At 55.9% G+C, this 112,242-nt stretch carries 108 protein-coding genes and 1 tRNA gene (1 of these 109 only partly in view); 40 read left to right on the forward strand and 69 right to left on the reverse strand.

The genetic code is table 11. From position 1 onward, the window contains the following. Positions 1 to 65: 65 nt before the first annotated feature. Positions 66 to 142: transfer RNA gene (locus ABLV75_RS02895), tRNA-Val, on the reverse strand. Positions 143 to 351: 209 nt separating this feature from the next. Then, on the reverse strand, positions 352 to 1,725 hold the full coding sequence (gene mdtK, locus ABLV75_RS02900; protein ID WP_004113454.1) for an MdtK family multidrug efflux MATE transporter: 1,374 nt from the start codon (positions 1,723 to 1,725) through the stop codon (positions 352 to 354). A 232-nt stretch (positions 1,726 to 1,957) separates the two neighbouring features. On the opposite strand from mdtK, the gene ABLV75_RS02905 reads away from it, so the two are divergent. After that, the gene (locus ABLV75_RS02905; protein WP_004102708.1) at positions 1,958 to 2,599 is read left to right on the forward strand and encodes a riboflavin synthase; all 642 of its coding nucleotides are present in this window, start codon (positions 1,958 to 1,960) and stop codon (positions 2,597 to 2,599) included. 29 nt (positions 2,600 to 2,628) lie between these two features. On the opposite strand, the gene cfa is transcribed toward ABLV75_RS02905, so the two are convergent. Next, positions 2,629 to 3,777 (reverse strand): cyclopropane fatty acyl phospholipid synthase, encoded by a 1,149-nt coding sequence (gene cfa, locus ABLV75_RS02910; protein ID WP_004102706.1) that lies wholly within the window; start codon positions 3,775 to 3,777, stop codon positions 2,629 to 2,631. A gap of 300 nt (positions 3,778 to 4,077) precedes the next feature. Further along, positions 4,078 to 5,262, reverse strand: a complete 1,185-nt coding sequence (gene punC / locus ABLV75_RS02915; RefSeq protein ID WP_004102704.1) for a purine nucleoside transporter PunC — start codon at positions 5,260 to 5,262, stop codon at positions 4,078 to 4,080. Positions 5,263 to 5,374: 112 nt separating this feature from the next. Here punC and punR point away from each other — a divergent pair, with 112 nt between their 5' ends. Then, positions 5,375 to 6,286, forward strand: a complete 912-nt coding sequence (gene punR, locus ABLV75_RS02920; RefSeq protein ID WP_004102702.1) for a DNA-binding transcriptional activator PunR — start codon at positions 5,375 to 5,377, stop codon at positions 6,284 to 6,286. An 18-nt stretch (positions 6,287 to 6,304) separates the two neighbouring features. On the opposite strand, the gene purR is transcribed toward punR, so the two are convergent. Next, a complete protein-coding gene (gene purR / locus ABLV75_RS02925; RefSeq protein ID WP_004102700.1) occupies positions 6,305 to 7,330 on the reverse strand; it encodes an HTH-type transcriptional repressor PurR in 1,026 nt (341 codons plus the stop codon). 296 nt (positions 7,331 to 7,626) lie between these two features. On the opposite strand from purR, the gene ABLV75_RS02930 reads away from it, so the two are divergent. Then, entirely contained in the window at positions 7,627 to 7,716 is a 90-nt protein-coding gene (locus ABLV75_RS02930; RefSeq protein ID WP_049082851.1) for a YnhF family membrane protein, read from the forward strand. A gap of 170 nt (positions 7,717 to 7,886) precedes the next feature. Further along, positions 7,887 to 9,053, forward strand: coding sequence for an MFS transporter (locus tag ABLV75_RS02935; protein ID WP_016810093.1), 1,167 nt, complete (start codon positions 7,887 to 7,889; stop codon positions 9,051 to 9,053). Between the two features lie 56 nt (positions 9,054 to 9,109). On the opposite strand, the gene sodB is transcribed toward ABLV75_RS02935, so the two are convergent. Further along, a complete protein-coding gene (gene sodB, locus ABLV75_RS02940) occupies positions 9,110 to 9,691 on the reverse strand; it encodes a superoxide dismutase [Fe] (RefSeq protein ID WP_004102696.1) in 582 nt (193 codons plus the stop codon). Positions 9,692 to 10,002: 311 nt separating this feature from the next. Beyond that, a complete protein-coding gene (locus ABLV75_RS02945) occupies positions 10,003 to 10,857 on the reverse strand; it encodes a C40 family peptidase (protein ID WP_004102694.1) in 855 nt (284 codons plus the stop codon). A 339-nt stretch (positions 10,858 to 11,196) separates the two neighbouring features. Here ABLV75_RS02945 and grxD point away from each other — a divergent pair, with 339 nt between their 5' ends. Beyond that, positions 11,197 to 11,544 (forward strand): monothiol glutaredoxin 4, encoded by a 348-nt coding sequence (gene grxD, locus ABLV75_RS02950; protein ID WP_032728362.1) that lies wholly within the window; start codon positions 11,197 to 11,199, stop codon positions 11,542 to 11,544. A gap of 50 nt (positions 11,545 to 11,594) precedes the next feature. Here grxD and rnt read toward each other — a convergent pair whose 3' ends face one another. The 4 genes from rnt to ABLV75_RS02970 all read right to left on the reverse strand — a co-directional run bounded on the left by rnt (position 11,595) and on the right by ABLV75_RS02970 (position 14,583). Further along, complete coding sequence (gene rnt, locus ABLV75_RS02955) at positions 11,595 to 12,239, reverse strand: ribonuclease T (RefSeq protein WP_004102691.1); 645 nt, start codon at positions 12,237 to 12,239, stop codon at positions 11,595 to 11,597. Between the two features lie 106 nt (positions 12,240 to 12,345). Then, positions 12,346 to 12,753, reverse strand: coding sequence for a lactoylglutathione lyase (gloA, locus tag ABLV75_RS02960; RefSeq protein ID WP_004102689.1), 408 nt, complete (start codon positions 12,751 to 12,753; stop codon positions 12,346 to 12,348). 79 nt (positions 12,754 to 12,832) lie between these two features. Next, the gene (locus tag ABLV75_RS02965) at positions 12,833 to 13,930 is read right to left on the reverse strand and encodes an alkene reductase (RefSeq protein WP_047719778.1); all 1,098 of its coding nucleotides are present in this window, start codon (positions 13,928 to 13,930) and stop codon (positions 12,833 to 12,835) included. Positions 13,931 to 13,983: 53 nt separating this feature from the next. Further along, positions 13,984 to 14,583, reverse strand: a complete 600-nt coding sequence (locus ABLV75_RS02970) for a TetR/AcrR family transcriptional regulator (protein WP_024274271.1) — start codon at positions 14,581 to 14,583, stop codon at positions 13,984 to 13,986. A gap of 121 nt (positions 14,584 to 14,704) precedes the next feature. Between ABLV75_RS02970 and ABLV75_RS02975 the strand changes: the two genes are divergently transcribed. Genes ABLV75_RS02975 through sodC form a run of 3 tightly spaced genes read left to right on the forward strand, consistent with a single transcriptional unit; the run spans position 14,705 to position 16,491 of the window. After that, positions 14,705 to 14,965: a DUF1289 domain-containing protein gene (locus ABLV75_RS02975; RefSeq protein ID WP_153675721.1), complete on the forward strand. Its 261-nt coding sequence runs from the start codon at positions 14,705 to 14,707 to the stop codon at positions 14,963 to 14,965. A gap of 48 nt (positions 14,966 to 15,013) precedes the next feature. Further along, a complete protein-coding gene (locus tag ABLV75_RS02980) occupies positions 15,014 to 15,910 on the forward strand; it encodes an aldo/keto reductase family oxidoreductase (RefSeq protein WP_024274270.1) in 897 nt (298 codons plus the stop codon). A 59-nt stretch (positions 15,911 to 15,969) separates the two neighbouring features. Next, positions 15,970 to 16,491: a superoxide dismutase [Cu-Zn] SodC gene (gene sodC, locus ABLV75_RS02985; protein WP_004102674.1), complete on the forward strand. Its 522-nt coding sequence runs from the start codon at positions 15,970 to 15,972 to the stop codon at positions 16,489 to 16,491. On the opposite strand, the gene ABLV75_RS02990 is transcribed toward sodC, so the two are convergent. Genes ABLV75_RS02990 through ABLV75_RS03000 form a run of 3 tightly spaced genes read right to left on the reverse strand, consistent with a single transcriptional unit; the run spans position 16,484 to position 19,651 of the window. Further along, positions 16,484 to 18,508: an FUSC family protein gene (locus ABLV75_RS02990; protein ID WP_004102672.1), complete on the reverse strand. Its 2,025-nt coding sequence runs from the start codon at positions 18,506 to 18,508 to the stop codon at positions 16,484 to 16,486. The genes sodC and ABLV75_RS02990 overlap by 8 nt on opposite strands. Then, positions 18,508 to 19,404: an HlyD family secretion protein gene (locus tag ABLV75_RS02995; RefSeq protein WP_004113442.1), complete on the reverse strand. Its 897-nt coding sequence runs from the start codon at positions 19,402 to 19,404 to the stop codon at positions 18,508 to 18,510. The genes ABLV75_RS02990 and ABLV75_RS02995 overlap by 1 nt, the downstream gene beginning before the upstream one ends. A gap of 10 nt (positions 19,405 to 19,414) precedes the next feature. Further along, positions 19,415 to 19,651: a DUF1656 domain-containing protein gene (locus ABLV75_RS03000; protein WP_004102668.1), complete on the reverse strand. Its 237-nt coding sequence runs from the start codon at positions 19,649 to 19,651 to the stop codon at positions 19,415 to 19,417. A 171-nt stretch (positions 19,652 to 19,822) separates the two neighbouring features. Here ABLV75_RS03000 and slyA point away from each other — a divergent pair, with 171 nt between their 5' ends. Then, positions 19,823 to 20,263 carry a transcriptional regulator SlyA gene (slyA, locus tag ABLV75_RS03005; protein ID WP_016810099.1) on the forward strand — a complete coding sequence of 147 codons (441 nt, stop codon included), beginning with the start codon at positions 19,823 to 19,825 and terminating at the stop codon, positions 20,261 to 20,263. 41 nt (positions 20,264 to 20,304) lie between these two features. Here slyA and ABLV75_RS03010 read toward each other — a convergent pair whose 3' ends face one another. Together ABLV75_RS03010 and slyB are read right to left on the reverse strand one after the other, a co-directional pair. Next, positions 20,305 to 21,657, reverse strand: a complete 1,353-nt coding sequence (locus ABLV75_RS03010) for a GGDEF domain-containing protein (RefSeq protein ID WP_023321119.1) — start codon at positions 21,655 to 21,657, stop codon at positions 20,305 to 20,307. A gap of 229 nt (positions 21,658 to 21,886) precedes the next feature. After that, a complete protein-coding gene (gene slyB, locus ABLV75_RS03015) occupies positions 21,887 to 22,354 on the reverse strand; it encodes an outer membrane lipoprotein SlyB (protein WP_004102663.1) in 468 nt (155 codons plus the stop codon). Between the two features lie 269 nt (positions 22,355 to 22,623). Between slyB and anmK the strand changes: the two genes are divergently transcribed. From anmK to pdxY, 5 genes are all read left to right on the forward strand, one after another. Next, positions 22,624 to 23,748 (forward strand): anhydro-N-acetylmuramic acid kinase, encoded by a 1,125-nt coding sequence (gene anmK / locus ABLV75_RS03020; RefSeq protein ID WP_023321118.1) that lies wholly within the window; start codon positions 22,624 to 22,626, stop codon positions 23,746 to 23,748. Positions 23,749 to 23,840: 92 nt separating this feature from the next. Beyond that, entirely contained in the window at positions 23,841 to 24,164 is a 324-nt protein-coding gene (gene mliC / locus ABLV75_RS03025) for a C-type lysozyme inhibitor (RefSeq protein ID WP_024274269.1), read from the forward strand. 57 nt (positions 24,165 to 24,221) lie between these two features. Next, complete coding sequence (pdxH, locus tag ABLV75_RS03030; protein WP_024274268.1) at positions 24,222 to 24,878, forward strand: pyridoxamine 5'-phosphate oxidase; 657 nt, start codon at positions 24,222 to 24,224, stop codon at positions 24,876 to 24,878. Positions 24,879 to 25,325: 447 nt separating this feature from the next. Beyond that, positions 25,326 to 26,600, forward strand: coding sequence for a tyrosine--tRNA ligase (gene tyrS, locus ABLV75_RS03035; protein WP_004102653.1), 1,275 nt, complete (start codon positions 25,326 to 25,328; stop codon positions 26,598 to 26,600). A 61-nt stretch (positions 26,601 to 26,661) separates the two neighbouring features. Then, complete coding sequence (gene pdxY / locus ABLV75_RS03040; protein ID WP_023321117.1) at positions 26,662 to 27,522, forward strand: pyridoxal kinase PdxY; 861 nt, start codon at positions 26,662 to 26,664, stop codon at positions 27,520 to 27,522. Between the two features lie 42 nt (positions 27,523 to 27,564). Here pdxY and gstA read toward each other — a convergent pair whose 3' ends face one another. From gstA to blr, 13 genes are all read right to left on the reverse strand, one after another. Then, positions 27,565 to 28,170, reverse strand: coding sequence for a glutathione transferase GstA (gene gstA, locus ABLV75_RS03045; protein ID WP_023321116.1), 606 nt, complete (start codon positions 28,168 to 28,170; stop codon positions 27,565 to 27,567). 107 nt (positions 28,171 to 28,277) lie between these two features. Further along, the gene (dtpA, locus tag ABLV75_RS03050; RefSeq protein WP_024274267.1) at positions 28,278 to 29,783 is read right to left on the reverse strand and encodes a dipeptide/tripeptide permease DtpA; all 1,506 of its coding nucleotides are present in this window, start codon (positions 29,781 to 29,783) and stop codon (positions 28,278 to 28,280) included. Between the two features lie 597 nt (positions 29,784 to 30,380). Further along, positions 30,381 to 31,016, reverse strand: coding sequence for an endonuclease III (nth, locus tag ABLV75_RS03055; RefSeq protein WP_004102645.1), 636 nt, complete (start codon positions 31,014 to 31,016; stop codon positions 30,381 to 30,383). Between the two features lies 1 nt (position 31,017). Next, the gene (locus ABLV75_RS03060) at positions 31,018 to 31,716 is read right to left on the reverse strand and encodes an electron transport complex subunit E (RefSeq protein WP_004113426.1); all 699 of its coding nucleotides are present in this window, start codon (positions 31,714 to 31,716) and stop codon (positions 31,018 to 31,020) included. Between the two features lie 3 nt (positions 31,717 to 31,719). Continuing rightward, the gene (gene rsxG / locus ABLV75_RS03065; RefSeq protein WP_024274266.1) at positions 31,720 to 32,340 is read right to left on the reverse strand and encodes an electron transport complex subunit RsxG; all 621 of its coding nucleotides are present in this window, start codon (positions 32,338 to 32,340) and stop codon (positions 31,720 to 31,722) included. A gap of 10 nt (positions 32,341 to 32,350) precedes the next feature. After that, entirely contained in the window at positions 32,351 to 33,403 is a 1,053-nt protein-coding gene (rsxD, locus tag ABLV75_RS03070) for an electron transport complex subunit RsxD (protein ID WP_023321115.1), read from the reverse strand. Continuing rightward, a complete protein-coding gene (gene rsxC, locus ABLV75_RS03075; protein ID WP_289191365.1) occupies positions 33,404 to 35,491 on the reverse strand; it encodes an electron transport complex subunit RsxC in 2,088 nt (695 codons plus the stop codon). It lies immediately after the preceding gene. Then, positions 35,484 to 36,062 carry an electron transport complex subunit RsxB gene (rsxB, locus tag ABLV75_RS03080; RefSeq protein WP_023321112.1) on the reverse strand — a complete coding sequence of 193 codons (579 nt, stop codon included), beginning with the start codon at positions 36,060 to 36,062 and terminating at the stop codon, positions 35,484 to 35,486. Before rsxB ends, rsxC begins: the two co-directional genes overlap by 8 nt. Then, entirely contained in the window at positions 36,062 to 36,643 is a 582-nt protein-coding gene (rsxA, locus tag ABLV75_RS03085; protein ID WP_004102633.1) for an electron transport complex subunit RsxA, read from the reverse strand. The genes rsxB and rsxA overlap by 1 nt, the downstream gene beginning before the upstream one ends. Before the next feature lie 77 nt (positions 36,644 to 36,720). Continuing rightward, positions 36,721 to 37,161, reverse strand: coding sequence for a DUF2569 domain-containing protein (locus ABLV75_RS03090; RefSeq protein ID WP_004102630.1), 441 nt, complete (start codon positions 37,159 to 37,161; stop codon positions 36,721 to 36,723). A gap of 80 nt (positions 37,162 to 37,241) precedes the next feature. Further along, positions 37,242 to 37,457, reverse strand: coding sequence for a transcription modulator YdgT (gene ydgT, locus ABLV75_RS03095; protein WP_004102628.1), 216 nt, complete (start codon positions 37,455 to 37,457; stop codon positions 37,242 to 37,244). 220 nt (positions 37,458 to 37,677) lie between these two features. Further along, a complete protein-coding gene (locus ABLV75_RS03100) occupies positions 37,678 to 39,048 on the reverse strand; it encodes a GH1 family beta-glucosidase (protein ID WP_023321111.1) in 1,371 nt (456 codons plus the stop codon). Between the two features lie 103 nt (positions 39,049 to 39,151). Further along, positions 39,152 to 39,301: a division septum protein Blr gene (gene blr / locus ABLV75_RS03105; protein ID WP_017145752.1), complete on the reverse strand. Its 150-nt coding sequence runs from the start codon at positions 39,299 to 39,301 to the stop codon at positions 39,152 to 39,154. A 184-nt stretch (positions 39,302 to 39,485) separates the two neighbouring features. Here blr and ABLV75_RS03110 point away from each other — a divergent pair, with 184 nt between their 5' ends. Further along, entirely contained in the window at positions 39,486 to 40,526 is a 1,041-nt protein-coding gene (locus ABLV75_RS03110; protein WP_023321110.1) for an oxidoreductase, read from the forward strand. Positions 40,527 to 40,588: 62 nt separating this feature from the next. On the opposite strand, the gene add is transcribed toward ABLV75_RS03110, so the two are convergent. Continuing rightward, entirely contained in the window at positions 40,589 to 41,590 is a 1,002-nt protein-coding gene (gene add, locus ABLV75_RS03115) for an adenosine deaminase (protein WP_004102621.1), read from the reverse strand. 272 nt (positions 41,591 to 41,862) lie between these two features. On the opposite strand from add, the gene metQ reads away from it, so the two are divergent. Next, positions 41,863 to 42,678 carry a methionine ABC transporter substrate-binding lipoprotein MetQ gene (gene metQ / locus ABLV75_RS03120; protein ID WP_023321109.1) on the forward strand — a complete coding sequence of 272 codons (816 nt, stop codon included), beginning with the start codon at positions 41,863 to 41,865 and terminating at the stop codon, positions 42,676 to 42,678. An 82-nt stretch (positions 42,679 to 42,760) separates the two neighbouring features. Here metQ and yedF read toward each other — a convergent pair whose 3' ends face one another. From yedF to malX, 5 genes are all read right to left on the reverse strand, one after another. Beyond that, positions 42,761 to 42,994, reverse strand: a complete 234-nt coding sequence (gene yedF / locus ABLV75_RS03125; protein ID WP_004102619.1) for a sulfurtransferase-like selenium metabolism protein YedF — start codon at positions 42,992 to 42,994, stop codon at positions 42,761 to 42,763. Next, complete coding sequence (gene yedE / locus ABLV75_RS03130; RefSeq protein ID WP_023321108.1) at positions 42,991 to 44,202, reverse strand: selenium metabolism membrane protein YedE/FdhT; 1,212 nt, start codon at positions 44,200 to 44,202, stop codon at positions 42,991 to 42,993. The genes yedF and yedE overlap by 4 nt, the downstream gene beginning before the upstream one ends. A 188-nt stretch (positions 44,203 to 44,390) precedes the next feature. After that, entirely contained in the window at positions 44,391 to 44,594 is a 204-nt protein-coding gene (gene ydfZ / locus ABLV75_RS03135) for a putative selenium delivery protein YdfZ (RefSeq protein WP_004102617.1), read from the reverse strand. A gap of 324 nt (positions 44,595 to 44,918) precedes the next feature. Beyond that, positions 44,919 to 46,091, reverse strand: coding sequence for a MalY/PatB family protein (locus ABLV75_RS03140; protein ID WP_004102615.1), 1,173 nt, complete (start codon positions 46,089 to 46,091; stop codon positions 44,919 to 44,921). Between the two features lie 47 nt (positions 46,092 to 46,138). Further along, a complete protein-coding gene (malX, locus tag ABLV75_RS03145; protein WP_023321107.1) occupies positions 46,139 to 47,731 on the reverse strand; it encodes a maltose/glucose-specific PTS transporter subunit IIBC in 1,593 nt (530 codons plus the stop codon). 174 nt (positions 47,732 to 47,905) lie between these two features. Between malX and ABLV75_RS03150 the strand changes: the two genes are divergently transcribed. Beyond that, the gene (locus tag ABLV75_RS03150; protein ID WP_023321106.1) at positions 47,906 to 48,934 is read left to right on the forward strand and encodes a Mal regulon transcriptional regulator MalI; all 1,029 of its coding nucleotides are present in this window, start codon (positions 47,906 to 47,908) and stop codon (positions 48,932 to 48,934) included. 25 nt (positions 48,935 to 48,959) lie between these two features. Here the strand turns inward: ABLV75_RS03150 and ABLV75_RS03155 are convergent, their stop codons facing one another. Further along, positions 48,960 to 50,507, reverse strand: a complete 1,548-nt coding sequence (locus ABLV75_RS03155) for a YdgA family protein (protein WP_004102609.1) — start codon at positions 50,505 to 50,507, stop codon at positions 48,960 to 48,962. 98 nt (positions 50,508 to 50,605) lie between these two features. Next, on the reverse strand, positions 50,606 to 51,784 hold the full coding sequence (gene manA / locus ABLV75_RS03160) for a mannose-6-phosphate isomerase (protein ID WP_023321105.1): 1,179 nt from the start codon (positions 51,782 to 51,784) through the stop codon (positions 50,606 to 50,608). A gap of 197 nt (positions 51,785 to 51,981) precedes the next feature. Between manA and fumA (ABLV75_RS03165) the strand changes: the two genes are divergently transcribed. After that, positions 51,982 to 53,628: a class I fumarate hydratase FumA gene (fumA, locus tag ABLV75_RS03165; protein ID WP_023321104.1), complete on the forward strand. Its 1,647-nt coding sequence runs from the start codon at positions 51,982 to 51,984 to the stop codon at positions 53,626 to 53,628. 142 nt (positions 53,629 to 53,770) lie between these two features. Further along, a complete protein-coding gene (fumC, locus tag ABLV75_RS03170; protein WP_023321103.1) occupies positions 53,771 to 55,171 on the forward strand; it encodes a class II fumarate hydratase in 1,401 nt (466 codons plus the stop codon). Here fumC and tus read toward each other — a convergent pair. From tus to iraM, 4 genes are all read right to left on the reverse strand, one after another. Further along, positions 55,161 to 56,093: a DNA replication terminus site-binding protein gene (gene tus / locus ABLV75_RS03175; RefSeq protein ID WP_004113404.1), complete on the reverse strand. Its 933-nt coding sequence runs from the start codon at positions 56,091 to 56,093 to the stop codon at positions 55,161 to 55,163. The two genes, fumC and tus, sit on opposite strands and share 11 nt — an antisense overlap. 76 nt (positions 56,094 to 56,169) lie before the next feature. Further along, positions 56,170 to 57,471, reverse strand: a complete 1,302-nt coding sequence (gene rstB, locus ABLV75_RS03180) for a two-component system sensor histidine kinase RstB (RefSeq protein WP_004113401.1) — start codon at positions 57,469 to 57,471, stop codon at positions 56,170 to 56,172. A gap of 15 nt (positions 57,472 to 57,486) precedes the next feature. Further along, positions 57,487 to 58,206 carry a two-component system response regulator RstA gene (gene rstA, locus ABLV75_RS03185; protein ID WP_004102597.1) on the reverse strand — a complete coding sequence of 240 codons (720 nt, stop codon included), beginning with the start codon at positions 58,204 to 58,206 and terminating at the stop codon, positions 57,487 to 57,489. Positions 58,207 to 58,516: 310 nt separating this feature from the next. After that, positions 58,517 to 58,864: an anti-adapter protein IraM gene (gene iraM, locus ABLV75_RS03190; protein WP_004102595.1), complete on the reverse strand. Its 348-nt coding sequence runs from the start codon at positions 58,862 to 58,864 to the stop codon at positions 58,517 to 58,519. A 1,031-nt stretch (positions 58,865 to 59,895) separates the two neighbouring features. Between iraM and ABLV75_RS03195 the strand changes: the two genes are divergently transcribed. Then, entirely contained in the window at positions 59,896 to 60,231 is a 336-nt protein-coding gene (locus ABLV75_RS03195; protein ID WP_004102593.1) for a GlpM family protein, read from the forward strand. Here the strand turns inward: ABLV75_RS03195 and folM are convergent. From folM to ydgH, 3 genes are all read right to left on the reverse strand, one after another. Then, positions 60,228 to 60,953, reverse strand: coding sequence for a dihydromonapterin reductase (gene folM / locus ABLV75_RS03200; protein ID WP_004102591.1), 726 nt, complete (start codon positions 60,951 to 60,953; stop codon positions 60,228 to 60,230). The two genes, ABLV75_RS03195 and folM, sit on opposite strands and share 4 nt — an antisense overlap. Before the next feature lie 36 nt (positions 60,954 to 60,989). After that, complete coding sequence (locus ABLV75_RS03205; protein WP_023321102.1) at positions 60,990 to 62,372, reverse strand: amino acid permease; 1,383 nt, start codon at positions 62,370 to 62,372, stop codon at positions 60,990 to 60,992. Positions 62,373 to 62,551: 179 nt separating this feature from the next. After that, positions 62,552 to 63,502, reverse strand: a complete 951-nt coding sequence (ydgH, locus tag ABLV75_RS03210; protein ID WP_004102587.1) for a DUF1471 family protein YdgH — start codon at positions 63,500 to 63,502, stop codon at positions 62,552 to 62,554. A gap of 522 nt (positions 63,503 to 64,024) precedes the next feature. Here ydgH and pntA point away from each other — a divergent pair. The 3 genes from pntA to ABLV75_RS03225 all read left to right on the forward strand — a co-directional run bounded on the left by pntA (position 64,025) and on the right by ABLV75_RS03225 (position 67,287). Beyond that, positions 64,025 to 65,554, forward strand: a complete 1,530-nt coding sequence (pntA, locus tag ABLV75_RS03215) for a Re/Si-specific NAD(P)(+) transhydrogenase subunit alpha (protein ID WP_004102585.1) — start codon at positions 64,025 to 64,027, stop codon at positions 65,552 to 65,554. A 10-nt stretch (positions 65,555 to 65,564) separates the two neighbouring features. Continuing rightward, positions 65,565 to 66,953, forward strand: a complete 1,389-nt coding sequence (pntB, locus tag ABLV75_RS03220; protein ID WP_004102583.1) for a Re/Si-specific NAD(P)(+) transhydrogenase subunit beta — start codon at positions 65,565 to 65,567, stop codon at positions 66,951 to 66,953. A 145-nt stretch (positions 66,954 to 67,098) separates the two neighbouring features. Next, complete coding sequence (locus tag ABLV75_RS03225; protein WP_004102581.1) at positions 67,099 to 67,287, forward strand: YdiH family protein; 189 nt, start codon at positions 67,099 to 67,101, stop codon at positions 67,285 to 67,287. A 127-nt stretch (positions 67,288 to 67,414) separates the two neighbouring features. On the opposite strand, the gene uspE is transcribed toward ABLV75_RS03225, so the two are convergent. The 6 genes from uspE to ABLV75_RS03255 all read right to left on the reverse strand — a co-directional run bounded on the left by uspE (position 67,415) and on the right by ABLV75_RS03255 (position 74,822). Next, a complete protein-coding gene (gene uspE, locus ABLV75_RS03230; protein ID WP_004102579.1) occupies positions 67,415 to 68,365 on the reverse strand; it encodes a universal stress protein UspE in 951 nt (316 codons plus the stop codon). A gap of 138 nt (positions 68,366 to 68,503) precedes the next feature. Then, positions 68,504 to 69,256, reverse strand: coding sequence for a fumarate/nitrate reduction transcriptional regulator Fnr (gene fnr / locus ABLV75_RS03235; RefSeq protein ID WP_004102577.1), 753 nt, complete (start codon positions 69,254 to 69,256; stop codon positions 68,504 to 68,506). Positions 69,257 to 69,449: 193 nt separating this feature from the next. After that, a complete protein-coding gene (gene ogt, locus ABLV75_RS03240) occupies positions 69,450 to 69,965 on the reverse strand; it encodes a methylated-DNA--[protein]-cysteine S-methyltransferase (RefSeq protein ID WP_004102576.1) in 516 nt (171 codons plus the stop codon). 462 nt (positions 69,966 to 70,427) lie between these two features. Beyond that, positions 70,428 to 71,954: a p-aminobenzoyl-glutamate transporter gene (gene abgT, locus ABLV75_RS03245; protein ID WP_047719784.1), complete on the reverse strand. Its 1,527-nt coding sequence runs from the start codon at positions 71,952 to 71,954 to the stop codon at positions 70,428 to 70,430. 112 nt (positions 71,955 to 72,066) lie between these two features. Beyond that, entirely contained in the window at positions 72,067 to 73,512 is a 1,446-nt protein-coding gene (locus ABLV75_RS03250) for a M20 family metallopeptidase (protein WP_032728356.1), read from the reverse strand. Then, positions 73,512 to 74,822, reverse strand: coding sequence for a M20 family metallo-hydrolase (locus ABLV75_RS03255; RefSeq protein ID WP_047719785.1), 1,311 nt, complete (start codon positions 74,820 to 74,822; stop codon positions 73,512 to 73,514). Before ABLV75_RS03255 ends, ABLV75_RS03250 begins: the two co-directional genes overlap by 1 nt. Before the next feature lie 166 nt (positions 74,823 to 74,988). Here ABLV75_RS03255 and ABLV75_RS03260 point away from each other — a divergent pair, with 166 nt between their 5' ends. Both ABLV75_RS03260 and smrA read left to right on the forward strand, forming a co-directional pair. Further along, entirely contained in the window at positions 74,989 to 75,897 is a 909-nt protein-coding gene (locus ABLV75_RS03260) for a LysR family transcriptional regulator (protein WP_004102561.1), read from the forward strand. A 102-nt stretch (positions 75,898 to 75,999) separates the two neighbouring features. After that, positions 76,000 to 76,563, forward strand: a complete 564-nt coding sequence (gene smrA, locus ABLV75_RS03265; protein ID WP_004102559.1) for a DNA endonuclease SmrA — start codon at positions 76,000 to 76,002, stop codon at positions 76,561 to 76,563. On the opposite strand, the gene ABLV75_RS03270 is transcribed toward smrA, so the two are convergent. Next, complete coding sequence (locus ABLV75_RS03270; protein WP_004102558.1) at positions 76,560 to 77,366, reverse strand: IclR family transcriptional regulator C-terminal domain-containing protein; 807 nt, start codon at positions 77,364 to 77,366, stop codon at positions 76,560 to 76,562. The two genes, smrA and ABLV75_RS03270, sit on opposite strands and share 4 nt — an antisense overlap. A 167-nt stretch (positions 77,367 to 77,533) precedes the next feature. Here ABLV75_RS03270 and ABLV75_RS03275 point away from each other — a divergent pair, with 167 nt between their 5' ends. From ABLV75_RS03275 to pcaC, 6 genes are read left to right on the forward strand one after another with little or no spacing between them, the layout of a single operon-like run. After that, positions 77,534 to 78,220, forward strand: coding sequence for a 3-oxoacid CoA-transferase subunit A (locus ABLV75_RS03275; RefSeq protein WP_004102556.1), 687 nt, complete (start codon positions 77,534 to 77,536; stop codon positions 78,218 to 78,220). A 10-nt stretch (positions 78,221 to 78,230) separates the two neighbouring features. Continuing rightward, on the forward strand, positions 78,231 to 78,887 hold the full coding sequence (locus tag ABLV75_RS03280) for a 3-oxoacid CoA-transferase subunit B (protein WP_004102554.1): 657 nt from the start codon (positions 78,231 to 78,233) through the stop codon (positions 78,885 to 78,887). 10 nt (positions 78,888 to 78,897) lie between these two features. After that, the gene (gene pcaF / locus ABLV75_RS03285; RefSeq protein WP_023321098.1) at positions 78,898 to 80,100 is read left to right on the forward strand and encodes a 3-oxoadipyl-CoA thiolase; all 1,203 of its coding nucleotides are present in this window, start codon (positions 78,898 to 78,900) and stop codon (positions 80,098 to 80,100) included. Positions 80,101 to 80,109: 9 nt separating this feature from the next. Then, the gene (locus ABLV75_RS03290; protein ID WP_004102550.1) at positions 80,110 to 81,462 is read left to right on the forward strand and encodes a 3-carboxy-cis,cis-muconate cycloisomerase; all 1,353 of its coding nucleotides are present in this window, start codon (positions 80,110 to 80,112) and stop codon (positions 81,460 to 81,462) included. Beyond that, the gene (pcaD, locus tag ABLV75_RS03295) at positions 81,452 to 82,222 is read left to right on the forward strand and encodes a 3-oxoadipate enol-lactonase (RefSeq protein ID WP_004102547.1); all 771 of its coding nucleotides are present in this window, start codon (positions 81,452 to 81,454) and stop codon (positions 82,220 to 82,222) included. Before ABLV75_RS03290 ends, pcaD begins: the two co-directional genes overlap by 11 nt. After that, positions 82,212 to 82,595, forward strand: a complete 384-nt coding sequence (pcaC, locus tag ABLV75_RS03300) for a 4-carboxymuconolactone decarboxylase (RefSeq protein ID WP_004102546.1) — start codon at positions 82,212 to 82,214, stop codon at positions 82,593 to 82,595. The genes pcaD and pcaC overlap by 11 nt, the downstream gene beginning before the upstream one ends. 83 nt (positions 82,596 to 82,678) lie before the next feature. Here pcaC and fumA (ABLV75_RS03305) read toward each other — a convergent pair whose 3' ends face one another. Next, entirely contained in the window at positions 82,679 to 84,334 is a 1,656-nt protein-coding gene (fumA, locus tag ABLV75_RS03305; RefSeq protein WP_004102544.1) for a class I fumarate hydratase FumA, read from the reverse strand. Positions 84,335 to 84,386: 52 nt separating this feature from the next. Further along, positions 84,387 to 85,892 carry an anion permease gene (locus tag ABLV75_RS03310; RefSeq protein ID WP_004102542.1) on the reverse strand — a complete coding sequence of 502 codons (1,506 nt, stop codon included), beginning with the start codon at positions 85,890 to 85,892 and terminating at the stop codon, positions 84,387 to 84,389. 627 nt (positions 85,893 to 86,519) lie between these two features. Between ABLV75_RS03310 and ABLV75_RS03315 the strand changes: the two genes are divergently transcribed. Then, positions 86,520 to 89,297: a flavocytochrome c gene (locus ABLV75_RS03315; RefSeq protein WP_004113380.1), complete on the forward strand. Its 2,778-nt coding sequence runs from the start codon at positions 86,520 to 86,522 to the stop codon at positions 89,295 to 89,297. Positions 89,298 to 89,362: 65 nt separating this feature from the next. Next, positions 89,363 to 90,313, forward strand: coding sequence for an FAD:protein FMN transferase (locus ABLV75_RS03320; protein ID WP_004102540.1), 951 nt, complete (start codon positions 89,363 to 89,365; stop codon positions 90,311 to 90,313). Here ABLV75_RS03320 and dcuR read toward each other — a convergent pair. Next, complete coding sequence (gene dcuR, locus ABLV75_RS03325; protein ID WP_016807965.1) at positions 90,294 to 91,013, reverse strand: two-component system response regulator DcuR; 720 nt, start codon at positions 91,011 to 91,013, stop codon at positions 90,294 to 90,296. The two genes, ABLV75_RS03320 and dcuR, sit on opposite strands and share 20 nt — an antisense overlap. Continuing rightward, complete coding sequence (locus tag ABLV75_RS03330; RefSeq protein ID WP_016807964.1) at positions 91,010 to 92,629, reverse strand: sensor histidine kinase; 1,620 nt, start codon at positions 92,627 to 92,629, stop codon at positions 91,010 to 91,012. The genes dcuR and ABLV75_RS03330 overlap by 4 nt, the downstream gene beginning before the upstream one ends. A gap of 377 nt (positions 92,630 to 93,006) precedes the next feature. On the opposite strand from ABLV75_RS03330, the gene ABLV75_RS03335 reads away from it, so the two are divergent. The 3 genes from ABLV75_RS03335 to ABLV75_RS03345 all read left to right on the forward strand — a co-directional run bounded on the left by ABLV75_RS03335 (position 93,007) and on the right by ABLV75_RS03345 (position 97,008). Further along, the gene (locus ABLV75_RS03335; RefSeq protein ID WP_004113377.1) at positions 93,007 to 93,912 is read left to right on the forward strand and encodes an N-acetylmuramic acid 6-phosphate etherase; all 906 of its coding nucleotides are present in this window, start codon (positions 93,007 to 93,009) and stop codon (positions 93,910 to 93,912) included. A gap of 300 nt (positions 93,913 to 94,212) precedes the next feature. Further along, positions 94,213 to 95,868 carry a malate dehydrogenase (quinone) gene (mqo, locus tag ABLV75_RS03340; RefSeq protein ID WP_016807963.1) on the forward strand — a complete coding sequence of 552 codons (1,656 nt, stop codon included), beginning with the start codon at positions 94,213 to 94,215 and terminating at the stop codon, positions 95,866 to 95,868. Positions 95,869 to 96,081: 213 nt separating this feature from the next. Then, positions 96,082 to 97,008, forward strand: coding sequence for a LysR substrate-binding domain-containing protein (locus ABLV75_RS03345; RefSeq protein ID WP_004102531.1), 927 nt, complete (start codon positions 96,082 to 96,084; stop codon positions 97,006 to 97,008). Here ABLV75_RS03345 and mdcH read toward each other — a convergent pair. The 11 genes from mdcH to ABLV75_RS03400 all read right to left on the reverse strand — a co-directional run bounded on the left by mdcH (position 96,998) and on the right by ABLV75_RS03400 (position 106,037). Next, complete coding sequence (gene mdcH, locus ABLV75_RS03350; protein WP_064370116.1) at positions 96,998 to 97,900, reverse strand: malonate decarboxylase subunit epsilon; 903 nt, start codon at positions 97,898 to 97,900, stop codon at positions 96,998 to 97,000. The two genes, ABLV75_RS03345 and mdcH, sit on opposite strands and share 11 nt — an antisense overlap. Beyond that, on the reverse strand, positions 97,897 to 98,517 hold the full coding sequence (locus ABLV75_RS03355) for a malonate decarboxylase holo-ACP synthase (protein ID WP_348854886.1): 621 nt from the start codon (positions 98,515 to 98,517) through the stop codon (positions 97,897 to 97,899). Before ABLV75_RS03355 ends, mdcH begins: the two co-directional genes overlap by 4 nt. Positions 98,518 to 98,519: 2 nt before the next feature. Continuing rightward, positions 98,520 to 99,479 (reverse strand): AEC family transporter, encoded by a 960-nt coding sequence (locus tag ABLV75_RS03360; protein WP_004102525.1) that lies wholly within the window; start codon positions 99,477 to 99,479, stop codon positions 98,520 to 98,522. Between the two features lie 128 nt (positions 99,480 to 99,607). Beyond that, positions 99,608 to 100,408, reverse strand: coding sequence for a biotin-independent malonate decarboxylase subunit gamma (gene mdcE / locus ABLV75_RS03365; protein ID WP_004102523.1), 801 nt, complete (start codon positions 100,406 to 100,408; stop codon positions 99,608 to 99,610). Then, positions 100,408 to 101,241 carry a biotin-independent malonate decarboxylase subunit beta gene (locus ABLV75_RS03370; RefSeq protein WP_004102522.1) on the reverse strand — a complete coding sequence of 278 codons (834 nt, stop codon included), beginning with the start codon at positions 101,239 to 101,241 and terminating at the stop codon, positions 100,408 to 100,410. Before ABLV75_RS03370 ends, mdcE begins: the two co-directional genes overlap by 1 nt. Then, the gene (mdcC, locus tag ABLV75_RS03375) at positions 101,234 to 101,533 is read right to left on the reverse strand and encodes a malonate decarboxylase acyl carrier protein (protein ID WP_348854887.1); all 300 of its coding nucleotides are present in this window, start codon (positions 101,531 to 101,533) and stop codon (positions 101,234 to 101,236) included. The genes ABLV75_RS03370 and mdcC overlap by 8 nt, the downstream gene beginning before the upstream one ends. Positions 101,534 to 101,550: 17 nt before the next feature. Further along, complete coding sequence (locus tag ABLV75_RS03380) at positions 101,551 to 102,393, reverse strand: triphosphoribosyl-dephospho-CoA synthase (RefSeq protein WP_004102519.1); 843 nt, start codon at positions 102,391 to 102,393, stop codon at positions 101,551 to 101,553. Further along, a complete protein-coding gene (mdcA, locus tag ABLV75_RS03385) occupies positions 102,393 to 104,048 on the reverse strand; it encodes a malonate decarboxylase subunit alpha (RefSeq protein ID WP_004102518.1) in 1,656 nt (551 codons plus the stop codon). The genes ABLV75_RS03380 and mdcA overlap by 1 nt, the downstream gene beginning before the upstream one ends. A 268-nt stretch (positions 104,049 to 104,316) precedes the next feature. Further along, positions 104,317 to 104,478 (reverse strand): hypothetical protein, encoded by a 162-nt coding sequence (locus ABLV75_RS03390; protein ID WP_159103625.1) that lies wholly within the window; start codon positions 104,476 to 104,478, stop codon positions 104,317 to 104,319. Between the two features lie 29 nt (positions 104,479 to 104,507). After that, complete coding sequence (locus ABLV75_RS03395; protein ID WP_004102517.1) at positions 104,508 to 105,542, reverse strand: AI-2E family transporter; 1,035 nt, start codon at positions 105,540 to 105,542, stop codon at positions 104,508 to 104,510. 171 nt (positions 105,543 to 105,713) lie between these two features. Then, entirely contained in the window at positions 105,714 to 106,037 is a 324-nt protein-coding gene (locus tag ABLV75_RS03400; protein WP_004102516.1) for a hypothetical protein, read from the reverse strand. A gap of 30 nt (positions 106,038 to 106,067) precedes the next feature. On the opposite strand from ABLV75_RS03400, the gene mdtJ reads away from it, so the two are divergent. The 3 genes from mdtJ to ABLV75_RS03415 all read left to right on the forward strand — a co-directional run bounded on the left by mdtJ (position 106,068) and on the right by ABLV75_RS03415 (position 109,009). Beyond that, a complete protein-coding gene (gene mdtJ, locus ABLV75_RS03405) occupies positions 106,068 to 106,430 on the forward strand; it encodes a multidrug/spermidine efflux SMR transporter subunit MdtJ (protein WP_004102515.1) in 363 nt (120 codons plus the stop codon). After that, on the forward strand, positions 106,417 to 106,746 hold the full coding sequence (gene mdtI / locus ABLV75_RS03410; RefSeq protein WP_004102507.1) for a multidrug/spermidine efflux SMR transporter subunit MdtI: 330 nt from the start codon (positions 106,417 to 106,419) through the stop codon (positions 106,744 to 106,746). The genes mdtJ and mdtI overlap by 14 nt, the downstream gene beginning before the upstream one ends. A gap of 106 nt (positions 106,747 to 106,852) precedes the next feature. After that, entirely contained in the window at positions 106,853 to 109,009 is a 2,157-nt protein-coding gene (locus tag ABLV75_RS03415; protein WP_004102505.1) for a bifunctional diguanylate cyclase/phosphodiesterase, read from the forward strand. Between the two features lie 4 nt (positions 109,010 to 109,013). Here ABLV75_RS03415 and ABLV75_RS03420 read toward each other — a convergent pair whose 3' ends face one another. Together ABLV75_RS03420 and ABLV75_RS03425 are read right to left on the reverse strand one after the other, a co-directional pair. After that, on the reverse strand, positions 109,014 to 109,826 hold the full coding sequence (locus ABLV75_RS03420) for a serine protease (protein ID WP_004102503.1): 813 nt from the start codon (positions 109,824 to 109,826) through the stop codon (positions 109,014 to 109,016). A gap of 562 nt (positions 109,827 to 110,388) precedes the next feature. Next, entirely contained in the window at positions 110,389 to 111,327 is a 939-nt protein-coding gene (locus ABLV75_RS03425) for a LysR substrate-binding domain-containing protein (RefSeq protein ID WP_049593062.1), read from the reverse strand. A 117-nt stretch (positions 111,328 to 111,444) separates the two neighbouring features. On the opposite strand from ABLV75_RS03425, the gene ABLV75_RS03430 reads away from it, so the two are divergent. After that, the gene (locus ABLV75_RS03430) at positions 111,445 to 112,053 is read left to right on the forward strand and encodes a LysE family transporter (RefSeq protein ID WP_049593063.1); all 609 of its coding nucleotides are present in this window, start codon (positions 111,445 to 111,447) and stop codon (positions 112,051 to 112,053) included. Positions 112,054 to 112,199: 146 nt separating this feature from the next. Here the strand turns inward: ABLV75_RS03430 and asr are convergent, their stop codons facing one another. Then, positions 112,200 to 112,242: the end of an acid resistance repetitive basic protein Asr gene (asr, locus tag ABLV75_RS03435; RefSeq protein ID WP_023329776.1), read on the reverse strand. The gene runs 326 nt beyond the window's last position; only the last 43 of its 369 coding nucleotides appear in the window; the start codon falls outside the window, past its right edge; the stop codon is at positions 112,200 to 112,202.

The following is a 112,242-nucleotide window of genomic DNA, read 5'->3' on the forward strand; positions in this document are numbered from 1 at the left end:
ACTCGAACCAACGACCCCCACCATGTCAAGGTGGTGCTCTAACCAACTGAGCTATAAACGCATTATGGTGCGTTCAATTGGACTCGAACCAACGACCCCCACCATGTCAAGGTGGTGCTCTAACCAACTGAGCTATGAACGCATTGTTGCAGTGGCAACGGGGACGCATATTAGCGGCAGGGAGGGGTTGTGGCAAGAGGCAAACGTCACTTTTCTTCCAGATTTCTCGCGATCGCAGAAGTTTTATCCATATTGGTTATATTTTACTGATGCGAAAGAGGATTTGCTCATCAAGAGACGAAAACGGCGCTGAATCAGCGCCGTCAGGTATCGATAAATTGCCGCCAGAGATTAGCGCGCGGCGCGCTGCAATATGACGCTGGAAGGCTGACGCTGCAGGAAACGCATGCGCAGCATCATCATTACGGCAGCGGAGGTGAGGCCAATGATAAATCCGCACCAGAAGCCAGCAGGACCCATGCGCGGCACCACGATATCGGTCAGAGCCAGCAGATAGCCGCTCGGCAGCCCCAGAACCCAGTAGGCGGTAAAGGTAATAAAGAAGATGGAACGCGTATCTTTATAACCGCGCAGGATGCCGCTGCCGATCACCTGTATGGAGTCAGAGATCTGGTAGATCGCCGCGAGCAGCATCAGCTGGGACGCCAGCGCGACAACCTCAGGATTATCGTTATACAACAGGGCGATTTGCTCACGCATCAGAATGGTGAAAACCGCCGTAATCACGGCCAAACACACTCCAACCCCGACGCCGGTTCTGGCCGACGTTTGCGCCTCCAGCGTCGAGCCTTGCCCGAGACGGAAACCGACGCGAATGGTTACCGCCGCCGCCAGGGAGAGCGGTAATACGAACATCAGCGAGCTGAAGTTTAGGGCAATCTGGTGCCCGGCCACGTCGACAATGCCCAGCGGTGAGACCAGCAGCGCGACGACGGCAAACAGGGTCACTTCGAAAAACAGCGCCAGCGCAATCGGCAGGCCCAGCTGCACCAGACGCTGGATAACGGCGAAATCCGGTTTGCTGAAGCGCTCAGCGTTATGAATATCGCGCATCGAACGCGCGCGGCGAACCCAGGAGAGCATGCAGAAAAACATCACCCAGTACACCGAAGCCGTCGCCACGCCGCAGCCGATCCCGCCGAGCTCAGGCATGCCAAAGTGACCGTAGATAAAGATGTAGTTCACCGGAATATTGACCAGCAGACCGATAAATCCCATTACCATGCCCGGCTTGGTTTTCGCCAGGCCTTCACACTGGTTACGCGCCACCTGGAATAACAGATAGCCTGGCGCCCCCCACAGCAGCGCCCGCAGGTAGCCGACCGCCTTCTCCGCCATCGCCGGGTCGATGTTATGCATGGAGCTGATGATGTAGCCGGCGTTCCACAGTACCACCATGACCAGGATCGAGACGAAGCCCGCCAGCCAGAACCCCTGGCGTACCTGGTGGGCGATGCGGTCGCGACGGCCGGAACCATTCAGTTGAGCAATAACGGGCGTCAGGGCCAGCAGCAGACCGTGGCCGAAGAGGATTGCCGGCAGCCAGATGGAGGTACCGATGGCGACGGCCGCCATATCGGTGGCGCTATAGCCGCCCGCCATCACGGTATCGACGAAGCCCATGGCGGTTTGGGCGACCTGGGCGAGTATAACGGGTATAGCCAGTGCTAATAACTGACGCGCTTCAATAAAATACTTCTGCACGTAAACACCTTTATATTGTTGTTATTGGAGGACTAAAAAAGCCGCCATCAGGGGCAGCAAGAAGAAAAAGCAGAGGGATTTGCCAGACTATTGTAGCGAGGATTAGCCATTTAGCCAGTGAAAAAATCGCACAACACGTTGTGCGCTGGCAACCTGTTTTGCCACCTGTTATTGTTCGTGTCATAGCCTAAAACGGTCTTGATACCGTTACGAATTCATACAGGAGCAAAATATGTTTACCGGTATTGTGCAGGGGACCGCCAGAGTGGTGGCCATTGATGAAAAACCCAACTTTCGCACCCACGTCGTGGAGCTGCCTGAGCATATGCTTGCGGGGCTCGAAACCGGGGCTTCGGTAGCTCATAACGGCTGCTGTTTAACCGTCACCGATATTGATGGCGCGCGAGTGAGTTTTGACCTGATGAAAGAGACCTTGCGCATCACCAATCTGGGCGCGCTGCGCGAGGGCGACAGCGTTAACGTCGAACGAGCGGCAAAATTCAGCGATGAAATTGGCGGCCACCTGATGTCAGGCCATATTATGACCACCGCGGAAGTGGTTAAAATTCTGACGTCGGAAAATAATCGCCAAATCTGGTTTAAGGTTCAGGACCCGACGCTGATGAAATATATCCTTTATAAAGGCTATATCGGCGTCGATGGTATTAGCCTCACGGTAGGGGAAGTGACGCCCACCCGGTTTTGCGTGCATTTGATCCCGGAAACGCTGCAGCGCACCACCCTTGGCGTGAAAAAGCTGGGGGACCGGGTAAATATTGAGATCGATCCGCAGACTCAGGCCGTTATCGATACCGTTGAGCGCGTTCTGGCGGCAAAAGAAGCAGCAGTGGCCCTGAAAAACGCGGCCGAATAATAAATTCCCCCGCCGAAGCGGGGGAATTTTTAGCGGGCTACGCGCAGGCCGTGTTCGGCACCGCGAGAAAAAACCACCTGCCAGAGCTGAATATCGCGCGCGCGGAAAGCGCCGGCGCAGGCATTCAGGTAATAGCTAAACATGCGTTTGAAGCGCTCCGAATAATTGTCGGCAATTTCCGGCCAGCTATTCAGAAAGCGCTCATACCAGGCCATTAGCGTGGTGTCGTAGTCGGCACCGAAATTATGCCAGTCTTCCATAACAAAATGCGGCTCGCTGGCTTCGGCAATCTGGCGTACTGAGGGCAAACAGCCGTTAGGGAAGATATATTTATCGATCCACGGGTCGACGTTATGGTCGGTTTTTTTCGAGCCGATAGTATGCAGCAGGAAGCGGCCTTCGGGTTTCAAATTCCGGTCGACCACGTCGAAGTAGGTGGCGTAATTTTTCGGCCCGACATGTTCAAACATGCCGACTGAGACGATACGGTCAAAGCTCTCTTGCAGGTCGCGGTAATCCTGCAGCAGGATAGTAACGTCAAGACCTGCGCAGCGCTGCTGGGCCATTTTTTGCTGCTCAGCTGAAATCGTGACGCCGACAACGCTGACCTGGTAATTTTTGGCCATATAGTAGGCCAGTCCACCCCAGCCGCAGCCGATATCCAGCACCCGCATCCCCGGCTCAAGCTGAAGTTTACGGCAGATGAGATCTAATTTTGCCTGCTGTGCGTCTTCCAGATTATGCGCATCCTTCCAGTAAGCGCAGGAATACTGCATATAGGGATCGAGCATGCGGCTGAACAGATCGTTGCCTAAATCGTAATGCTCTTTCCCGACAATCCAGGACCGTTTTTTACTTTGCAGATTGAATAAGCGTGCAGTGGCGATACGCAGGGTATCTTTGAAATGATGGGGAAGCTGATTTTCCAGACCGGCGCGTAATACTTTATGGAAAAATATATCCAGCCGCTCGCAATCCCACCAGCCGTCCATATAGCTCTCGCCTAAACCCAGCGACCCTTCCTGCAAAACGCGTTTAAAAAAATGAGGGTTTTTAATCCGCAAATCGGAGGGCGCAGGACCATTAATTTCAATGCCCGCACGGCTTAATAATTCAGCTGCGATTCGGTACCAGTCATCATTTGGTACACTTACTTCTTCTATACACGATGAACTCATAGCTTCTCCATCACGCCCAAGTGATCAGAACCTTAAAACAGCGTAGACGCTTTTTTGGCTTTGTGAGAAATCTCACGGATAATCCGTAAGGCTGCTATCCGACGTAGAACAGAGGAAGGGAGATAACCCTTGCCGAAAGGCCTTCCATGGTAAAACGGGATGCATCCTGCTCCCGTTAAAAATCAACTAATCTTTCTATTTATGTGATGCCGGATCCAGTATAGGCCGCTAAAAACAGGCTTTCAACAAAAATATCTTAGCAAGCTAACTACTGGATCTGGCAACTATCAGCAGAATACCTTAAGCATGTGACGATTCTGTTTCCAGATGCGCGGCCTTATGCTGCATGCGGTAGCCGATTCCGGCCAGCACGATGGAGACCAGCATCACGCTGGTGGTCGTTAGCAGCGGAGTGGCGATCAGCGTGGAGACCAGCAGGCTGGTCAAAAAACAGAGGCCAAGCTGCAGGGTGTTTTGCAACGCCGCGGCGCGGCCTGTCGCCTCAGGGAAGGGCTTCAATGCCTGGGCGACGACGATAGGATAGATACCGCCATTCACCACTGCCATGGCGCAGAACGGAATCATTAATCCCACCAGGGTTGCATTTTCCCGCAGGCCAACCAGCCAGGTGGCGGCCACGCTGACGGCGAAGATCGCCAGCAGCCACGGCAGAATTTGCTGGCCCTGCCATTTTTGCAGCGCCGCCCGGCAGCCGTAGCCACCTACCAGAAACGCGATGGTTTGCGGAACATAGCTCAGGCCGATAACGGTCGGGCCGTAGCCCATCTCGTGAAGGATAAACGGCGACCCCGTCAGCCAGGCAAAGAAGCTGGCGGAACAGGCGGCATAGATCAGCACGTTGCCGCTATATTCCCGCGAACGCAGCAGGGCGAGGAACGTAAGCTTCTGCTGGGCGCTGACGATCCTTTTTTTCGCCGCCTTCAGGCGCAGGGCTGGCAGCATTAACAGCAGGGTAATGGCGAACAGAACGGCAAAAATAGCCTGCCATTCAAAATGAACCAGTAACCAGCTGCCGAGCAGCGGCGCCAGCGCAGGCGATAATCCCACCAGGGGCATAATGGCGGCGAAAATGCGGTTGGTTTTTTGAGCAGGATAATAATCGGTCACCATAGCCTGCCAGGTCACCGCGGCGGCGCAAACCCCCAGAGCCTGGATAAAACGCAGCGCCAGCATCAGCGTAGCATCGCGGACCCAAAGCATGCCCAGACAGCCGATGGCAAAGATGGCCAGTCCGCTCAACAGCACCGGTTTACGGCCGTAACGATCGGAGATGGGCCCCCAGAAAAGCTGGCCCAGCGCAAAGCCCGCGAGAAACAGACTCAGGCTGGCGCTGATCGACGCCGCTGAGGTATGCAGATCTTGCTGCATGGCCGCAAAAGCCGGCAGGTACATATCGGTGGCCAGAAAGCCCAGAACGCTGAGTCCGGCCAGCCAGACTAAAAATCCTTTCCCAGGTTGTTGCATATCATTCTCTTTTTAGTGATGCAGGTACGATGGCGCAGAGTGTAGGGAGTGCATTCAGGCTTGTGAAACGCTAATATTTGTCAGGTGAATTCAAAAATTTTGCAGGCAGAAAATGTGGTCTGAATACTCGCTTGAAGTTGTCGATGCTGTCGCCCGCAACGGCAGCTTTAGCGCCGCTGCGCAGGAATTGCACCGCGTCCCTTCGGCCGTCAGCTATACCGTGCGTCAGCTGGAAGAGTGGCTGGCGGTGCCGCTATTTGAACGCCGCCATCGGGATGTCGAGCTAACCCCTGCCGGCGTTTGGTTTTTGCAGGAAGGGCGATCTGTTATCAAAAAAATGCAGATCACCCGCCAGCAGTGTCAGCAGATAGCCAACGGCTGGCGCGGACAGCTCTCTATCGCGGTGGATAATATCGTTAAGCCAACGCGTATGCGGCAGATGATCGTTGATTTCTATCGTCACTTTGATGACGTTGAGCTGATTGTTTTTCAGGAGGTGTTCAACGGCGTCTGGGATGCGCTGGCCGACGGTCGCGTGGAGCTGGCGATCGGCGCAACGCGCTCAATTCCGGTCGGGGGCCGCTACGCCTTTCGTGATATGGGAATGCTGAGCTGGGACTGCGTCGTCGCAAGCCACCATCCGCTGGCCAAAATGACGGGACCTTTAAGCGATGACGTCCTGCGCAACTGGCCATCGCTGGTCAGAGAGGATACTTCACGCTCGCTGCCGAAGCGGACCACCTGGCTGCTCGATAACCAGAAGAGGGTGGTTGTGCCGGACTGGGATGCCTCTGAAACCTGTCTCTCCGCGGGGCTGTGCGTCGGGATGGTGCCCGGGCATTTAGCAAAGCCGTGGCTCGATAGCGGTGAATGGACGGCGCTGGAGCTGGAGAACCCATTCCCGGATGCTGCCTGCTGTCTGACGTGGCAGCAAAGCGATGCCTCTCCGGCCCTGTTATGGCTGCTGGATTATCTTGGCGATAGCGAAACGCTGAATCGGGAGTGGCTGCGGGCGCCGGAATAACCGACGCCGCAGGAAAGGTTAACGGCGGTAATCGACAAACGGGCCGTCGGCCACAGAGCGGCGCTCGACCAGACGCGGATGGACTTCAATCGACTGCGAGACTTCGCGCTTATTGACGATGCGATCCAGCAGCATATTAAAGGCCGCTTCGCCCAGAGAGTCTTTAGGCTGATGGATGGTGGTCAGCGCCGGGCTGAAGTAGCGGGCGTTGCGCACGTTATCATAACCGATCAGCGAAATATCCTGCGGCACGCGCAGCCCCATTTCATCCGCCGCGCAGATGGCGCCCATGGCCATAATATCGCCGCCGCAGAAAATAGCCGTCGGGCGAGGATGCTGGTTGAGAATTTGCTGCATGGCGCGATAGCCGGACTCCGGTTCAAAATCGCCCTGGACAATCCAGTTTTCCGGAACGCCGATCTGCGCTTCTTCCATGGCTTTCATAAAGCCTGCCAGCCGGCCCGCACCGGTGTTACGCTCCAGTGGGCCTGGGATCACGCCGATATCGCGGTGGCCGCGTTCAACCAGGTAGCGTCCGGCAATATAGCCGCCTTCGAAGGCGTTATCGACGACCGAATCAGTAAAGTCGGCTTTTGCCTCGCCCCAGTCCATGACCACCATCGGGATGTGGCGATACTCTTCCAGCATGCTTAAAACTGATTCCGGATACTCGGAGCACATCACCAGCAGGCCATCAACGCGCTTCTGCGCCATCATTGACAGATAGGCGCGCTGTTTCTCCGGGTCGTTCCAGGCGTTGCCGAGGATAAGGGTATAGCCCTTCTGGAAGCAGTTTTTCTCGACTGCTTCGATAATCTCGGCGAAATAAGCCGCTTCGCTGCTGGTCGCCAGCAGACCAATAGACTTGGTGTGATTGACCTTCAGGCTGCGAGCAACGGCGCTGGGGGAGTAATGCAGCTCCTTAATGGCCGCCCATACCGCATTGCGCGTCTCTTCCGCTACGAATCGGGTTTTGTTAATTACATGTGATACTGTTGTAGTGGAAACGTTTGCGCGTTTCGCTACATCTTTAATAGTTGCCATTACTTCTCACTCCAGACCTTGACCTGATCGTCTGTTTATCGGTACGTAAACGATTGCCTGTACACACCCTGGCGCCAAAATGGATCATGGCATCACGTCGGGAAAACGACACAGAACGACAGGAAGGGGTCAATGGCCGATACGCTTTCAAATTAGCGTGGGATTTTGTCCGATCTTGGGGCAAAGGGGAAGAGCAAAAATGTGCATCACTCTAAATCTCGGAAGATTTTTACGCTATTCTGTGTAAAAATGAGCAAGCTCACTTTTCATGTGGGGATAATCAGGGGGAAAAATTGATGGATACAAATTTAAAGTTTTCGCTGACGACAACGATTATTGTTCTGGGTTTGATTGTTGCCGCAGGTTTGACTGCAGTACTGCACTAATTCTTTACTGAGAGGGAGGGGCCGCTCTCCCTTTACCCCCCCGCCTATTATTATCAATTTCGCAAAAATCTTTTGCCATTTCGTTTACTTTTGTTTTTCTGTGATTGATGTCATGCTTTTGACTTCTGAATAAGATGCCGTCGCTGAAGGCGGCCTGATGGAGTTCCTGCATGAAAATCAACTTTCCCCTGCTCGCACTGGCGATCGGCGCCTTTGGTATCGGCACGACCGAGTTCTCCCCGATGGGACTATTACCGGTTATTGCTAAAGGCGTGGATGTGTCCATTCCGGCGGCGGGAATGCTCATTAGCGCTTATGCCATCGGCGTGATGGTCGGTGCGCCGTTAATGACCCTGCTGCTCTCCCACCGCGCGCGCAGAAATGCGCTAATCTTTCTGATGGCCATTTTTACCCTCGGTAATGTGCTCTCTTCAATTGCCCCGGATTACACTACGCTGCTGCTGTCGCGCATTATTACCAGCCTCAACCACGGCGCCTTCTTCGGTCTCGGCTCGGTGGTGGCGGCGAGCGTGGTGCCTAAACATAAGCAGGCCAGCGCGGTAGCAACGATGTTTATGGGGCTGACGATCGCCAATATCGGCGGCGTTCCTGCGGCAACCTGGCTGGGCGAAACTATCGGCTGGCGAATGTCGTTTCTGGCAACGGCGGGGCTGGGCGTTGTAGCGATGATCGGCCTGTGGCTGTCGCTACCGAAGGGCAGCGCCGGCGAACGTCCGGACGTGAAGCAGGAACTTGCGGTGCTGATGCGTCCGCAGGTGCTGTCGGCGCTATTGACCACCGTGTTGGGCGCCGGGGCGATGTTCACGCTTTATACCTATATCTCCCCGGTTCTGCATACCATCACCCACGCTTCACCGCTGTTTGTGACCGCCATGCTGGTGCTGATTGGCGTCGGTTTCTCGCTGGGTAACTATCTCGGCGGTAAGTTTGCCGACCGTTCCGTTACCGCAACGCTGAAGGGCTTTCTTCTGCTGCTGATGGTCATTATGCTGGCGATCCCGCTGCTGGCTCAGTCGCAGGTGGGAGCGGCGATAAGTATGGTTGTCTGGGGGGCGGCGACGTTTGCGGTGGTACCGCCTTTGCAGATGCGCGTGATGCGCGTCGCTCATGAGGCGCCGGGGCTGTCTTCATCGGTTAATATCGGGGCCTTCAATCTTGGTAACGCGCTGGGCGCGGCGGCGGGCGGCGCGGTTATATCCGGCGGCCTGGGATATGCGTTCGTACCGGTGATGGGAGCGATTATCGCGGGCGTAGCGCTACTGCTGGTGCTGTTCAGCGGGCGGGCGCAACCGGAAGAGGCGTTTGCTAACCATTAAGTTCACGTGAAGTGAAATAATAACCGCAGAAGCAGCAATGCTTCTGCGGTTGGCTTTTATGCTGCCAGATTAGCGGCAACAAACTTCCAGTTTACCAGCGCCCAGAAGTGTTCCAGATAGTTCGGACGGGCGTTACGGTAGTCGATGTAATACGCATGTTCCCAGACATCCACGGTCAGCAGCGGGGTAGCGTCGCTGGTCAGCGGCGTACCGGCGTTGCTGGTAGAGACGATGGCCAGGCTACCGTCGGCATTTTTCACCAGCCAGGTCCAGCCTGCGCCGAAATTTTTTGCCGCCGCGTCGGTGAATTTGGCCTTGAAATCCGCGAAGCTGCCGAAGGATTTAGCGATAGCCGCCGCCAGTTCGCCTTCCGGTTCGCCACCGGCGTTTGGTGCCAGGCAGTTCCAGTAGAAGGTGTGGTTCCAGACCTGCGCGGCGTTGTTGAAGACGCCGCCATCGGAAGAACGCACGATCTCTTCCAGGGTTTTGCCTTCAAACGCGGTGCCTTTGATCAGGTTGTTAAGGTTAGTCACATAGGCCTGGTGGTGCTTACCGTAGTGGTATTCCAGGGTTTCCGCTGAAATGTGCGGCGCCAGGGCGTCTTTTGCATATGGTAATGCAGGTAATTCGAACGACATTGCTACTCTCCTTTTTATCGTTATACCCTTCATAATCCCAGCGGCATCTGTATTAACTGCCTGCACTTACCCCGGTCATGTACTGTTGTTCGCTCCCGGGATGCGCTGAGCTGCCGCAAGACTCGGCTTATGCCTCGCCCCTTTGAGGCCTGCGCAAGCGCGGTTCAAAACGGCAGGGCGTTCTGTGATGCTGCTGCAATTATTCTGGGTCTGGTGCGCGCAATAACCCTGTATTGCGCAAGGTAATAGTAGCAAATTAAAAGATGTGGCAAAAGAGAGAGTTACCCTGTCGCCGCAGCGACAAGGCACATTTAGCGAATGGTTTTCGGCGTCATAACGCGACGCGCGCCGACGTAGTGGCGTACCCAGTAATCGTCGCTTAAAGAGGTAATCTGTATATCGCGACCGGTGCGCGGAGACTGGATAAACTTGCCGTTGCCGACGTATACCCCGACGTGATCTGCCGTCCCGCGCCCGCGGGTGCGGAAGAAGACGAGATCCCCGCTTTGCAGCTCGCCGCGATCCACTGGACGAGCGTCGCGCAGGTGATACATCTCATTGGCAGTGCGCGGAATATGAATTTTAACCAGGTCTTTATAGGCGTAATAGACCAGACCACTGCAATCAAATCCGGTGCGCGGAGAGGTCCCGCCCCAGCGATAAGGTTTGCCAATCTGATCCATCAACTTTGACATCGCGGTGCTTTGCGCTTTTTGTACCCGCGCTTTATGCGCATCGGCGATAGTCAGCTGCGGCTCGTCGGCAATGGGTTTGCAGCGGGTTTTATAGCCTTTACGCGCCACGCACTTTTTCTGCAGGCTCGCCGCGGCCAGCTTGCTTTCCGCAATCGACCTTGTCGAGCTGGCGCACAGCTTTTTGTAGCCCTTGCGCAGGACGCATTTTTTGGTGGCGCTGGCGGTCTGGCGTGAAGCGGTTGTTTTGCTGCGGCTGGCGGTCGGTGTTTTTTTGCTGGAGGTTTTGGCGGTGGTTTTGCTTTTGGAACTGGCTGCTTTTTTCTTACGCTCTGCGGTAGTGCCTTTAGCCGGATGCGCTTTGGGCGTGGCCGAAGCGTGCGTATGCCCGGAAGCATGCGCCAGCGGCGTAAGTGAAATAGATGTGAAAAGTAATGCACAGAGCGAAATCGCGATTTTGTTAAGACGCGCCACTGAGCAATCCCCTGATTAAATTACAGACATATACCTATGCCTGACGATGAATGACAAAACGCATCGATTCTAAAGCATAAAATCGTGGAAAGTTAATACTCTTTTGTATCTAAAGTCTCGTTTGGTTAACATTTGCAAAAAAATGCGTCTCCCGGCGGGCTCGCCGCATGAAAAACGCGCAATGCGTTGCTGCGTATAGCAATAAAATGATATTTTTGAGGCAACTTTTGCCTACAGAAGATAAAATGTAGCAAGTGAAAAAAATGTTATTATCGGTCCTGCGTTCAGGGCGCTACAATGACAAATTACTGCCGTAGAGAAGTTTAAGGAAGCACGACAATGAGCACGACTTTAGAAAAAATCCAACGTCAAATCGCTGAAAACCCGATCCTGCTGTATATGAAAGGGTCTCCGAAGCTGCCAAGCTGCGGTTTCTCCGCTCAGGCCGTTCAGGCGCTCTCTGCCTGTGGCGAACGTTTTGCCTACGTCGATATCCTGCAAAACCCGGACATCCGCGCGGAGCTGCCTAAATACGCTAACTGGCCAACCTTCCCGCAGCTGTGGGTAGACGGTGAGCTGGTCGGCGGCTGTGACATCGTGATTGAAATGTATCAGCGCGGCGAACTGCAGCAGCTGATCAAAGAAACGGCCGCTAAGTCCAAAACTGACGAGCCGAAAGCAGAGTAATTTTGCTTTAAATAAAAAAGCGACTTCCCGTGAAGTCGCTTTTTTTTCATTTATTCTTCGGCCACAGGTAAGGGCCAGCCGCCAAGACGCTTCCAGCGGTTGACGATTTCGCAGAATAGCTGCGCCGTTTGTTCGGTATCGTAAAGCGCAGAGTGGGCCTGAGTCCCGTCAAATGCCATTCCGGCGGCGATACAGGCTTTCGACAATACCGTTTGGCCAAGCGCAAGACCGCTCAGGGCCGCGGTATCGAAGGTGACGAACGGATGGAATGGATTACGTTTCAGCCCCGCACGTTCTGCCGCCGCCATGGTAAAGCTATGGTCGAAGGTGGCGTTATGCGCGACCATAATAGCGCGGCTGCAGTCGCTCTCTTTCATGCCCTTGCGGATCATTTTAAAAATCGCGTGCAGCGCATCGTATTCGCTCACCGCGCCGCGCTCGGGATCGTTGGGGTTAATACCGTTAAAAGCCAGAGCTTCGGGCTGCAGGTTAGCGCCCTCAAAAGGTTCAACATGAAAATGCAGCGTTTCGTCCGGCATGAGCCAGCCTTCTTCGTCCATTTTCAGCGTAATAGCGGCGATCTCCAGCAGGGCGTCGGTTTTGGCATTAAATCCGGCGGTCTCAACATCAATTACCACTGGATAAAAACCGCGAAAACGGTCGCACAGACCATTCAGTTGAGCGTTCTCGGACATCAGATTCTCTTAGCTGGAAAAAAGTAGCGCGCATTATGGCAAATTTTGCCGCGGCTTGCAGCAGGAAGGGGATAAAACAGCGGGCACCGCGGGCGCCCGCAGCAGATTAGTTGCCGAGGCCTTTTCCGGCGTCTTTCTCTTCAATCAGCTCGATTTTATAACCATCCGGATCTTCGACGAAGGCGATGACCGTCGTACCGCCTTTAACCGGGCCGGCTTCACGGGTCACATTGCCGCCGTTCTGACGAATACGTTCGCAGGCTTCCGCCGCGTTTTCAACGCTCAGCGCAATATGACCATACGCGTTACCGAGATCGTACTTATCCACGCCCCAATTGTAGGTCAGCTCAATCACGGCGGTATCGCTTTCTTCGCCGTAACCCACGAATGCCAGCGAGTATTTATATTCAGTGTTTTCGCTGGTGCGCAGCAGTTTCATGCCCAGCACATTGGTGTAAAACTCAATAGAACGTTGCAGGTCGCCAACGCGCAGCATGGTGTGAAGTAAGCGCATAATGTCCCCTATGCAGTTTATTTTGATACATCAGAGCGTTGAGTATAGCGGCGATAACCCGCCGCTATCAATGGAGGGATTACAGGGTAGGGTAATCGGTATAACCTTCCGCGCCGCCGCCGTAGAAGCTTTCCGGACGCTGTGGGTTCAGAGCGGCTTTTTTCTGCAGGCGCGCCACCAGGTCCGGGTTAGCAATGTAGTCGCGACCAAAGGCCACGGCATCGATCAGCCCTTTACCGATCAGATCGTTGGCCTTTTCAACCGTGTAGGCGCCCGCGCCGATAATAGCGCCCGGGAAACGGTCGCGCACTTTCTGGCGGAACTCATCGCTGTACGGTTGGCCGCCAGCCCAGTCCGGTTCGGACATGTGCAGGTAGGCAATACCGCGTTTCGCCAGCTCTTCGATCAGATAGAGCGCATCGGCTTCTTCATTCGGGCCATTATCGACGTTCTGGAAACTGCCGATGGGCGAGACGCGAATACCGATACGGTCGGCGCTCCACTCTTCACTCACCGCATCAACCACTTCCAGCACCAGGCGAGCGCGATTTTCCACGCTGCCGCCGTACTGGTCAGTACGATGGTTGGCAGAAGGGGAAAGGAACTGGTGCAGCAGGTAACCGTGGGCGGAGTGCAGTTCGACAAGATCGAATCCGGCATCGCGGGCGTTACCTACCGCCTGACGGAAATCATCAACGATCCCTGGGATCTCGTGGGTTTCGAGCGCGCGCGGCATTGAGGTGTCAACGCGAATGGCATGGCCGTTTTCGTCGCGCAGCGAAGTCCGGGTGCCCGCGCTGATGGCCGATGGCGCAACCGGGGCGGCGCCGCCGGGCTGGATGCTGCTGTGCGAAATACGCCCGGTATGCCACAGCTGGACGGCAATACGCCCGTTTTCAGCGTGGACGCCGGCGGTGATCTTTTTCCATGCGGCAATCTGTTCCGGACTGTGCAGCCCTGGCGCACCCGCGTAGCCTTTAGCCTGAGCGGAAATCTGGGTCGCTTCGGAAATAATCAGGCCGGAGCTGGCGCGCTGGCGGTAGTATTCGCCCATCAGCGGGGTGGGAATATCCCCCGGCTCAATACTGCGCAGACGCGTTAGCGGAGCCATAAACACGCGATTCGGCACGGTTACCGCACCTACTTTCAACGGGGTAAACAACTTTGATTCTGACATAATGACTCCTGAGTAGACCGGTCGTCTTGAAACGGGTTAAATAAAAACGCCTGTTATAGGGCAGGCGCAGCAATAATTTTTTTAGCGTGGGCCAGGGCGCTTTCCAGCGGCGTTGCGCTGTGCGTAATCTTGGCCTGCAGATTCGCCCCCAGCCACAGAGAGTAAAGCACCTGCGAGAGCGTTAATGCGTCACCGTCAAACGTGAGGCTACCTTCCTGACGGCCTTGCTCCAGCGCATCGGCCAGCAGGGTAATGATCTGACTGGCCCCTTTATCCATCGCGGTGCGCATATCTTCCGACAGATCGCAGACCTCTGCCGACAGCTTCACCGTCAGGCAGCCGCTAATGATGCCCTGCTGGCAAAACTGGGTCAGCGCATGCTGATAATAGGCCAAAAGGCGGTCGCGATAGTTTCCCTCGCCGTGGGCAAAATGCTCAACCAGGCGCTGAAGATATCCGGCGTAGTGATGGTCGAGCAGCGCTACGCCAAAGGCTTCTTTAGAGCGAAAATAGTGATAGAAAGAACCTTTCGGCACTTCCGCTGTTTTTAGCAGTTCACTCAGCCCCATACCGGTAAAACCCCGATGCATACAAAGCTGCTCGCCGGTGGCCAGGATATGTTCGCGGGTATTGCATTCACTGTGTTTGTTCATGGCGCTCACTGTAATAGACCGATTGGTCTAATGCAAGCCATAATTAAAAATGCTGCCTGGCGCAGAGGGCGACGAACAAAATTTGCGTACGGCGGATGAAACGTCTTCAATAAAGACAGAGATGAGCGGCTGGAGAGGCGAAGTGGCTGAACAACTGGAGTTCTTCCCGGTACAGAGTCCCTGCCGGGGGATTTGTCAGTCTGATGAACGCGGCTACTGCCGGGGGTGCATGCGTAGCCGCGATGAGCGTTTCAACTGGCAGAAAATGAGCGATGCGCAAAAGCAGGATGTTCTGCGTCTGTGTCGCCAGCGGCTGCTGCGTAAATTACGCGCAGCTAAGCAGGATAGTGCGGAAGAACCGCAGCAACCCTCACTGTTTTAAGCAAAAAATTGCGTATACTCAGGACACTTTTTTATTGAGGAAGCTGTTATGGTTCAGCGTATTGCTATGGCTCCCCAGGGGCCGGAATTCTCTCGTTTCGTGATGGGCTACTGGCGTCTGATGGACTGGAAGATGTCCGCTCAGGCGCTGGTGGGCTTTGTGGAGCAACACCTGGAGCTAGGCATCACCACCATCGATCATGCCGACATTTACGGCGACTATCGCTGTGAGGCGGCGTTTGGCGAAGCGCTAAAGCTGGCGCCCCATCTGCGCAACCGGATGGAGATCGTCACCAAATGCGGAATTGCCACGAAAGCGCGGGCAGAAAATACCATCGGCCACTATATTACCGACCGCGACCATATTGTGCTGAGCGCGGAGCAGTCGCTGCGTAATCTGGCGACCGACCATCTGGACCTGCTGCTGATTCATCGCCCGGACCCGCTGATGGATGCTGACGAAGTGGCTGAGGCCTTCCTGGCTTTACATCATAGCGGCAAGGTTCGCCACTTCGGCGTGTCGAACTTTACCCCCGCCCAGTTTACCCTGCTGCAGTCGCGCCTGCCGTTTACCCTGGCGACTAATCAGGTGGAAATTTCCCCGGTTCACCAGCCGCTGCTGCTTGACGGTACGCTCGATCAGCTTCAGCAGCTGCGTATCCGACCGATGGCCTGGTCCTGCCTCGGCGGCGGTCGTTTGTTTAACGACGAAAGCTTCCAGCCGCTGCGCGATGAGCTGGCCCGCGTCGCTCAGGAGCTCAATGCGGAAAGCATTGAGCAGGTGGTGTACGCCTGGATCCTGCGTCTGCCGTCGCAGCCGCTGCCAATTATCGGTTCAGGAAAAATTGAGCGCGTGCGCTCGGCGGTTGTCGCTGAAAAGCTAAATATGAGCCGTCAGCAGTGGTTCCGCATTCGCAAAGCGGCCTTAGGCTACGACGTTCCGTAAACACCGACACCTCAGCAATGGCCTACACTGAATAGTGATAGAGCCATTGAGGAGGTGTTATGCAACGATGTATTCTCGCCATACTTACCCTGGCCGCCTGTGCGGGCGCGCAGGCGGCCAGCGAAAGCGTCGATATCAATCTTGTGACCAGCCAGAGCGTTGGTCAGGCCATCGGTAGCGTGAAAATTAGTGAAACCGCGAAAGGTCTCGAGTTTACTCCGGACCTGAAAGCGCTGCCTCCCGGCGAGCACGGCTTCCATATTCACGCCAACGGTAGCTGCCAGCCGGCCATCAAAGAAGGTAAAGCCGTCGCCGCTGGCGCAGCCGGCGGACATTACGATCCGCAAAACACCGGAAAGCATGAAGGTCCTGACGGCGCCGGTCATCTCGGCGATCTGCCGTTCCTGGTGGTTAATAACGACGGAAAAGCCACCCAGCCGGTGGTCGCGCCACGTTTAAAAACCCTCGATGAAGTGAAAGGCAAGGCGCTGATGATTCACGTGGGGGGCGATAATATGTCCGACAGCCCGCAGCCTCTCGGCGGTGGCGGCGAGCGCTTCGCCTGCGGCGTCATCAAGTAGTCCTTTCCGTCAACGTTCCTGCGATCGGCGCCTGTTCCAGCTGAGACAGGGCGCACCAGAGTCGCCAGATAACCGCCGCCAGCTCTCTGGCGGCGGGCTGGTGGTGGCGATTAAGCGCGTCGCAGATGCGCTGCAGTTCCTGCAGCGTTGAAGCGAGAGGGCGCTGCTGAACGCCGCGCTCGCTCATCACGTCACGCAGCAGGCTAATGCACAGATCGCGCACCTGCGAGAGCGGGTCGGAGCGCGTTTCCCAGTCGCGTAGTTGCCACACCACGTGGGAACAATTGAGTAACACGACGCCCCAGCGCAGCAGCCAGCGGCGCGCCAGCGCATCCTGACTGTTGCTAAGCTGGCTAATGTGATGATAAACCAGCGACTCAAATTCATGTTCACTATGCTGCGGACGACGACTCAACTGGTCGACAAAGTGACGCCGTAACGCACGGATGTGCCGACGGCTTTTACGCGCGTCTGAACCTGGACTGATAATGGCGAAAGCCAGCCAGGCAAGTCCTACCCCAATGATTTTTCCCAGATTATCATTAAGAAACGAAGCGTAGTCGTACACCGGCGGGTTGGTGACCGAAATAAATGAGCCCATAAAAACGATCAACTGCCCCCACAGTCCGGCGAGCTTTGGCATCTGCTGTTTGAGCAACTGCATGGTGGTCAGCAGGGGAAACAGAAATAGCAAAAACTGCCATAAATCGGTTATCTGCACCATCAGGCCAAATTTCACGACAAAGCTAAAGAGCGAAAGCAGGATCAGGGTACGCATTAAAAGCGTTAATGATTTAAACGGTGAGGGTGAAACCGAATAGAGCACGCAGCAGATAGCCGCCAGAGTAAGCGCTGCAGCGCAGGCCTGCCACTGGGTGCTTATACCCCATGCGCCGACCATCACCAGCGCGCAAAAAGCGCGAACTCCGTTCCAGAGAGCTTCGGCCTGATCGGTATGGCGGGCCAGCGCGGGTGCGGAAGGTACGTTGAATTCGGTGATCGCGGTGGCGTTTTCGATGCGCTTGAGCCAGCGGCTGCTCTCCAGATACAGGCGACAAAAATAGCGCAGGCGCTTCCAGAAGGCGATGTGTCGGTAGTCGGCATCGGCGGGCGGCGCAAGCGGCGCGATAATGCGGGCAACGCTGTAAGCATCGGCGTTTGAAAGCGCTAACTCGCTGAGCAAAGACTCCAGAATCTCGCGAGTACGAGCGGGCGCGGCGGGCCAGTTAAGCAGCATCCGCCGCAGGCTCGAAATGACGCTGGTCATTCGTAGCTGCTGATGTAGCAGGTAGTTGAGCAGCGGATTTTGCCGGCGAAAGCGATAATGGCTCCAGAAGGCCTGAATGCGCAGCAGATTCATGGTCAGGATTTGCCCAATCACGCTCTCGTGCGCGGCGCGGATAGCATCGGTTGTTTCCGGGACCCACAGCAGACTGGCGTGTTCCAGCAGGCGGGCATGCATATTTTTTAGCGCGCTCAGTAGCGTGGTGCCGTCGGAGGTACTCGGTAAAATCATCATCATTAGCCCGCCGCACAATATACCGACGATAACCTCGCAGACGCGCGACTGGGCGATAGTCCACAGTTCGTTAGCATCGGTAATATTGATAACCGGGAAAGCGATAATCGCGCAGGTGTAGCCCGCAAGCTGGAATGCATAGGCGACGTTATTGGTGAACATCGCGCAGGCCCAGGTACAGAGAGCTATCCACGCCGATATACTAAAAAGAAATAGCCACGGATCGTTGAGCGTATGGCCGGCCAGCAGCAGCGCCGCGCAGGCGCCGAGCAGGCTGCCGGCAATACGGCCAAAGCTTTTGCTGATCACGCCGCCGACGGTGGGAAAGCTGACTACCGCGGCGGAAGTCATCGCCCAGTAGGGTTCGTCAAGATTCAGCCAGTAGGCGACGCTCAACGCCAGGCACATGGCAATCCCGTTACGCAGGGCATAGCGCCACTGCGGACGGCTGGCCTTAATCCAGGGAAGAGAGCGCCACGTCAGGGCCTGTAGCTTCATTACTGCGCGCCAATGGCAACGGTGCAGGTGGTACCGGAGACCAACGTGATATCCGGCGGCAGATGGTCAAACTCAATGCGCACCGGCACGCGCTGGGCAAGGCGTACCCAGGGAATATTCGGTTTAATATTCGCTACCAGACCACTTCCGCTCTCTACGCTCTGATCGACAATAGCGCGTCCGATACTGCCTACGTGACCCTGTAACTTTTGTTTGCTGCTATAGAGGACGATCTGCGCGCTATCGCCGGGACGGATATTACGCAGTTTCGTTTCTTCAAAATAACCGATCACGTAAAAGGAGTGGCTGTCGACGAGGGCAAAAAGCGGATGGCCTACGGTTGCGTAGTCGCCAATGCGGGTCGAAAGGTTCGTTACCCAGCCGTCAACCGGAGCCTTAATTTCGGTCTGCGCGAGCTGCCATTGGGCATGATCGAGGGTGGCCAGGGCGGCTCCCACGACGGCCTTAGCCGCTGCCAGGTTAGTATTAGCGGTATTAAGCGCAGTATTAGCGTTTTCTAAATCTTCTGCGGAGATGAAATTCTCGGAGAGATGGCGTCGGCGAGCGGCATCGCTGGCGGCTTTTTTCTGTTCAGCCTGCGCGCGGGCAACTTCAGCTCGAGCCTTGTCGAGCTGGGCCTGGGCGTTGAGCAGCGCAATTTTATAAGGCGTATCATCAATTCTGAACAGCACTTCACCGGCCTTAACCAGCTGGTTATCGCGTACGTTGAGCTGCAGGATGCTCCCGGACACCTGCGGCGTGACGCCTACCTGCTCGGCCCGGACTTTCCCGTCGCGGGTCCACGGGGACTGCGTGTAGTAATTCCAGACCAGCCAGGCGGCAATAATGGCCAGCGCGGCGACCAGCAGCGTGGATAAATATTTTAGTTTCTTCATGTAATGAACATTACCAGATAGTCAGTAAAACCAGCGCCAGACAAACGGAGAGCGCAAAGAAGGAGAGATCCATGAGCAGGGGGTGCCAGATTTCACCTGCGTACATCCAGTCCCGCAGCTGACGATGAACGACCAACCAGATAAAGAAGCCCAGCAGAACGGCTTTAAAGACAGGAGGAAAATAGACCGAAGCGCCGAACACCAGGTCCTGGAGCGGCAATCCGGTAGTGTTAAGACTCAGTTTCACAAGCAAAAATCCTTTGCCGTTTCAGGATGAATGTTCAGGTTATGCGATTATTCACATTGTAAATCATTGTTCTGATTTTAGTGAATCAGGTAATTCATTTGTTTTGGTAATTTAAATGCTGCACACTATTCTAAAATCAGTATAATAACTTAGCAAGCTAATTATAAGGAGATGAAATTGGAATCGCCACTTGGTTCTGATCTGGCACGTTTGGTACGCGTCTGGCGCGCGCTAATCGACCATCGCCTGAAACCTCTGGAGTTAACGCAGACGCACTGGGTCACGCTGCATAACATTCACCAGCTGCCGCCTGAACAGTCGCAGATTCAGCTGGCGAAAGCCATTGGTATTGAGCAGCCTTCGCTGGTTCGCACGCTCGACCAGCTGGAGGAAAAGGGGCTTATTTCTCGCCAGACCTGTGCAAACGATCGGCGGGCAAAACGTATCAAGCTTACCGAAAAAGCCGAACCCCTGATCAACGAAATGGAAGAGGTTATCGGCAAAACGCGTGATGAGATTCTGGCCGGTGTTTCTAAAGAAGAGGTGGAAACGCTGCTCAATTTGATTCGTAAACTTGAACACAACATCCTCGATCTCCAGGCAAAAGATTGACCTTAACGAGGCCTTGAATCTTCTCAAGGCCTCTTTTTTATTTACGCCTGCCAGACGACTACGCGATTACGCCCGGTGTTTTTCGCTTCGTACATGGCGGTATCAGCGCGCTTGACGCACTCCTCCGCCGCAACATGCGCATCCTGAGTGGTGAAAACCCCCATACTGATGGTCATTCTTTCCGGTAACCCTTCATGCTGTTCACTGACGGACAGGCGGATGCGTTCGGCAATGGCCAGCGCTTCGTTGGCGCCGATATTGACCAGCAGCAGGGCAAACTCTTCCCCGCCGATACGCGCGGCAATGTCCTCCTGGCGCACGTTATTCTGCAGCACGCTGGCAGCAAACTGAATGACCTTATCTCCCTGCACGTGGCCGTACGTGTCGTTGATGCGCTTAAAGCGGTCAAGATCGCAGACAATGACCGATAGCGGCTGTGATGCAGAGACTTTTGTTAATCGTTGATTCAGCGTGTCGTAGAAATAGCTGCGGTTATACAGCCGGGTCAGGGGATCGCGAATAGAATTCTGGTACGAGCGAACGTACCTTTCGTTTGACTCCCGGTAGAGGATAAAAACATCCACAAGCAGAACTAAAATCAAAAACAGAGTGCTCAGCGTTTCAAAGAGCCGCGCCTGGTTCCAGGAATGAGCGTTACCGTTGACCGTGGAGAGCAGAACCAGCAGCGTAAATATATAGGCGGTACAAAAAAAAGCGCCGCTGTACCAGAATATATTGCGTAGCCGGGTCAGGCTAATAAGTAAAATCAGCGTAAATGACCATGTGCCAATTAATACCCAGCCAACCCGGTTATGCCATAGCGGCGTAAAGGTATAGGTCAGATTATCAATGAATTCAATGCTCAGTAATGGTGAGTTGCTGGAATGAACCCACGACAATATGAGCGTTGCGGCGATCAAAATAAAACAACCCAGCAGTACCAGACCGTGAATCTTTCCTGAATGAGTGGTACGGTGGCGAAGCCGATATAAAACGATCGAAGTTATAAATAAAACGGCCATCATGACGTTGCGGAAAAAATAAAAAATTAGCGCGTCATTCTGGTTGATGACGCGACCCTGGGCACATACCAGCCAGTCCGGGTAGCTGCCTATGGTCCCGAGCATCAACAGGGCCGAACAGGCAAAAGCGAAGGCTATTGGCGCCAGGTACAGCTGCTTTTTATCGCACAGATATTTCATGCCCATAAAACAGGCAATCATAATATGGAAACCCATCAGTGAAATAGTCAATACAGGAAACAGCATTGATGAAGTTGTAGAGATACGATGAATTAATGAGCCGGTAACGAAATTAATCGTAGCAATAGAAAAACCGCATACGACAGCGTAAAGAAATAGCCTGTCAGGCAAGCGTTTGAGATTAATAAACATAGTCAACATCCCTGAATAAAAGGGCAAAGGTAAAACGACGTCTCTGTCGTAAATGTTTTGCGTAATATAGGGTGCAGATTACTTGATAGCGGAGGGGAGAATATTGAGCAGGCGCAAGTTGTGGAGGGTAGGCGGAAAAATATAAATATATTTTCAGTGTTTATTTATAATGATAAATGATACATATTTTATATAAATGAGCGGCCCGCAAGGGCCGCAGGGAAAAGATTTAGCGCGGGGATACGGTAACCTGGCTGCCGCTGCCGGCAATAGCCACGCGTTGTCCGACTGAGAACGGCGTGCTGCCTTGTTTCTGCACCACCATGATGGTGTTGCCATCATCTTTGCGAATTTCCAGCTCAACGCCCTGGGTTTTGTTCATTGCGCCCTGGACGCCCTGACCGGCTACGCCGCCCGCGACAGCGCCTGCTGCGGTTGCCAGAGAGCGACCCGTGCCGCCGCCGATGGTGTTACCCAGGAAACCACCGAGCACCGCGCCGCCAATGGCGCCGATAGCATTGCTTTCATCTCCGCCCTGAATCTGAACCGCGCGGGTATGCACAATGGTGCCGTAGGTCACACTTTGGACCTGTTTGGCTTCGGATGCGGAGTAAACATCGCCGGACAGGCCGCTGTTGCTGACGCAACCTGCAAGCGTAAAACCAATCATCGAGACAGCCAAAACACGTAAAATCATTTATGAATCTCCTGTTCACAAGAAGCGTTCTGTTGAACTTCCTTGTAGCCAATTATATGGCATTTAAGCGTCTGCTGGCATAGCAGATACCGTGACTATACAAAAAATAATAATCAGAGTCGTCTCAACCTAAACTAAACATAAGTTCTTTACGCTAAGTACCATCGCGCTGCTTGTATTGTTAAAAAGTATTATAGCAGCATAGCATTACCCCCTCGTTTATGGTGGAGTGTGGGGATATACGAGAGTCATGGAATGAAGGAAAGCGTATGAAATCAGGCCGCTTTATCGGCGTCATGTCCGGCACCAGCCTTGATGGTGTGGATGTTGTGCTTGCAGCAATTAATGAAGATCTGGTCGCCCAGCAGGCCAGCCTGACGTATCCCATCCCCATTGCGATTAAAGAACAGATTCTGGCTATCTGTCAGGGGCAGCCGCTCACGCTTTCGCAGCTAGGGCGGCTGGATACGCGGCTGGGGCGGCTGTTTGCCGATGCGGTTCTGGCGCTAATGGCTCAGGAAAAGCTACAGGCAGCAGATATCATCGCCATCGGCTGCCATGGGCAAACGGTCTGGCATGAGCCAACGGGTGATGCGCCGCACACTATGCAGATAGGCGACAATAATCAGCTTGCCGCGCGCACCGGCGTAACCGTGGTTGGAGACTTTCGCCGCCGCGATATGGCGCTCGGGGGGCAGGGGGCGCCGCTGGTTCCTGCTTTCCATCATGCGCTGCTGGCGCATCCGGTAGAGCGCCGCATGATTCTCAATATCGGCGGTATTGCCAATCTCTCTTTACTGGCGCCGGGGCAGCCGGTACGTGGATACGACACGGGGCCAGGCAACATGCTGATGGACGCGTGGGTCTGGCGCCAGTGCGGCAAACCCTATGATAAAGACGCGCAGTGGGCCAGCGAGGGGAAAATTGTGCTGCCGCTGCTGCAGGATATGCTCAGCGATCCCTGGTTTGCCCTGCCGGCGCCGAAGAGTACCGGGCGCGAATACTTTAACTACGGCTGGCTCGCGCAGCATCTGGCGCGTTATCCGGGGCTTCGTGCCCAGGATGTCCAGGCGACCCTGGCCGAACTGACTGCCGTCAGCATCAGCGAACAGGTGCTGCTAAGCGGAGGCTGCGAGCGTCTACTGGTATGCGGCGGCGGTGCGCGTAACCCGCTACTGATGGCGCGTCTGGCGGCGCTGTTGTCGGGAACCGAAGTGTCGACGACCGATGAGGCGGGCATAAGCGGTGATGATATGGAAGCGCTGGCTTTCGCGTGGCTGGCGTGGCGTACCCTCGCCGGCTTACCCGGCAATCTCCCTTCCGTGACCGGCGCGTCGCAGGCAACCGTACTGGGCGCTATTTTCCCGGCCAATCCGCAGCAAAATCAGAGTTAACTGAAATCACCCGCGCCGGTTTCTTCGTAAACTGGCCAACGTTGAGGGAGGGCGTTATGCCTTCCCGGACCGGGAAAGTCGAAGGCATACTGATGAAAAAAATACTTATTCTTGCTGTACCTTTTATGCTCGCAGGCTGTAGCTACTACAACCAGTTTGTTGAGCGGATGAACACGGATACCCTCGAGTACCAGTGCGAGCAAAAACCGTTAACCGTCCATCTCAATAATACTCGCCAGCAGGTCAGCTTCATTTACGACAACCAGCAGTTAAATTTACAGCAGGGTCTCTCCGCCTCCGGCGCGCGCTATACCGATGGCGTATACGTCTTCTGGTCTAAAGGCGATAGCGCCACCGTTTATAAACGCGACCGTATTGTGCTGGAAAACTGTCAGCTGCAAACCGCCAAACGTTGAGATTTCAGTCATGGGGGCGCACAATAACGCCACCCATTGATGACTTTCTCAATTGCCATGTCTGATAACGACGAATTGCAGCAAATTGCGCATCTGCGCCGTGAATATACCCGTGGTGGCCTGCGTCGCCACGACCTTCCTGCCGAACCCCTGGCATTATTTGAACGCTGGCTGCGGCAGGCCTGTGATGCGAAGCTCGCTGACCCGACGGCGATGGTTGTCGCGACCGTTGATGAAAACTCGCAGCCTTACCAGCGCATCGTGTTGCTCAAGCACTACGATGAGAAAGGCCTGGTGTTTTATACCAACCTCGGCAGCCGCAAAGCCCACCAGATTGAAAAAAATCCCCGCATCAGCCTGCTGTTTCCATGGCATATGCTGGAGCGCCAGGTCATGGTTATCGGTAAAGCGGAACGCCTGTCGACGCTGGAAGTAGTCAAATATTTCCACAGCCGCCCGCGCGACAGTCAGATTGGCGCCTGGGTATCGCAGCAGTCCAGCCGTATTTCGGCTCGCGGCATCCTCGAAAGTAAGTTCCTCGAGCTGAAGCAAAAGTTCCAGCAGGGCGAAGTTCCGCTGCCGAGCTTCTGGGGCGGATTCCGCGTCAGTATTGAACAGATGGAGTTCTGGCAGGGCGGAGAGCATCGTCTGCACGATCGTTTTCTCTATCAGCGTCAAAACAGCGGCTGGCAGATCGACCGACTGGCGCCATAAAGGACGCAAAAATGTTGTCTTAAGCGCTGGTGCATCGTGGCCTGGCGCTTTATTCTATACGCTTCATTTTTCAAGCTGCATCTTTATCCGCTGCGCCTGCCCGCTCTGTCGCTTACCTGTGTAAGTTCCCTGAGCTTTCATATGCTTGCCGCCGCGATGCAGCTTGAACAATTTTGCGTATACCCGTCATACTTCAAGTTGCATGTGCGTTGGCTGCGTTCACTCACCCGAATCACTTACTACAGTAAGCTCATCGGGATGAATCAGGGACATCCATGTCCCTGACCGAAGGTCATCTTCGGTTGTTCAAATTCGTTCCTGACGAATTTGTCGTTCACTTGCCGCCTTCCTGCAACTCGAATTATTTAGGGTATAGATGTTTTTTTTCGCGTCTGGCGAAAAGTCGTGTACCGGCAGAGGTGCAGTCGTTTATAGATGGAGAATTTGATGGCAAGCAGTAACTTGATTAAACAATTGCAGGAGCGGGGGCTGGTAGCCCAGGTGACGGACGAGGAAGCGTTAGCAGAGCGACTGGCGCAAGGCCCGATCGCGCTCTATTGCGGCTTCGACCCAACCGCCGACAGCTTGCACTTGGGGCATCTTGTTCCATTGTTATGCCTGAAACGCTTTCAGCAGGCGGGCCATAAGCCTGTTGCGCTGGTTGGCGGCGCGACGGGTCTCATTGGCGACCCGAGCTTTAAAGCCGCTGAGCGTAAACTGAACACTGAAGATACCGTGCAGGAGTGGGTAGATAAAATTCGCAAACAGGTCGCGCCTTTCCTCGACTTTGATTGCGGTGATAACTCTGCCATCGCCGCGAATAACTACGACTGGTTTGGCAGCATGAACGTGCTCACCTTCCTGCGTGATATCGGCAAGCACTTCTCCGTAAATCAGATGATCAACAAAGAAGCGGTGAAGCAGCGTCTGAATCGCGACGACCAGGGCATCTCTTTTACCGAGTTCTCCTACAACCTGCTGCAAGGCTACGACTTTGCTTGCCTGAACAAGCTGCACGGCGTGGCGCTGCAAATCGGCGGTTCTGACCAGTGGGGTAACATTACTTCCGGTATCGACCTGACCCGCCGTCTGCACCAGAATCAGGTCTTTGGCCTCACCGTCCCGCTGATCACCAAAGCCGACGGCACGAAATTCGGTAAAACCGAAGGCGGCGCAGTGTGGCTCGATCCGAAGAAAACCAGTCCGTATAAGTTCTACCAGTTCTGGATCAACACCGCGGATGCCGATGTTTATCGCTTCCTTAAGTTCTTCACCTTTATGGACATAGCTGAAATCAATGCCCTGGAGGAGGAAGACAAAAACAGCGGTAAAGCGCCGCGCGCCCAGTACGTGCTGGCCGAGCAGGTGACCCGTCTGGTGCACGGTGAAGAAGGTCTGGTGGCGGCAAAACGCATTACCGAGAGCCTGTTCAACGGCAACCTGAGCGATTTGAGCGAAGCCGATTTCGAACAGCTGGCGCAGGATGGCGTGCCGATGATCGAAATGGATAAAGGCGCCGATCTGATGCAGGCGCTGGTGGATTCTGAACTGCAGCCGTCCCGCGGTCAGGCGCGTAAAACCATCGCATCCAATGCGGTGACCATCAACGGCGAAAAACAGTCCGACCCGGAATACGTATTTGTCGACGCCGACCGTCTCTTTGGTCGCTACACCTTACTGCGCCGCGGTAAGAAAAATTACTGTCTGGTCTGCTGGAAGTAATTGCGTAAAGGCAGGGGCGTGGGAAACCGCGCCCCTTATTTTTTGCTCTCAGGTAATTAAGATGAAGAACATCCTCGCCATCCAGTCCCACGTTGTGTTTGGCCATGCGGGCAACAGCGCCGCTGAATTTCCGATGCGCCGCCTTGGCGCCAACGTCTGGCCGCTTAATACCGTACAATTCTCCAATCATACCCAATACGGTAAATGGACCGGCTGCGTGATGCCGCCAGCGCATTTGACGGAGATTGTTCAGGGGATTGCCGATATTAACCAACTGCAGCGCTGTGACGCCGTGCTAAGCGGCTATCTGGGATCGGCTGAACAGGGCGAACATATTCTTGGCATTGTGCGTCAGGTTAAAGCCGCCAATCCGGCTGCGAAATATTTCTGCGACCCGGTAATGGGTCATCCGGAAAAGGGCTGCATCGTGGCGCCGGGCGTAGCGGAGTTTCACGTGCGCTACGCGCTGCCGGCAAGCGATATTATTGCGCCAAATCTGATTGAGCTGGAGATCCTCTGCGGGCATCCGGTGGCAAACGTTAACGAGGCGGTTTTGGCCGCGCGCGAGCTGATTGCTCAGGGGCCGGAGGTGGTGCTGGTGAAGCATCTCTCGCGTGCCGGACTGAGTATGGATCGTTTTGAGATGCTGCTGGTTACCGCGCAGGAAGCCTGGCATATCAGCCGTCCGCTGGTGGATTTTGGCATGCGCCAGCCGGTAGGCGTCGGTGACGTTACCAGCGGGTTGCTGCTGGTCAAACTGCTGCAGGGCGCCACTCTGCGCGATGCGCTGGAGCATGTGACCGGCGCGGTTTATGAAATCATGCTGGCGACTAAAAACATGCAGGAATATGAGCTTCAGGTTGTGGCGGCTCAGGATCGTATTGCGCAGCCGGAGCACTACTTTAGCGCCACCCAGCTTTAAGGCGGGTATGAACTTGCCCGACATGTCGGGCAAGCATCGGTTTTACTTCAGCCCTTCAGCCTCAAGAGCAGCGGCTACGGCCGGGCGCGCGGCAACGTGTTTCATCCAGGCCGCGATATTGCTATAACCTTCCATATTCAGCTTCACGGCGTAGGCCCAGCGCAGTACGGTGAACAGGTAGCCATCCGCAATGGTGAAACGATGCCCGTTAATCCACTCTTTATCCTGCAGACATTCGTTCACGTACTGCATTTTCTTATCCAGCTGCGCGCGGGCGATAGGTTTGAAATCTTCCGGCGTATCCGGTCGAAACAGCGGTGTAAAGCCTTTATGCAGTTCCGTCGCCACGTAGTTTAGCCACTCCAGGGTCTGGTAGCGGGCGATGCTTCCTACCGGCGCCAGCAGCTGGCGGTCCGGTACGCGATCGGCGATATACTGCATAATGGCCACGCCTTCCGTCAGCAGCACGTCATCGTCCAGCAGCAGCGCCGGTACCTGACCCTTGGGGTTAACCAGCAAATAATCCTCCCCGTTTTCAAGGCGTTTTTTCATCACGTCAACGCCCTGCAGGGTAAAGTCCAGCCCGCTTTCGCGTAGCGCGATATGCGAGGCTAGAGAACAAGCGCCGGATTTATAGAACAGTTTCATCGGTGACTCCTCGTGGCTGCGGTTTTCTGTATGTTAGTCCGCCCAGGGGCAAAAAAAAACCGCTAACAGAGCGTTAGCGGTTTAATTTATCGGTTTTCCCAGGGAGCTTAAGCCGTGGCGGTATCGCTGGCTTTTGCCGTTTTATCATCGTCCTGGGTCATGCGGTTCAGCTTCGGCGCCGTCAGCAGCATCAGGATAGCGATAACGCCAGTTGCGACACCGATATGCAGGAACACGCGGCCGTAAACTTCCAGCGACATCAGCGGGTCAGTGACGTTGTCCGGTACTGCCATCATGTTCGCAACGTAGCCGCCGATCAGGTTAGCGCCAGCGGTTGTCAGGAACCAGCTGCCCATGATGAAGCCCATCAGGCGCTGCGGAACCAACTGCGCAACCATCGCCAGGCCCAGGCCGGAGATCATCAGTTCACCGATACTCTGCAGACCGTAGCTAATCACCAGCCAGCTGACGTTGACGATACCCGCATCGCTGGCGAACTTAGCGCCCAGCGGCAGCACGAGGAAGGCGCCGGAGCACAGGACCATACCAATAGCGAACTTCATCGGCATTGGCAGGGTGTCGCCCATCTTGTTGTAAATGGCGGCAAGAATCGGGCTACCGATAATGATCCAGAACGGGTTCAGCGCCTGATACTGTTCAGGTTCAAAAGCGATACCCAGCAGAGAGTGTTCAACGTTGCGAATAGCAAAGAAGTTGAGGGAGGTCGGCATCTGGCTATACAGCACAAAGAAGATGATCGCCTGCAGCATCAGAATAAACGCAACGATCATTTTGCGACGCGGCGCGCCGTGCATCGCAAAGGCCTCTTTAGCAAAGATAACGATGATGCCCAGAGCAACCACGCCCAGCGCCATACGTGCAATGCCCTGGTTGTGCAGCAGCCAGGTTGCAATCGCGACCAGAACGACCACGCCAACGATAGTGGCCAGCAGTTTGCCCACGTGCACCGGTGCGAAGTCAGGTTTGGAACCGTACTGCTTAACCCAGCGCTGGCAGAAAGCGAAGTTGACGATGGTGATCACCAGGCCTACAAAGCTCAGAGCGAAAGCGACGCTCCAGCCGAATTTTGCCGCCAGCCACGGTGTCGCCAGCATAGAGAAGAAGGAGCCGATATTGACGGACATATAGTACATGGTAAATGCACCGTCCAGACGCGGATCGTTCTTTTCATAGCAGGTCGAGAGCAGGGAAGAGGGGTTAGCCTTGAACAGGCCATTACCCACGGCAATCGTTGCCATCCCCATATACACGATGCCCGCATCGTGTCCGGACCACGCGACCAGGCCGTAGCCGATAGCCAGAACGATGGCGCCGAGCATAATGACGCGCTTGGTGCCGAGCACCTTGTCGCCCAGCCAGCCGCCAATCGCCACCAGACCGTATACCAGGGCGCTAAAGGAGGAGAACAGAGTGATAGAATCCGCTTCTGACATACCCAGCTGTTTAACCAGGTAAACGGCCATAATCCCTTGCAGGCCGTAGAAACCAAAACGTTCCCATAGCTCAATAGAGAAGATGAGATAGAACGATCGTGGTTGTTTGAAAGCGTTTAAACTCACGCTCTCCGTTGGTTTATTGTTTGCAGTAGACACAAATACCTCTTTTTTTACATCCCATATTAACGGGGGGTGCTCGGGGCGCAATCTTCGCAGACCGCCGCCTTTATAGTTATTCTGGAGGGAAAACGGCAGGTAATGTTCACTATCCTGTGCCATCAGGCAATAGCTTTGCAATAATCTGTTACACATATCCTGAGCGTTATAATACACCGGACATATAAATGTTATGCAGAGTTAAATTTCAGCGTTTCGTTAATGGCAGCGTTTTTATCTGTCAGAATCGGAAAGTTTTCGCATAAAGGCCATATGTTCTGCTGTTTGCGCTTGCATCCAGTGATATAGCCCAAAATCATAAAAAATGATGGGTTATTGTGTTGGTATTTAAGTTGGAGGTATTTAAATCAGCAGGTTTTCGTATTAATAAGTTAACAACAAAGCAACAAGAAATTGACTCAGTGATCTGGATCACAAATGTATAGAAATTTTGCCTCTGAAAAAAATGAATAAGCTGATCGATGGTTATATAGCGGAATAATAAGCCATAAGAAGGCTAAATGGATGGCGTGAACATCGGAAAAATGGGGTATGCACCAGAGCCATGACTTATGAAGGGTTATGGCTCTGGTAGGGTCAGGAGTAGACCTTCTCTTTAAACTCGCAAAGATCTTCAATCAGGCAGGAACCGCAGCGCGGTTTACGGGCGATACAGGTATAACGGCCGTGCAGAATCAACCAGTGATGGCAGTCCACTTTGAATTCCGCCGGAACCACCTTTAACAGCTTCTCTTCCACCTGTTCAACGTTTTTACCAGGCGCAAATTGTGTCCGGTTGCAAACGCGGAAAATGTGCGTATCGACAGCGATTGTCGGCCAGCCGAAGGCGGTGTTCAACACGACGTTAGCGGTTTTGCGCCCGACGCCGGGAAGCGCCTCAAGCGCGGCTCTGTCTTCCGGTACTTCGCCGTTATGCTGCTCAAGCAGGATCCGGCAGGTCTTAATGACGTTTTCTGCTTTACTGTTGAACAGGCCGATGGTCTTAATGTACGACTTAACGCCCTCTACGCCCAGCGCCAGCATCGCCGCCGGCGTGTTGGCGACCGGGTAGAGTTTCGCCGTAGCTTTATTGACGCTAACGTCGGTAGCCTGCGCCGAGAGCAGCACGGCGATCAATAATTCAAACGGCGAGTTAAAATTCAGCTCCGTAGTGGGGTGCGGGTCGTTATCCCTGAGCCTGGTGAGGATCTCCAGGCGTTTACTCTTGTTCATCCTATGCTTTTCCCGTCACATCAGAGGGCGCAACGATCCCGGCCTGCGCCGCTTTGGCTTTGCGCTGTTTGCTACGTTCATCAATGAGGTATTTTACCGCCAACATCATGCCGAGGCCAATAAATGCGCCCGGCGGCAGCATTGCCAGCAGGAACGGCGTATCGGTATGAAATACTTCTATACGCAGAACCTTTGCCCAACTGCCGAGCAGGCTATCGGCACCATCAAACAGGGTACCGTTGCCGAGAATTTCCCGCATCGAGCCGAGGACAAACATCGCGCAGGTCGCCCCCATGCCGATGGAAAAACCATCCAGCGCCGATAGCGCCGGACCTTTTTTCGCGGCAAAGGCCTCAGCGCGCCCGACCACAATGCAGTTGGTGACGATAAGCGGGATAAAAATCCCCAGAGACTGATAAAGGCCGAACGCATAAGCGTTGATCAGCATCTGGACGACGCTCACCACCGAAGCGATGATCATAACGTAAATCGGAATACGGATTTCCGCCGGCGTCCAGCGACGCAGGCTGGAAATGGTCAGGTTAGTCAGGGTAAGAACCAGCGTCGTCGCCAGCCCAAGCCCAAGAGCGTTGGTGGCGGTAGAGGTCACGGCGAGCAGAGGACACATCCCCAGCAGCTGAACCAGCGCGGAGTTGTTTTTCCACAGCCCCTGAACAATAACGTCTTTTACTTCGCTCATGGTCTAGTCTCCACAGGGAGTGATAGCAGAAATCTGCGCGGGCAGAGTTTGCGCATACAGGCCCGCGCGCTTGACGGCATTGACCACCGCGCGCGGAGTAATGGTAGCCCCGGTAAACTGATCGAAATCGCCGCCATCTTTTTTCACGGCCCAGTGGCTATCGTTTTGCCCATGAATCACTTTATCGGCAAAGAGGGTGATCCAGTCAGAAATTCTAAGCTCGATCTTATCGCCCAGGCCCGGCGTCTCATGATGCTCGGTGACGCGGGTACCCAGCACGGTACCTTTAAAGTCGGCGGCAACCAGTAGCTGAATGGCTCCTGAATAGCCGTCCGGCGCGGTAGCTTCCATCACCGCTGCAACCGCTTTATCGCCATTCTGAGCAATCCAGACCTTATGCTCGCCTTTTCCCAGCTCCGGCGCGGTTACCCGATAACAGCTTTTCAGCAAGTCGTTATTATATAAATTGGCCGGCATAACCTGGTCGAATAAGGCTTTTTGCTGCTGGGCGGCCTGGTCTTCAATAGTGCTTTTAGTCAGTTCGTTAATGGCGGCCGTCAGCCCGGTCGAACCCGCAGCAAAGAGGGCCAGCGTGATGCCGTGTTTACGCATGCTTTGTAACATGTTCGGGTCCTCAGCGGTGGCCGTACGCGCGCGGGCGCGTGTAGTAATCGATCAAGGGAACGGTAATATTGGCCAGCAGAACGGCAAAGGCGACGCCATCCGGGTAGCCGCCAAAGCTGCGAATTAGCCACACCAGTAACCCCGCCAGCGCGCCGAAGATCAGGCGACCGCGATTGGTGGTGGAAGCGGTCACCGGGTCCGTCAGGATAAAGAAGGCGCCCAGCATGGTGGCGCCGGAGAGCAGATGAATTTGCGGTGAGGCGAGGCTTTCTGGTGAGAATAGCCATCCCAGGGTGGCGCAAACGGCAAGGCTCAGCAGGAAGCTCAGCGGAATATGCCAGCGAATGGCTTTTTGCCATAGCAGGAACAGACCGCCCGCCAGATAAGCCACGTTAACCCACTGCCAGCCGAGACCGGCCAGGGCGCCGCCGTAGACAGGATACTGGAGGATCTCTTGCACCGCATGACCGGCATGGAGCGAGGTTTTGAAGGTATCCAGCGGCGTTGCCTGACTGATGCCGTCAATGCCGATTCGCAGGCTGTTCATGTCCCCGCCGGTAGCCGTATGACCAGTGAAAATCATCGTCAGCGCGTCGCTAAAACCGGGTACATTGGCGGCTATCTCATGGGGCGGGAGCCAGGAGGTCATCTGCACCGGGAAAGAGATCAGCAGCACCACGTAGCCAATCATTGCCGGGTTAAAAGGATTGTGACCCAGTCCACCGTACAGCTGTTTGGCGATAATCACCGCAAACGCAGTGCCCAGCACGACCATCCACCACGGCGCAAAAGGCGGAATACTGATCGCCAGCAGCAGGCCGGTCAGCAGCGCTGAGTTATCGGCAAGAATCGCCGGGATATTTTGTTTGCGCAGTTTAAGAATGGCCGCTTCGGCTCCCCACGCCGTGACGGCGGCGAGGATAATTTGCAGTACGGTACCCCAGCCGAAAAACCAGGTCTGAACCACAATACCGGGTACGGCGGCGAGCAGCACCAGCAGCATAATCCGCGAAGTCTGGCGCTGATTGTGGGTGTAGGGGGAACTTGCGATTCTGAAAACCATTTAATCCTCGTTAACTGCCTGCCGGGACGCTTTCCGGGCCTGAACGCGGGCGATTGCTTCAGCGACTGCCGCTTTGCGGCCGTCATCATTGGCTGCCGACGGGGGAACTGCTTGTTGCTGTTGTTCTGCTTTGCGCGCTTTGGCGCGGGCGATCGCGGCCTCGACGGCGGCCTTGCGCGGGTCAACGGTAGCAGGCTGTTCTGCGGCGGGGGCAGGTTCAGCCGGGGCCGCCTGCTGGCCCGCTTTGCGCGCTTTGGCCCGGGCAATCGCGGCCTCGACGGCGGCCTTGCGTGGGTCAACGGTAGCAGGCTGTTCTGCGGCGGGGGCAGGTTCAGCCGGGGCTGCCTGCTGGCCCGCTTTGCGCGCTTTGGCGCGGGCGATCGCGGCCTCGACGGCGGCCTTGCGCGGGTCAACGGTAGCAGGTTGCTCTGCGTCCGGGGCAGGTTCAGCCGGGACTACCAGCTGCTCAGCCCTGCGCGCCCGCGCCTCGGCCTTACGGGCTTCGCGAGCGGCGATGGCTTCGCTATTATCCGGTTTCTCGCCGGAGAGCACGATAATCGGCTGCGCCGCGTTGCGCTGCTTTTCACGTACGCGGGCAAGGGCGGCGTTAATCGCATCCTGATCTTTCGCTGCTGGCTGTACGGCTGCCTGCTTATGACGTTCCAGCCTTGCGGCTTTATCCCGTTCCAGGCGAGCCTGACGCGCCTCAAAGCGGACTTTCGCTTCCGCTGCGCGTTTCTCTTCTTGCGCAATGGCGTATATCTCGGCTTTCTCCTGGCGGAAGTACTGCACCAGCGGGATATTGCTTGGACAAACCCAGGCGCAGGCGCCGCACTCGATACAATCGGCGAGGTTATGGCTGGTGGCTTTGTCGTGCTGCTGCCCTTTGCTGAACCAGTATAACTGCTGCGGCAGAAGATCGGCCGGGCAGGCGTCCGCGCAGGCGCTACAGCGGATACAGCCTTTTTCCTCTTCCGGTTCGCCCATTTCGCTCGCCGAAGGCGCCAGCAGACAGTTGGTGATTTTGACCACCGGCACGTCGAGCCAGGGCAGGGTGAAGCCCATCAGCGGGCCGCCCATAATCACCATCGGATCGGCGCCTGGGCAGAAACCGGCATCTTTTAGCAGATGGCTGACCGGCGTACCCAGGCGCGCCCAGACGTTGCCCGGACGCGTGACCGCTTCGCCGGTTAAGGTGACTACGCGCTCCGTCAGCGGCTCGCCGTCTATCACCGCACGTTTCACCGCATAGGCGGTGCCGACGTTTTGCATCAATACGCCGATATCAGAGGAGCGCCCACCGTGGGGCACCTGTTTACCGGTGAGGATTTGCGTCAGCTGTTTTGCACCGCCTGAGGGGTATTTCGTCGGGATTACGCGCAGCGAAATACCGTGCGTGTCGGCGAGTACCGCGCGGAGCATCGAAATCGCCTGCGGTTTATTATCCTCGATGCCGATCAGCACCTGTGCAGGTTGCAGAATATGGGCAAGGATGCGAATTCCCTCAACGATTTGCGCCGCGCAATCCTGCATCAGGCGATCGTCAGCGGTGATATAGGGCTCACATTCCGCCGCATTGATGATTAATGTTTCGATTCTGTCGCCGCCCCCGCGCAGCTTAGTGCCGGTGGGGAAACCGGCGCCGCCAAGCCCGGCTACGCCAAACTGGTGAATGCGCTCAATCAGCTCTTCGCGGGATTTATTCTGGTAATCGTTCCAGCCATCGCGCTCAATCCAGCGGTCTTCGCCATCGGCATCAATAATGACGCTCATTTCCGCCAGCGCGGAAGGGTGGGCGGTCGAGTGGGGGGCAATCGCCGCCACGATGCCGGACGTTGGCGCGTGCACCGGCAGCATTCTGCCCCAGCCGCGGGTAAGCGGCTGGCCGCGCAGGACGCGATCGCCCGGCTGGACGCAGAGCTCACCTTCCGCGCCGATGTGTTGTTTCAGCGGGATGACAAAACGCTGCGGCAGGGAAACCTGACGCAGCGGGGTACCGTTAGACTGGGTTTTCATTTCCGGCGGATGAATGCCGCCGTTGAAGTCCCAGACTTTGTCTTTGCGAAATGCGGAAAATAACTTAAACATGTTGTTCCACGGGAATAATGCGTACCGGGATGGTTTGAAGATCCCATTTCCAGGTTTCTGTCGTCGCCGCCACCGGGCGCAGTTCAATACATTGCGTCGGACAAGGCGCGACGCAAAGATTACAGCCGGTGCAGAGATCGCTCATCACCGTATGCATCGCACGGGTGGCGCCGACGATGGCATCCACAGGACAGGCCTGAATGCATTTTGTGCAGCCGATGCAGTTCGCTTCGTCGATCACCGCCAGCATTCGCGCAGGTACGGCTTCTTGCGCATCGCCGTCCGTAGGCTGCGGGTCGACGTTCAACAGTTCAGCGATTTTGAGCATCACCGCTTCGCCGCCGGGCGCGCAGCAGTTAATTTTCTCACCCTGAGTGCCTACGGCTTCCGCGTAGGGACGACAGCCGGGGTAACCGCACTGACCGCACTGGCTCTGCGGTAGCAGGGCGTCAATTTTCTCCACCACCGGGTCATCTTCCACCTCAAAACGGCGCGAAGCGTACCCCAGAATTAAGCCGAAAACCAGCCCCAGCAGGCTAATGGCAACCACGGCTATCCAGACAGCATTCATTACAACTTCACCAAACCACTAAAGCCCATAAAGGCGAGGGACATTAAACCGGCAGTGACCAGCGCAATGGCATTACCGCGAAACGGCGCCGGCACATCGGCAACCACCAGACGCTCGCGGATGGAGGCGAAAAGCACCATCACCAGCGAAAAGCCGACGGCGGCAGCAAAGCCGTACAGCGCAGACTGCAGGAAATTATGCCCGAGGTTAATGTTGAGCAGCGCAACGCCGAGCACCGCGCAGTTGGTGGTGATCAGCGGCAGGAAGATGCCCAACAGGCGATACAACGCCGGACTGGTTTTACGCACCACCATTTCGGTAAATTGCACCACTACGGCGATAACCAGGATAAAGGCCAGGGTCCGTAAATAGACCAGGTCCAGCGGAATAAGGATCCAGGTATCAATCAGCCAGGCGCAAATTGAGGCCAGCGTCATCACAAAGGTGGTGGCGAGCCCCATTCCCATAGCGGCTTCCAGCTTTTTGGAAACCCCCATAAACGGGCACAGTCCCAGAAACTTCACCAGCACGAAGTTGTTAACAAGAACGGTGCCAACAAAGAGCAGTAAATAATCAGCCATTATTCGACCTGAAATAGAAAAAGCCGTCTATTATCGAATAAATCGATACCGGCGACAACAGGTTAACTGTGTGGTTATTACGGATTCACAAAGGTCCGCTTAACCCGTTCAGAACGCTTGAAATAGGGAGCCAGCAGCGCCGCAGCGAGAAGGGGAAACAGCAGCTGGCGCAGCGCCAGAGCGTCTGATATTGGGGAAAAGGCAAATGCTTTTACCGCCAGCAGAAGCGTAATCAGCAGCCAGATAATGTAATGCTTTGGCACCCCTTTCCGCCGCTTGAAAAAGGCAATGGTCAACCACAGCGTGTAGTACCACATGGCGATCGCGAAGGCCAGCGAAGCAATCCACAAGGCGAGATGTTCAGTACTCATATTGCGCAGCAGGGTATAAGTCTGGGAAGACATCAGAGCATCAGCAAAAAACAGCAGCGACAATGAGGCGCTAAGCAGGGCCACCAGGAGCCATGCCAGCGGCGCCAGAAGCCATCCGCCAATACGTTCCACAGAGTCAGAGGACATTATTACTCCCGAATTTAACGCCAGTTATCAATAAAAGCAGGGCCGGAAGTATAAGCAACTGGCGTGAATGATGACAGTCTTTATTGCACGTAGCGCCAGACGGACTTGGGCACCTCGCCAATGTTGAACAATTTGCCGCCAGAAACCAGCTCCGCCCGACGATGGTCTGCGGCGCGATACATGTTGACGATCTCTTCGTTATCGGTCAGGGAATAGTTAAGGTGATCAAAAAGTTTTTCCAGACTTTCCAGCGTGCTGATTTTACGAAATTTTAATAAGTAGTCCTGAACGGTCATTTGCGTATCCATTTTATAATCAGAATAATTTAAGTTGAATATACCCATTCTGTGTAAACCTGTTCTCAACCGGCCGTTCCTTTTTTTCAGTAAACTGTATGGAATTATTTCGGTTGTAAATACCCGGAACAAGAACAGATGATGTTTCTGGCCTGGTAAAGAGGAATTTAAGAGTATTCCAGAACTGAATCAGGCGCCGGATGGCGCCTGGGAGAGAAGATTAACGCTGTTCGCCTCGGCTGGCAATAACGTTTTGGTACCAGAAAAAGCTCTTTTTACGTTTACGCGCCAGATTGTTCTGATGATCGACATAAACAAAGCCGTACTGTTTTTTATAACCGTTGAGCCAGCTTAATAGATCAATAAAGGACCAGGGATAATAGCCGCGCACGTCAGCGCCCAGTTCCAGCGCTTTTTCCAGCGCAGTTATGTGGCTATTCAGATAGTCAATACGCGGGTCGTCGACGATTTCGCCATCGATGATCGGGTCAATGGCCCCGAGTCCGTTTTCGGTGATGTAAATCGGTATGTCACCGTAGCGCGCTTTAATCATCATGATCCCGTCGGTTAACCCCTGAGGCCAAATTTCCCAGCCCCATTCGGTATAGGTACTTTGCGGGTTGCGTACAAAATAGAACAGCCCGTCGACGCCGGGTTCGCCGCCGGTCGGAACCTCCGGGGGCTGCGCTGAGACGGTTTCGCGGCGGTAGTAGTTCAGGCCGATAAAATCACAGCGGTTTTCACGCAGCAGCGCATCGTCGCCCGCTGCAAAAGCCGGAACGCCCCACAGCGCCTGGGTTTGTTGCAGGAGCTCTTCAGGGTATTGACCTTTTAGCACCGGATCGTAAAGCCAGTGGGTGTGAATAGCATCCGCCATCGCCGTCGCTTGCATATCCTCCTCGCTGTCGGTTAAAGGGGTATGCGGCTGCAGTACGTTGACAAAACCTATCTGCCCCTCGACTGCCATTTCACGAAACGCTTTCACGGCCAGCGCATGGGCGATAAAGACGTGGTGGCAGGCCTGAATCGCGCGCGCAGGGTCGCGCACCGCTGGCGGGTGGATGCCGTTAATATAGCCATGCCCGATAAAGACGATAGTTTCGTTGAAGGTCGCCCACAATTTGACCCGCGAGCCGAAGCGCTGATAGCAGAGGCGGGCGTACTCAGCGAACGCTTCCGCCGTACTGCGCGCTTCCCAGCCGCCTTCCTCCTGCAACGCCTGCGGAAGATCCCAGTGATACAGGGTGATCATCGGTTCAATATTATGCGCCAGCAGCTCATCAATCAGATCGCTGTAGAACTGAACCCCAGCCTCGTTAACCTCGCCGCGGCCTTCGGGCAGCAGACGCGGCCATGAAATTGAGAAGCGATAGCTTTGCAGACCCATTTCCGCCATCAGCGCAACATCTTCGCGAAAGCGATGGTAATGGTCTACGGCGATATCGCCGGTGGTGCCCTGAAAAGTGGTGCCTGGGAGATGGGAGTAGATATCCCAGATAGAAGGGCCTTTGCCGTCGGCATCGTGTCCGCCCTCAACCTGCCAGGCTGCGGTAGCGGCTCCCCATAAAAAATGCTGCGGAAATCCGGACATGAAGAAACTCCTTATCGATTGATAAGGAGAGTGTAATAAAACCCTGTACCGCCATGCAACCGGTTTCAGAAACCGGTTGCATAGTTGCGAAGCGGGTCACTGTTTATTTCGCCAGCGGCTTCGCCTGAACAGTATCAACGGTAGGTGGGGACTGGTAGTTATCAATATGATGAGCGATAACTAAAAGCAGGGCTGAGACGCCCAAAACAATCCAGCCAATAAGTTCTACAATACGGTTAAAAACGTTTTCCATAACTCTGTAGCAAATTGTGAAACCAGAAGGAAATGGTACTTGAGGATTGAAGTAACGCAAGTGTTACATGAACTTAGTTGCGCAAATGACGTAATGCTGCGCGATAACGCGGGCAACATGCGTTAACAGAGGTCTTATCCGCAGCGTAACTGGGACACCGTTATTCTCGTTAAGGGGGTAAAAAATGAGTGATGCTATCCGGGTAGGATTAATCGGTTATGGCTACGCTAGCAAGACCTTTCATGCGCCGCTAATCAGCGGTACGCCAGGGATGACGCTGGCCGCTGTGGCCAGCAGTGATGAAAATAAAGTGCATGCCGATTGGCCTGCATTGCCGGTGGTTAGCGGGCCAGAGCGGATTTTGAACGACCCCAATATCGATTTGGTGGTGATCCCGACCCCAAACGACACCCATTTTCCGCTGGCCAAGGCCGCGCTGGAGGCGGGCAAGCACGTAGTCGTCGATAAACCCTTTACCGTGACACTGTCACAGGCGCGTGAGCTTGAAGCGCTGGCAAAAAGCGGCGGGCGGCTGCTGTCGGTATTCCATAACCGCCGCTGGGACAGCGATTTTCTGACGGTAAAAGCGCTGATCAACGAAGGGCTACTGGGGGAAGTAGGATACTTTGAGTCTCATTTCGATCGCTATCGACCGCAGGTGCGTAATCGCTGGCGTGAACAAGGCGGACCGGGGAGCGGCATCTGGTACGATCTTGCCCCGCATCTGCTGGACCAGGTGGTAAATCTCTTCGGCCTGCCGGTTAGCATGCAGGTTGATCTGGCGCAGTTACGTCCGGGCTCCCAGTCCACCGACTATTTTCATGCGGTTTTAGCCTGGCCGCAGCGTCGTGTCGTGCTGCACGGAACTCTGGTCGCTGCGGCGGAAACGGCGCGCTTTATTATCCACGGTTCGCGAGGAAGCTATGTGAAATACGGTCTCGACCCGCAGGAGGAGCGGCTGAAAAGCGGCGAACGCCTGCCGCAGGAAGACTGGGGATACGATATGCGCGACGGGGTGCTGACGCGAGCGGAGGGCGAGGACATAACCGAGGAGTCGTGGCTAACGCTGCCGGGTAACTATCCGGCCTATTATGCCGCTATTCGCGATGCACTTAACGGAAGCGGCACTAATCCGGTTCCGGCAAGCCAGGCGATTCAGATTATGGAGCTGATTGAGCTTGGCCTCGAGTCGGCCAGACATCGAACGACGCTGTGTCTGAATTAGGTCATCCCCGCGACAACAACCGCCCGGCGTTGAATGACCCCCGTTTATCACGGGGGAGTCGATCAAGCCTGCTGAACGCGCTGCATCAGCGCTGCTTTTTCCCCGGCGCTTAAAAAGGCGAGTTCCAGGCCGTTGATCTGCGCCTGGCGAATCTGCTCGCGGCTCAGGCCGGCAGCCGGGGCGGCAACCGTATATTCGTGGATAATATCGACGCCCTGGACGGCGGGGTCGTCGGTATTAATGCAGGCCAACACGCCGTGCGCGAGGAAAGTTTTCAGCGGATGCCGGGCCAGCGACGGCACGGTGCTGGTCTGGATATTGGAGGTTAGACAGGACTCAATGCCGATGCGCTGCGCGGCGAGATAGTCCATCAGCGCCGGGTCCTGCACCGCCTTCACGCCGTGGCCGATGCGTTCGGCTCCCAGCTCGCGAATGGCCTGCCAGATGCTTTCCGGACCGGCGGCTTCGCCTGCATGGACCGTGATCCGCCAGCCCGCATCGCGCGCGCGGCGGAAGTGCTCCATAAACAGATTCCCCGGGAAGCCAAGTTCATCGCCGGCGAGGTCGAGGGCGGTAATGCCGTCGCGGTGGGCGAGCAGGGCTTCGAGCTCTTCCTCGCACGCCGCTTCGCCGAAGGTGCGGCTCAGAATACCGATCAGACGGGCTTCAACGTTAAAGTCGCGGCTGCCTTCTTTTACCCCAGCGATCACCGCTTCGACGACGCCCGCTACCGGCAGCTGGTGGGTCATCGCCATATAGCGCGGAGAGAAACGCAGTTCGACGTAATGCAGTCCGTTGCGCGCGGCATCTTCAAGGTTTTCATAGGCAACGCGGCGGCAGGCATCCAGAGAAGCGAGCATTTTTACACCCCAATCCAGCTTAGAGAGGAAGCTGACCAGGTCGGGCTCATTGCTGGTGACCTGTACATGAGGACGTAATGTTTCGAGCGTATTTGCCGGAAGTGCGAGGTTATACTGGCGGCCAAGATCGAGAATAGTTTGGGCCCGGATATTACCGTCAAGATGGCGATGGATGTCGGTTAATGGCAAAGTTAAATCAATCATGGTCGCACTCTTTTTTTAGTTAAAGTGCGCGTCATTGTACATCAGAACGATAAATGGTTAAAAGAGGAGAAAAATACCGAATAAATCAATGAAAAAGGGAGTGGTGAGGAAAGATTCCCCTCTCTCTGAGCCGCATGTCGCATTCGCTCATAGCAAAACGCTATTAATCATAGTGAATCAGTATTTAATTTCGCCCGTGTGATTTTCTATAGTCTCTGGCGCTGGTTTTCCTGCAATGAATGGCAGGCTATTTTAAAAAGGACCCTGGGAATATGATCTTTATGTTAAAAAAAATTGCAGTACCGCTGGTTGTCGCAGGCTCGCTGCTGCTGGCAGCCTGCAAACCTGGTGAGCAGGACCCTAACCACATCAAAGTGGGCATTAGCGCAGGCGTTGACCAGGAGGTCTGGGCGGTGGCGCAAAAAGTGGCAAAAGAGAAGTACAATCTCGACGTCGAAGTGGTGACGTTTAATGATTTCGTCCTGCCCAACGAAGCGCTGAACAACGGCGATCTTGATGCTAATGCTTTCCAGCATAAGCCTTATCTGGATAAACAAATTCAGGAGCGCGGCTATAAGCTGGTTCAGGTTGGCACGACGTTCGTTTATCCGATTGCCGCCTATTCGAAGAAAATCAGTTCGGTCGACCAACTGCCCGATGGCGCGCAGGTGGCCGTTCCCAACGATCCAACTAACCTCGGACGCTCGCTGCTGCTACTGCAAAAGCAGGGGCTGATTACATTGAAGGAGGGCACCGGTCTGCTGCCCACTTCGCTTGATATCATTAATAACCCGAAAAACTTAAAAATCGTCGAGATTGAGGCGCCGCAGCTCACCCGCGCGCTGGACGACCAGCAGATAACTATGGCGATAATTAATACCACTTTCTCAAGCCAGGTGGGCCTGTCACCGTCGCGCAACGGCCTGTTTGTGGAAAGCAAAGATTCGCCCTACGTCAATATCTTTGCCAGCCGCATCGAAAACAAAGATAGCGAAAAGGTAAAAAATCTGGTGAAGGCCTACCAGAGCGATGAAGTGGCCGCGGCGGCAGAACAGCTTTATAAAGGCGATGCGGTTAAGGGCTGGTAATCGTTTCATACCCGGTATGGCGTCAGCCGCCGACGGGCAAGCGCATATAACGGCCGGTAGCGTGCTACCGGCTTTTTGATGGCTATTTTTGAATCAAATAGCGGATGGTTGGCCCATCTTGCTGAATATCGAGCACGGTATAGCCGTGATTTTTGGCATCCAGCGGGATATTGTTAATCGACTGCGGGCAGTCGCTGACCACTTCAAGAATTTCGCCTTTCTTCAGCGAGGGCATCGCTTCAAGCGTGGCGATGGCAGGATAGGGGCAGGGTTCGCCAACCATATCCAGGCGATAGTCCGGGACCAGAGTTTTCATGCGCTTTCCTTAACCGTTGAGGTGGCGAGAGATTTGCGGTGGAAAAAGCGTTTTTCCCAGCCAATAACCAAACCCAGCGCGATCAGCAGCAGGAGATAGGTCACCAGCAGGCCGCCGAAAGGCCCGAATGTCGCCAGCAGGTTGATTTTATCCCAGCTTGTGGCCAGCGCCGGGGAGAGTCCGTCCCAGTAGTATGCCAGGATCGTTGAACCTATCACGTTGCCCAGCCCAACCCACCAGAAGTGCACCTGGCCTTCCACCGCGCGGTACATCCAGCCGGTTTCGCAGCCGCCCGCCAGGACGATTCCAAAGCCGAACAGCAGACCGCCGATGACCGCGTTGGGGCCGGCCCACATAATTTTTGGTTCCATGCCAAGCTGCACGTAGCTGAAGATCCCGATGGCGCTGGCCGCCATACCGAAAATGATCGCCTTCGCCATATTGGTGCGTCCGGTGATCCACATATCGCGAAAGGCAGAGGTAAAGCAGATCTGCGCGCGTTCGATAAGCAGGCCAAACCCGACGCCAAACAGCAGCGCCAGGCCGAGCTTCGGCTGGTTAGCTGCGGTGAGCAGACCCCAGGCGATCATGGCAAAAAAGACCACCATCCCGAGACGGAACCGGCGTCGCGCCTGGTCAGGTTTTTGCGTCAGCGGCGACGCCTGCGACACTTTTTGCATCTTAACCGGAATACGGAAGATGGGCAGCAAGGTAAAACGCGCGCCGAACCAGGTGCCGATAGCCGTCGCGATGGCAAAGAACCAGGCGTGCAGAGAAAACTGCGGGATACCGGTGAAGAAGGCGGCCAGGTTACAGCCCATCGCCAGACGGGCGCCGAAGCCGGCAATGATGCCTCCGGCGACGGCCTGCAGAATACGCACCCGGCTGCGAGGAAAACGCAGCTTCACGTTATTCGCCCACAGCGCAGCGGCGAAACAGCCGCCGAACATGCCGATGATCATCATGCCGTCGATGCGAGTGAGCGGGGTGCCCTCAAGATGAATGAGTTTGTAGTACCCCCACTCTTCGCTGTGCACGCCGATAAGTTGCAGCAATTGTCCGCCCCAGCGGGTAAATTCGCCGGTGACGGCCCAAAAAGTGCCGGTAATGCCGAAGTAGTAGGTTGAGAGAATCCCCGCGGCGATAACGGCGGGAACGGGTGACCAGAATTTAATCAGCCACGTCTGTTTGAATTGTTGCCATGTCATGAAGATGCCTCTGAACTCAGAAGGTATATTACCCGTAACGGGTTGAAGAGGGGCGATACTACGCTGTTTAGTTCCTGAAAACGCTCGACAGGATCAAATTGACCGATAAAGAGAATATAAAAGGCCACGCGCTGGTGGCCTTTCACGACCGCTTATTCGCGGCCTGCTGTTAATGACGGTACGCGAATTCAGTTAAAGCCCAGACGAATCAGGTTCAGCGGGCTAAATAACCCTTCGTGTCCGTCTATTTCCACGCAATCAGCACGACGGATCTGCTCCGCCGTTTTACCTTCAGCGTGGATGGCCTTAATGACGCCCGTCGCGCCGCTATCGGCTACCATAACCATGCTGCCGGTAGAGATAGCATTACGGTTACGATCGTAAGTTTTCATAATTTCGTCCTCCTGATTAATACTTTGACGGGAATGAAAAGCGGCAATTAAATACACCTTTGCGGCGCGAATTTTTTTGCGTCTCGTCAAAATTTGGTCTCATTATGCCCGGAGACTCTTAGGTCGGGGGCAGGCAGGGGAGCGGGATTGAGACGGTTAATAAGCCAGAGGTTATTTTTTCCGCGGTCAGGTGAATCTCATCGGCGTGGCACAGAGAGAACTATGATTTTATTCGCGCTTAATGTTTGTACCGCGCAAAGCGCCGGTGAAATAAACGCCAGCGGTAGCGGGGAGCCCGCTACCTGATTATTGAAGGGAAAATAATTAGCGCAGCGAACGCAGGGCGGCGATTAATCCCTGCACGCCTTTTTCCAGCTTCTCGCGTGGGCAACCGGCGTTGAGACGGACAAAGCCCTTACCCTCTTCGCCGTAAGTGTAGCCGGGCATAATGGCGACCTTCTGCTCCTCGATAAGTGCTTTTTGCAGAGCGCGATCGTCAACGGCCAGCGGGCGCAGGTCAATCCACGCCAGGTAAGTCGCCTGCGGTGGCTGCCAGCCTAGCTCCGGAAACGCCTGATTCAGTTCGCCAGCGATGAAGCGCATATTTTCCTGCAAATAACCGCGCAGGGCATCCAGCCAGGGCGCTCCCTCGCGATAGGCGGCAATATGGGCGACCAGCGCCGGCACGGAAGGTGATGAGAGGCCATCGCGGCTCTTCAGCGCGTGCAGATAGCTTTCGCGCACGGCGGGATCGTCAATCAACCCGTATGCGCCGGTGAATGCCGGAATGTTGAAGCTTTTCGAGCCGGAGGTGAAGAGCGCCCAGGGGCTGCGGGCCACGTCGCACCACGGGATGTGCTGCTGCCCGTCCCAGACCATGTCCATATGGATCTCGTCGCTAATCACTTTTACCCCATGCTTCTCACACAGCTGCGCCATGGTTTCCAGCTCTTCACGGGTCCAGACCTTGCCGGTGGGGTTGTGCGGGCTGCACAGCAGCAGAACGGTATTACGCGGCTGAGCCAGTACCCGCTCCAGGGCCGCCATATCGCAGCGCCAGTGATGGTTGTCGAGAGAGAGCGGCACGGCCGCGACGCGCCGCTGGTTGCCTTCAATGGTTTTATAAAAGGCATCGTAGGCCGGAGTGTGTACCACGATGCCGTCGCCCACTGCCGACCACTGACGAATCATCTCCGCGACCATATAGATCACCGATGGCCCGTAAACAATCGCTTCGCGGTTGATTGGGCTATGAAAACGGCTGGCGAACCAGTGGCTCACCGCGCCGAGGAATTCATCATTTTTCCACCGGCTGTAGCCAAAAACACCGTGCCCCAGACGTTTGCTGACGGCATCAAGAATACAGGGGGCGGTGGCGAAATCCATGTCGGAGATCGTAAAGGGCAGCAGGTCGGCTACGCCAAAACGGTCGGCGACGTAATCCCACTGCGTGCACCAGGTACCGTGACGGTCGATCTGCTTTGAAAAATCAAACATCGCAACTTCCTTCATCCTGGCCCCCTGCCGCAAGGCGGGGGCGGAGCTTATGCCTCGACGGTATTCATCAGGACAGCCATTTCATCTTTTACCGACTGCACCTGCGGGCCAATCACTACCTGCAGGTTATGCTGGTTGAGCTGAACCACGCCGATGGCGCGATTCGCTTTCAGCGCGGCGCTGTCGACTTTGCTCATATCGTTAACCGACAGACGCAGGCGGGTAATGCAGTTATCGAGCGAAACGATATTTTCCGCGCCGCCGAGCGCGGCCAGAATCGCCGGAACGTTATACCCTGATTTGCCGGTCACGCCGGTGACAGCCTTCTCAAATGCGCTCGTTGTTTCAATATCGCGTCCCGGCGTTTTCAGGTTAAAGCGGGAGATCGCGAAACGGAAGATACCGTAGTAAACCGCAAACCAGATGGCCGCAACCACCGGTACCATGTACCACCTGGTGGACAGACCGTGCAGAATGCCGAATACCACAAAGTCGATAACGTTGCCGTCGGTGTTGCCGATTGTCACGCCGAGGATCGCCATTACGGTAAAGCCCAGGCCGGTCAGTAACGCATGGATAACGTAGAGAACCGGCGCGACGAACAGGAACAGGAATTCCAGCGGTTCGGTGGTGCCGCCTACCACGCAGGCGATAACGCCGGAAATCAGCAGGCCTTTAATCTTATGGCGATTTTCCGGACGCGCGCAGTGATACATCGCCAGCGCTGCGCCCGGCAGGCCGCCGAGGAATGCCGGCATTTTACCCTGTGACAGGAAGCGGGTCGCGCTCTCGGCGAAGCCGTGGCTGGTCGGGCAGCTTAGCTGGGCCTGGAAAATCGTCAGCGCGCCGCTGACGCTATGCCCGCAAACGTCCAGGGTGCCGCCCGCTTCGGTAAAGCGGATCAGCGCCACCAGAATATGGTGCAGGCCAAAAGGCAGCAGCAGGCGTTCACCGGTACCGAAGATCATCGGTCCGAAATCACCTGCACTATTGATGACCTGACCGAGTGCGTTAATCCCCATGGCGAAAACGGGCCATATTATCGGGATCACCAGACCGACCAGGCCGAGAACCACGGTCGTAATAATGGGCACAAAGCGGGTACCGCCAAAAAAGGCCAGCGCGTCGGGCAGGCGGATGTTATGGAAACGTTCGTGCAGCATCCAGACGATGATCCCGGCGATCACCGCGCCGAGGATCCCGGTGTCGATCGATTGAATACCGATAATGTTCTGGATGTTATTGGCTTTGAGGATGGCGGCATCGGTGGTCGGCAGAATACCTTTGGCCGTCAGCCAGAAGTTTACCGCCAGGTTCATTACCGCGTAGCCGACAAAACCGGCAAACGCGGCGACGCCTTTGTTTTCTCGCGCCAGACCCAGTGGAATGGCGATACAAAACATCACCGGCAGAAAGCTGAAGGCAAAGGAGCCGACTTTGCCCATCCAGACGAAAACGGTCTGCAGCAGCGGCACGTCCAGCCACGGCAGAAGCGTCAGGACATCATGGCTGCTCAGAGAGCTGCCGATCCCCAGCATGATCCCGCAAAAGGAGAGTAATGCTACGGGTAACATGAAGGTTTTCCCGAGCTGCTGGAAAAACTCCCACAAGGTAATTTTGTTTGCTGTTTTCGCCGTCATAACATGAATCCTGGTTCTAAAAGTTATCGGTAGGATGCAACGCCACGAAAAGATAAAACGTTTTACCAAACTTTAGTGCGATAAAAATCACATATTCCAGCGATAATAAAGTTTATAAAGAGGGCATCCTGATAAAACGTTTTATCGACAGCCAAAGGGAGTCGGCCTGCAGTTATGGCTATCGTGAAAAAAATTACCATTAATGATGTCGCGCAGGCGGCGGGGGTATCCGTCAGTACCGTCTCGCTGGTACTGAGCGGCAAGGGGCGTATTTCGTCGGCAACCGGCGAGCGCGTCAATCACGCCATTGAACAGCTGGGCTTTGTGCGTAACCGCCAGGCGGCGTCCCTGCGCGGCGGCCAGAGCGGGGTGATTGGCCTGATCGTCAGCGACTTGTCGAAGCCTTTCTACGCGGAGATGACCGCCGGATTGACCGATGCGCTTGAGTCGCAGGGCAGAATGGTCTTCCTCACCCAGGGCGGGCACAGCGGAGAAAAAATGCTCCAGCGTTTTGATACCCTGGTTTCACAGGGGGTCGATGGCGTAGTGATTGCCGGCGCCATCGATCGGGGGGGCGAACTGCGCGATCGCGCGGCGGAAGCCGGAATGCCGCTGGTCTTCGCCTCCCGCGCCAGCTATCTCGACGATGTGGACCTGATCCGCCCGGATAATATGCAGGCGGCGCAAATTGTCACCGAGCACCTGATCCGCCGCGGTCATCAGCGCATTGCCTGGCTGGGAGGGCAAAGTTCATCCCTGACGCGCGCCGAACGGGTTGGCGGCTACTGCGCTACCCTGCTGAAATATGGCCTGCCGTTTCATAGCGAGTGGGTGGTGGAGTGCGGCTCAAGCCAGAAGCAGGCGGCGGAGGCGATGACGGCCCTGCTGCGGCAAAACCCGACCATTAGCGCCGTGCTCTGTTATAACAGCGTGATCGCGACCGGGGCGTGGTTTGGCCTGATGCGCGCCGGGCGACAGAGCGGAGAGGATGGCGTTGAAAGCTATTTCGAACAGCGGGTCGCGCTGGCGGCATTTGCGGAATTACCCGAGGAGGCGCTGGATGATCTGCCGCTGACCTGGGTTACGACTCCCGCCCGGGAGATGGGGCAAAGCCTGGCGGAGTGTATTTTACGGCGTATGGAAGAGGGGCAGGGAGCGGCGCGAAACCAGATCATCTCTCCTCGGCTGATTACGCGTAAATAGCCCCTGGTGAGGGGCTATATGTCATTTATTGCTGCGGCGCGACTGGCGGTACCACTTCTTGCGGCAGCGTCTCCTGCGGCTCAGCGGGCGCCGGGACAGGGGGAAGCGCTAAACCGAACATCCCGGCAAACTCATCCAGCGGCATTTTCTGCCCGTTCAGCGTCACCTGGCCGTCAGCATACTGCAGGCTGGAGGTGATGGCGTTATCTTCCATAGTGGTAATACGGAACATCTGTCCCATCGCCGCCAGGCCTTTCACCTGCTGCTCTGCAAGCTTAGCGGCGTCGGCGGGCTGATAGCCTTCCAGCCCGGCAATCTGAGTCATAAACGCCGTCGCCATATCGACCGGGATCACCAGCTTGCCGTCGAGAGATTTGACGCTACGATCCACTTCCTCGGCCAGCGTCTGCGGCGGAGTGGTAGTCAGCGACGGATCTTTGAGCAGAATCGATAGATTCAGGGTGGTTTCGCCCTTCGCGTTGCGCCAGCTCAGCGGAGAAATGGTCAGGGACGGGCTGCCTTTCAGCATCATCGGCAGTGAGCTAAAGAAGGTTTGCGTTAGCGCCTGCTGGTACAGCTCAGGATTCTGCGCCAGCTGAGGGTCCGCCATCAGCGCCTGGGCGTCGGCATTGTACTTCTGGCTGAACTGATGGAAAGCTTCACCATCAATATTGTCCAGCTTCAGGGTCAGCCTGCCGCTACCGATATCCTGATTTTGCAGCTTCAGGCTGTTGACGGTGTAGTCCAGCTGGCTGTTAATCCCTTTGCCGTCGGCGGTCAGCGAAGAGTTGCCGTCGATTTTCATCCCTTCAAACAGCGCCAGCTCTTTTCCTTCAACGCCAATCGCCAGTTTTTCCAGCGAGATGGCCTGCTTGCCAATACGCTCGTTGAAGCTGGCCATTTCGGTGGAACCGTCGGTTTTCAGATTATTAAAGGTGAGCTGTACCTTCTGATTGTATTCGTTGACCGCGTTAATTTGCCCGCTGCCCGCTTCGCCGCTCAGGCTGAGGGTTTTTCCCTCTCGATCGGCGTTAAGCTGGAACTGACCGCCGCTAAAAGTGACTTTCTCGTCGTCTTTCGCGTAATCAAGCGGTTTCAGCACGATAGCGGACTGGTTATCGCCGCTGTAGGCGATGCGGGTATCGATAGTAAACGGCGTTTCGCCTTTTGCAATGTCAAACAGCGACTTGCTGGCCTCGTTGTTCACTAAGGTGGTTTTGACGGATGCCATCGCCGGGGCGAGGTTAAAGGATTTCAGTGAAGCCAGCGGGAAGGGGCCGTGATCGACAACTTCGTCAAACACCAGCGACTGTCCGGCGGCCAGCCAGCGGGGCGCTTTGCCGGCGATGGGTTTCAGGACCAGTTGTAAACGGCTGCTGAACAGGCCGCGCTGATAGTCCTGATAGGTGAGCTCTACGCCAGCCTGCGGCGCGCTGCTTTGCAGCTGAGCATTCGCCTGCTGCACCATATCGGCAATGCGGCTTTCCAGCTGCTTCCCTGTGTACCACGCGCCGCCCGTCCAGACGACGCCCAGCGCGATGATAATTCCTGCTGCGACCAGCGATTTTTTCATAGCATTTGTCCATAAATGAAACCAGGCGGATTGGGCCGCCTGGTTGTGTTGTCATGATGAGTGAAAGTCTAGCAACTGTGGCTAAAAAGTTCAGTAACTTACTGGAGCTTATTAAACACGCGCGCCACGCGACCGCTGCCGCTGACCTGTACCGGTGATTCGTTGTGCGCCACGAAAGCCGACTCGCCCGGCTTCAGCGTCAGACGCTGTTCGCCTTTCACGATCGTTGCTTCACCCTCGACGCAGAACAGGATCGCCGCGCTATCCTGGGCGATGGTGGACGCCTGCGCTGAAAGGTCGTGCAGTGAGAAAGCAAAATCGTCAACCGGGATGGGGAAGTCCAGCTCCGCGCCGTGAATGACCGGCTGGGTCAGGAGTTCGCCAGCGGGTTTGGGTTCAAATTTGACGTTTGCCACCAGCTCCGGAATATCAATGTACTTCGGCGTCAATCCCGCGCGCAGGACGTTATCGGAGTTGGCCATCACCTCCAGCGCCACGCCCTGCAGGTAGGCGTGCGGCGTTTCCGCAAACAGGAACATCGCCTCGCCGGGATTCAGCTTGACCACGTTGAGCAGTAGCGGAGAGAAAAGGCCGCTATCGTCCGGATAGAACTCGGCGATCAGGCGGATAGTCTGCCACGGTTCTCCCTGCTCGCTGTCCAGCGCTCTCTGCAGTACGCTCAGGGCGTGCGCTTTTTCGTCGCCTTTCATGTTCAGCAGGCTGGCAAACAGCTGGCTCAGATGGGCGGCGTCAGGCTGCGCCAGGAACTGCGCTATTGCCGGATGTGCTTCAGCTACCGGCTGCAGCAGCTTCACGATTTCGGAAAACTCGCGGAAGGCGTTCATGGCAAGGAATGGCGTTAACGCGAAAACCAGCTCCGGCTTGTGGTTCGGATCTTTATAGTTACGTTCGGCGGCATCAAGCGGGATCCCGGCGGCATTCTCTTTGGCAAACCCGATTTCCGAGGCCCGTTTGTTCGGGTGAACCTGAATAGAGAGCGGCTGGGCGGCGCACAGCACTTTAAACAGGAACGGCAGTTCACCAAAACGCTCGGCAACTTTGGCGCCAAGCAGGGTCGTTTTATCGCTGTCGATTGCATCGCGCAGAGAACGCGGCGTTCCGGCGTCATCGAGAATTTGCGAGCTGCTCTTCGGATGCGCGCCCATCCACAGCTCCGCCATCGGCAGGTTGTTTGGGTTAGCAATGCCATAAAGTTCGGTTAAGGCGGTATGACTTCCCCAGGCGTAATTTTGCACTGAGTTGATGAGTTTTTGCATTCTCAATCCCTGTTTCCACTTGATAGTAATGGCACTATTAAACCAGCAAACGCCCGAGAAGCAACCGGTGCGAAGAAAAAGTCGTCCTTGTCTCAGTTTTTGTTAAAAAATTGTGTAGAATCGATCGACTCGCTTTTCTACGGGCAAATGGAGTGTCTGCCTGAAATATAATCAGCCAAGCAGTAAGTGAGAGCACAATGTCGAATAAACCCTTTGTATATCAGGATCCTTTTCCACTGAAAAAGGACGATACCGAGTATTACCTCCTCAGCAGTGATTACGTCTCCGTCGCCGAATTCGCCGGCCAGGAAGTTCTGAAAGTTGAACCTCAGGCGCTAACTTTACTGGCACAGCACGCTTTCCACGACGCCTCCTTTATGCTTCGCCCGGCTCACCAGCAGCAGGTCGCCGATATTCTCAACGACCCGGAAGCCAGCGACAACGATAAATACGTGGCGCTACAGTTCTTGCGCAACTCGGATATTGCCGCCAAAGGCGTGCTGCCGACCTGCCAGGACACCGGTACCGCAATTATCACCGGCAAGAAAGGTCAGCGCGTGTGGACCGGCGGCGGCGATGAAGCCGCGCTGGCGCAGGGCGTGTACAACACCTATATCCAGGATAACCTGCGCTATTCGCAGAACGCGCCGCTGGATATGTATAAAGAGGTCAACACCGGCACTAACCTGCCTGCGCAAATCGACCTCTACGCTACCGACGGCGAGGAGTACAAATTCCTCTGCATCGCCAAAGGCGGCGGCTCGGCTAACAAAACCTATCTGTATCAGGAAACCAAAGCGTTAATTACTCCGGCGAAGCTGAAAAATTACCTCGTCGAGAAGATGCGCACGCTGGGGACCGCGGCCTGCCCGCCGTACCATATTGCTTTTGTGATTGGCGGTACGTCGGCGGAGTCTACTCTGAAAACCGTTAAGCTGGCCTCAACGAAGTATTACGATGGTCTGCCGACCGAGGGCAACGAGCACGGCCAGGCCTTCCGCGATATTCAGCTCGAAAACGAGCTGTTGCTGGAAGCGCAGAACCTTGGCCTCGGTGCGCAGTTTGGCGGTAAATATTTCGCCCACGATATTCGCGTCATCCGCCTGCCGCGCCACGGCGCCTCATGTCCGGTGGGCATGGGCGTTTCCTGCTCCGCGGATCGCAACATCAAAGCGAAGATCAACCGCGAGGGGATCTGGATTGAGAAACTGGAGAGCAATCCGGGCAAGTATATTCCCGAGCATCTGCGTCAGGCCGGCGAGGGAGAAGCGGTTAAGGTCAATCTGAACCAGCCGATGAGCGATATTCTGGCGCTGCTGTCGCAGTATCCGGTGTCGACCCGCCTGTCGCTGAGCGGTACGATTATCGTGGCGCGCGATATCGCCCACGCCAGGCTGAAAGAGCTCATCGATAATGGCGAGGAATTGCCGCAGTACGTCAAGGACCACCCGATCTACTACGCGGGCCCGGCGAAAACCCCTGACGGCTACGCTTCCGGTTCTCTTGGCCCGACCACCGCAGGCCGTATGGACTCCTACGTCGATCTGCTGCAGGCGCATGGAGCGAGTAAAATCATGTTAGCCAAAGGTAACCGCAGCCAGCAGGTGACCGACGCCTGTCACAAGCACGGCGGTTTCTACCTCGGCAGCATCGGCGGTCCGGCGGCGGTACTGGCGCAGCAGAGCATCCGTAGTCTGGAGTGCGTGGCCTGGCCGGAGCTGGGGATGGAGGCTATCTGGAAAATTGAAGTGGAAGACTTCCCGGCGTTTATCCTCGTGGATGATAAGGGCAATGACTTCTTCCAGCAGATCCAGAGTTCGCAGTGCGCCCGCTGCGTGAGATAAGCTCAGCCGCCCTTCGGGGCGGTTTTTTTATGCCGCTTAGCGGCACGAACCACCAAAATAACTTATAAATCTGACCCATACTTTACGCTTTAAGCAGGTGAGCTTTGTCGCTATTACGCACTTTGAATCCAAGGAGAAAGTAATGACAACGCATCGCAGTGAAAAAGACTCTATGGGCGCAATCGATGTGCCTGCCAATAGGCTTTGGGGCGCGCAGACTCAGCGCTCGCTGGAACATTTCCGCATCTCGACGGAAAAAATGCCGATCGAGCTTATTCATGCGCTGGCGCTGACCAAGCGTGCGGCGGCGAAGGTGAATAACGATCTCGGTCTTCTGAGCGCAGAAAAAGCGCAGGTGATTATTCAGGCTGCGGATGAAGTGCTGGCAGGCAAGCATCCGGACGAGTTTCCGCTGGCAATCTGGCAAACCGGCTCCGGTACGCAAAGCAACATGAATATGAATGAGGTGCTGGCTAATCGTGCGAGTGAACTGCTGGGCGGGGTACGCGGGATGGAGCGTAAGGTTCATCCTAACGATGATGTTAACAAGAGCCAGAGCTCTAACGACGTTTTCCCGACGGCGATGCACGTAGCGGCGATGATTGCGCTTCGGGTAAAGCTGATCCCGCAGCTCAACATTCTGAAGCAAACGCTTAATGATAAATCCCTGGCCTTCAACGATATTGTCAAAATCGGCCGCACCCACCTGCAGGATGCGACGCCGCTGACGCTCGGCCAGGAGATCTCAGGATGGGTCGCCATGCTCGAGCATAACCTCCGGCATATTGACCATAGCTTGCCCCATCTGGCGGAACTGGCGCTGGGCGGCACGGCGGTGGGAACCGGGCTTAATACCCATCCGGAATACGCGGTACGCGTCGCCGCCGAGCTGGCGGCCCTGAGCGGCCAACCGTTTGTGACCGCGCCGAACAAGTTTGAAGCGCTGGCGACCGTTGATGCGCTGGTGCATGCCCACGGCGCGCTGAAAGGGCTGGCCGCTTCGCTGATGAAAATCGCCAACGATGTGCGCTGGCTGGCCTCCGGTCCGCGCTGCGGCATCGGCGAAATTGCGATCCCGGAAAATGAACCGGGGTCGTCGATTATGCCGGGCAAGGTTAACCCGACCCAGTGCGAGGCCCTCACTATGGTCTGCTGTCAGGTGATGGGTAACGATGTCGCGGTAAACATCGGCGGCGCTTCGGGCAACTTTGAGCTCAACGTTTACCGCCCGATGGTGATCCACAATTTCCTGCAATCGGTGCGGCTGCTGGCTGATGGGATGGCGAGCTTTAATGAGCACTGCGCGACAGGCATTGAACCTAACCGCGAGCGCATCAGCCAGTTGCTCAATGAGTCGCTGATGCTGGTTACCGCCTTGAATACTCATATTGGCTACGACAAAGCGGCGGAAATTGCCAAAAAGGCGCATAAAGAGGGGTTAACGCTCAAGGCCTCCGCGTTGGCGCTCGGCTACCTGACGGAAGAGGAATTTGACCGCTGGGTGCGCCCTGAAGATATGGTAGGCAGTATGGCTATTCGCTAGCCAGCCACAGGTGCAGTCGCGGAATCATTAGCCTGAGCGATTGCGCCTGCGGTTTATAACGATACTGCACGTTCCCGGCGTCATAGTTCAGAAGCTCTCCGAGGTCCGGCACGCTAACGCCCTGCGTGCCGGATATCAGCGCGATCATCGGCCCTGGACAGGCGTATTGCACCTGCTTTTGCTGCCCGCTATACCACACCCTGGCGATAGGCTGAACCTTTACCGGCCTCTTTATCTTCAGCTTCGCCCGCTGCGGCAGGGCGGCAATATCCTGGTACTCTCGCTCCAGCTTGCTTTGCCACTGTTCGCGCGTCCACGGCGGAACCGCGCGGGGCGACTGAAGACTTTTTTCCAGTTGCATGAGAACCTGGTCGCGGGTGAGATTTTTAATCACATGCTTATTGGCCCAGCCGAAGCGGATAGTGCTCGGGTCAATTAACGGGGTGAGCGTGCGATAGGCGCTCAGCGTGATCAGTCCCGGCAGGTGGCGATGGACCCACTCAAATCGTGCGGTAGCGGGAAGACCGGAATCGACGGTGATAATCTTCTCGAAGGTCGCTTTAAGAACGTTGATATGGGCGATCTTGCGTAATAGTTCTGCCTGCTCGCTGGCCTCAGTTCGCAGGCAGATCGCGCCGGGCAAACGCACGGCAGCCTTACTGCTGCGGGTTTCCGACTGCTGCTGGATAAACAGGTGGCTATAGTGTTTGAGCGCCATCTCCAGCGCGGGTTTACCGGTGTGCTGAACCACGTTGATGTTCTCCAGCGGCTGGTGTTCGGCATCTTTGCTGACCGGCGGCAGCTCAAAGACGCGCGCAGCCAGCAGACGGCACTGGCTCAGGGCCTGTTTAAGCGCCTGCAGTTCACGCTCGAGCTGGCGAAAGGTGTCGTTCAAACGTTCAACGAGGTCATAGCTGGCCATATTTCTCCACCTTAGTTACAACATACTTTATGTTTTTTTAAACTATAGCAGACCTCAGCTCCTGCGCAAGGGCTCATCAGGCCGAGGTAAAATTCGGCAGCTGATGATAAACCGGCCAGCTAAAACAAAAACAGGCGCCACCGAGCTCGCTCGCCTGGCAATGGACTTCGCCAGCCATTGCCTGGGCAATACTGTGGACGATAGCCAAACCAAGACCGCAGCCGCCGGTGGCGCGATCGCGGCTGGGGTCGAGACGAACAAACGGCTCGAACACTTTCTCCCGCTCAGCGGGCGCGATACCTGGACCATCATCTTCGACGCGCAGCGTTGCGCGCGAACCCTGCAGCGTCAGGCTGACCTGAATACGCTGGTTACTGTAGCGCAGGGCGTTGTTCACGAGGTTATCCAGCACTCGTTCCATTAAGCGCATGTCCAGCGCGCCGTAATTTCCGTCCACGACTTCGCTTAGCGCAACGTCGCGCTGGGGATTCACCGCCTGAATATCTTCTACGCGATCGCCGAGCCACGCCGGGAAATTGGGGGTCGTCAGCTTCAGTTCATTCTGCGGGCGATCGAGGCGCGCATAGGTCAGCAGCTCTTCAATCAGGGCCTCCAGCTGGCCGATATCGCGATTTAACGCCTGTGATTCGGCTTCTGTAAGGTTCTCGCTCATCTCCAGGCGGTAGCGCAGACGCACCAGCGGGGTGCGCAGTTCATGGGCAATACCGTCGATCAGCTGTTTTTTGCTGGCGATAAGCGCGTTGATATTATCGGCCATCTGATTAAACGCCACGCCCAGCCGTTCGAAGCTGGACATGCTATCGAAGTGGATCCGCTCGCTAAGATGCCCGTCGCCGAAGCGCTGAGCGGCGGTTTCGATACGCAGCATATCCTGCCAGTGGGGGCGCATCCAGATGAATACGGGAAAGGCCAGCGAAATAGCAATGAAGGCCATCAGAGCCAGATCCAGCAGGCGCATCTCATGCAAAAAATAGAGATACGGTACCGGGCCGACGGAGAGCACGTAGTGGCTACGAGGGATACGCTGAATAAAGGTGTACTGATCGTCCAGGGCTACGATATCGCCAGCGCGCAGATGCTGCATCGAGTTTTCCGAGAGCTTGAATTTGCTGATAGGCTCGATATGCAGATCGAATGAAAGATTAAGGTCCAGCTCTTTGAGCGTTTTGCTCCAGTCGCGCGGCGGGATCTCGCGCAGCTCGCTGCGCATCAGATACAGCGAGCTCTTCATCAAATCATCCAGCGACTGGCGGCCTGCTCGCTCGGCGGTAAATTTGTACACCAGGCCGACCATCATCGTCATTACCAGAAAACAGACGAACAGCAGGAGGTAAAACTGCACAAACAGCTTTTTCATAGCCAGATCCGTAAATTAATTGTCCCACGCGTGCGGGGCGAATAAATAGCCTTTATTGCGTACCGTTTTGATGCGATAAGGCTCAGTCGCGTTGTCGAGAAGCTTTTTGCGCAAACGCGAAATGGCGACGTCGACGCTGCGGTCCATACCATCGTAGCTTACGCCGCGCAGGTTTTTTAATAGCGCATCCCGATCCATAATTTGTCCTGCGTGGGTCGCCAGCTCCCATAACAGATCGAAATCCGCGGTGGACAACGCGACGTTTTCCCCGCTGAGCATAACCTGACGATTGACCGGATCGATACTCAGCGAACCAAAAGCGATCGCTTTATGCGGCGTCAGCGAGGAGGGGACGCCGCTACTGTCCTGGGGGGGGACATGCTGGCGCAAATGCAGACGCAGTCGGGCTAACAGCACTGCGGGTGGCGTTGTTTTCAGAATATAATCGCTGGCGCCCATTTCGAGCGACAGGATATGGTTCATATCGCTATCCAGTGACGTAAGCAGCACGATGGGCCCTTGCCACTGGCCGCGTAAATCCCGGCACAACGTCATCCCATCTTTACCGGGCAGCATGATATCCAGCAGCACCAGATCGGGCTTTTCGCGCGCGATAACCTCTTCGGCACGGTCACCGCGAGGCTCAACCACGACGTCCATATCATGTTTCCCGAGATAGGCCGCAATCAGCGCGCCTACTTCGGCATCATCCTCAACGAAAACAATTTTATTCATAGCGTGTATGCTTACACTCATCTCTGGCTGATTGAATCTGTTGCCCTTAGGCGCGGTCAGTGCCACGCTTAAGGCATCATCAGGGCGTAGCCCGTTAATTCACTGTTGTCATTGTAAACTATTCGGGCATCAATATGAGCTATGAGTTAGCGATGAAATTCGCTATGATGGCTGAATTCGCGCAATGATTGATCAGATTTATGCTTTGCCGCGCGTTTAGCGCATCGTGCTGGATGCGGGCAGGACTGGCTGAAGAGCTTCTGCCCGTACAAAATAGATGCTGCTAAATTAAGGTGAGATCGAAGCTGCCTTATTCCATGCTCTTTTGCCTGGCGCCGTAGGGGCAGAGGACGAATTTGCAGATGCTTCTTCGGTTGCAAATTAGCAGCGTTGGATTTTGATTGCCGGGGCACTGGATAAACTTTGTCAGCGTTGACCATAGCTTTTCGCTATAGGGAAAAGCATGAATAACCTGTAAGTCGCCGGGCTCACCGTTTATGAAGACGTCATCTTGCGTGATGTTAATAACCGAACCGATGTTCAAAAAATAATCTCCATTATACCATATAATTAATTTCAGATTTCTGGCACTGGCCGCAACTGAAAATCCTGTTCCAGTTAAAGGACATACAAGACTATTTTCAATATTCCACTCCATGCTAGACGCTCTCCAGTAATTCACGAGCATTTTCGCGTTGATAAATATAGTTTAATGAGTTTCAGATGCTTTTGGATTGTGTATAACGCAGGTCCGAACATGAAGATTCCTTTAGCTGGTTCTTATTCAGGCTAATATAAAATGATTGCGGTTATATGAGTGTCTAATACTAGTAAAGATAATAGCAACAAGTAAAAGATTCGAAAAACTCGGCAGGAGTGAACTAATAAACTGAAATGCATGTTATGAACAGAATTATATTCTGCAATGGATATTATGTTTAGATCGAAAGATCGTAAAATCAGTTAATTACGATCTTATTCACTGCGGTTGCTTTGATTAATGGCAAAGTATGCTTTTATATGAAATCGGTTTTATATTGATCTAAGTCAATAAATTGTGCCTTATTGTGCTCTTTTTCTCAAAAAAGGCTACGTGCGCTATTTAAGGTTATGCGCAAGTAGAATAACGCAAAAGCAAGCGATTAAGATGAAAAACCATCCATGTCAATAAATGGTTTCTACCATATTTAGTAGGTATTGATGTGTATCATTTAGTTCCAGATAATAGCTCTATTTAACGCACGATATAATTGATATTTATTTCTTTTGTAGGCCCGTAAAAACGGAAGGCCGGCGTTCAGGAAGGGGGCTTTGCCTGCGGAGGCTGCAAAAAAGAAATACGCTAAATGGATGAGCAATAATGCTTGCGATAAATCTTAATCCGCTATAATGAACGAAAAATCGACTAATCCTTTACGCCTCGTTTGATAAAATAATTTATTTAAGCTCATGGGGTTAGCAGGCGTAAAATTAGCCGGAAATAGCAGACTCTGTTTCCTGGTAAATTGTCACTACGGCAAGCATTAATAACTGTTCATAAGGCATCAGAGTGATAGGCGAGGCCATTGTGATGATGGGATTCAGGGCGCTGGCGGATTCTGCGCCATGGTGTCTGCGTTTGCACATTTATCAACAGCGGGACTTAGGTTATGCTGCAGGTTCTTGTTGTTTAAATGTTAAGGCAAAGGAATGGGGCTGTTGATAAAAGCGCTGCTCGGCGCGCTGGTCGTCGTGTTGATCGGCGTACTTTCTAAAACGAAGAATTACTATATCGCCGGCTTGATTCCGCTCTTTCCCACTTTCGCCCTGATTGCGCACTATATCGTTGCCAGCGAGCGGGGGATCGAGGCGCTGCGAACCACCATCGTATTCGGAATGTGGTCGATCATTCCGTACTTTATCTATTTGCTTTCGCTATGGTATTTCACCGGCATCATGCGCCTGCCGTTTGCTCTGGCAGGCGCGGTGGTGTGCTGGAGCCTGTGCGCGTGGCTGTTGATTATCGGCTGGAGCCGTTTTCACTAGCGCAGATGTCGTCCGCCGTCGACGGCAAACGAGCGCCCGGTAACGTAGTGACTGCCGAAGAGATACTCGATCAGATCAATGATCTCTTTTTCACCCGGCGCGATTTTCATCAGCGATTTGTCGAGGGCCTGTTTGCGGTACTCCGCATCATCGCCTTCATTAAATAAAATCAGCGATGGGGCGATGGCATTAACTTTGATTTCCGGCGCCAGCTTACGAGCGAACGAGCGGCTCATATTATCCATTGCCGCCTTGCTGGCCGCATAGGCAATATGCTTGTCGCTGCCGCGCTCCACGACGTAGTCGGTAATGTGAATAATATCGCTGGCGGCCTGTCCGTGACCGCGTAGCAGGCTCTCCAGCGCATGGTTGAGCAGGTAAGGGGCGTTGACGTGAATTTGCATCATGCTGGCGAGCACCGTGGTTAACGGGATCCCCGGTTTTTCAGCCATCCAGCCGCTGGCGTTATGAATGACGGCGCGCAGGCCGGCGGCGGCCTGCGCTTTTACTTCTTCGGCGAACGCCAGAATGCTGTCGTCAGTGCTGAAATCCGCGTGCAGACAAACGGCACCCGCATTACGCAGTTCGTCGATGGCCGGATACCATGTGCGGTAGCTGATCATAACGGGCTGCTGCCGGGCCAGAAAATGGCGAGCCAGGGCGAGACCGATGCGACGGCCTCCACCGGTAATCAGGATCGGGCGAGGCTGGATGTCAGCCATGGGTATCTCCTATGAGTTCAGCGGCAGGGTAACCGCTTACCCTACCAACATCCACGTTGCCGGTACGGCGGCAACCAGCAAAAAACCAATTAATGCCAGGTCACGGCGTTTAAGCGGGCGATCGTGCTGGTGTGTACGACGGGCATACAGGAACACCAGAAGACCCGGAGCGTAAAGTATCACTGACAACAATAAATGCACAGGGCCGGACGCATATAATAACCATAAGCCATAAATGCAGGCTCCGACGCCTACCGCCTTGTGCAGCGGGCGCCGGGCAATCTTCAGCAGAAATGCGCCGACCAGAAAATAAGGGACCAGAATCATCTCGGAGGCGATCGTCAGCAGCGTGTTGTAATCCGAGCCGGTCAGCCAAATCAATACCAGTGAAGCCTGCACGCTAATATTGGTGAGCCACAGCGAAGACGACGGCGCATTATTTTTGTTGGTGCGCGCGAATAGACGCGGAAAGGCTTTATGGGTTGCAGCCAGATAGGGGACTTCCGCCGCCATTATCGTCCAGCTCAGGTAAGCGCCGCAGACGGAGATAATCAGCCCGGCAGCGATCACGATCTCGCCCCACGGGCCCATCATTTGCACCATCAGCCCGGCCATTGACGGATTGCGTATTTCCGCCAGCTCGCTCCGCGGTACGACGCCTAAAGAGAGAAGCGTCACCAGCAGGTAGACCGCCAGCGCGGAGAGTACCGCCAACAGCGTTGCGCGTCCGACATCCCGTTTATTACGCGCGCGAGCGGAAACCACGACCGCGCCTTCCACGCCGATGAATACCCACAGGGTGATCAGCATGGTGTTTTTCACCTGCTCCCATACCGGTACGCCCAGCGCCAGACCGCTAAAATCAATCCGGAAGGTCTCCATGCGAAACGCAAAGGCGGCCAGCGCGACAAATGCGCCGAGCGGTAGCAGCTTGGCAAGCGTCGCGGCGAGATTGATACCCGCCGCCGTTTGGACGCCGCGCAGCACCAGGAAATGGACAATCCATAGCAGCGCGGATGCGCCGACGATAGCTTGCCAGGTGTTGCCATCGCCGAACAGGCGCTGCTCGGGAGTATCGGTAAAAAAGCTTAGCGCCGAGAACACGATAACCAGATAGGAAACATTCGCGATAACCGCGCACAGCCAGTAGCCCCAGGCGGAGCAGAAACCAATCAGTTCACCGAAGCCTTCGCGGGCGTAGGTAAATATGCCGCCATCGAGGTCGGGGCGGATGCGGGTAAGCAGCAGCATAGCGAAGGCGAGGAACAGGATCCCCACGCCGGTAATGCCCCAGCCAATCAGCAGCGCGGAAGGACTGGCGACGGCCGCCATGTTTTGCGGCAGACTGAATACACCCGCGCCCAGCATCGAGCTGAGTACCAGCGCGGTCAGGGCGCTAAGGCCCAGTTTCTTTTCCATGGCGTTCCCGAGGTGACAATCATCAATCTAAGAATATTTATTTGGCGGAATCGCATAAAAATGGAGGATTACGCTAAGGCGCGGGATTTTACGGAGTGTTTTGTATGCATGCAATGGAGATAAATGAAAAAAAAAGAAAAGGCGACAGATCGCCGCCTTTTTGTTCAGTTCAGACGCCGTTATTTATACAGGTCGGCGCTGATAGTGATGTTGCCACCGCGCTCCTGCCACTGGCGTGTGATGTGATAGTACTTCGCGCCTTTCTTCGCGGCGCGCTTAGCCGTCTGGTAGGAGATTTCCGTCATGTTACCGAAATTACCGGTGAACTTGATGCTGTCATAAGGAACCATCTGCGCGGCGGTAATTTTGTTCACTTCCTCAACTTTGGTGCCGTCCGGGAGCGTGACGGTGTAACGTCCACCTTTAGAGGATTGCGTTTCAAAGAAACGGCCTACGCCAGTGCCGGAACCGACCGCTGCGGTCGTCGCAACGCCCGGAATTTCCACTTTCTTAGCCGCTTCTCCGCCTTCTGCCAGCGCGGCGCGTCCGGCTTCTGAATCGGCCGGGATCGCATCCGGGCTTTGCAGAACGCGCTTTTTGGCATCCGCTTTGTAGATATAAGCGGTGATACGCTGGTTGCCGCCCTGGTTGGCATCAACCTGGCGCACGATAAAGAAAGAGGCGGCGCCCTTGGCCTTAGCCGCTTTAGTGATGGCGTCGTTGACTTCCGGCTGGCTGCGGTAGAAACCTTGCACGGTAACGGTATCGAACGGTTCCAGCTCAACGGCCTGGTCTTTCGGTAATTCCATCACGCCGTTGATAATGCGATTTTTAGGCGCGTCGGCCTGCGGGGCGTTTTCTTTATAAAAATCGGCCGTTACGCGCAGGTTGCCGCCGCTGCCAAAATCAGACGTGTCGACAACATAAAAGGAAGCTGCGCCTTCTTTGTCCGCTTTACGGGAAACTGCCTGCACGGCGTCGCCAATGGCGTTAAAACGACCGGTGACCACTACGCGATCGTAGGGCTTCAGCGCCGCCGCCTGCTCCGGGGTCAGCTCGGTCGCTGCGTGGGCAGACAACGCGGTTGTAGCCAGAAGAGCAGACGCCAGGAGTGAGTTCTTAAGCTTCATAAAAATAATCCTTTGCCTTGCGCAAACCATGTACTGGTGTTGTTGTTGACTGAAAACGTTTGATTATTGCATTTATCGTGAGTGACTGTCTGCGTCAATTTTCAGTTGTCGCTCTAAACGTATAGTGCAGAAATATAACATTTTTCGATATGTTGAAAAAACAGCCGCTTGACCAGCAAAATCGATAATCAATATCACTTTCATAAGTTAACGTAATGTTAATACTATGATCCAGATGGCGATAAATGGTGAATTAACCCCTCATCCAGGCGAATTATCAGGTGCTGGCATGAAAATGAGGTAAATATTGCTGCCTGACACGGTTAGCCGTGCGTTTTACCAATAAAATCAAAATTTCTGTTTTATCGCTGTAGATCACAATCGGTATTTTCAGTAGGTTATAAAAAGTTTGTTACTGTTTCATTTTTTCAGACATATGTTGCCAGGTGCGTTCATCCGCCTTCGCAACGGTCGTTTGTAAGAAAAGTAAACCATCATCAAAAACCGATGGAAGGGAAAACTATGCGTATTGGTGTACCAAGAGAGAGACTCGCCCTGGAAACCCGGGCCGCCGCAACGCCGAAAACGGTGGAGCAGCTGCTGAAACTCGGGTTCAGCGTCGCGGTAGAAAGCGGCGCCGGTAAACTGGCCAGTTTCGACGACGAAGCCTTCGTTCAGGCTGGAGCGGAGATCGTGAGCGGTAATGACGTGTGGCAGTCTGACGTCATTCTGAAAGTTAACGCCCCTGATGACGATGAAATTCTGCTGCTGAATCCGGGCACGACGCTGATCAGCTTCATCTGGCCCGCGCAAAATCCGCAGCTGATGGAAAAACTGGCGGCGCGGAATATTAACGTGATGGCGATGGATTCGGTGCCGCGTATTTCGCGCGCGCAGTCGCTGGATGCGTTAAGTTCGATGGCCAACATCGCCGGCTACCGCGCGATTGTTGAGGCCGCCCATGAGTTTGGTCGCTTCTTTACCGGGCAGATTACCGCAGCAGGTAAGGTTCCTCCTGCGAAGGTAATGGTCATCGGCGCAGGGGTTGCCGGGCTCGCGGCCATCGGCGCGGCGAACAGCCTGGGCGCGATTGTCCGCGCGTTCGATACCCGCCCGGAAGTCAAAGAGCAGGTGCAGAGTATGGGCGCCGAGTTCCTTGAGCTGGATTTTAAAGAGGAGGCGGGCAGCGGCGACGGTTATGCCAAAGTCATGTCCGAAGCCTTTATCAAAGCCGAGATGGCGCTCTTTGCCGCGCAGGCCAAAGATGTTGATATTATTGTCACCACCGCCCTGATTCCGGGCAAACCGGCGCCGAAGCTGATCACCCGCGAAATGGTTGACTCCATGAAACCGGGCAGCGTAGTGGTGGATCTGGCATCACAAAACGGCGGCAACTGCGAATACACCGTACCGGGCGAAGTGGTCACCACCGCTAACGGCGTGAAGATCATCGGTTATACCGATCTGCCGGGACGTCTGCCGACGCAGTCGTCGCAGCTGTACGGCACTAACCTGGTTAACCTGCTTAAACTGCTGTGTAAAGAGAAAGACGGCAATGTCGTTATCGATTTTGATGATGTCGTTATCCGCGGCGTTACCGTGGTTCGCGAGGGTGAAATCACCTGGCCCGCTCCGCCCATTCAGGTTTCTGCTCAGCCGCAGGCGGCAGCGAAAAAGGTTGAAGCGCCAAAAACAGAGGAGAAACCGAGCTCGCCGCTGCGCAAGTATGCGCTGATGGCGCTGGCGATTATTCTGTTCGGCTGGCTGGCAAGCGTCGCGCCGAAAGAGTTTCTCGGCCACTTTACCGTCTTCGCGCTCTCCTGCGTGGTCGGTTATTACGTAGTCTGGAACGTCTCCCATGCGCTGCATACGCCGCTGATGTCGGTCACCAACGCCATCTCCGGCATTATCGTCGTCGGGGCATTATTGCAGATAGGCCACGGCGGCTGGGTCAGCTTTCTGAGCTTTATCGCGGTGCTGATCGCCAGCATTAATATTTTTGGTGGTTTCACCGTCACTCAGCGCATGCTGAAAATGTTCCGCAAAGGATAAGGGGTAACAAATGTCTGGTGGATTAGTTACAGCTGCATACATTGTTGCCGCGATTCTGTTTATTTTTAGCCTGGCGGGGCTTTCCAAACACGAAACCTCCCAGCAGGGCAACTACTACGGTATTGCCGGGATGGCGATTGCGCTGGTGGCGACCATTCTGGGGCCGGACAGCAGCAACGTCGCGTGGATCCTGCTGGCGATGGTCATCGGCGGCGCTATCGGTATTCGTCTGGCGAAGAAAGTCGAAATGACCGAGATGCCGGAGCTGGTGGCGATTCTGCACAGCTTCGTTGGCCTGGCGGCGGTGCTGGTTGGCTTTAACAGCTATCTGCAGCACGAAACCGGTATGGAACAGATTCTGGTCAATATTCATCTGACCGAAGTGTTCCTCGGCATCTTCATCGGTGCGGTCACCTTTACGGGTTCCGTGGTTGCCTTTGGCAAGCTGTGCGGCAAGATGTCCTCTAAGCCGCTGATGCTGCCGAACCGCCACAAGCTGAACCTGGCGGCGCTGGTCGTATCCTTCCTGCTGCTGATCGTCTTCGTGCGTACCGACAGCATTGGCATGCAGGTGCTGTGCCTGCTGGTGATGACCGTCATCGCGCTGGCCTTTGGCTGGCACCTTGTGGCCTCCATCGGCGGCGCGGATATGCCGGTGGTGGTGTCAATGCTGAACTCCTACTCCGGTTGGGCGGCGGCGGCGGCGGGCTTTATGCTCAGCAACGACCTGCTGATTGTCACCGGTGCGCTGGTGGGTTCTTCCGGTGCGATTCTGTCTTATATCATGTGTAAGGCGATGAACCGTTCGTTCTTCAGCGTTATTGCCGGTGGTTTTGGTTCTGACGGTACGGCGTCCACAGGAGATGAAGAAGTGGGCGAGCATCGCGAAATCAGCGCTGAAGAAACCGCTGAGATGCTGAAAAGTTCCCAGTCGGTCATTATCACTCCGGGCTACGGCATGGCGGTTGCGCAGGCCCAGTATCCGGTAGCGGAAATCACCGAACGACTGCGCGCGCGCGGAATCAAAGTCCGGTTTGGTATTCATCCGGTCGCCGGACGTCTGCCGGGCCATATGAACGTCCTGCTGGCGGAAGCGAAAGTCCCGTATGACATCGTGCTGGAAATGGACGAGATCAACGATGATTTCTCCGACACTGACACCGTGCTGGTTATCGGCGCTAACGATACCGTTAACCCGGCGGCGCAGGACGATCCGGGCAGCCCAATCGCCGGTATGCCGGTACTGGAAGTGTGGAAAGCGCAGAACGTGATTGTATTCAAGCGTTCAATGAACACCGGCTATGCTGGCGTACAGAACCCGCTGTTCTTCAAAGAGAACACCCACATGCTGTTTGGCGATGCCAAAGCCAGCGTTGATGCGATTCTGAAAGCGCTGTAGAGTCAGGTCTTTTAAAACCTGTGCTTCTTAAGCCGTCTCTTCTGAGACGGCTTTTTTATATAGCGAGCGAAGCCATGATTTGCTCATAAAATCATCAGTTCAGAGTGATATAATACGCCTGTTTTTCACCCAAACTGAGGATATTATGGATACCGAGTTAACCCCCACGCAACTGGCTATCGAATTTCTGCGTCGTGACCCCGCTGCACTAACCCCCGCGCAGTATCTGAAAAAGCTGAAACTACTGGAACTTGAGTTTGCTGATTTGATGGCGCTCTCATCCATGGAGCTTAAAGAAGAGATCGATCACGCCTGGCGTTTAGGTATCCACTAACGTTTTCGTTACCGATATAGCTGTTGAAATAAGGGCCATGAGGCCCTTTATTTTTGCTATCGACATGGCAAAAAAATCCCCCGCGCGGGCAGGGGAGGATTGTTATGACAGCGATAAACGGCGCTGGTTAATCGTCTTCTTCGTCATCAAGCTCAACCGGCGTCTGATACTGATCCGGTTTCAGCGCCAGTAGATCGCAGCGCAGGTGGTCGATAACCTGTTCAGCGGTATTGCCGAGGAAGGCCGCTGAAAGCCCGGTACGGCCAATCGTACCCAGCACCACGATCCCCGCCTGGAGATGCTCCGACAGGTCTGGAATGACCTCTTCAGGTAACCCTTTTTCAACATGAGTACGGTTTTCATCGATGCCGAATTTCTGCCGCAGCGCTTTCATGGCCAACAGGTGCTGGCCGCGTATGGCGTCGTTGTAGACGCTGGGGTCAAAATCCGGTAGCTCAATGGCAATATTGATAGGCGTAACCGGATAGGCGCCCACCAGATGGACCTCAGTATGGTTAACCTGTTCCGCCAGCTCAATGGTTTCTCTTACCAGCTTTTCATTGAGCGCGTTGTGGTAGTTCTCTTCACTGGCGAGATTAACCGCCACCAGCGCTTTGCCGCCTTCCGGCCACGGCTGATCTTTAACCATCCAGACCGGGCACGGACATTTGCGCAGCAGATGCCAGTCCGTAGGCGTGAAAATCACCGCTTCCAGCTTGTCGTGCTGGTGCGCCATCTTCAGAACCAAATCATGCTTCTCGCTTATGATTTCCTGAATAATGGCTTCGAAGGGGCGGTTATGCCACACCACTTTGATGTCAATGGGTACGCCGGACTCAATATAAAATTTGGCCTGCTCGCGAATCCAGGCGGTACGCTGCCCGATTACGCCCTGGCGCATAGCGGTACGCTCGTCCGGGGAGAGCAGGGTGGTCATTTCATAGGAAAAATCATAGATCGGCAAAAAGGCTTTGATGCGTCCACCAATCCGTTGGTGCAGATACACCGCACGCCGCAATGCAGGCTGGTCGTCCTGATTGGGGTCGATTACTACCAGCATGTTCTGATACTTCGCCATACAGGGTCTCCTTACAACTGTAACTACAGTCTGTAATTAAAAAGATAACCTATATGGATGAAATGAAACAGGGGATAAGCCTGGCCAGATCAACAAATGAGAAAAAAATTCGCGATCTGGCCGGATAGGAAGGAACTGTCAGGCGACGTTGCGGGCCTGACCAGCAAGCTGCGCCAGCAGGTCGCTGTTTTCGATGGTGATGTATTTTCCTTTAACCGCCAGCATACCGCTTTTCTGGAAACGACCCAGCAGGCGGCTGATGGTTTCAACCGTCAGGCCCAGATAGTTGCCGATATCGCCGCGCGTCATGGTGAGGCGGAACTCACGCGGGGAGAAACCACGCTGTGCAAAACGGCGGGACAGGTTGTAGATGAAGGCCGCCAGGCGCTCTTCTGCGTTCTTTTTAGAAAGCAGCAGGATCATATCCTGATCGCCTTTGATCTCACCGCTCATCAGACGCATCATCTGCTGACGCAGATTCGGCATCTTGCCGGAAAGGTCGTCGAGCGTTTCGAACGGAATTTCGCAGACCATTGAGGTTTCCAGCGCCTGGGCAAAGCTCGGGTGGTGGCCGGTGCCGATAGCGTCAAAGCCGACCAGATCGCCCGCCAGATGGAAACCGGTGATCTGCTCATCACCCTGTTCGGTAATGGTGTAGCTTTTAATGGTGCCAGAACGAATTGCATACAGCGATTTCAGCTCATCACCGGCTTTGAACAAGGTCTGTCCTTTCTGGATAGGCTTTTTCCGCTCGATAATGTTATCAAGCTGATCAAGCTCATGCTCGTTCAGAGTAAAAGGGATGCAAAGCTGGCTAATGCTGCAATCCTGGCAATGGATTGCACAACCGCCAGACTGAATGCGTCGTATAATTCGCTTTTCCGGGATCATAAGTCTGCTCAGGCTTTAATTGATATTGGTCAATTTTAACATCTTTTTGGTGAGCAGGTAAGCCTCGAACCTCTGAAACACGTAATATTAAGAGGGTAAATCCATTTTGTTAGTTATCCATTTGATTATTAATAAGTTATCTGGCTAATTTGGATTGTAAAGTTACCGGAAACTTCCAAAAAGGCACTTACGGTCAAAGAAGCAGATACCCCTCATGACGCAATAACCACTCTTTTCTCTGTACGCCGCCGGCATAGCCGGTCATGGTTCCGTTGCGTCCGATCACCCGATGGCAGGGCACCACTATGCTGACCGGATTTGAACCATTAGCAGCGCCCACGGCGCGCGCTGCGCCCGGTCGGCCCAGCGCCTCCGCCAGTTGACCGTAATGCATGACCTGACCGCAGGGGATAGTGCGCAGCGTTTTCCAGACTTCCCGTTGAAAAGGGGTGCCTGCGGTGGCGGTAGGAAGCGTATCAATAATGGCGAGATCGCCCGCGAAATAATCACTGAGCTTACTGCTCAGGTTACCGGGATTGCGGGAATCAACGCGTTGGTAACCTTCATGCCGATAATGAACATCCAGCAGTTGCTCCATGCGCTCGCGATGCTGATCCCACTCAACGGCCCGCAGGTTGAACTGCTCATCGCAAATCACCCAGAGCGGCCCCAGCGGGGTGTCAATTTTATCTTGTAGCAGCGTCAGCATCGGTAATCCTTCATCGAGGTTAGTTTGACAGGACATCACCATAGCATGAGGCGAGGTTGGCAAACTATACCCCGAAAAGGTCAACAGAGAGGGTCAACATGGACTATTAATTATGATGTGAGTAAAGCGATGTTTATTGCGGTATTCACTAACTGGCGCGCGGGCAATGCGATGTTATCCGGCGGCGAATTTTCCTGTACAGAGAGGGCTATTTACCGGCAGGCGCCGGTACTCTTTATGAATTGACTGGCATTCTTTGAGGCCATATTTCCTGGCGTTTCTTCGCTGTTTTTTCAACAAAGGTGGTGATATGCAATATATGATGACTGGCGTTGTAGTAGTGATTATCAGCGGCTTAGCAATTCATCTGATCTCTTTGGCGATTGAGGGCCTGTATAAAGTTATCCGTAACCGCACGACCTGGCGCTAACGTTTGGCGGCCTTCCCTGGCCTTTGGCGACGTTAAGGCAACCGCGGATAAATACCCGGTCCGATAGGGAGTCCCGCGAGATACCAGACCACCAGCAACAGTAGCCAGACGACAAGGAAAATGAGTGGATAAGGCAAGACCAGCGAGTAGTAGGTTCCCAGTTTAGCCTCGGGCCGGTAGCGCTGTAAGAAGCCGAGAAATAGCGGCACAAACGGCGATACCGGCGCCAGCGGCAGCACCGATGAGTCGGCAATACGAAACAGAATTTGCGCGAATGCCGGATGAAAGCCCAGCAGCATAAACATCGGCACGAAAATCGGCGCCAGAATCGACCAGATTGCCGAACCGCTGGCGATGAACATACACAAAAAGGCGGATAGCAGCGCCAGGCCGACGAACGCCGGCACGCCGCTCATTCCCGCGCTCTCCAGCAGGTCCGTTAAACCGACGGCCATAAATTTTCCCATATTGCTCCAGTTAAACATGGCGACGAACTGGGCCAACGGGAAGACCATCACGATAAAACCTGCCATCTCTTTCATGGGTTCAATCATCAGCGGAGGCAGATCGGCCTGGCGGCGAATTTTGCCGGTGGCAATGCCGTAAGCCAGTGAGACGACGAAGAAGAAAAAGATGATGAGCGGGACGATCCCTTTTATAAATGGCGAAGGCATCACGGTATGCTTAATGGGGTCACGCAAAATACCGTTTTCCGGCACGACCATCAGCGCGATAACCGCCATGAATAACAGCGCGGCAATACCGGCCACGCGCAGGCCGAAGCGCTGTTCTGGCGTTAACGATTGCAGCGTTTCATCGCTTTTGCCTTGCCATTGACCTAAGCGCGGCTCGACCAGCTTATCGGTAATCAACCCACCGACCAGAGTGAGAACGATCACCGAAGTTGCCATAAAGTACCAGTTATCGATCACGCTGACGTGCAGCGAGGCGTCAAGGGTTTTGGCCGCTTCGGTACTGATTCCTGAGAGCAGGACATCGGTGGTGACGATGAGGAGGTTGGCCGTGAAGCCGCAGCCGACCCCGGCGATTGCCGCCAGCAGCCCGGCAACCGGGTGGCGGCCGACGGCGAGGAACATCAGGGCGCCTAACGGCGGCATAATCACCAGCGCGGCATCGGAAGAGATATGGCTAAAGAAGGCGATAAACAGCACCATATAGCTGGCGTAACGGGCGCTAACGTGTGATGACATTTTTGCCATCAGCGAAGGCAGCAGGCCCACTCGTTCAGCAAATCCAGCCCCCAGAACCAGAGCCAGAATGGCTCCCAGCGGCGCGAAACCGCTGAAGTTTTTAATCACGTTCGGCAAAAACCAATGTAATCCTTCAATGCTGAGCAGATTTTTCACCACCACTCGCGAGCCGTCGGTGGGGTTCTGGACGCCGACGTTCAGCGCCGACAGGATGGCGGTGGCGGCCATTAATACCACGATCAGATAGATAAACAGTAAAAACGGATGCGGGACCTTATTACCAATTTTTTCAACCCAGCCATAGAGCTTACCGGTGGGGGAAGGCGACGGTATGGATGACATACTCATGGGCGTTCCTCAGTTGTCGTTGTTGTGTTGTTTGTCTCTTAACCCCAGGGCGTGTCAGCAGTTGTTTTTTTTGCGCTTAACGCGTTGCTGTACTCCATCCGGAGGTCTTTTATTATTTTAAAATCGAAGGCTTGACGTCCTGCGGGATCGGACACCGGTAGGGCCTTTCGGCTAAAACCTGTGCCAGTTCCTGCTGACTGGTAGTCAGTAGCGACCTGTCGCTGAACAAACGAATGGCCGTTGCAGCCAGTATTTTCCCCGCCAGAAGCATTCCTTTGTGAGCGATGGAGGTTCTGCCCTGGCTCACCAGTTGCCAGGTATGCAGCGGCGTCCCGACGGCAAAGCAGGGGCTGAAGCATTGGGCTACGGGAGCTTTCCAGCTTACGTCGCCGACGTCGGTAGAGCCCGCAAGGATGTTATCGGTAGCCGCCCACGGCGCCACTTCATCGATAAGGATCGTCTCGCGGTGGCGGCGGGCGAATGCTTTCCCCTCGTCTCCGCTGGTATCGGCAATGTTTTTCAGGCTGTTATGAATATCGTTAGCGCTTAAGGTCGCGCGAATTTCGGCGGCGAAAGCGCGCTCTTCCTCGCTCCAGTGCGGCGTGCCGTAATGGCATACCGCCTGATACATCGCCGCTTCCAGGGTGCGGTTGGGGAGATAGCTGGAACAGGCTTTTTCGAAGCGACAGCTGACGCTGGTCTCGGTCATCAGCGCGGCGCCCTGGGCGATTTTTTCGATCCGGGCGAAGATTTGCTGTGCGTCGGCCATTTCCGGGGCGCGAATGAGATACAGCACTTCCGCCTGCGCCTGAACAACGTTAGGAGAGACGCCGCCGGTATCGGTGATGGCGTAGTGCACCCGCGCCTTTTCGATAATATGTTCGTTAAGGAAGTTGCTGCCGGTGGTCATCAGCGTCACGGCATCCAGCGCGCTGCGGCCAAGATGCGGAGAGTTTGCCGCGTGCGCCGCGGTGCCGGTAAACCGCCATGCCGCCTGAATGTTGGCAAGGGTACTGGTGCTGAACATCCCGGCCCAGGCTTCCGGGTGCCAGGTCAGGGCGGCGTCGATGTCATCGAATAACCCCTCGCGGACCATAAAGGTCTTCCCGGAACCGCCTTCCTCGCCGGGACATCCGTAGAAACGAAGCGTGCCGACGCCGCCTTGTTGCAGCAGCCAGTTCCTGGCGGCGACCGCCGCGGCGAAAGCCGCCGTACCAAGCAAGTTATGCCCGCACCCGTGGCCGTTTTCCCCCGGCGTTGGAGATGCGGGCGCTGCGCAGTAAGCCTGCTGGCTGAGCCCCGCCAGGGCGTCAAATTCGCCGAGCAGGGCAATTACCGGTTGGCCTTCACCAAAGCTGGCGATAAAGGCGTTGGGGATCCCGCCCGCATTGCGGGTCAATTGAAAACCTTCCGCTTCCAGCGCATCGGCCAAACACGCGGCGGACCAGAACTCCTGAAAGCGGGTTTCCGGATGATCCCAGATATCATCGGCAATGGCGCAAAAATCGTTGCGCCGCCCCTCAATAATGTCATCGACAAATTGATAAACCTGTTCCATTACACACCTCGCTGCCAGGGAAAGTTCAGGGCGATGCGCGCTAACGTGGCGACGGCCTGGGTCATTACGCTTTCGTCGAAATCAAATTTTTCGTTGTGGTGGCCAGCGCTCAGTTCCGTGCCGAATATCATGTATGAGGCGAGACCGCCGCGCTCCTGGACCCGGGCCATCATCAGGGTGGCATCTTCGGAACCCGCCGGGGCAGCGATACGATCGACGGCCTGCTTAACGCCGGGGACCTGCGCTGTCTGTTGACGCAGATAGTCCACCCACGCCGGCGACGGGGCGCTGGAGGTGGCCGCGCCCATCAGGTGCAACTGGTAGCTGGCTGCATACATCGTCGCCGCGCCGGCGATAGCCTGCTTAGCCCGCTCAAATACGTACTGGTTAATAGCGTCGGTTTCGCCCCGGGTTTCGACTTTTAATAGCGCGGAGGAGGGAACTACGTTACGCCCGGTACCGGCCTGCATGACGCCGACGTTAACCCTTGATGCCCCGGCGCTATGTGGCGCGATGGCATGCAGGGCAAGGGCGGCTTGAGCCGCAGCCAGCAGCGCATTACGTCCATCTTCAGGTTTACCGCCAGCGTGGGCGGCGACGCCGCTGAACTGCACATCGAATTTGGTGGTGGCCATAAAGTTATCGCCGCCGCAAACGACGGTGCCGGCAGGGACGCCGGTACCGATATGAATGGCGGTGAAGTAGTCCACGTCATCAAGTACGCCCGCCGCCACCATGGCGCGAGCGCCGCGGGTACCTTCTTCTGCCGGCTGGAAAATCAGCTTAATCGTCCCGTTGAGCTGCGCGGCATATTCCTTGAGCACGTGCGCCAGCCCCAGGCCGATTGCGGTATGACCGTCGTGGCCGCAGGCATGCATCATGCCTTCGTTGCAGGAGGCAAAACGATCGCGATGCGGACGATGATTATCGTCGTGCTGCTCGTTGAGATCGAGCGCATCCATATCGACGCGAAACGCCAAAGTCGGCCCGGGCCGCCCGGTGTCGAGCGTCGCTACCACCCCGGCGAAGCCGCCTTCAAACGCAGGTAGCCAGCGCTCCGGCGCACCCTGGGCGCGAGCGCGCTGGAACGCCTGCACCAGCGTCTCTTCATCAGGCAGACCCATACGGCTATCGGCATCGATAACGTCGCGCCCCAGCGCCAGCTGATAACCCAGAGCGTCTAATATCTCCGCCACCTTGCTGGCGGTGCGGAACTCCAGCCAGCCGGATTCCGCATGCAGGTGAAAATCGCGACGCCATTCGATCATTTTTGGCGCCAGCTGGCGGATGAATTCATTAAGTTGCGGCATAACCTTTCCTGTCATAATCAAAAACTGTGATAGTGTTCACGAAGTGATAGCGTTTGCTTATCGCTATGCCCTTTCATGCATACTCACCCTTAACCTGCCACAGCATGATCGATTACAGTAGATGTCATTTTCTTCTGTCTGATAAACATTGGTTATCACTTGCGATATGTCATTTCAGATTAAATTTCATCAGATTCGCGCCTTTGTTGAGGTCGCGCGTGAAGGCAGTATTCGCGGCGCCAGTCGGGCGTTGGCGATTTCGCAGCCGGCGTTAACTAAAGCGATTAAAGAGCTGGAAGAAGGGCTCTCCGCACAGCTGTTTGTGCGCCGTAGCCAGGGGGTGGCGCTGACTGAAAACGGCGAAAGCTTTTATCAACATGCGAGCCTGATTCTGGAAGAGCTACGGGCGGCGCAGGATGAGTTGCTGCAGCGCCAGGGAGAAAAGGCCGGGCAGATTAATATCGGCCTTGGCGCCAGCGTAGCGCGATCGCTGATGCCTTCGGTCATTTGCCGTTTTCATCAGCAGCATCCGCTGGTGAAGGTGCGGATTATGGAAGGTCAGCTGCTGGCGATGATTAATGAACTGCGGCAGGGTGAGCTGGACTTCACTATCAATACTTACTATCCCGGTCCGTACGATCATGAATTCAGTTTTGAGAAGCTATTTGAGAAACCCTTTGCGGTATTCGCCCGCGCCGGTCACCCGGCGGCAAAAGCGACTTCACTCAAGGCGTTGCTCGAACATCACTGGACGATGCCGACGCCGCGTGGCAGCTATTTCAAACAGTTACAGGAAATGTTTAACCAGGCCGGACTGGCGCCGAAAGTGGATATCGTTTGCGAGACCTTCTCTTCGTGCATCAGTCTGGTGGTGAAAAGCGATTTTCTCAGCATTCTGCCGGTAGAACTAGGGAACGACCCGATGATGGCGGATAAGCTGGTGATGATCCCCATCTGCGAAGCATTACCCAAAGCCACCTACTATCTGATTCAGCGCCGCGATATGCGGCAAACGCCTTTGACGGCATCATTAATCACCCTGTTTCGTCGCCAAAGCCGTCAACTGTTTCCCTAATCGCCTCGGGCCTCCGATTTGCCAGCATAAATGGCTAAACGCGTTGAGGAGGCGTCGTGAGGCGGCTATAGTACCCTCCCGGTAGTAGCTGGAGGAACGCGCATGAACCTTGACGACAAATCCCTATTTCTTGGCGCCATGGAGGACGTTCAGCCTCTGAAACGCAACAACGATGTTCACTGGCATCCCGAACGGAAAACCCGCGCCGTACAGCGGGTTGACACCCTGCAGCTGGATAACTTTTTGACCACCGGTTATCTCGATATCGTGCCGCTGGCCACCGCGCTGGAGTTTAAACGCGAAGGGCTGCAAAGCGGCGTGCTGGAGAAGCTCCGGCGCGGCAAATATGGCCAGCAGGCGAGCCTTAATCTGCTGCGTCAGCCGGTGGAAAAGTGCCGACAGATGTTATTTGCTTTTGTGGTTCAGGCGCAAAAAGAGGGGCTGCGGAATCTGCTGATCGTTCATGGCAAAGGGCGCGACGACAACGCGCACGCCAATATTATCCGTAGCTACCTGGCGCGCTGGCTGGTGGAGCTACCGGAAGTCCAGGCGTTCTGCGCGGCGCTACCGCACCACGGCGGCAGCGGCGCCTGCTACGTGGCTCTACGAAAATCGCCCGAGGCTAAGCTGGAGAACCGGGAGCGCCACGCCAAGCGCAGCCGCTAGCGCATCAGCAGCGTTAATTCCCGGGCTGCCTTCTGGAGCTCGGGTAATACGCGTTCGAGCATCTCCTGGGCGGAAACCTGTCCGGCGTGCACCCCGACGTTCAGCGCCGCCTGAATCTGGCCCTGGGGATTAAACAGCGGTACCGCCAGCGAGCGCAGCCCCATCTCCAGCTCCTGATCGTTGAGCGCATAACCCTGCTGACGTACGCGTTTGAGCTCAGCGCGCAGCCTGGCGACCGAATCAACGGTTTGCGGGGTGTAGCGAATCATCGTAACCCGACCCAGCATATCGTTCAGCTTCTCTTCCGGCTGATAGCTCAGGAGCACGCGCCCCATTGACGTTGCCCATGCCGGCAGGCGGCTGCCGATGTCCAGGTCGATGGTCATAATTCGCGAGCTGGAGGCGCGGGCGATATAAAGAATATCGTCGCCGTCGAGGGTGGCGATAGAGCAGGATTCATTGAGCATTTCGCTTAAATGCTTGAGTACCGGCTGCGCCGAGCGCGCCAGCGGCGTGGAGGCCAGCCAGGCGTGGCCCAGCGCCAGAATTTTTGGCCGCAGCTGGAAATTTTTACCATCTTCGGCGTACACAAACCCCAGCTTGCTCAGCGTATACAGACAGCGACGTACCGCCGCGCGCGGAATGCCGGTTTTTTGACTGATTTGCGAAATAGAGAGCAGCGGGCGCTGCGGAGTGAACGCCTGGATCACTTCCAGCCCGCGCGCCAGCGAGGCCATGAAGTTGGGATCGCCCTTAAACGGCTCGCTATCGCCGGTCAATAAATCGTCTGGATGTTTCTCCATTTTCCTCTCCCAATTTGCCGTCGATCACATTCTTTCGCTAAACATACACGATGTTCGATTATCGCACCATATTTCGATTATCGCCCTTGACCAGCATCGTTAAGCGGGTCACATTTTGTGCGAACAACGAATAAAAGTGCGATTACCGCACATACGGGAGCGACCTGATGATTGATAAAAGCGTGTCGACGCTAAGTGATGCCATCGCCGGGATCCACGACGGGGCGACGATTATGATTGGCGGTTTTGGCCCCGCCGGCCAGCCAACGTACCTGATAGATGCCTTGATAGAACAGGGGGCCCGCGATTTAACCATTATCAACAACAATGCGGGCAATGGCGAAGTGGGACTGGCGGCGCTGCTGAAAGCCGGGCGGGTGCGCAAAATGATCTGCTCGTTCCCTCGGCAGGTTGACTCGCAGATTTTCGATGACCTCTATCGCCGCGGCAAAGTCGAGCTGGAGCTGGTTCCGCAGGGGAACCTCGCGGCGCGTATTCAGGCGGCAGGGGCGGGCCTCGGCGCGGTTTTCACTCCAACCGGCTACGGTACGCCGCTGGCGGAAGGGAAAGAGACTCGCGAGATCGACGGGCGTCACTATGTGCTCGAATATCCTATCAAGGCCGACTTTGCGTTGATCAAAGCCCATCAAGGCGATCGCTGGGGAAACCTGGTATACCGCAAGGCGGCGCGCAACTTCGGCCCGATTATGGCGACCGCCGCGAAAACCACTATCGTGGAAGTCTCGCAGCTGGTGCCCCTCGGTAGCCTTGACCCGGAGAGCATCATTACCCCGGGCATTTTTGTTCAGCGCGTCTTCTCCCTGGAAAACCTGATTGCCGCTAAAAGCGCCTGAGGACCCCGTTATGCAAAAACTGACTCGCGATGAGATGGCCCAGCGCGTGGCTCGCGATATACCTGAAGGCGCTTATGTCAATCTGGGGATCGGCTTGCCTACCCGCATTGCTAACTATCTTCCCGCTGATAAAGAAATCTTTCTGCACAGCGAAAATGGCCTGCTGGGGATGGGGCCGAAACCGCTACCGGGGGAAGAGGACCCGGAGCTGATTAACGCCGGAAAAGAGTATGTGACTTTGCTTGAGGGGGGCTGCTATTTCCATCACGGCGACTCCTTCGCCATGATGCGCGGCGGTCATCTCGATATCTGCGTACTCGGCGCTTACCAGGTCTCCGCCAGCGGCGATCTGGCGAACTGGAGTACCGGCGCGCCCGACGCGATACCTGCCGTTGGCGGGGCGATGGATCTGGCCATTGGCGCTCGTCAGGTCTTCGTGATGATGGATCATCTGACCCGCGACGGTGAATGCAAGCTGGTAGAGCACTGCACCTATCCGCTGACCGGCGTCGGCTGCGTAAGCCGCATCTATACCGATCTGGCGGTCATCGATATCAGCGAAAGCGGCCCGGTGGTACGGGAAATCTTTAACGGCCTCTCTTTTGAGGAACTGCAGCGCATCACTCCGGTGACGCTGACTTTTGCACAACTGGCGGAAAGCGCGTAAGGAACCTATGATGAATCAGGCATTTATCTGTGATGCGGTGCGTACGCCGTTTGGTCGCTTTGGCGGTACTCTTGCCACCGTACGCGCCGACGATCTGGCGGCACTGCCGCTCAAGGCGCTGCTGGAGCGCAACCCGGGCCTCGATCCGGCGCGCATTGATGATGTGATTTATGGCTGCGCTAACCAGGCGGGTGAAGATAACCGCAACGTCGCGCGGATGGCGCTGCTGCTGGCTGGCTTGCCGGAAAGCGTGCCGGGCAGTACCGTCAATCGCCTGTGCGGTTCCAGCCTCGATGCGATCGGCATCGCAGCGCGCGCGATTAAAAGCGGCGAAACTCAGCTGATGGTCGCCGGCGGCGTGGAGAGCATGTCGCGGGCGCCGTTTGTGATGGGCAAGGCCGAAAGCGCCTTTAGCCGCACGATGCAGATGGAAGATACCACCATCGGCTGGCGCTTTATCAACCCGCAGATGAAAGCGCTGTACGGCGTGGATTCGATGCCGGAAACGGCGGAAAACGTGGCCGGTGATTTCGCCATTTCTCGTGCCGATCAGGATGCGTTTGCGCTGCGCAGCCAGCTGCGCACGGCGGCGGCGCAGGAAGCGGGGCGATTTGCCGACGAGCTGATCGCCGTCTCGGTGCCGCAGCGTAAGGGTGAACCGCTACTCTTTAGCCGCGACGAGCACCCGCGCAGCACCACGGCGGAGGCGCTGGCCAGGCTGCGCGGCGTGGTGCGCGCCGACGGTACGGTGACGGCAGGCAACGCCTCCGGAGTTAACGACGGCGCCTGTGCGCTGCTGTTAGCCAACGAGCAGGCGCTGACCGCCAATGATTTACAGCCGTTGGCGCGCGTAGTGGGCGTCGCGACGGCAGGCGTTGCGCCGCGGATTATGGGATTTGGTCCGGCGCCGGCGGTGCGTAAAGTGCTGGCGCAAACCGGGTTAACGCTTGGGCAGATGGACGTCATTGAACTGAATGAAGCCTTTGCCGCTCAGGCGCTGGCGGTCACGCGAGATCTGGGTTTGCCCGACGATGCGGCGCACGTCAATCCTAACGGCGGCGCGATTGCCCTCGGTCATCCGCTGGGCGCCTCCGGCGGTCGTCTGGCAATGACCGCAGCGTATCAACTGCGTCGTACCGGCGGGCGCTATGCGCTATGCACTATGTGTATCGGCGTTGGTCAGGGGATCGCGCTGATAATTGAACGCGTTTAAGGAGCCATAATGAGTTTGTTGACCCCGATGCTGCGTACCAGCCCGCTGACAGACTGGTTCAGCGATGTACAGCGGGTGCAGGGGATGCTGGACTTTGAGGCCGCTCTGGTTCGCGCCGAGGTCGAATGCGGCCTCGTGCCGCAGACGGCGCTCAATCCCATCATCGAGAACTGCCGGCACGAAAAAATCGACTTTTCCGCGCTGGGGCAGGCCGCCGCCAGCGCCGGGAATCTGGCGATCCCGCTGGTCAAACAGCTGACCGCTCGGGTCAAAGAGCGGAATGAGGCGGCAGCGCGCTACGTACACTGGGGGGCCACCAGCCAGGATGCTATCGATACCGGTTTTATTCTACAGCTGCGCGGCGCGCTGGCGGAAACGGAGTCTCTGTTACAGCGTCTGCTCGACGCATTAGCCCGTCAGGCGGAGCGCCATCAGGATACGGTGATGCCTGGCCGTACCTGGATGCAGCATGCGCTGCCGGTCACTTTCGGCCTGAAGCTTGCCGGGACGCTGGATGCGCTGCTGCGCTGGCAGGTGCGTCTGCGAGAGATGCGGGCAAGGGTGCTGGCGCTGCAGTTTGGCGGCGCAGCGGGCACCCTGGATTCCCTAAAAACGCAGGCGCCGCCGATCGCCGCCGCGCTGGCGAAAGCGCTCGACCTGCAGCTTCCGGACGCGCCCTGGCACAGCCAGCGCGACCGGCTGCTGGAAGTCGGGGCATGGTACGCAGGCGTCTGCGGTACGCTGGGTAAATTCGCGAATGATTTTTCTCTACTGATGCAAACCGAAGTGGCAGAGGTGGGTGAACCGGTTGCCGAAGGGCGCGGCGGTTCGTCAACCATGCCGCACAAACGTAACCCGATCTCCTGCGCCGCTATTTTGACCGCCGCTCAGCGAACGCCGGGCCTGGTGGCGACGCTGTATGCTGGCCAGATCCAGCAGCATGAGCGGGCGTTGGGCGGCTGGCAGGCGGAATGGGAAACGCTGCCGGAGCTCATCACCCTCGTCGGCGGCGCGCTGACGCAGAGCGAGGCGCTGGTCAGCGACATGCAGGTCTTCGCGCACAAGATGCGCGCCGACCTTGAGATGACCCACGGCCTGATTATGGCTGAGGCCGTTACCCTGGCGCTGGCGGAATTTATCGGTAAAGCCGAGGCCCATCACCGGGTTGAAGCGCTGTGTCGTCAGGCGCTGGATACGTCTCGCTCATTGCTGAGCGTGCTGGAAAACGATCCGCTGGTCAGCGAGCATCTTTCCGCCAGCCGCTTAACCCAACTGCTGGACCCGGCAACGGCGACCGGCAGCTCAGCACTCTTCGTGCGCCAGGTTGTGGCGCGATATAAGGAGCAACGTCTTGAATGTTGATTATCAGATTGACGGGCCGCAAGACGCGCCGGTCATCGTTCTCTCTAACTCGCTGGGCACCACCCGGGCGATGTGGCAGCCGCAGATCGAGGCGTTGACGCAGCATTTTCGCGTGCTGCGCTACGATACCCACGGTCATGGCGCCACGCGTAAAAATGGTAAAGTGACGCTGGCGCAGCTCGGCGAAGATGTGGTTGCGCTGCTCGATCATCTTAATATTGCCAAAGCCTGGTTTTGCGGAATTTCCATGGGCGGTCTGACCGGTCTGTGGCTGGGACGCTTTGCTCCGGAACGTTTTTACGGGCTGGTCGTCGCCAACACCGCCGCGCGTATTGGTGACCAGGCAAGCTGGCTGTCGCGCGCCCGCGCGGTGCGTCAGGAAGGTATGGAAGTGGTGGCCGCAGGCGCGGCGGATCGCTGGTTTACCCACGCGTTTCGTCAGAAGACGCCGGAAGTGGTGGCAGCGCTCTGTCACCAGTTGACCCATATCGATGCGGAAGGCTATGCGGTCTGCTGTGAAGCGCTGGCCGCCGCCGATCTGCGCGCTGAGGTCGGGCAGATTGCCGTTCCGGTGCTGATCGTTGCCGGTGAAAGTGACCCTGTCACTACAGTGGCCGATGCGAACTTTCTGCATCAGCAGATCGCGACCTCTGAGGTAGTGGTGCTGGCGGCATCGCATTTATCGAATATCGAAGCGCCGCGGGCGTTCAGCTCGGCGCTGCTGGGCTTTATTGAGGGGGAACAACAGCATGGACGATAAACAGCGTTATCAGCAGGGAATGACAGTTCGTCGCAAGGTGCTTGGCGATACGCATGTCGATAAGACGCTGCAAAAGCTGACGCCGCTGAATGAAGAGTTCCAGGACTTCATTACCCGCTACGCCTGGGGAGAAACCTGGACCCGACCGGGGCTCGATCACCATACCCGCAGTATGATTACCATCGCCATGCTGATTGCCCTGAATCGCGAGGCTGAGCTGAAAATGCATCTGCGGGCGGCGTTTAATAACGGTGTTACCCGCGATGAGTTAAAAGAGTTAATTATGCACTCCGCGCTTTACTGCGGCCTGCCCGCAGCCAACGCGACGATGCATCTGGCGCAGCAGGTGTTTGATGAGATGAATGCTGTTTAGCCGCCACCCGGCAGGTTTGTCGCTCATCTCAGGCCGTCACGCGACGGCCTTCGACAGTGACCCGCCGCCAGGGGCGGGTAATATCACCCTCTTTGCTGTGAACAGCCCGCGCACTGCTTATTCTGGATCTGCTGGAAGAAATCGTTGCCTTTGTCATCCACCAGAATAAATGCCGGGAAGTTTTCCACTTCGATTTTCCAGATGGCTTCCATACCCAGTTCCGGCCAGGCCACGCACTCCAGGCTCTTAATACTCTGCTGCGCCAGTACCGCAGCCGGGCCGCCGATGCTGCCGAGGTAAAAACCGCCGTGCTTGCGGCAGGCGTCGGTCACCTGCTGGCTGCGGTTGCCTTTGGCCAGCATGACCATGCTTGCGCCGTGGGATTGCAGCAGATCAACGTAGGAATCCATACGGCCAGCGGTAGTCGGGCCAAGGGAGCCTGACGCATAGCCTTCCGGAGTTTTCGCCGGGCCCGCGTAGTAAATCGGATGATCCTTGACGTACTGCGGCAATTCTTCACCGTTATCGATAAGCTCTTTCAGCTTCGCGTGGGCGATATCGCGGGCCACGATAATGGTGCCGTTGAGCGTCAGGCGCGTTGAAACCGGGTGGGCGGAAAGCTGGGCCAGAATTTCGCTCATCGGCTGATTAAGGTTAATGCTGACGACCCTGCCTTCACCCTGCTGGCGCAGGTGTTCAGGAATATACTGGCCCGGATTGCTCTCCAGTTTCTCAATCCAGATACCGTGGCGGTTGATTTTGGCTTTGATATTGCGATCCGCTGAACAGGAGACGCCCATGCCCACCGGGCACGACGCGCCGTGGCGCGGCAGGCGGATGACGCGAATATCGTGAGCGAAATATTTACCGCCGAACTGCGCACCGAGGCCGAGGTTTTGAGCTGCGAGCTGCAGCTCATTTTCCAGCTGAATATCGCGGAAGGCCTGGCCGTGCTCGTTGCCTTCGGTCGGCAGGCCGTCGTAATACTTCGTTGAGGCCAGCTTAACGGTTTTCAGCGTGGCCTCTGCCGAGGTGCCGCCAATCACAAAGGCAATATGGTACGGTGGACAGGCGGCCGTGCCGAGCGTGCGCATTTTCTCGACGAGATAGTTTTTCAGCTTCGCTGGGGTGATTAACGCCTTGGTTTCCTGATACAGATAGGTTTTGTTGGCCGAGCCGCCGCCTTTGGCCATACAGAGGAATTTATATTCGTCGCCGTCAACGCTATAGAGATCAATCTGCGCCGGAAGATTGGTGCCGGTGTTGACCTCTTTATACATATCCAGCGCGGCGTTCTGCGAATAGCGCAGGTTGTCTTCGGTATAGGTGTTATAGACGCCGCGGGTGAGGGCCGCCTCATCGCCGCCGCCGGTCCATACGCGCTGGCCTTTCTTGCCCATAATAATCGCCGTACCGGTATCCTGGCAGGTGGGCAGCACGCCTTTCGCCGCGATTTCAGAATTGCGCAGAAACTGCAGCGCCACGTATTTATCGTTGTCGCTGGCTTCAGGGTCGAGAAGGATTTGCGCGACCTGTTTCTGATGATCCACCCGCAGCATAAATGCCGCATCGTGGAAGGCCTGCTGCGCCAGCAGAGTGAGGGCCTGAGGATCGATTTTGAGGATCTCCTGGCCTTCGAACTCGGTCACGGAAACGTGATCCTTGCTCAGCAGATAGTATTCAGTCTTATCTTGCGCTAACGGAAAGGTTTCCTGATAGACAAAAGGTTTAGTCGACATTGCTTTGCTCCCTAAGAGTAAAACCGCCGGAGTTGGCCCCGACGGTTATGAATCAGAACATCATGGACATCCACGGATAGCCAATCAGCAGCAGGGCAGCCAGGAAGATGGCGCCGAAAATCGTACCAAGACGCCAGTAGTCTTTGGTCGGCAGATAGCCGCTGCCGTAGTAAATCGGGCTGGGGCCGGTACCGTAGGGGGTAATAATCCCCATCACGCCGAGCGAGGTCACCATCAGCAGCACGAAGACCTGCATGTTCATACCCGGGATGGTGGAGGCGATAGTCAGCATCGCCGGCAGCAGCGCGGTGGTGTGGGCGGTGGTACTGGCAAACAGATAGTGCAGCAGATAGAACGCCAGCAGGAGGATAACGGTAGCCACGCCCGGAGAGATGCCGCTCATTAGCGCGCCGCCTTCTTTACCCAGCCAGGCGATAAAGCCGGTGGAGGAGAGACCGTCGGCCAGCGCCACCAGGGTCGCAAACCAGGCGAAGGTATTCCATGCCGCTTTATTACTGGTGATATCGTTCCATGAGAGTACGCCGGTCCATAGCATCAGCACGATAACCAGCAGGGCGGCCAGCGCCGGTTCAATCCACTCGGCGGCGAAGATCCACATCATCAGCGCGAAGCAGACGAAGACCAGCAGCAGGATTTCATTGCGCGACAGGCGGCCAAGTTTTTCCAGCTCGCGGGCGGCCCACAGCGGCACTTCATCGTTGACTTTGACTTCTGGCGGATAGAACCAGTAGGCCAGCAGCGGCATTGCCAGAATCAGCAGGATACCCAGCGGCAGGAAAGCGATAAACCAGGTGCCCCAGGAGATATTGATTCCAACAATGCTTTTCACCAGCGCCAGAGCCAGCAGGTTCGGCGCCAGAGCTGAGAGAAACATCGAGCTGGTGATACAGGCGGCGGTGATCGCCACCCACATCAGGTAGGAGCCGATGCGGCGCGCGCTTGGGTCATTGGGTTTTGAGCCATAAAGCGGCGGCAGGTTAGCGATAATCGGGTAGATGGTCCCCCCGCTGCGCGCGGTGTTGGAGGGGGTGAACGGCGCCAGTAGCAGATCGGCGAAGGTGATGGCGTAGCCCAGCGTCAGGCTACGGCGGCCAAGATATTTCACCAGAATGAGCGCCAGACGGCGGCCAAACTGGGTCTTATCGTAGCCTGCGGCAAACATAAAGGCGCCGAAGATCAGCCACACGGTGGAGTTACCGAAACCGCTCACCGCCCATTTAAAGGAGGCGCCGGCAAGCTTAAAGCCGGGTGCGGCGAGCTGTTCAGGACTGAACAGCAGCCACTGGCTGCACAGGGCAATCACCACCACGCCGGTAATACCGATGACCGCGCCGGGCAGCGGTTCAAAGATTAGACCGACGATGACGCCGACGAAAATGGCAAAGTAGTGCCAGGCGTAAGGGGGCAGGCCCTCGGGCACCGGGATGAACAACAGCAGGACGGCAACGATAATGGGCATCGCCATCATCAGTAGACGTTTATAAGCAGCCTGGGGGGCTGCACCGGCAGGCGGTATGGTTGTCTTTTTCTCTTTCATAATGAGTATCTGCAAGTAGTTAAAAATTGGGTTTTGTCACCGACCAACCTTTCGATTTCTTTAGTTGCAAAACTTACTTTAATTATTAATCGTCGATTCTGGTTATGCCGATGACCATTATTTAACGCTTTTTGTTGGGCGCTAAATTAAAAAGATTGGTTATTTATATATTGCGCTTTCATGCGGTATTGCAATTGATTGAGATCAAAAAAAGCGGGTTGTTGAGCAAATTTTTATTATCTCTAATAACCCTGTTTAGTGAGGTGTTTATTTGTATGAAATATAGATAGATGTTAAATATAAATTGAGCTCGATAAAGTAATTAAAATTTATCTTGTTGAAATATATGTCTATTTATTGGTTTCCTGGTGGGGGCTCATGTTAACAATGGTTTCCTGATTGTTATGATTAGTCCTGTTTTTGTGAATAATTTATTTTTAATTAATAATACAAAGGAGGTATTGGTGTTATTGCTGGTATTAAATAGTTTTTTAACTAACGTAATATCTTTGGTAACTAAAAAAAGCGCTATATTATGGGCATGACTTAAGGGATTACTAAATACAAGCAAAAACAATTCCGTCGCCTGATTCTCAATTTTTAATATTTATAATCTGGAGCGTCATTATGACCAGTTATCCACGAATTTTGCGTCCTTTTACTTTACCGAACGGTACCGAGCTTAAAAACCGCCTGTTAATGGCGCCGATGACAACCTGTACCGGTTATTTTGACGGAACCGTAACCAGCGAACTGGTGGAGTACTATCGCGCTCGCGCCGGCAGTATCGGCACCATCATTGTTGAATGCTGCTTTATCGATGATTACGGCCTGGCGTTCCCGGGCGCTATCGGCATCGATAACGATGAAAAAATAGCCGGACTGGCGAAAATCGCCGCCGCTATCAAAGCGGAAGGCTCAAAAGCGATTCTGCAGATTTACCACGGCGGCCGGATGGTCGATCCGCAGCTTATCGGCGGACGCCAGCCGGTCGCGCCCAGCGCCATTGCCGCGCCGCGCGATGGCGCTGCGACGCCGCGCGCGCTGAGCGGTGATGAAGTTGAAGGCATGATCGCGAAGTTTGGCGACGGCGTGCGCCGCGCCATTCTGGCCGGGTTCGACGGCGTAGAAATTCACGGCGCGAATACCTATCTGATCCAGCAATTTTATTCGCCAAACTCTAACCAGCGCGACGACGAGTGGGGCGGCAGCCGCGACAATCGAGCGAAATTCCCGCTGGCAGTGCTGGATATCACTCATAAAATGGCCCGCCAGTACGCCGACGATGCCTTTATCATCGGCTATCGTTTCTCCCCGGAAGAGATGGAAGTCCCGGGCATCCGTTTTGATGACACCCTGTATCTGCTGGAAAAGCTGGCCGCCCGCGGCGTGGATTATCTCCACTTCTCCGTTGGCGCAACGCTGCGCCCGTCGATTGTCGATACCACCGATCCCACGCCGCTAATTGAAAAATATTGCGCCATGCGCTCTGAAACCCTGGCTCAGGTGCCGGTGATGGGCGTGGGCGGGGTCGTTAACGCAGCCGATGCGGAGCAGGGGCTGGATCATGGCTATGATCTGATGGCGGTGGGGCGTGCCTGCATTGCTTACCCTGACTGGGCGGCGCGCATTGCCGCCGGCGAAGAGCTGGAATTGTTTATTGACAGCACCCAGCGTGAAGCTCTGAACATCCCGGAACCGCTGTGGCGCTTCTCGCTGGTGGAGGCAATGATCCGCGATATGAGCATGGGCGACGCCAAATTCAAACCGGGGATGTTCGTCGAAACCGTTCAGGACGACGCCAACGAGCTGGTTATCAACGTCAGCCTTGAAAACGACCGCATCGCCGATATCGAGCTGGCGGCAAGCCCGGTGCAGACCGTCGAGTTCACCACCAGCTTTGAAGAGATCCGCGAACGTATTCTCAGCGCTAATACCCCGCACGTGGATGCGATTTCCGGCGCAACCAGCCAGAGCGAAGCGGTGAAAAAAGCGGTGTCCAAAGCGATGCTGAAGTCCAGTAAAGCGCTGGCCGCCGAAGAGGGCGCGGGCGAAGCGGCGCCGAAAAGCTACGATGTGGTGGTGGTCGGCAGCGGCGGAGCCGGGCTGGCGGCGGCGATTCAGGCGCACGATGAAGGCGCGAGCGTGCTGATCGTTGAAAAAATGCCGACCATTGGCGGCAACACGATTAAAGCTTCAGCCGGGATGAACGCCGCAGAGACCCGCTTCCAGCGCGTGAAAGGTATTGAAGATAGCAAAGAGCTGTTTTACCAGGAAACGCTGAAAGGCGGTAAGAACAAAAACGACCCGCAGCTGCTGCGCCGCTTCGTGGAAAATGCGCCGGAAGCCATTGAGTGGTTGGCGCGTCGCGGCATTATGCTTAACGATATCACCACTACCGGCGGGATGAGCATCGACCGCACCCACCGTCCGCGCGACGGGTCGGCGGTCGGCGGCTACCTGATCAGCGGCCTGGTGCGTAATATCACTAAACGCGGGATCGATGTCCTGCTGGATACGTCGGTTGAAGAGATCCTGATGACCGACGATGAGGTGAGCGGCGTACGCCTGCTTAACGATGAACAAGAAACCGTTGTGGTACAGACGAAGAGCATTGTCGTGGCTACCGGCGGCTTCAGCGCCAACAGCGCGATGGTGGTGAAATACCGCCCGGATCTGGCCGGCTTCGTGACCACCAACCATAGAGGGGCGACAGGCGGCGGTATCGCGCTGCTTGAACGCATCGGGGCCGGGACGGTGGATATGGGCGAAATCCAGATTCACCCGACCGTCGAGCAGCAAACCTCGTATCTGATTTCCGAGTCGATCCGCGGCGGCGGGGCGATTCTGGTGAACCAGCAGGGCAACCGCTTCTTCAACGAAATGGAGACCCGCGATAAGGTTTCCGCCGCGATTATCGCGCTGCCGGAGCACTTCGCTTATATCATCTTTGACGAGCACGTCCGGGCGAAAAACAAAGCCGCCGACGAGTACATTGCTAAAGGTTTCGTCACCAGCGCCAGCTCGCCGCGCCAGCTGGCGGAGAAACTGGGGATGGATTACCATGCCTTCCTCGATACGCTGGAACGCTATAATGGCTTTGTTGAAAAACAGCATGACGATGATTTTGGCCGCACTACCGCGCTGCGCGCGCCGATTAATGAAGGCCCGTACCATGCGATTCGCATCGCCCCGGGGGTTCACCACACGATGGGTGGCGTGACCATCAATACGGAAACCGCGGTATTGAACGCCGGTCAACAGCCGATTGCGGGCGCTTTTGCCGCAGGTGAAGTGGTTGGCGGCATCCACGGCGGTAACCGCATCGGCGGTAACGCAGTGGCCGATATCATTATCTTCGGTACCCTCGCGGGCCATCAGGCGGCGAAACGCGCCAGAGGTTAAGCGTCAGCGACACCTGCCGGGCTGGCAAATAGACGGCCCGGCTTCTTATCTCTCAGGAGTATGATATGTCCGACAACCGCGTCTACAGCTACTCCGCCGTGCTGATGGGTTCGCCCATTCTCCTCAAGCTCTATGTTCACGATGAACCGCTCGCTTCACGCGTTTTTCAGCTGATTAAGGGCTACGAAGATCTTTTCACCGTTAACCGCGCGCACTCCCAGGTGATGGATATCAACCAGGCCGCCGGGCGGCATCCGGTGACGGTAAGCCGTCCGGTCTACGCGCTGATCAAATGCGCCAAAGCCGCCAGCATGGTGCGCGACAGCGCGTTTAATCTGGCGATTGGCCCGCTGGTGAAGCTGTGGCGCATCGGCTTTCAGGGCCGCAGCGTGCCCGCGGCACCCGATATTGCCGCCCGACTGGCGCTAACGCGTCCGCAGGATGTGATCCTCGATGATGCCGCCAGCAGCGTCTACCTTGCGCGGACGGGGATGGAGATCGATCTTGGGGCCATTGCCAAAGGCTATATCGCCGATCGGGTGCGCGACTATTTGCAGCAGCAAGGCATAAACGCCGCGCTGATTAATCTCGGCGGCAACGTCCACACGCTCGGTGAGTGGTCTATCGGGCTGAAAAAGCCGTACTCAGCGGCGGATGCGCTGATCGGCAGCATTGCGGTGGCGGGGCAGTCGGTGGTGACCTCGGGCATTTACGAACGCTATTTCGAGCAGGATGGCAAACGCTGGCACCATATACTCGATCCACGCAGCGGTTATCCGCTGGATAATGAGCTGGAAAGCGTAACCATTATTTCCGCCGACTCTCTGGACGGCGATATCTGGACGACCCTGATTTATGGCCTTGGCGTCGAGAAAGGCTGCGCGGCCCTGCGCCAGCGTGAGGATATCGAAGCGATTTTCGTTACCAAAAACCGCGACGTTATCCTCTCTTCACAGCGCCGGTTCCGCTTTCAGCTGCTGGATGACGGCTACCGGCTTAGTGACTGTACTGCTTAAGCAGATTGTATTGCTCGGCTATCAGGTGATAGCGATACACCGGACGTCCGGTGGCGCCATAATGAATGCTGGTATAGAGAATGTTAATTTGCGCCAGCCAAATCAGGTATTTACGGCACGAGACCCGAGATATGTTCACCGCCGCCGCCAGTTCGTCGGTGGAAAACTCCACGTCCGGGTGGGCATCAATCCACTGACAGAGGGTACGCAGCGTCTGGGGGGTTAAGCCTTTCGGCAATTTACGGGCATCCGCGGCATCCGGCACATTGCCGTGCAGCAGCCGGTCAACGTCCGCTTGTTCGTAATAGGGTTGACCGGTCATCAGCTTACGTTTTTCGCGCCAGGCGGTCAGGGCCTCTTCAAAACGCGGAAACTGGAAGGGTTTGATCAGATAGTCCACCACGCCGTAGCGCATAGAAGCCTGAACCGTCGCGGCGTCAGCGGCTGAGGTGATCATAATCACGTCGATGGCCCGTCCCGAGGCGCGGATAGCGGGCAGCAGATCCAGGCCGCTATCCTGCTGCATATAGACATCCAGCAGCACCAGGTCTATCTCCAGATCCTTGTCGTTAATCATCTCCCTGGCTTTACTCAACGTAGACGCAGTGCCGCTACAGCGGAAGCCGCTGACTCGTCCCACGTACAGGCGGTTCAGTTCAGCAACCATGGCATCATCGTCAACAATTAACACATTTATCACGCACTTTTCCTTTTACTGTCCCAGGGGAGGTGAACAAAAAATTGGGTAAACACACCGGGCTCGGATTCTACGGCCAGCGACCCGCCCAGTTCACGAAGCTGCTGGCTGGCGAGAAACAGCCCGACGCCGCGATTTTCGCCTTTGGTGGAGAAGCCTTTATTAAAAATATCCTCGATAAAGTCTGCCGGGATGCCGGGGCCATCATCGCTGACTTCGCCGCTCAGCCAGCCGTTCTGATAATGCAGCAGCAGGCCGACTTCGCCTTCGGCCTGGCCGCTCATAGCATCCAGCGCGTTCTCGATTAAGTTGCCCAGCACCGTGACCAGCACGGTGACCTGTTTTTCATTCGGGCAGTCCGGCACCAGGCTCTCTTCGGCAAGGGTGAGGGTAAAACCTCGCTCCTTGGCGCGCTGTATTTTGCCGATCAAAAAGCCGGCCACCACTGGCGATTTGATCCGATGCTGGATTTCGCCGATATCCGCCTGATAGGTGTGGGCGGTCTGCAGCACGTACTCTTCAAGCTTATCGTAGCTTTTCATATTCAACAGGCCGAGAATTACGTGCAGCTTGTTCATAAACTCATGTGAGGTGGTGCGCAGGGCGTCGACATAGTTCACCATCCCGTCAAGCCGCTGCAGCAGCTGGCTGACTTCGGTCTTGTCGCGGAAGGTACTAATCGCGCCGACCACCTCATCCTGACTGCGGACCGGCACCGTATTACTGATCAGCAGCAGACCATTACAGCCGAGCTCCCGATCGTAGATCGGCTCGCCGGTATGTAAAACTTCCTGCAAATCAGCCAGCAGCGGCGTTTGCGCGATATCGCGTCCAGGGCCGCTAAACAGAACGTCGCGCGCGGCGGGGTTAATCAGCGTCACCTTGCCGTCGGCATCTACCGCCACCACCCCCTCTTTTAATGAATGCAGCATCGCCTGGCGTTGCTGGAACTGCGTTGAGATCTCTTGCGGCTCGAGGCCCAGCAGAACGCGCTTCAGGCCGCGAACCAGGCTCCAGGTACCGACGGCGCAAACCAGCGCGCTGAACAGCACGGTGAGGAGCACATCCCAGCGGCTGTCGGCGATCTGCGTATCGACTTTGCTCAGCGAAATACCAATCGCCACCACGCCGATTTGCCGGCGGCTATCGTCAAAGACCGGGGTGAATACCCGCAGCGCGGGGGCCAGCACGCCGTGATTGACGGCTACATTCTCTTTGCCCTTCAGCGTAGGCAGGATGTCATCGCCGATAAAGGGTTTGCCGATAATCTGGCCATCAGGATGCGAGTAGCGAATCCCGTCCATATCGGTCACGACGGCAAACAGCAGGCCATTGCGTTTGCTGACGGCCAGAGCCAGCGGCTGAATGATTCCGCGTTCAGGCGGCAGCGTCAGACCCCGCTTAACCTCAGGGGAGTCGGCCAGCGTCCGCGCCACCGCCAGCGCCGTATCCTTGACGCCATCGCGGGTTGCGCCGCTTATCTGCATAAACCACAGGGCGTAGACCAGAATCAATACGGAACCGATGACGCTGCCAATCATTAAGGTCACGGCGGTGCTCAGCTTCATACTCATCGGGCGTTTACGCGCGGGCGCTGCCTGCTGCGCTAATTCATTCATACCGACCCCAGGATAAAACGGTTAGATAGGTATTATCGCTGAATGCATGGCTTTCATAAAGCCGTGTAATAAAAGCCAAATAACTCTGATACGCCAGCGTTGAAGATCGCGTTGGGGTTTATTCCGGATGTTTCCTGCGGACGAAGCGTGCCGGATATTTACCTGGTTAAAAATCATTGCGCTCAACGGACCATTGCCTGAATAACGACCAGTCGATGGCTGAATGGCTTCAGGGGGGCAAAACTGTGACTCCCGTGGCGGTAAAGCGCGTCATGAAAGCTTTACACTGCAATTAATAGCCATGGTCAATGAAAGGGTTTGCCGCAGGCCAGCGCTTTCGCCCCCGAAGGTTCTTTCGGTTCTAAACGGAGGTTTTTATGAGCAGTAAGCCAACCGCTTCAATGATGGAACGACGCCACCCTGAAACTACCCATATAGAGAGTCTTGCCACCCTCGATATGCTGACGCTGCTGAATAAGGACGATCGGCAGATTGCCGAAGCGGTCGAAGCATGTTTGCCGGAGATCGCGCGCCTGATTGATAACGCCACGGCGACGCTGAGTCGGGGAGGGCGACTGGTGATTATCGGTGCCGGGGCGTCAGGTCGTGCCGCCGTGCAGACGGTAAGTGAGTTTACGCCGGAGGGGAAACATTCGCTGGTCGGACTTATCGCCGGCGGCCCTGCCGCTGCGCTGCAGGAGATGGAAACCGCGGCGAATGATTACGATCTTGGCGCCTTTGAACTACAGGCGTTACAGTTCAGCAACCAGGATATGCTGCTGGCGCTGACGGTAAGTGGCAAGACTCCGTGGGTCTGGGGGGCGATGCGCCATGCCTGGTCGCTGGGCGCGCCAATTGCGGTTCTGACGCAGCAGGCCAATAGCGAAGCCGCCCAGCTGGCGGATATTATTATCGCCCCGCAAACCGGGCCGGAAGCGGTGGCTGGCTTTGGCAATCCGAAGGCGCAAATTGCGCAGCGACAGATCCTCAATATGCTGACCACCGGGCTGGCTATTCGTAGCGGGCGAGTGTATGAAAACCTGCGCGTCGATCTGCAGGCCAGCACGCCGCGCTGGGCCGAGCGGCAGATTGCCATCGTAATGGCGGCGACGGCGTGCTCGCGCAGTGAGGCCAAAGCCGCGCTGGCCAGCTGCAACCAGCACTGCCGGACGGCAATCTTGATGCTTCTCAGCGGGCTGGATGCCTGGCAGGCGCGCGAGCTGCTGGCAGAGCATAACGACAGTCTGCGGATTGCGCTACGGGCAGCGCAGCCGGTGGCCTGAACTTAACCTGGCGGCGCGTATTTGCGCAATACGCGCCGATGAAGGCAATATCATTCCTCCGGTACGGCAATTTTATTCCTCACTAACCATCCGTTTACTCTGATTTAATTTTGCGGGTTGTAAATATACCATCCGATGCATATTTATTGCTTTGGGCAATATTTTACTTTTTTAAGTTAAAAAAACCAGGTTAACAATAATTAGCTATGCGTGCGAATGTGTAAATGACATTTTAAAATAAAGTAAAAGTGCGTTAATATGCAGGCTCTTATTACACTTGTGCTATGTGATATTTCTATTATGCCTGCAATTAAAAATACGATTATATCTATGACCGCATTAGCGATGTTCGTCAGCTCGGCGACCTTCGCAAATGACGATACCTCGAAAAAAACCGATTTCCTGCTGATCGGCGGCGGCATCATGAGCGCGTCGCTGGGAACCTGGCTGCATGAGTTACAGCCGGACTGGAATCAGGTCATGGTTGAGAAGCTGGATGGCGTCGCCCTGGAGTCCTCTAACGGCTGGAACAATGCCGGTACCGGGCACTCCGCGAATATGGAGCTGAACTATACGCCGGAACGCCCGGATGGCACCATTGACGTCAGCAAAGCGCTGGATATTAACGAACAATTTATGATCTCCCGCCAGTTCTGGACGGCGCAGGTCAAGCGCGGCATTTTGCACGATCCGCACTCCTTTATTAACTCCACCCCACATATGAGTTTTGTCTGGGGCGATAACGTGGATTATCTGCAAAAGCGCTATGCCGCGCTGCAGCAAACGACCTTATTCCAGGGGATGAAATTCTCCACCGATCACCAACAAATAAAACAGTGGGCGCCGCTGGTCATGGAAGGTCGCGATCCGCAGCAGCGCGTGGCGGCGACCTGGACACCGGTGGGTACCGACGTAAACTATGGGGAAATAACCCGTCAGCTGATCGGTAGTCTGAAGAAAAATAACAACTTCACCCTGCAAACGTCTTCTGAAGTGACCGCCTTTAAACGCAATGCTGATAATTCCTGGCACGTGACAATCAAAAACGTTAATAGCGGCGAAGAGCGGGCGATCGATGCGAAATACGTATTTATCGGCGCCGGCGGCGGTGCTCTGAAATTACTGCAAAAAACCGGTATTCCGGAGGCGGATAACTACGCCGGTTTCCCGGTGGGCGGCTCCTTCCTGATGACCGAAAACCCGGCGGTAACCAACGAGCATCGTCAAAAAGTTTACGGTCAGGCTTCGGTTGGCGCGCCGCCGATGTCGGTGCCGCACCTTGATGCCCGCTTCCTCGACGGCAAGCGCGTGGTGCTGTTTGGGCCGTTTGCGACCTTCTCAACTAAGTTCCTGAAAAACGGTTCCTTCCTCGACCTGCTGAGCACCACGACGACCAGTAACGTGCTGCCGATGACTCATGTCGGTCTGGATAACTTTGACCTGGTGAAATACCTCATCAGCCAGGTGATGCTCAGCGACGATGACCGCTTTGCCGCGCTGAAAGAGTACTATCCTGGCGCGCGCAGAGAGGACTGGAAGCTGATTCAGGCTGGCCAGCGCGTGCAGATCATCAAAAAAGATGCCGAGAAGGGCGGCGTACTGAAGTTGGGTACCGAAGTGGTGGTGGATGAACAGAAAACCATCTCCGCGCTGCTGGGCGCTTCGCCGGGGGCTTCCACCGCCGCGCCGATTGCCCTGAACGTGATCAAGCAGATGTTTCCGGCGCAGTTTAATTCCCCGGAATGGCAGAGCCGCATTCGCGATATCGTACCGAGCTATGGCCAGAAGCTGAACGGCAACGTCGCGCTGACCCAGCAGGTGTGGGATGATACCGCAGCGGCGCTACAGCTCACCAAACCGCCGGTGATTGAAATGAACGTCTCCGCTCCGGTAATGACCGCCAAACCGGCAGAGCCGAAGGCGGAAACATCGCCGCAGCACGATATGGCGCTGTAAGCCCACGTCGTTGACATTGCCCGGTGGCGGCTGACGCCTCACCGGGCTTACTGGCCTCTCTTCGCTGCCCCGGCGAAAACGCTAAATTGCTAAAATCTCTTCCCCCGGCGATATCCCCCTTCCGGCTAATCCTTCAATCGTGAATTGCGGTTATACTGTCTTGAAATCACAAAAGAAAATGCGAATGAAGACCGAAAAGCGGAGCCCGGGGCAATGAAAGACGATATTAATCAGGACATCACCTTCCGCAAGCTGTCGGTATTTATGATGTTTATGGCAAAGGGCAATATTGCCCGAACCGCAGAATCAATGCAGCTGAGCGGCGTTAGCGTCCACCGGGCGCTGCATACGCTGGAAGAGGGCGTTGGCTGCCCGCTGTTTATTCACAAAGGGCGCAACCTGCTGCCCCTCCCGGCGGCGTGGACGCTGCTGGAGTACTGCCAGGACGTGATCAGCCTGATGACCCGCGGACTGGAAGCCACGCGTAAAGTTGCGGGTGTCGGACAAGGGCGGCTGCGAATCGGCACGCTTTACTCACTGACCCTTGAAACCGTACCGCGCATTATTATGGGCATGAAGCTGCGGCGGCCGGAACTGGAACTGGATCTCACCATGGGTTCCAATCAGATGCTGCTGGATATGCTGGAAGATGACGCGCTCGATGCGATCCTGATCGCCACCAACGAAGGTGAATTCAACAATTCAGCTTTTGATGTGGTCCCGCTGTTTGAGGATGATATCTTTCTTGCCGCCCCGGCGACGGAACAACTGGACACCTCAACGCCCGCCGAGCTGCGCGACTATGCGCGGCGTAAATTCGTTTCTCTGGCGGAAGGGTTTGCCACCTATGCCGGATTTCAGGACGCTTTTCAGGTGGCGGGATTTCAACCTGAAATCGTCACCCGGGTTAACGATATTTTTTCGATGATTAGCCTGGTGCAGGCGGGCGTGGGCTTTGCGCTACTGCCGGGACGAATGAAAAAGGTGTATGAAAATGACGTTCAGCTGTTGAAGCTGGCGGAGCCCTATCAGATGCGCCAGCTGATCTCCATTGTCTACTCACACCATCGCGAGCGCGACGCCGACCTGCTGGCGCTGGCGGCGGAAGGGCGGATGTACGCCCGCAGCCTTAGCCATTAAGCCGGTTTGCCAGGTGACGGGCGACGTCGATACCGCTGCGCTCCAGCGAAATGCTTTCTCCTCGCCAGCCCGCCTGGCGGGTGAGGCAGGTTAGCACCCCGCCGGGCGGCATCTCGATTGCCAGCCGCGCGTCCCGTTCATCAGCGGCGATCATCGCTTCCTGCCAGCGCACGGTTCGCGCCATATTCAGCGCCAGATCGTCGGCGATTTTTAATGGGTCCCATAAAACGCGCGCCGTGGAGCCGCTCAGATACGCACAGCACGGTCGTTGCAGCGTGACGTCAGCGAAGGCTTTTGCCAGCTTAGCCGCCGGTTCATTCAGCAGCGCGCAGTGGGAAGGGACGCTAACCGCCAGCCGCTGAGCTTTACTGGCGCCAGCCGCCAGCGCCAGCTGAGCCACGCGGGCCATCTCGTCGTCGCGTCCGGCAATGACAATCTGCGTTTCAGCGTTAAGGTTGGCAATATAGAGGTCGCTATCGGCAATCAGCTTTTCCACGCGGTTGAGCGTCAGGCCCATAATCGCGGTAAGCCCGTAGCCGTGGGGATAAGCCTGCTCCATTAAATCGCCGCGCAGCGCCACCAGCCGCAGGGCGTCGGTGAAATCCAGCGCGCCGGCAATGACCGCCGCCGGAAAAGCCCCTATCGACAGGCCGCTGACCATGTCCGGCTTCACACCTTGACGCTGTAGCTCCCGCGCCCAGGCTGCGCCTGCGATCAGCAAGCACAGCTGCACTGCACGGGTATGTTTTAACGCAGCGGCGGTATCTAAATGGTCTACTTCATCGCCGAGCACGGTACGCGCCTCGGCAAGGATGTTCTGGCGGTCGGGAAGGGCGGCGAGCATATCCGGCCGCTGGTTTCCCTGACCGGGAAAGGTAAAGAGAATTTTCATGCTTCCTCCCTGTTCCATGGCGTAGCGGTCAGGCGCGCGCCGCGGGACGTTTTCAGCAGGGCGCGGCCATCTCGTAGCCACTCGTTTAATGCGAATGCCCCTGCAGGCGTTTCGACCTGGGTATCCGCCCGGCAGGGCAGACGGACGACGCGGGACTGCCAGGCGAGCAGCGCTTCGCGGTCGAGCGGCTGCGGCGCGCGGATCAGCAGATCGAGATCGCTGGCGGCGTGAAGCACGGGAATTTCGGTGGCCAGCGCATAGCCGGTACTGCCGGTAATGCCCCAGCGCCACGGCCAGTCGTGCAAGGTCAGTGATATCGCCGCCTGTACCGGCGGCTGAGAGACAAACGGCGAACGCAGAAGCAGCAGGCGATCGGCGAACGTTTCCGGGGTAATGGTTCGGAGGATATTCTCCCTCCGTACCCACCCCGCAGCGCGCTGTTCGCGCTTCATGCCCCGCACGCCCACCGGAATGCGGGCGCTGACGTCAACGTCGCGTCGTACCACCACCGGCAGGCTGGTGCGCCAGTGCTGAGCGACCCAATGTTCCTCGATCGCCTCCAGCGCGGCGGCACTATTCAACCAGACTAAATCGTGAGGACGCGGCGTTGATAGCATCGTTAGATCCCTGAAGTTAAAGTGATAAACAGCGGCAGCGACAGGATACACAGAACCGAGCTTAACAGCAGCACCGCTTCCGCATCCGGCGACTGTACGCCAAAGCGGTTGCCGAAGACCACGCCGAAGAAACCGGCCGCCAGCGCAATCATCAGAATGGCGGTAATGGCGATAGAACCGTGCAGCCCCAGCAGCATCACCAGACTCCAGGCGATAAACGGCTGAACCAGCAGTTTGACGAGAGTGGAAGTGGCAATCAGCGCATTGAGCTGCAGCTTACGCGCCGACAGAATGACACCGGTCAAGAACAGCGCCGCGGCGGTCGCCGCCAGGCCCAGCGGTTTAATAGAGGCCAGCAGCAGATCCGGCATTTTGAGACCGATCGCCGAAAGGACAACCCCCAGCAGAGGCCCCCAGACTATCGGTTTTTTCACTGAACGCCACATCAGTACCGGCAGCATCGCCAGCGTCGAACCGCTGTTCTCGCCGGCGGCAAGCGCTTTTTCACGCTCCAGAATCAGCAGACAGAACGGCGTCATCAGTACCGAGCCGCAAGCGATGGAAACGGCGACGGAGAGGGATGTTGATGCGCCTTCGCCGAGCACGCTGCCCAGAATCGGCAGACCAAGAGCGGCGTAGTTAGGCAGCGCTACGGTCAGGGTCAACACGGCGGCATCCTGCGGCGAGCGCTTGAATACGCGGGTAGCGAGGAAGTAGATGGCCGCATAGGTAATCCACATGGCCCCGGTCAGTACCAGTACCAGCGGCGATTGCGCGACGATACCGTTCCATGGGGTTTGCACCGTGGCGCTAAACAGCGTCGCGGGGAGGGCAAAATCCATCACGAAAATATTGAGTAAAGAGACGTTTTTGTTATCGACCATTTTGGCCTTGCCGGCCCAGAAGCCCAGCAGCATGATGACAAAAATCGGCGCGAGGGCATGAATAATCACATAAGTCATATATCACCTGTAAATGAAAAAGAGTACTGGCGCGATTGTTATAATTTCTAAAAGCGGTTCCTTCCCGGAGCGCTCGATGGCGCCCCGGGTGGCCGCTTCCGGCAGGTTTTCTTCTACTTAGGGACTGACTACCAGCTGGCGCGCATGCGATCGCGTACTAGTTGGGAACTACGGCGGTTCTCCGCGCCAAGGCGGCACTTCAGTGAGGCATCCCGGCGGGCGTCAGCGATGGCGTCGCGCAGGGTATCGGTGACCAGCGTCAGATCGCGGGCGTCCGGTGCGTCAGGATTACTGATATCCAGCAGAGCGGAGAGCAGGCCGAGCGTCGCGTAGTTGCTGACGTCATAGGCCATAGGCGGAATGGTTGCCGCCAGTTTCTCCAGCGCTTCAACGGTACGCAGGGTGATCCGCGCGGCCGACTCTTTACCCATCGCATGCACCAGTACCCCGGCGTCGTTAAACGCGATCAGTCGATTAGCCTGGTAGCCGTGGGCGAGAAACGCCCCGGACATCGCTTTGCCGACGATCAGGCCAATCACCGGATGCCCGGCAAGACGCGCCTTCGCGTATGCGCCTGCGGCGCCAGCCAGCGCCTGATGAATACCAAATGCTTCTTCGCGACGGCCATAGGCCTGGCTGGGGACATCGATAACCGCGATAATCGGGCGCTTCACCGTTTTATCGGCATCGGCGTCGAGGGTTTCGTTGACCACTTTTGCCAGCGTCCAGCCTTCGAGCAGGCCAACTTCACCCTGAGCGGCGCGTGGGTAATGGTTATTAGCATCCGGTACCACGGCGATAAAACGGGCGCTTTCACCGTTAAAATCGGCGTCGGCAACCTGCACCGATGGGCACAGACCGGTCATTAGCGGGGCATTCGGCGCCAGCTGATTTAGCCACAGCGCGGCGCGATTAGTGAACTGGCTCATTATTTCACCTCCCGGGCGAATAGCTGTTTGATCTGCGCGGTGTCCGCCTGCTGGCGGGTATCGAATCGGGTCAAACGGGTCAGGAAATCTTCATATTTGTCGCTGCGATGCTGCGCGGGCACGCCTTTGGCGATCGCCTCGTTCATCGCGCTTTTCACCGCGTTGATACCATCGCCTACCAGGGCATCGACCAGGCCGCTGGCGTAGCGAATTTCGCCGCCGGTCATGCTCCAGATAAACGGACGGTCGCGGGAGTCATACTCTTCAATCCCCGCTTCCTGCTCGATAACCTGCGGCCCGTTGAGGCCCAGACGCGCTTCACGGGTGACAATCAGGTAGCTACACAGCGCCGCGGCGATGGACATTCCGCCGAAGCAGCCGACGGTGCCGGCAACGATGCCGACCACCGGGGTATAGCGGCGCAGGTCGACTATTGCGGCATGAATATCGGCGATGGCAGCAAGGCCCAGGTTGGCTTCCTGCAGGCGCACGCCGCCGGTTTCCAGACACAGCACGGCCTGAGTGGGAATACCGTTGCGGTTATCTTCCGCCGCCAGCTCAAGGGCGGCGGCCATTTTCGCGCCGGAGACCTCACCCATGCTGCCGCCCTGGAAGGTACCTTCAATGGCAATCACCACCGCCGGCTGGCCATTGATGGTCCCTTTTGCAACAACCATACCGTCGTCGGATTGCGGGACGATGCCCTGCGCGCCGAGCCACGGCGACATAATGCCGTCGAAAGGATCCAGCAGTTCGCGATAGCTGCCGTCATCCAGCAGGGTGCGGGCGCGTTCACGAGCGCGGAGTTCAATAAAGCTGCGATCGTTACGCATGAGCCACCTCCTCAAAAACCTGTTCAATACGGATCCGCGCGACGCCGGGCGTGGCGCCGAAGTCGTGGATGATCAGCTGTCCGCCGGGCAGGCCGTTAATCAGGCTCAGCCGTTCGAATAGCGCGTTCCAGCGCGCCTGGCTGTTGTCCGCGGAGGTGGTGATTTCTACGTTAAGCGTATCGCTCTGTCCGGCGGTATAGAGCACTTCCATATCGCCGGAGCCTACAACGCCTGCCAGCGCTTTGCCGCTGAGGGCGCGGTTGGCAGGGAATGACAATTTAATCTGTTCCATAACATCCTCTGAATGCGTTAAGCGGAAACCCGGTCGAGAAACAGGGTGGCGGCAAGAAGATCCGCCGCGCCACCCGGCGAGGCGTTCTGCGCCAGCATCTGCGCATCAAGACGCGCCAGCGCGGCGCGTCCCCTGGCTGTCGCACATCCTCCCGCTGCCAGCACCTCGCCAGCGCCTTGCCGCATCGCTTCAAGGCCCGCCATTCCGGCGCGGGAGAGTACGCAGGTATCGCTAAGCGAAGTCATAATCGCCATCAGCGCATCAAGCCGGGCCTGCTCTTCACTGGCTCCCTCGGCCCGGCTGCGCAATAGCCGCGGCAGGGCAAGGGTAGTGACGTGCGGAAAAGCGCGCTGCGCTTCTTCCCGCGCGCCCGGAACCTGCCAGCGGCGGCTGGCGCGCAGGCCTTTACTGAAAGTTTTCGGCGCGCAGGCATCCGGCAGACGGGCGAGGGCGGCGGCGGTTTCCGCAATCCTCTGTGCATGACCCTCTCCTCCCAGCATCGCCGTCGCGCTGACCAGCAGGCCCAGCGCCCAGATAGCGCCGCGATGGGTATTGACCCCGGCAGTCGCCTGCATCATCTGCGCTTCGCCTTCGCGGCCCAGCCGGCCAACGGTTTCACGCAGGGCAACGTCCGCCGGCCGCAGCCAGCTCTGCTGGGCTAGCGCATGAAACGTTGGCTGCAGGCTGCGGGCTGAACGCTCCATCAGCGCCAGGCTCAGATCCTGATGCGCGCCGTTGCCGCGGCTATCGACCAGGCCCGGTTTAGGGCTGAGTCGCGCCTCGTCAACGAGGCAGGCGCTGGCGGTATGGGCCAGCCAGCGGGCCCGGGTTTCAGCAAACTGGGGAGAGAGTTTTTTCATTACCAGCTCCGGAATTTTGCCGGTGGGTTGTACAGACCGTCGGACCACTCAACCAGATCGGCCACGCTACCGGCGGCAAGCAGGGAGCGGGTGGCATCGCTGCGGCGGATACCGATATCCTCCGGATACACGACTTTGCCGCTTTGGCGCAGTGCGGCCACGCGTTTGGCATCAACGCCGAGACCGATATCGGTGATCCCGGCCACGGCGGCTACCATAGCCCGGCGCTCTTCAAGGCTTTCCGCCCGATAGAGATAGGCGATGCCTTCTTCGGTCAGTACATGGGTAACGTCATCGCCGTAAATCATTACCGGCGCCAGCGGCATCCCGGAGGTTTTGGCGACTTCAACGGCGTCAAGTTTTTCCACGAAGGTCGGTTTCACGCCCGCCTGGAACGTTTCCACCATCTGTACCACCAGCTTTTTACCGCGCTGCATCGGGTCCGGTTCGGTAATCATGTTGAGCCATGCCGGCGTGGCGTGGCGGCGACCGTGCGGATCATGGCCCATATTCGGCGCGCCGCCGAAGCCGGAGAGGCGGCCGCGGGTCACCGTGGAGGAGTTAGCGTAGCCGTCAACCTGAAGGGTCGAACCGATAAACATATCTACCGCATACTGTCCCGCCAGCTGGCAGAAGGCGCGGTTGGAGCGCATGGAGCCGTCGGCGCCGGTAAAGAAGATATCCGGACGCGCGCGAATGTACTCTTCCATCCCCAGCTCGCCGCCGAAGCAGTGGACGCTCTCTACCCAGCCGCTTTCAATCGCCGGAATCAGCGTCGGGTGCGGATTCAGCGTCCAGTGTTTACAGATCTTACCCTTCAGACCGAGCTGTTCGCCGTAGGTTGGTAGCAGCAGTTCGATGGCGGCGGTGTTAAAGCCGATCCCGTGGTTCAGGGATTGCACCTGATGCTCGGCGTAGATGCCTTTAATCGCCATCATCGCCATCAGGATATGTTCCTGTTTAATCAGGCGCGGATCGCGGGTAAACAGCGGCTCGATAAAGAACGGTTTATCCGCGACGACTACGTAGTCAATCCACGAACCGGGGATATCCACGCGCGGCAGATCGCATTCGTCATCCACCAGTTCGTTAACCTGGGCAATAACGATGCCGTCATGAAACGCGGCGGCTTCTACCAGCGCCGGAGTGTCTTCGGTGCTCGGCCCGGTGTACAGGTTACCCTTGCGGTCGGCTTTATAACCGGCTATCAGCGCGACGTTCGGCGACAGGTCTACATAAAGACGGGAATAAAGCTCGATATAGGTGTGGATAGCGCCGATTTCCAGCAGGCCATCTTCCAGCAGCTGCGAAATACGCAGGCTCTGGGTACCGGAGAAGGAGAAATCGAGCTTGCGGGCGATACCTTTTTCGAAGAGGTCCAGGTGCTCGCTGCGCCCGACGCTCGGCATAATCATATGCAGGTCGTGAATTTTTTGCGGGTTAACTTCCGCCAGCATCCGCGAGAGGAAATCAGCCTGTTTCTGGTTGTTACCTTCCAGCACCACGCGGTCGCCGGGGGCCAGCAGCTGCTCAAGGGCCGCAACCAGCTGGTCGGTGGGGATCACTTTGCCTGAGACCCTGGCCTCGGCCAGTCGCCGCTGTTTTTCCGTACGGCGACGGTTCCAGACGCGTCCCGTCGTTTGTTCGGCACTCATTATTAACCTCCTGATTCGACGAATCGTTTTGATTGTCCTGGTGTGGGAATAAGTGTGCGTCGCGACGTGGCGGGCATCAATTAAGGCCGATGGAGAATCGTTAGCGTAAGAGTAATGATTGGTGGGGTAGAGATGTGATGGCGATCAATAATGATAGTGAATGATTGGTCTACGAGGAGGCGACGTAGAGATAAAAGTGAAGAGTGGGGGAATTTTCCGGTGGCGCAGCTTCTCCCCGGCTCGCACTGCGTTTAGCCGGGCTACGGGTTCACAGCCGCTTGTAGGCCGGTAGCCCGGACAGATGCGCCAGCATCGCCTCCGGGAAGTTTTGCCACTCCGCAGTCAGTCCCCAGGGGGCGGCGCAAGCGCCTGCCCGGGCTACAGGTTCACAGCCGTCTGCGGGCCGGTAGCCCGGACAGATGCGCAGCATCGCCTCCGGGAAAAGCGCGTGCAATGTCGTTAGTTTTTACTCAAATCACTCAGCAGAAAGGCAATACTCTGCCCGGCCACCGTCTGTTCGAGGGCGATTTTGACAATGATCGTCAGCGGTACCGAAAGCAGCATCCCTACCGGACCCAGCAGCCAGCCCCAGAAAATCAACGACAGGAAGACCACCAGCGTCGATAACCCCAGCCCGCGGCCCATAATGCGCGGTTCAAGGATGTTGCCGAACACCAGGTTAATCACCAGATAGCCCGCCAGGACCACCAGCGCTTCGTACAGACCGCCGAAGACCAGCACCTGTAAAATCGGCGGGATCGCCGCGAGGACCGAGCCAATATTCGGAATATAGTTGAGAGCAAAAGCCAGCAGCCCCCACATAAAGGCAAAACGAACGTCCAGCAGCACCAGCATTCCCCAGACCACCAGTCCGGTCACCAGGCTGATGGCGGTTTTTAATACAAGGTAGTGGGAGACGCTATCCAGCGCCCGTTGAATCGCGCCCATGCCTTCCACCGGCCGCGACATCAGCTGCTGCAGCTTTGCCGGAAGCTGCGGGACCTCCAGCAGCATAAATACCACCGTCAGCAGCAGCAGGAAGATAGAGGACATGGCGTTTGAAAGCTGGGTAAGCAGACTGGTCACCAGCGTCATCACCGCGTTAGGGTCAATGTACTTATTAAGCTCTACCACCGAGACGGTAAAGCCGAAGCGCTGCAGCCATGGCGCGATAGTCTGCATCGGTTCATAAAGATAATTGCGGTACTGCGGCAGCGTGCGCGCCAGTTCGTTAAGCGAGGTGCCCAGCGAGGCCAGTAGCACCACGGCCAGCAGGACAATGACGCCGACCAGCAGCGAAATAGCCAGTACCCGCGGCACCCGACAGCGCACCATGAGCTGAACCAGCGGGTTAATCACTACCGCCAGAAAGATCGCCAGAATAAAAGGAACGATAATATCCGCCGCGAAGCGAATACCAGTCAGGATGATCACCATCATGCCAAGCATGATGACAATTTTTAAGCCGTTAAGCGTAATGATGGGTTTGGCCATACCGCTCCCTGCGAGAGAAAAAATGGGGTCTAATATGCGTTTATTGTAGACGCTGGCAAAGACAGCGTCTCAACGCGTCGCGTTGGTTAAAATGAAAAGCGCGACCCATGAATAAATAATTGACGAAACGCTATCATAATGGCGAACACCCCAGTAAAAAGCTAATCCAAATCAAATATCCGAGGTAAAGAACTGCAAAGACTTTGAGTTAAATGTGGCGTTATGGTACAAATCTGCGTGTGTATAACTACAGAGGACAATTTTCATCCGCAAATGATGAGAAGCAATACCGCGGATAATTGTAATTTTATGGACAATCAGTTCAGGATGTATATTTCTTATCACCCTGCAGTATCCCTCTTCAACTCCCGCTTCCTCGGCGAGCAGCACTGGCGCTCGGCGCTTTAGTTTTCTTCTCTCTGCCTGAGCTGGCGCGCTGCGCACGGCTAAATTAACGTCAGAATTTTTCCGGTTTACTTCGCAGTAAGCCGTCATGGATTATATTCTCAAGCAGGAGAAGGAATCATGTTTTATTGGATTTTATTAGCTTTAGCTATCGTTGCTGAAATTACCGGCACTTTGTCGATGAAATGGGCAAGCGTAAGCGGCGGGCATACTGGTTTTATTTTAATGCTGGTTATGATCGCGCTTTCCTATATTTTTCTCGCGTTCGCGGTGAAAAAAATCGCCCTCGGCGTAGCCTACGCCCTGTGGGAAGGGATTGGGATTTTACTGATCACCATTTTTAGCGTCCTGTTGTTTGATGAGACGCTGTCGATGATAAAAATCGCCGGGCTGGTCACCCTGGTCGCCGGGATTGTCTTGATCAAATCCGGGACGCAGAAAGCGGTAAAACCAGGCAAGGAGAAAGCGCATGCAACAGTTTGAGTGGGTCCACGCCGCCTGGCTGGCGCTGGCGATTGCGCTGGAAATTATCGCCAACGTTTTTCTTAAGTTTTCCGACGGCTTTCGCCGTAAATTCTATGGCGTGATGTCGCTGGCTGCGGTGCTTGGCGCCTTTAGCGCGCTCTCGCAGGCGGTCAAGGGGATTGACCTGTCGGTAGCCTATGCGTTGTGGGGCGGTTTCGGTATCGCGGCGACCATTGCCGCCGGCTGGGTGCTGTTTGGCCAGCGTTTGAACCATAAAGGCTGGATCGGGGTGATCCTGCTGGTGGCCGGCATGGTGTTAATTAAACTCGCCTGATATGATGCCGCCTGCGAATGCGGGCGGCAAAATCTGCTCTCTGTATTACGCTTAAAAAATGAGCCTGTTCGGGCAATTTAGCCACCGGCCGTGATGAGGGCAGAACATGATTCACTTGCCAGGTTGGCGCAATATTCCCTCCGCCAGAACGCTTTCCATCATGATCTTTTTCGCCGGGATCGGCCTCATCGTGTCGGTGGTTTTTCTGCTCTATCTCTCCCAGCATCTGATTGGCCAGAAAGCGAACGAAATTGATAAGCATCGCTCCGTTTTATCGGTTAATGGCGCGGTGCAGACGTCGGTTAACCGCGTGCTGTCGCTGGTTCTGGATAATTCCGTCTGGGATGATGCCGTGAGTCAGACCTATGCCGGAAGGCTCGATCCGCAGTGGCTCTATAATTCCTGGGGTTCTGGTTTCAAGATTAACAATCTCTATGACGGTACTTTCGTACTCGATCAGCACTACCGCGTACTGTGGGGATCGTTTCGCAGCCAGCCCTTCCCCGGGCAGGATACGCAGTTTCTCGGCAGCGGCTTCCACGCGCTTATTTCGCAGCATGCCGCCGCGCTGCGCAGCGGTAAAAGCGCCTGGGCTGGCATTACCGGCACCCGCGCCGGTATTGCTTTTATCGGCATCGGCCTGATCCGTCCGACGGTCGGACGCCTGCAGGTGTTTGATGATACCCGCCGCTATCTGGTGATTACCCGCCATATCAACCCGCAAATGCTTGAACGTCTAGGCGATACGTTCCAGATTCGCAATCTGCACGTCACCCAGACCGGCGGCGAATACAGCATTCCGCTACGTACCCAGGCCGGGGAAACCGTGGGCTACCTGAGCTGGCAGCCCGGCCTGCCCGGCGCCGAAGCGTCGCGGGCGGCATCGAACAGCATTCGGCTGATTGCAGCGGTGGCGGCAGGGCTGATCCTGCTGTTTATCCTGTTCAGCTGCCTCGGGCTGTACAAACTGGCGCGTGGCGAAAGCGTGGCGCGTCATACCACCATGACCGACTGGCTGAGCCGCCTGCCTAACCGGCGGGCGCTGATCGAACGGCTTAATCAGGTTTGTGAAAATTCGCGCTATCAGACGCAAAGCGTGGTGTTTATCGATCTCGACGGCTTTAAGGACGTTAATGATAACTACGGTCACGACGTCGGCGATGCGCTGATCCTGCATATTGCGAAGGCGCTGCGGGAGCGGGTTCCCCCGGAAGGGATGCTGGCGCGGATGGGGGGCGACGAGTTCGCAATGACGATAAGCGGCGCAGAGGCGGCCAATCAGGCTTCGGTCTTTGCCCGCGCGGTGCTGGAACTGTTAAACGCACCGATTATCCTGAGCGGACGCAAAATCTATATCAGCGCCAGTATCGGTATTGCCAGCGGCGTGCCGGCAAGCTGTTCCAGCACGGAGCTTTTTCGTCGCGCCGATATTGCCATGTACCACTCAAAAAAGACTGGCAAAGGGCGTACCACCTGGTATGACGACGCGCTCAGCGACGCGCGGCAGTATCAGCTCAATATCGAGAATGGCATTCGTCAGGGACTGGAGAACGAAGAGTTCGATGTCTGGTATCAGCCGATCGTCAACGCTGATACGCTGGTGATGGAAGGGGTGGAAGCGCTGCTGCGCTGGCCGCGACGCCCGCAGGGGGCGTTGCCGCCGGATGCGTTTATCGGTATCGCCGAAAGCAGCGGCCTGATATACGCCCTCGGTCAATTTGTCCTGCATCGCGCCTGCAGCGATCTGCAGCCGTTAGGCGATCTGCTTCTGTCGGTAAATATCTCCCCGGCGCAGTTCCGCGATCCGGAGTTCGAGTCGCGGGTAGTCCAGGTGCTGGGACGCTGCCATTTTCCGGCCCGTCGCCTTCAGCTTGAGGTTACCGAGAGCTATGTTCTGGAGAATCCCGACCGCGCGAGAACGGCGATTAAAAATTTAAAATCGCTGGGTATCGCGGTAGCGCTCGACGATTTTGGTACCGGCTACTCCAGCATCGGCTACTTACGCAGCTTCAGCTTCGACAGCCTCAAGATCGATAAATCGCTGGCCGGATTGGTGGATGTTGATACCCAGGCCGCAGAGCTGGTGCGCGGTACCGTGAGAATTGCCGGGGCGCTGGACATCACGGTGGTGGCGGAAGGCGTAGAGAATCAAAAACAGCTGGCGCTGCTGCGGCGGGCGGGATGCGACAGATTGCAGGGCTACTATTTTAGCGAACCGATGCCCGTCACGTCGTTACTGCAACTGCGCCAGCAGCAGGGCTGACCGCTTACTGGGCGGCCAGGGCTTCCAGCTTATCGCGAAAACCGGTCACCGAGATGGCGCGGTTATCCGCTCGCCAGCGATCTTTTGGTCCAGGCGCCGAGCTTTGAACCGCAATCACCTGCCAGCCATCATCAGTTTTCAGCAGCAGCGGCGAGCCGCTATCGCCCGGCAGCGTATCGCACTGATGGGAGAGCACCGATGCCTGCGCCCAGCCGGTGACCACGCAATCCTGATGGGTGTAGAGATTATCCAGATGATCTTCCGGATAGCCAGACTGAGTCACTTTTCGTTCGGCGGTTTTTAGCGCGGCGGTCAGATCGGCTTTGCTGCCGCTAAAAATCGGCACCGGCGTAATGCCGGAAGGGGCGTAGCGCAGCACGATAAGGCCAAAATCCCACGGCGCCGCGGCGCTGGGAACTATCCAGCCATCGCCGTCTGCCTTAAGCCGTTTGCCCAGTGAAGGATCTACCCGACCTTCGATACCGTGAATTTCGTACACCCAGCCGCCTTTACGCGAGATAAAACGCAGAGCGACGGGTTTGTCTGGCTTACCTTTAGGTGGCGTAAGCAGACAGTGCCCGGCGGTGAGCGCCAGATTGGGGGAAATCAGCGTGGCGGTACAGAGATTACCGCTGGCGGTTTCCAGCTGCCCGATAGCATCCCAGGGATCGTCTGTGGGATTGCTGACGGGTTTACGGTCGTCATGACCAAAAAACAGCGTCTTAATATCTTTCGCACTCATGCCATCATCATCGGCCTGCACCAGCGCAGGGAAAAGACAGATCGAACACAGTAATAACAGTACGTCTCTACGCATATCACTCTCTGGGGAGATAATTATGTCTATTGAAAGTAGCAGCAGATTTAAGTTTATGAAAGTTAAGAACAATTTTAATTAAGCCAGACGGCGGGTTAATCCAGCCAAAAACGCGCCTTCATGACGGATCAATGGTGTTATTTCAAGATGTTAACGCTGTTTGGCCGCGGCGCTATTTCCGCAGAAAAGGGCGGCGGAAGCAACATAAATCGTGTATCCGAACGTACATCAGATGAGGGAACATAACCTGATTTCCGCTTCAGCTTATTCTTAAGTCCATTCAGAAAAAAAAAGCCGCTATTGGGTAAAATATGCAATTTCTTCACAGGAAAAACGCACTTCTTTACCTGTTTCTTACTTACTTTCAAAGCGAAACATTTTCTCACCGTAAACGTTGTTATTGCTACCCGCTTGTTGAGCAAACAGAGATGTTATCCCGGCGATGATATCTGCAATGTCTAACACCCGATGTACGGGAGGATTTATGTCTAAACAAGGTATTCGCGCATTAGTTTATGTTTCGGTCGTATCCGCGATGATCTGGGGCGCTACGGGCTATCTATTAGTTGCCGCGGTTCACGTTCTCTAATTCGGGCTCCTCTCCCCGGCGGAGAATATTATCGGGGAGCGGGCCGGGGATATGCTGATTTAAAAAGTGATGCAGTAAAGCGATGGGCTGTGGGCTGAGAGGGTTTTTCGGCCAGACAAAATAGTAGCCTTCGCCGGTAGTTACCGCCGTCGGGAAGGGTAAGGCCAGCAGCCCGGCGCGTATCGCGGGTAGATTAAGCAGCAGATCGCCAATGCTGACGCCGTGCCCGCTCATCGCCGCCATGGTGCCTTGCTCAAGGGTATCAAAGACGATGCCCTGAGCAATATCCGGCGCAGGTCGCTCATAATGCTCGAGCCAGCGCCGCCAGTCACGGCGATCGGTGGACGGATGTATCAGCGTGCAGGCCGCTAAATCTTGCCTGGCCTGCTGCATCATCCCCGGTGCGCAAAGCGGGATTAACCATTCGGCAAAAAGCAGGCTGCAGCAGTTATTATTGCCAAAATTGCCATCTCCCAGGAGGATTGCGCAGTCGAATGGCTCCTGAGTAAAATCGACGCTGTCGCGATCCATCCACAGGCTGCTCATTTCCACTTCCGGTCGCTGGTGCTGCTGGCGAAACTGTTGCAGGACGTCCAATAGCCAGCGCATCGTAAGCGTTGACGGCGCCTTCAGCCGTAGCTTGCCTGCCTGACGACGCAGGGTCTGGCAGGCCCGGTCTATCGATGAAAAACTCTCATTCAGCGCCTTCGCCAGCTGATAGCCGGCATCGGTAAGCGTGACCTTTGGGCCATGGCGAACAAAAAGCCGGCATGCAAACCATGACTCCAGGGTGCTGACGTGGCGACTGACGGCGCCGGTCGTGACGTGCAGCGCCGCGGCGGCCTGACTAAACGAACCAAGCCGAGCGGCGGTTTCAAAAGCGCGCAGTGCGTAGAGCGGCGGCATAGACATTGGCACAGATTTTCAATATTGAGTAAAACTCACATTCAAACTCACTATAAGTCGTTTTTCAACTCTGAAATCAGAGAGGAAGATAGGGTTTTAATTGGGAAATGGTGAGTTTAAATCATGAATATCTCTTTGCTGACGGCCTACTCTTTGACGGTACTGGCGCTTATTGCCACCCCGGGGCCGGTGGTGGTGTTAGTGACCGGCGCGGCGGCGCGGGAAGGCTTTGCCAGTGCGGTGCGCACGATGATTGGCGGGAATCTGGCTTCTTTAGTGCTGCTGGCCGCTGCTGCTGCGATGCTGAACGGCATAGTGGCGCTTGATCCACGCGCGCTAACGCTGATGGCGACGATCGGATCGCTGTTTATTATTCGACTTGCGCTGGGGATGTTGCGTGCAGAGCCGGTGACGCAGGATGCATCGAAAAAGCGTAGTGGGGTGATGGCAGGATTTGCGACCGCGTTAAGCAATCCCAAAGATATCCTGTTTTTTGCCGCGTTTTTTCCGCAGTTTATTCCTGTAACCGACAGCTTCGGTTTTAGCCTGGGGCTCCTGACGGCGGTATGGGCGATGATCGACTTAGGCGTGCTTACGCTCTATATTCTGGCGGTTCGTCGTTGGTTAACGGCGCGTTACGCCCAGCGATTAACAACGGTGTCGGCGTTTTTCCTGCTAATTCTGGCGCTTTACGGCCTGGGCTACAACCTCTGGCAGCTAAGTCTTCAGTAGAGGAAAAAACGGCTGGCGACCAGCGCGCAGATAATCAGCAGGATCAGGATGAGCTCAAAACGGTAGCGCCGCAGCATAGTGCTCTCCGGAAAAAAACGGCGCTGAAGCCAGCGCCGGTATTATATCAATCAATCTCACCCGGGAGATTAAGCAGCCGGTTGGGCAGCAGCTTTAGCGGTATGGTGCCTG

It is taken from the genome of Klebsiella sp. CN_Kp066, from assembly GCF_040065135.1.
In the GTDB taxonomy this organism is placed as follows: Bacteria; Pseudomonadota; Gammaproteobacteria; order Enterobacterales; family Enterobacteriaceae; genus Klebsiella; species Klebsiella oxytoca.

What these genes read in the sequence shown, in the direction of transcription:
- mdcA (WP_004102518.1), bottom strand. Translation starts at nt 104,048, where the DNA reads ATGAGTGCCGAACAAACGACGGGACGCGTCTGGAACCGTCGCCGTACG.
- ABLV75_RS03355 (WP_348854886.1), bottom strand. Translation starts at nt 98,517, where the DNA reads ATGCTATCAACGCCGCGTCCTCACGATTTAGTCTGGTTGAATAGTGCC.
- gstA (WP_023321116.1), bottom strand. Translation starts at nt 28,170, where the DNA reads ATGAAACTGTTCTATAAATCCGGCGCTTGTTCTCTAGCCTCGCATATC.
- ABLV75_RS03360 (WP_004102525.1), bottom strand. Translation starts at nt 99,479, where the DNA reads ATGACTTATGTGATTATTCATGCCCTCGCGCCGATTTTTGTCATCATG.
- ABLV75_RS03425 (WP_049593062.1), bottom strand. Translation starts at nt 111,327, where the DNA reads ATGTCTATGCCGCCGCTCTACGCACTGCGCGCTTTTGAAACCGCCGCT.
- ABLV75_RS03335 (WP_004113377.1), top strand. Translation starts at nt 93,007, where the DNA reads ATGAGCAGTAAGCCAACCGCTTCAATGATGGAACGACGCCACCCTGAA.
- fnr (WP_004102577.1), bottom strand. Translation starts at nt 69,256, where the DNA reads ATGATCCCGGAAAAGCGAATTATACGACGCATTCAGTCTGGCGGTTGT.
- rnt (WP_004102691.1), bottom strand. Translation starts at nt 12,239, where the DNA reads ATGTCCGAGAACGCTCAACTGAATGGTCTGTGCGACCGTTTTCGCGGT.
- punC (WP_004102704.1), bottom strand. Translation starts at nt 5,262, where the DNA reads ATGCAACAACCTGGGAAAGGATTTTTAGTCTGGCTGGCCGGACTCAGC.
- ABLV75_RS03010 (WP_023321119.1), bottom strand. Translation starts at nt 21,657, where the DNA reads ATGTTTATTAATCTCAAACGCTTGCCTGACAGGCTATTTCTTTACGCT.
- tyrS (WP_004102653.1), top strand. Translation starts at nt 25,326, where the DNA reads ATGGCAAGCAGTAACTTGATTAAACAATTGCAGGAGCGGGGGCTGGTA.
- ABLV75_RS03420 (WP_004102503.1), bottom strand. Translation starts at nt 109,826, where the DNA reads ATGCGTAGAGACGTACTGTTATTACTGTGTTCGATCTGTCTTTTCCCT.
- pdxH (WP_024274268.1), top strand. Translation starts at nt 24,222, where the DNA reads ATGTCTGATAACGACGAATTGCAGCAAATTGCGCATCTGCGCCGTGAA.
- yedF (WP_004102619.1), bottom strand. Translation starts at nt 42,994, where the DNA reads ATGAAAACTCTGGTCCCGGACTATCGCCTGGATATGGTTGGCGAACCC.
- ABLV75_RS03315 (WP_004113380.1), top strand. Translation starts at nt 86,520, where the DNA reads ATGACCAGTTATCCACGAATTTTGCGTCCTTTTACTTTACCGAACGGT.
- ABLV75_RS03260 (WP_004102561.1), top strand. Translation starts at nt 74,989, where the DNA reads ATGTCATTTCAGATTAAATTTCATCAGATTCGCGCCTTTGTTGAGGTC.
- ABLV75_RS03150 (WP_023321106.1), top strand. Translation starts at nt 47,906, where the DNA reads ATGGCTATCGTGAAAAAAATTACCATTAATGATGTCGCGCAGGCGGCG.
- anmK (WP_023321118.1), top strand. Translation starts at nt 22,624, where the DNA reads ATGAAATCAGGCCGCTTTATCGGCGTCATGTCCGGCACCAGCCTTGAT.
- rstB (WP_004113401.1), bottom strand. Translation starts at nt 57,471, where the DNA reads ATGAAAAAGCTGTTTGTGCAGTTTTACCTCCTGCTGTTCGTCTGTTTT.
- ydgH (WP_004102587.1), bottom strand. Translation starts at nt 63,502, where the DNA reads ATGAAGCTTAAGAACTCACTCCTGGCGTCTGCTCTTCTGGCTACAACC.
- ABLV75_RS02995 (WP_004113442.1), bottom strand. Translation starts at nt 19,404, where the DNA reads ATGAAGAAACTAAAATATTTATCCACGCTGCTGGTCGCCGCGCTGGCC.
- tus (WP_004113404.1), bottom strand. Translation starts at nt 56,093, where the DNA reads ATGGCCAGCTATGACCTCGTTGAACGTTTGAACGACACCTTTCGCCAG.
- add (WP_004102621.1), bottom strand. Translation starts at nt 41,590, where the DNA reads ATGATTGATTTAACTTTGCCATTAACCGACATCCATCGCCATCTTGAC.
- abgT (WP_047719784.1), bottom strand. Translation starts at nt 71,954, where the DNA reads ATGAGTATGTCATCCATACCGTCGCCTTCCCCCACCGGTAAGCTCTAT.
- rsxG (WP_024274266.1), bottom strand. Translation starts at nt 32,340, where the DNA reads ATGTTACAAAGCATGCGTAAACACGGCATCACGCTGGCCCTCTTTGCT.
- ydfZ (WP_004102617.1), bottom strand. Translation starts at nt 44,594, where the DNA reads ATGAAAACTTACGATCGTAACCGTAATGCTATCTCTACCGGCAGCATG.
- mdtJ (WP_004102515.1), top strand. Translation starts at nt 106,068, where the DNA reads ATGTTTTATTGGATTTTATTAGCTTTAGCTATCGTTGCTGAAATTACC.
- slyB (WP_004102663.1), bottom strand. Translation starts at nt 22,354, where the DNA reads ATGATTTTACGTGTTTTGGCTGTCTCGATGATTGGTTTTACGCTTGCA.
- ABLV75_RS03155 (WP_004102609.1), bottom strand. Translation starts at nt 50,507, where the DNA reads ATGAAAAAATCGCTGGTCGCAGCAGGAATTATCATCGCGCTGGGCGTC.
- iraM (WP_004102595.1), bottom strand. Translation starts at nt 58,864, where the DNA reads ATGGAGTGGAATATTGAAAATAGTCTTGTATGTCCTTTAACTGGAACA.
- ABLV75_RS03225 (WP_004102581.1), top strand. Translation starts at nt 67,099, where the DNA reads ATGGATACCGAGTTAACCCCCACGCAACTGGCTATCGAATTTCTGCGT.
- mdtI (WP_004102507.1), top strand. Translation starts at nt 106,417, where the DNA reads ATGCAACAGTTTGAGTGGGTCCACGCCGCCTGGCTGGCGCTGGCGATT.
- ABLV75_RS03090 (WP_004102630.1), bottom strand. Translation starts at nt 37,161, where the DNA reads ATGTCCTCTGACTCTGTGGAACGTATTGGCGGATGGCTTCTGGCGCCG.
- ABLV75_RS03415 (WP_004102505.1), top strand. Translation starts at nt 106,853, where the DNA reads ATGATTCACTTGCCAGGTTGGCGCAATATTCCCTCCGCCAGAACGCTT.
- ABLV75_RS03110 (WP_023321110.1), top strand. Translation starts at nt 39,486, where the DNA reads ATGAGTGATGCTATCCGGGTAGGATTAATCGGTTATGGCTACGCTAGC.
- pcaF (WP_023321098.1), top strand. Translation starts at nt 78,898, where the DNA reads ATGAATCAGGCATTTATCTGTGATGCGGTGCGTACGCCGTTTGGTCGC.
- mqo (WP_016807963.1), top strand. Translation starts at nt 94,213, where the DNA reads ATGCCTGCAATTAAAAATACGATTATATCTATGACCGCATTAGCGATG.
- ABLV75_RS03250 (WP_032728356.1), bottom strand. Translation starts at nt 73,512, where the DNA reads ATGGAACAGGTTTATCAATTTGTCGATGACATTATTGAGGGGCGGCGC.
- ABLV75_RS03060 (WP_004113426.1), bottom strand. Translation starts at nt 31,716, where the DNA reads ATGAGCGAAGTAAAAGACGTTATTGTTCAGGGGCTGTGGAAAAACAAC.
- malX (WP_023321107.1), bottom strand. Translation starts at nt 47,731, where the DNA reads ATGACGGCGAAAACAGCAAACAAAATTACCTTGTGGGAGTTTTTCCAG.
- mdcC (WP_348854887.1), bottom strand. Translation starts at nt 101,533, where the DNA reads ATGGAACAGATTAAATTGTCATTCCCTGCCAACCGCGCCCTCAGCGGC.
- pdxY (WP_023321117.1), top strand. Translation starts at nt 26,662, where the DNA reads ATGAAGAACATCCTCGCCATCCAGTCCCACGTTGTGTTTGGCCATGCG.
- ABLV75_RS03100 (WP_023321111.1), bottom strand. Translation starts at nt 39,048, where the DNA reads ATGTCCGGATTTCCGCAGCATTTTTTATGGGGAGCCGCTACCGCAGCC.
- ABLV75_RS03255 (WP_047719785.1), bottom strand. Translation starts at nt 74,822, where the DNA reads ATGCCGCAACTTAATGAATTCATCCGCCAGCTGGCGCCAAAAATGATC.
- uspE (WP_004102579.1), bottom strand. Translation starts at nt 68,365, where the DNA reads ATGGCGAAGTATCAGAACATGCTGGTAGTAATCGACCCCAATCAGGAC.
- ABLV75_RS02930 (WP_049082851.1), top strand. Translation starts at nt 7,627, where the DNA reads ATGGATACAAATTTAAAGTTTTCGCTGACGACAACGATTATTGTTCTG.
- ABLV75_RS03310 (WP_004102542.1), bottom strand. Translation starts at nt 85,892, where the DNA reads ATGAAAGAGAAAAAGACAACCATACCGCCTGCCGGTGCAGCCCCCCAG.
- ABLV75_RS02905 (WP_004102708.1), top strand. Translation starts at nt 1,958, where the DNA reads ATGTTTACCGGTATTGTGCAGGGGACCGCCAGAGTGGTGGCCATTGAT.
- ABLV75_RS03205 (WP_023321102.1), bottom strand. Translation starts at nt 62,372, where the DNA reads ATGGAAAAGAAACTGGGCCTTAGCGCCCTGACCGCGCTGGTACTCAGC.
- blr (WP_017145752.1), bottom strand. Translation starts at nt 39,301, where the DNA reads ATGGAAAACGTTTTTAACCGTATTGTAGAACTTATTGGCTGGATTGTT.
- ABLV75_RS03195 (WP_004102593.1), top strand. Translation starts at nt 59,896, where the DNA reads ATGGGGCTGTTGATAAAAGCGCTGCTCGGCGCGCTGGTCGTCGTGTTG.
- ABLV75_RS03380 (WP_004102519.1), bottom strand. Translation starts at nt 102,393, where the DNA reads ATGAAAAAACTCTCTCCCCAGTTTGCTGAAACCCGGGCCCGCTGGCTG.
- pcaC (WP_004102546.1), top strand. Translation starts at nt 82,212, where the DNA reads ATGGACGATAAACAGCGTTATCAGCAGGGAATGACAGTTCGTCGCAAG.
- fumC (WP_023321103.1), top strand. Translation starts at nt 53,771, where the DNA reads ATGACAACGCATCGCAGTGAAAAAGACTCTATGGGCGCAATCGATGTG.
- metQ (WP_023321109.1), top strand. Translation starts at nt 41,863, where the DNA reads ATGATCTTTATGTTAAAAAAAATTGCAGTACCGCTGGTTGTCGCAGGC.
- ABLV75_RS03395 (WP_004102517.1), bottom strand. Translation starts at nt 105,542, where the DNA reads ATGGCCAAACCCATCATTACGCTTAACGGCTTAAAAATTGTCATCATG.
- ABLV75_RS03270 (WP_004102558.1), bottom strand. Translation starts at nt 77,366, where the DNA reads ATGGAGAAACATCCAGACGATTTATTGACCGGCGATAGCGAGCCGTTT.
- manA (WP_023321105.1), bottom strand. Translation starts at nt 51,784, where the DNA reads ATGCAAAAACTCATCAACTCAGTGCAAAATTACGCCTGGGGAAGTCAT.
- smrA (WP_004102559.1), top strand. Translation starts at nt 76,000, where the DNA reads ATGAACCTTGACGACAAATCCCTATTTCTTGGCGCCATGGAGGACGTT.
- mdcH (WP_064370116.1), bottom strand. Translation starts at nt 97,900, where the DNA reads ATGAAAATTCTCTTTACCTTTCCCGGTCAGGGAAACCAGCGGCCGGAT.
- rsxA (WP_004102633.1), bottom strand. Translation starts at nt 36,643, where the DNA reads ATGGCTGATTATTTACTGCTCTTTGTTGGCACCGTTCTTGTTAACAAC.
- yedE (WP_023321108.1), bottom strand. Translation starts at nt 44,202, where the DNA reads ATGACATGGCAACAATTCAAACAGACGTGGCTGATTAAATTCTGGTCA.
- pntA (WP_004102585.1), top strand. Translation starts at nt 64,025, where the DNA reads ATGCGTATTGGTGTACCAAGAGAGAGACTCGCCCTGGAAACCCGGGCC.
- ABLV75_RS03275 (WP_004102556.1), top strand. Translation starts at nt 77,534, where the DNA reads ATGATTGATAAAAGCGTGTCGACGCTAAGTGATGCCATCGCCGGGATC.
- punR (WP_004102702.1), top strand. Translation starts at nt 5,375, where the DNA reads ATGTGGTCTGAATACTCGCTTGAAGTTGTCGATGCTGTCGCCCGCAAC.
- ABLV75_RS02980 (WP_024274270.1), top strand. Translation starts at nt 15,014, where the DNA reads ATGGTTCAGCGTATTGCTATGGCTCCCCAGGGGCCGGAATTCTCTCGT.
- ABLV75_RS02935 (WP_016810093.1), top strand. Translation starts at nt 7,887, where the DNA reads ATGAAAATCAACTTTCCCCTGCTCGCACTGGCGATCGGCGCCTTTGGT.
- ABLV75_RS02975 (WP_153675721.1), top strand. Translation starts at nt 14,705, where the DNA reads ATGAGCGGCTGGAGAGGCGAAGTGGCTGAACAACTGGAGTTCTTCCCG.
- grxD (WP_032728362.1), top strand. Translation starts at nt 11,197, where the DNA reads ATGAGCACGACTTTAGAAAAAATCCAACGTCAAATCGCTGAAAACCCG.
- ABLV75_RS03345 (WP_004102531.1), top strand. Translation starts at nt 96,082, where the DNA reads ATGAAAGACGATATTAATCAGGACATCACCTTCCGCAAGCTGTCGGTA.
- ABLV75_RS03140 (WP_004102615.1), bottom strand. Translation starts at nt 46,091, where the DNA reads ATGTTTGATTTTTCAAAGCAGATCGACCGTCACGGTACCTGGTGCACG.
- ABLV75_RS03400 (WP_004102516.1), bottom strand. Translation starts at nt 106,037, where the DNA reads ATGACGGCTTACTGCGAAGTAAACCGGAAAAATTCTGACGTTAATTTA.
- purR (WP_004102700.1), bottom strand. Translation starts at nt 7,330, where the DNA reads ATGGCAACTATTAAAGATGTAGCGAAACGCGCAAACGTTTCCACTACA.
- ydgT (WP_004102628.1), bottom strand. Translation starts at nt 37,457, where the DNA reads ATGACCGTTCAGGACTACTTATTAAAATTTCGTAAAATCAGCACGCTG.
- cfa (WP_004102706.1), bottom strand. Translation starts at nt 3,777, where the DNA reads ATGAGTTCATCGTGTATAGAAGAAGTAAGTGTACCAAATGATGACTGG.
- ABLV75_RS03280 (WP_004102554.1), top strand. Translation starts at nt 78,231, where the DNA reads ATGCAAAAACTGACTCGCGATGAGATGGCCCAGCGCGTGGCTCGCGAT.
- ABLV75_RS02990 (WP_004102672.1), bottom strand. Translation starts at nt 18,508, where the DNA reads ATGAAGCTACAGGCCCTGACGTGGCGCTCTCTTCCCTGGATTAAGGCC.
- ABLV75_RS03320 (WP_004102540.1), top strand. Translation starts at nt 89,363, where the DNA reads ATGTCCGACAACCGCGTCTACAGCTACTCCGCCGTGCTGATGGGTTCG.
- rsxC (WP_289191365.1), bottom strand. Translation starts at nt 35,491, where the DNA reads ATGTTTAAGTTATTTTCCGCATTTCGCAAAGACAAAGTCTGGGACTTC.
- rstA (WP_004102597.1), bottom strand. Translation starts at nt 58,206, where the DNA reads ATGAATAAAATTGTTTTCGTTGAGGATGATGCCGAAGTAGGCGCGCTG.
- nth (WP_004102645.1), bottom strand. Translation starts at nt 31,016, where the DNA reads ATGAACAAGAGTAAACGCCTGGAGATCCTCACCAGGCTCAGGGATAAC.
- sodC (WP_004102674.1), top strand. Translation starts at nt 15,970, where the DNA reads ATGCAACGATGTATTCTCGCCATACTTACCCTGGCCGCCTGTGCGGGC.
- sodB (WP_004102696.1), bottom strand. Translation starts at nt 9,691, where the DNA reads ATGTCGTTCGAATTACCTGCATTACCATATGCAAAAGACGCCCTGGCG.
- ABLV75_RS03370 (WP_004102522.1), bottom strand. Translation starts at nt 101,241, where the DNA reads ATGCGTAACGATCGCAGCTTTATTGAACTCCGCGCTCGTGAACGCGCC.
- rsxB (WP_023321112.1), bottom strand. Translation starts at nt 36,062, where the DNA reads ATGAATGCTGTCTGGATAGCCGTGGTTGCCATTAGCCTGCTGGGGCTG.
- gloA (WP_004102689.1), bottom strand. Translation starts at nt 12,753, where the DNA reads ATGCGCTTACTTCACACCATGCTGCGCGTTGGCGACCTGCAACGTTCT.
- mdcE (WP_004102523.1), bottom strand. Translation starts at nt 100,408, where the DNA reads ATGAGCCAGTTCACTAATCGCGCCGCGCTGTGGCTAAATCAGCTGGCG.
- ogt (WP_004102576.1), bottom strand. Translation starts at nt 69,965, where the DNA reads ATGCTGACGCTGCTACAAGATAAAATTGACACCCCGCTGGGGCCGCTC.
- ABLV75_RS03430 (WP_049593063.1), top strand. Translation starts at nt 111,445, where the DNA reads ATGAATATCTCTTTGCTGACGGCCTACTCTTTGACGGTACTGGCGCTT.
- ABLV75_RS03330 (WP_016807964.1), bottom strand. Translation starts at nt 92,629, where the DNA reads ATGAATGAATTAGCGCAGCAGGCAGCGCCCGCGCGTAAACGCCCGATG.
- ABLV75_RS02970 (WP_024274271.1), bottom strand. Translation starts at nt 14,583, where the DNA reads ATGAACAAACACAGTGAATGCAATACCCGCGAACATATCCTGGCCACC.
- fumA (WP_023321104.1), top strand. Translation starts at nt 51,982, where the DNA reads ATGTCGAATAAACCCTTTGTATATCAGGATCCTTTTCCACTGAAAAAG.
- ABLV75_RS02965 (WP_047719778.1), bottom strand. Translation starts at nt 13,930, where the DNA reads ATGTCAGAATCAAAGTTGTTTACCCCGTTGAAAGTAGGTGCGGTAACC.
- ABLV75_RS03390 (WP_159103625.1), bottom strand. Translation starts at nt 104,478, where the DNA reads ATGCTGCGCATCTGTCCGGGCTACCGGCCCGCAGACGGCTGTGAACCT.
- fumA (WP_004102544.1), bottom strand. Translation starts at nt 84,334, where the DNA reads ATGTCGACTAAACCTTTTGTCTATCAGGAAACCTTTCCGTTAGCGCAA.
- pntB (WP_004102583.1), top strand. Translation starts at nt 65,565, where the DNA reads ATGTCTGGTGGATTAGTTACAGCTGCATACATTGTTGCCGCGATTCTG.
- ABLV75_RS03290 (WP_004102550.1), top strand. Translation starts at nt 80,110, where the DNA reads ATGAGTTTGTTGACCCCGATGCTGCGTACCAGCCCGCTGACAGACTGG.
- folM (WP_004102591.1), bottom strand. Translation starts at nt 60,953, where the DNA reads ATGGCTGACATCCAGCCTCGCCCGATCCTGATTACCGGTGGAGGCCGT.
- rsxD (WP_023321115.1), bottom strand. Translation starts at nt 33,403, where the DNA reads ATGGTTTTCAGAATCGCAAGTTCCCCCTACACCCACAATCAGCGCCAG.
- mliC (WP_024274269.1), top strand. Translation starts at nt 23,841, where the DNA reads ATGAAAAAAATACTTATTCTTGCTGTACCTTTTATGCTCGCAGGCTGT.
- slyA (WP_016810099.1), top strand. Translation starts at nt 19,823, where the DNA reads ATGAAATTGGAATCGCCACTTGGTTCTGATCTGGCACGTTTGGTACGC.